This is a genomic window from Pseudomonas sp. DD1, assembly GCF_044510355.1.
In the GTDB taxonomy this organism is placed as follows: Bacteria; Pseudomonadota; Gammaproteobacteria; order Pseudomonadales; family Pseudomonadaceae; genus Aquipseudomonas; species Aquipseudomonas shahriarae.
On the sequence record NZ_MSAJ01000001.1, the window covers coordinates 1 to 112,416 of the forward strand.

Annotated in this window: 113 protein-coding genes, 4 tRNA genes, 1 rRNA gene and 3 pseudogenes (1 of these 121 only partly in view); 86 read left to right on the plus strand and 35 right to left on the minus strand. The window is 57.7% G+C overall.

The features are described 5' to 3' along the window. Positions 1 to 2: 2 nt before the first annotated feature. From rrf to bfr, 50 genes are all read left to right on the plus strand, one after another. Positions 3 to 118 (plus strand): 5S ribosomal RNA (gene rrf / locus PSFL_RS00005). A gap of 187 nt (positions 119 to 305) precedes the next feature. Further along, positions 306 to 1,265 (plus strand): bifunctional biotin--[acetyl-CoA-carboxylase] ligase/biotin operon repressor BirA, encoded by a 960-nt coding sequence (gene birA, locus PSFL_RS00010; RefSeq protein WP_057438742.1) that lies wholly within the window; start codon positions 306 to 308, stop codon positions 1,263 to 1,265. Continuing rightward, entirely contained in the window at positions 1,255 to 2,004 is a 750-nt protein-coding gene (locus tag PSFL_RS00015; RefSeq protein ID WP_169959840.1) for a pantothenate kinase, read from the plus strand. The genes birA and PSFL_RS00015 overlap by 11 nt, the downstream gene beginning before the upstream one ends. A gap of 7 nt (positions 2,005 to 2,011) precedes the next feature. Continuing rightward, entirely contained in the window at positions 2,012 to 2,458 is a 447-nt protein-coding gene (locus tag PSFL_RS00020; RefSeq protein ID WP_115129114.1) for a hypothetical protein, read from the plus strand. A 142-nt stretch (positions 2,459 to 2,600) separates the two neighbouring features. Next, positions 2,601 to 2,685 (plus strand) — tRNA-Tyr (locus PSFL_RS00025). A gap of 24 nt (positions 2,686 to 2,709) precedes the next feature. Next, positions 2,710 to 2,783 (plus strand) — tRNA-Gly (locus PSFL_RS00030). A gap of 26 nt (positions 2,784 to 2,809) precedes the next feature. Beyond that, positions 2,810 to 2,885, plus strand: a tRNA-Thr gene (locus PSFL_RS00035). A 158-nt stretch (positions 2,886 to 3,043) separates the two neighbouring features. Further along, positions 3,044 to 3,119 (plus strand) — tRNA-Trp (locus PSFL_RS00040). 45 nt (positions 3,120 to 3,164) lie between these two features. Next, a complete protein-coding gene (gene secE, locus PSFL_RS00045; RefSeq protein ID WP_029299242.1) occupies positions 3,165 to 3,533 on the plus strand; it encodes a preprotein translocase subunit SecE in 369 nt (122 codons plus the stop codon). Between the two features lie 9 nt (positions 3,534 to 3,542). Beyond that, positions 3,543 to 4,076 carry a transcription termination/antitermination protein NusG gene (gene nusG / locus PSFL_RS00050; protein ID WP_003176436.1) on the plus strand — a complete coding sequence of 178 codons (534 nt, stop codon included), beginning with the start codon at positions 3,543 to 3,545 and terminating at the stop codon, positions 4,074 to 4,076. A 117-nt stretch (positions 4,077 to 4,193) separates the two neighbouring features. Continuing rightward, a complete protein-coding gene (gene rplK / locus PSFL_RS00055) occupies positions 4,194 to 4,625 on the plus strand; it encodes a 50S ribosomal protein L11 (RefSeq protein ID WP_003210097.1) in 432 nt (143 codons plus the stop codon). Further along, positions 4,625 to 5,320, plus strand: coding sequence for a 50S ribosomal protein L1 (gene rplA, locus PSFL_RS00060; RefSeq protein ID WP_003176434.1), 696 nt, complete (start codon positions 4,625 to 4,627; stop codon positions 5,318 to 5,320). The genes rplK and rplA overlap by 1 nt, the downstream gene beginning before the upstream one ends. 199 nt (positions 5,321 to 5,519) lie before the next feature. Next, a complete protein-coding gene (gene rplJ / locus PSFL_RS00065; protein WP_003176433.1) occupies positions 5,520 to 6,020 on the plus strand; it encodes a 50S ribosomal protein L10 in 501 nt (166 codons plus the stop codon). A 78-nt stretch (positions 6,021 to 6,098) separates the two neighbouring features. Further along, complete coding sequence (gene rplL, locus PSFL_RS00070) at positions 6,099 to 6,464, plus strand: 50S ribosomal protein L7/L12 (protein ID WP_003210093.1); 366 nt, start codon at positions 6,099 to 6,101, stop codon at positions 6,462 to 6,464. A gap of 219 nt (positions 6,465 to 6,683) precedes the next feature. Continuing rightward, positions 6,684 to 10,757, plus strand: a complete 4,074-nt coding sequence (rpoB, locus tag PSFL_RS00075; RefSeq protein ID WP_053138310.1) for a DNA-directed RNA polymerase subunit beta — start codon at positions 6,684 to 6,686, stop codon at positions 10,755 to 10,757. A gap of 64 nt (positions 10,758 to 10,821) precedes the next feature. After that, on the plus strand, positions 10,822 to 15,021 hold the full coding sequence (rpoC, locus tag PSFL_RS00080) for a DNA-directed RNA polymerase subunit beta' (RefSeq protein WP_057960765.1): 4,200 nt from the start codon (positions 10,822 to 10,824) through the stop codon (positions 15,019 to 15,021). Between the two features lie 216 nt (positions 15,022 to 15,237). After that, positions 15,238 to 15,609, plus strand: coding sequence for a 30S ribosomal protein S12 (rpsL, locus tag PSFL_RS00085; protein WP_002555494.1), 372 nt, complete (start codon positions 15,238 to 15,240; stop codon positions 15,607 to 15,609). A gap of 117 nt (positions 15,610 to 15,726) precedes the next feature. After that, positions 15,727 to 16,197 carry a 30S ribosomal protein S7 gene (gene rpsG / locus PSFL_RS00090; RefSeq protein ID WP_002555493.1) on the plus strand — a complete coding sequence of 157 codons (471 nt, stop codon included), beginning with the start codon at positions 15,727 to 15,729 and terminating at the stop codon, positions 16,195 to 16,197. A 30-nt stretch (positions 16,198 to 16,227) separates the two neighbouring features. After that, positions 16,228 to 18,333, plus strand: coding sequence for an elongation factor G (fusA, locus tag PSFL_RS00095; protein ID WP_029299268.1), 2,106 nt, complete (start codon positions 16,228 to 16,230; stop codon positions 18,331 to 18,333). Positions 18,334 to 18,363: 30 nt separating this feature from the next. Next, the gene (gene tuf / locus PSFL_RS00100; RefSeq protein ID WP_003176426.1) at positions 18,364 to 19,557 is read left to right on the plus strand and encodes an elongation factor Tu; all 1,194 of its coding nucleotides are present in this window, start codon (positions 18,364 to 18,366) and stop codon (positions 19,555 to 19,557) included. Between the two features lie 157 nt (positions 19,558 to 19,714). Next, positions 19,715 to 20,026: a 30S ribosomal protein S10 gene (gene rpsJ, locus PSFL_RS00105; RefSeq protein WP_003186070.1), complete on the plus strand. Its 312-nt coding sequence runs from the start codon at positions 19,715 to 19,717 to the stop codon at positions 20,024 to 20,026. An 81-nt stretch (positions 20,027 to 20,107) separates the two neighbouring features. Continuing rightward, entirely contained in the window at positions 20,108 to 20,743 is a 636-nt protein-coding gene (gene rplC, locus PSFL_RS00110; protein ID WP_003194649.1) for a 50S ribosomal protein L3, read from the plus strand. Between the two features lie 12 nt (positions 20,744 to 20,755). Further along, positions 20,756 to 21,358, plus strand: coding sequence for a 50S ribosomal protein L4 (gene rplD / locus PSFL_RS00115; RefSeq protein WP_057438746.1), 603 nt, complete (start codon positions 20,756 to 20,758; stop codon positions 21,356 to 21,358). Next, positions 21,355 to 21,654 (plus strand): 50S ribosomal protein L23, encoded by a 300-nt coding sequence (gene rplW / locus PSFL_RS00120; RefSeq protein ID WP_002555488.1) that lies wholly within the window; start codon positions 21,355 to 21,357, stop codon positions 21,652 to 21,654. The genes rplD and rplW overlap by 4 nt, the downstream gene beginning before the upstream one ends. Positions 21,655 to 21,668: 14 nt before the next feature. Next, entirely contained in the window at positions 21,669 to 22,493 is an 825-nt protein-coding gene (gene rplB, locus PSFL_RS00125) for a 50S ribosomal protein L2 (protein ID WP_003176423.1), read from the plus strand. A 16-nt stretch (positions 22,494 to 22,509) separates the two neighbouring features. Beyond that, positions 22,510 to 22,785: a 30S ribosomal protein S19 gene (gene rpsS, locus PSFL_RS00130; protein ID WP_002555486.1), complete on the plus strand. Its 276-nt coding sequence runs from the start codon at positions 22,510 to 22,512 to the stop codon at positions 22,783 to 22,785. 11 nt (positions 22,786 to 22,796) lie between these two features. After that, positions 22,797 to 23,129: a 50S ribosomal protein L22 gene (rplV, locus tag PSFL_RS00135; RefSeq protein ID WP_003103908.1), complete on the plus strand. Its 333-nt coding sequence runs from the start codon at positions 22,797 to 22,799 to the stop codon at positions 23,127 to 23,129. Positions 23,130 to 23,142: 13 nt separating this feature from the next. Then, a complete protein-coding gene (gene rpsC, locus PSFL_RS00140) occupies positions 23,143 to 23,829 on the plus strand; it encodes a 30S ribosomal protein S3 (RefSeq protein ID WP_003176422.1) in 687 nt (228 codons plus the stop codon). 12 nt (positions 23,830 to 23,841) lie between these two features. Continuing rightward, positions 23,842 to 24,255 (plus strand): 50S ribosomal protein L16, encoded by a 414-nt coding sequence (rplP, locus tag PSFL_RS00145; protein ID WP_003232424.1) that lies wholly within the window; start codon positions 23,842 to 23,844, stop codon positions 24,253 to 24,255. Next, entirely contained in the window at positions 24,255 to 24,446 is a 192-nt protein-coding gene (gene rpmC, locus PSFL_RS00150) for a 50S ribosomal protein L29 (RefSeq protein ID WP_002555481.1), read from the plus strand. Before rplP ends, rpmC begins: the two co-directional genes overlap by 1 nt. A 2-nt stretch (positions 24,447 to 24,448) precedes the next feature. Next, positions 24,449 to 24,715 (plus strand): 30S ribosomal protein S17, encoded by a 267-nt coding sequence (gene rpsQ / locus PSFL_RS00155; protein ID WP_003176419.1) that lies wholly within the window; start codon positions 24,449 to 24,451, stop codon positions 24,713 to 24,715. Positions 24,716 to 24,738: 23 nt separating this feature from the next. Beyond that, positions 24,739 to 25,107 (plus strand): 50S ribosomal protein L14, encoded by a 369-nt coding sequence (rplN, locus tag PSFL_RS00160; protein ID WP_002555479.1) that lies wholly within the window; start codon positions 24,739 to 24,741, stop codon positions 25,105 to 25,107. A gap of 11 nt (positions 25,108 to 25,118) precedes the next feature. Continuing rightward, a complete protein-coding gene (gene rplX / locus PSFL_RS00165; protein ID WP_029299388.1) occupies positions 25,119 to 25,433 on the plus strand; it encodes a 50S ribosomal protein L24 in 315 nt (104 codons plus the stop codon). Between the two features lie 22 nt (positions 25,434 to 25,455). Further along, positions 25,456 to 25,995 (plus strand): 50S ribosomal protein L5, encoded by a 540-nt coding sequence (gene rplE, locus PSFL_RS00170; protein WP_003210069.1) that lies wholly within the window; start codon positions 25,456 to 25,458, stop codon positions 25,993 to 25,995. Between the two features lie 13 nt (positions 25,996 to 26,008). Further along, positions 26,009 to 26,314 (plus strand): 30S ribosomal protein S14, encoded by a 306-nt coding sequence (rpsN, locus tag PSFL_RS00175; protein ID WP_003176414.1) that lies wholly within the window; start codon positions 26,009 to 26,011, stop codon positions 26,312 to 26,314. 208 nt (positions 26,315 to 26,522) lie between these two features. Further along, positions 26,523 to 26,915, plus strand: a complete 393-nt coding sequence (gene rpsH, locus PSFL_RS00180; RefSeq protein WP_017848802.1) for a 30S ribosomal protein S8 — start codon at positions 26,523 to 26,525, stop codon at positions 26,913 to 26,915. Positions 26,916 to 26,927: 12 nt separating this feature from the next. After that, positions 26,928 to 27,461: a 50S ribosomal protein L6 gene (gene rplF / locus PSFL_RS00185; protein WP_003176412.1), complete on the plus strand. Its 534-nt coding sequence runs from the start codon at positions 26,928 to 26,930 to the stop codon at positions 27,459 to 27,461. 10 nt (positions 27,462 to 27,471) lie between these two features. Beyond that, positions 27,472 to 27,822 (plus strand): 50S ribosomal protein L18, encoded by a 351-nt coding sequence (gene rplR, locus PSFL_RS00190; protein ID WP_003186037.1) that lies wholly within the window; start codon positions 27,472 to 27,474, stop codon positions 27,820 to 27,822. A 3-nt stretch (positions 27,823 to 27,825) separates the two neighbouring features. Continuing rightward, complete coding sequence (rpsE, locus tag PSFL_RS00195; RefSeq protein WP_003186035.1) at positions 27,826 to 28,326, plus strand: 30S ribosomal protein S5; 501 nt, start codon at positions 27,826 to 27,828, stop codon at positions 28,324 to 28,326. A 2-nt stretch (positions 28,327 to 28,328) separates the two neighbouring features. Further along, complete coding sequence (gene rpmD / locus PSFL_RS00200) at positions 28,329 to 28,505, plus strand: 50S ribosomal protein L30 (protein WP_003176408.1); 177 nt, start codon at positions 28,329 to 28,331, stop codon at positions 28,503 to 28,505. A gap of 3 nt (positions 28,506 to 28,508) precedes the next feature. Further along, positions 28,509 to 28,946 carry a 50S ribosomal protein L15 gene (gene rplO, locus PSFL_RS00205; RefSeq protein ID WP_003176407.1) on the plus strand — a complete coding sequence of 146 codons (438 nt, stop codon included), beginning with the start codon at positions 28,509 to 28,511 and terminating at the stop codon, positions 28,944 to 28,946. Further along, positions 28,947 to 30,275 carry a preprotein translocase subunit SecY gene (gene secY / locus PSFL_RS00210; RefSeq protein WP_038443739.1) on the plus strand — a complete coding sequence of 443 codons (1,329 nt, stop codon included), beginning with the start codon at positions 28,947 to 28,949 and terminating at the stop codon, positions 30,273 to 30,275. Positions 30,276 to 30,303: 28 nt separating this feature from the next. Continuing rightward, complete coding sequence (rpmJ, locus tag PSFL_RS00215) at positions 30,304 to 30,420, plus strand: 50S ribosomal protein L36 (RefSeq protein WP_002555468.1); 117 nt, start codon at positions 30,304 to 30,306, stop codon at positions 30,418 to 30,420. A gap of 129 nt (positions 30,421 to 30,549) precedes the next feature. Further along, entirely contained in the window at positions 30,550 to 30,906 is a 357-nt protein-coding gene (gene rpsM, locus PSFL_RS00220) for a 30S ribosomal protein S13 (RefSeq protein ID WP_024077676.1), read from the plus strand. Between the two features lie 30 nt (positions 30,907 to 30,936). Next, the gene (gene rpsK, locus PSFL_RS00225) at positions 30,937 to 31,326 is read left to right on the plus strand and encodes a 30S ribosomal protein S11 (RefSeq protein WP_002555466.1); all 390 of its coding nucleotides are present in this window, start codon (positions 30,937 to 30,939) and stop codon (positions 31,324 to 31,326) included. Between the two features lie 18 nt (positions 31,327 to 31,344). Then, positions 31,345 to 31,965: a 30S ribosomal protein S4 gene (rpsD, locus tag PSFL_RS00230; protein ID WP_003210056.1), complete on the plus strand. Its 621-nt coding sequence runs from the start codon at positions 31,345 to 31,347 to the stop codon at positions 31,963 to 31,965. 22 nt (positions 31,966 to 31,987) lie between these two features. Beyond that, positions 31,988 to 32,989, plus strand: coding sequence for a DNA-directed RNA polymerase subunit alpha (locus PSFL_RS00235; RefSeq protein ID WP_003176403.1), 1,002 nt, complete (start codon positions 31,988 to 31,990; stop codon positions 32,987 to 32,989). 41 nt (positions 32,990 to 33,030) lie between these two features. Continuing rightward, positions 33,031 to 33,417, plus strand: coding sequence for a 50S ribosomal protein L17 (gene rplQ, locus PSFL_RS00240; protein ID WP_007918448.1), 387 nt, complete (start codon positions 33,031 to 33,033; stop codon positions 33,415 to 33,417). A 228-nt stretch (positions 33,418 to 33,645) separates the two neighbouring features. Further along, complete coding sequence (locus PSFL_RS00245; RefSeq protein ID WP_115129113.1) at positions 33,646 to 35,094, plus strand: catalase; 1,449 nt, start codon at positions 33,646 to 33,648, stop codon at positions 35,092 to 35,094. A gap of 155 nt (positions 35,095 to 35,249) precedes the next feature. Next, positions 35,250 to 35,714, plus strand: coding sequence for a bacterioferritin (gene bfr / locus PSFL_RS00250; protein WP_029299402.1), 465 nt, complete (start codon positions 35,250 to 35,252; stop codon positions 35,712 to 35,714). 67 nt (positions 35,715 to 35,781) lie between these two features. On the opposite strand, the gene uvrA is transcribed toward bfr, so the two are convergent. After that, positions 35,782 to 38,616 (minus strand): excinuclease ABC subunit UvrA, encoded by a 2,835-nt coding sequence (gene uvrA / locus PSFL_RS00255; protein WP_029299403.1) that lies wholly within the window; start codon positions 38,614 to 38,616, stop codon positions 35,782 to 35,784. A gap of 180 nt (positions 38,617 to 38,796) precedes the next feature. Between uvrA and PSFL_RS00260 the strand changes: the two genes are divergently transcribed. The 8 genes and pseudogenes from PSFL_RS00260 to PSFL_RS00295 all read left to right on the plus strand — a co-directional run. Next, positions 38,797 to 40,191: an MFS transporter gene (locus PSFL_RS00260; RefSeq protein ID WP_057960763.1), complete on the plus strand. Its 1,395-nt coding sequence runs from the start codon at positions 38,797 to 38,799 to the stop codon at positions 40,189 to 40,191. A gap of 9 nt (positions 40,192 to 40,200) precedes the next feature. Continuing rightward, on the plus strand, positions 40,201 to 40,716 hold the full coding sequence (locus tag PSFL_RS00265; protein ID WP_017849542.1) for a single-stranded DNA-binding protein: 516 nt from the start codon (positions 40,201 to 40,203) through the stop codon (positions 40,714 to 40,716). A gap of 142 nt (positions 40,717 to 40,858) precedes the next feature. Then, positions 40,859 to 42,076, plus strand: coding sequence for a site-specific integrase (locus tag PSFL_RS00270; RefSeq protein ID WP_323156846.1), 1,218 nt, complete (start codon positions 40,859 to 40,861; stop codon positions 42,074 to 42,076). After that, on the plus strand, positions 42,073 to 43,599 hold the full coding sequence (locus tag PSFL_RS00275; protein ID WP_323156845.1) for a site-specific integrase: 1,527 nt from the start codon (positions 42,073 to 42,075) through the stop codon (positions 43,597 to 43,599). Before PSFL_RS00270 ends, PSFL_RS00275 begins: the two co-directional genes overlap by 4 nt. Next, the gene (locus PSFL_RS00280) at positions 43,592 to 45,604 is read left to right on the plus strand and encodes an integrase (RefSeq protein ID WP_397469536.1); all 2,013 of its coding nucleotides are present in this window, start codon (positions 43,592 to 43,594) and stop codon (positions 45,602 to 45,604) included. Before PSFL_RS00275 ends, PSFL_RS00280 begins: the two co-directional genes overlap by 8 nt. A gap of 2 nt (positions 45,605 to 45,606) precedes the next feature. Further along, positions 45,607 to 45,999, plus strand: a complete 393-nt coding sequence (locus tag PSFL_RS00285; protein WP_323156843.1) for a hypothetical protein — start codon at positions 45,607 to 45,609, stop codon at positions 45,997 to 45,999. 543 nt (positions 46,000 to 46,542) lie between these two features. After that, positions 46,543 to 46,686, plus strand: a complete 144-nt coding sequence (locus tag PSFL_RS00290) for a transposase (protein ID WP_369294001.1) — start codon at positions 46,543 to 46,545, stop codon at positions 46,684 to 46,686. Beyond that, positions 46,683 to 46,793: pseudogene (locus tag PSFL_RS00295) on the plus strand (transposase domain-containing protein); the annotation flags it as partial. The gene PSFL_RS00290 and the pseudogene PSFL_RS00295, both read left to right, overlap by 4 nt. 33 nt (positions 46,794 to 46,826) lie before the next feature. On the opposite strand, the gene PSFL_RS00300 reads toward PSFL_RS00295, so the two are convergent. The 6 genes from PSFL_RS00300 to PSFL_RS00325 all read right to left on the minus strand — a co-directional run bounded on the left by PSFL_RS00300 (position 46,827) and on the right by PSFL_RS00325 (position 55,343). Then, complete coding sequence (locus PSFL_RS00300; RefSeq protein WP_323156842.1) at positions 46,827 to 47,360, minus strand: NUDIX domain-containing protein; 534 nt, start codon at positions 47,358 to 47,360, stop codon at positions 46,827 to 46,829. 92 nt (positions 47,361 to 47,452) lie between these two features. After that, positions 47,453 to 48,304 carry a universal stress protein gene (locus PSFL_RS00305; RefSeq protein ID WP_323156841.1) on the minus strand — a complete coding sequence of 284 codons (852 nt, stop codon included), beginning with the start codon at positions 48,302 to 48,304 and terminating at the stop codon, positions 47,453 to 47,455. 11 nt (positions 48,305 to 48,315) lie between these two features. Further along, positions 48,316 to 49,803 (minus strand): SulP family inorganic anion transporter, encoded by a 1,488-nt coding sequence (locus tag PSFL_RS00310; protein ID WP_323156840.1) that lies wholly within the window; start codon positions 49,801 to 49,803, stop codon positions 48,316 to 48,318. Between the two features lie 633 nt (positions 49,804 to 50,436). After that, entirely contained in the window at positions 50,437 to 51,633 is a 1,197-nt protein-coding gene (locus PSFL_RS00315) for a hypothetical protein (protein WP_323156839.1), read from the minus strand. Next, positions 51,626 to 52,075 (minus strand): response regulator, encoded by a 450-nt coding sequence (locus tag PSFL_RS00320; RefSeq protein WP_323156838.1) that lies wholly within the window; start codon positions 52,073 to 52,075, stop codon positions 51,626 to 51,628. Before PSFL_RS00320 ends, PSFL_RS00315 begins: the two co-directional genes overlap by 8 nt. Next, positions 52,050 to 55,343, minus strand: a complete 3,294-nt coding sequence (locus PSFL_RS00325; protein WP_397469537.1) for a hypothetical protein — start codon at positions 55,341 to 55,343, stop codon at positions 52,050 to 52,052. The genes PSFL_RS00320 and PSFL_RS00325 overlap by 26 nt, the downstream gene beginning before the upstream one ends. A 719-nt stretch (positions 55,344 to 56,062) precedes the next feature. On the opposite strand from PSFL_RS00325, the gene tam reads away from it, so the two are divergent. After that, positions 56,063 to 56,824, plus strand: a complete 762-nt coding sequence (tam, locus tag PSFL_RS00330) for a trans-aconitate 2-methyltransferase (RefSeq protein ID WP_169959838.1) — start codon at positions 56,063 to 56,065, stop codon at positions 56,822 to 56,824. A 10-nt stretch (positions 56,825 to 56,834) separates the two neighbouring features. Here the strand turns inward: tam and PSFL_RS00335 are convergent, their stop codons facing one another. Next, on the minus strand, positions 56,835 to 57,383 hold the full coding sequence (locus PSFL_RS00335; protein WP_057438953.1) for a cysteine hydrolase family protein: 549 nt from the start codon (positions 57,381 to 57,383) through the stop codon (positions 56,835 to 56,837). Positions 57,384 to 57,479: 96 nt separating this feature from the next. Between PSFL_RS00335 and PSFL_RS00340 the strand changes: the two genes are divergently transcribed. The 3 genes from PSFL_RS00340 (at position 57,480) to PSFL_RS00350 (ending at position 60,729) form a co-directional block, all read left to right on the plus strand. Next, positions 57,480 to 58,463 (plus strand): GlxA family transcriptional regulator, encoded by a 984-nt coding sequence (locus PSFL_RS00340; RefSeq protein ID WP_273870471.1) that lies wholly within the window; start codon positions 57,480 to 57,482, stop codon positions 58,461 to 58,463. Positions 58,464 to 58,889: 426 nt separating this feature from the next. Beyond that, the gene (locus PSFL_RS00345) at positions 58,890 to 59,987 is read left to right on the plus strand and encodes a DUF3182 family protein (protein ID WP_397469538.1); all 1,098 of its coding nucleotides are present in this window, start codon (positions 58,890 to 58,892) and stop codon (positions 59,985 to 59,987) included. Next, positions 59,977 to 60,729, plus strand: a complete 753-nt coding sequence (locus tag PSFL_RS00350; RefSeq protein WP_397469539.1) for an alpha/beta hydrolase family protein — start codon at positions 59,977 to 59,979, stop codon at positions 60,727 to 60,729. The genes PSFL_RS00345 and PSFL_RS00350 overlap by 11 nt, the downstream gene beginning before the upstream one ends. 9 nt (positions 60,730 to 60,738) lie before the next feature. Here the strand turns inward: PSFL_RS00350 and PSFL_RS00355 are convergent, their stop codons facing one another. Genes PSFL_RS00355 through PSFL_RS00365 form a run of 3 tightly spaced genes read right to left on the minus strand, consistent with a single transcriptional unit; the run spans position 60,739 to position 63,738 of the window. Further along, on the minus strand, positions 60,739 to 61,707 hold the full coding sequence (locus tag PSFL_RS00355) for a lysylphosphatidylglycerol synthase domain-containing protein (RefSeq protein WP_057960757.1): 969 nt from the start codon (positions 61,705 to 61,707) through the stop codon (positions 60,739 to 60,741). Then, a complete protein-coding gene (gene clsB, locus PSFL_RS00360) occupies positions 61,685 to 62,962 on the minus strand; it encodes a cardiolipin synthase ClsB (RefSeq protein ID WP_057438958.1) in 1,278 nt (425 codons plus the stop codon). Before clsB ends, PSFL_RS00355 begins: the two co-directional genes overlap by 23 nt. Next, a complete protein-coding gene (locus tag PSFL_RS00365; protein ID WP_397469540.1) occupies positions 62,959 to 63,738 on the minus strand; it encodes an endonuclease/exonuclease/phosphatase family protein in 780 nt (259 codons plus the stop codon). Before PSFL_RS00365 ends, clsB begins: the two co-directional genes overlap by 4 nt. 226 nt (positions 63,739 to 63,964) lie before the next feature. Here PSFL_RS00365 and PSFL_RS00370 point away from each other — a divergent pair, with 226 nt between their 5' ends. Together PSFL_RS00370 and PSFL_RS00375 are read left to right on the plus strand one after the other, a co-directional pair. Continuing rightward, complete coding sequence (locus PSFL_RS00370) at positions 63,965 to 66,040, plus strand: mechanosensitive ion channel family protein (protein WP_397469541.1); 2,076 nt, start codon at positions 63,965 to 63,967, stop codon at positions 66,038 to 66,040. A 119-nt stretch (positions 66,041 to 66,159) separates the two neighbouring features. Further along, positions 66,160 to 67,044: a sugar nucleotide-binding protein gene (locus PSFL_RS00375; RefSeq protein ID WP_081044312.1), complete on the plus strand. Its 885-nt coding sequence runs from the start codon at positions 66,160 to 66,162 to the stop codon at positions 67,042 to 67,044. Positions 67,045 to 67,211: 167 nt separating this feature from the next. On the opposite strand, the gene PSFL_RS00380 is transcribed toward PSFL_RS00375, so the two are convergent. The 5 genes from PSFL_RS00380 to PSFL_RS00400 all read right to left on the minus strand — a co-directional run bounded on the left by PSFL_RS00380 (position 67,212) and on the right by PSFL_RS00400 (position 71,291). After that, a complete protein-coding gene (locus tag PSFL_RS00380) occupies positions 67,212 to 67,910 on the minus strand; it encodes an OmpW family protein (protein ID WP_169959831.1) in 699 nt (232 codons plus the stop codon). 144 nt (positions 67,911 to 68,054) lie between these two features. Further along, positions 68,055 to 68,573, minus strand: coding sequence for a DUF3299 domain-containing protein (locus tag PSFL_RS00385; RefSeq protein WP_057438962.1), 519 nt, complete (start codon positions 68,571 to 68,573; stop codon positions 68,055 to 68,057). Between the two features lie 11 nt (positions 68,574 to 68,584). Next, entirely contained in the window at positions 68,585 to 69,850 is a 1,266-nt protein-coding gene (locus tag PSFL_RS00390; RefSeq protein WP_057960753.1) for an ABC transporter permease, read from the minus strand. Position 69,851: 1 nt separating this feature from the next. Next, entirely contained in the window at positions 69,852 to 70,562 is a 711-nt protein-coding gene (locus PSFL_RS00395) for an ABC transporter ATP-binding protein (protein ID WP_057438963.1), read from the minus strand. A 135-nt stretch (positions 70,563 to 70,697) separates the two neighbouring features. Then, positions 70,698 to 71,291: a DUF2796 domain-containing protein gene (locus PSFL_RS00400; RefSeq protein WP_057438964.1), complete on the minus strand. Its 594-nt coding sequence runs from the start codon at positions 71,289 to 71,291 to the stop codon at positions 70,698 to 70,700. 135 nt (positions 71,292 to 71,426) lie between these two features. On the opposite strand from PSFL_RS00400, the gene PSFL_RS00405 reads away from it, so the two are divergent. Further along, complete coding sequence (locus PSFL_RS00405) at positions 71,427 to 71,777, plus strand: hypothetical protein (RefSeq protein ID WP_170043985.1); 351 nt, start codon at positions 71,427 to 71,429, stop codon at positions 71,775 to 71,777. Here the strand turns inward: PSFL_RS00405 and trxA are convergent. The 4 genes from trxA to PSFL_RS00425 all read right to left on the minus strand — a co-directional run bounded on the left by trxA (position 71,774) and on the right by PSFL_RS00425 (position 75,089). Beyond that, complete coding sequence (trxA, locus tag PSFL_RS00410) at positions 71,774 to 72,646, minus strand: thioredoxin (protein ID WP_057960749.1); 873 nt, start codon at positions 72,644 to 72,646, stop codon at positions 71,774 to 71,776. The two genes, PSFL_RS00405 and trxA, sit on opposite strands and share 4 nt — an antisense overlap. A gap of 72 nt (positions 72,647 to 72,718) precedes the next feature. Further along, positions 72,719 to 73,720 (minus strand): Abi family protein, encoded by a 1,002-nt coding sequence (locus tag PSFL_RS00415; RefSeq protein WP_057960748.1) that lies wholly within the window; start codon positions 73,718 to 73,720, stop codon positions 72,719 to 72,721. A 263-nt stretch (positions 73,721 to 73,983) separates the two neighbouring features. Next, positions 73,984 to 74,637 (minus strand): methyltransferase, encoded by a 654-nt coding sequence (locus PSFL_RS00420; RefSeq protein WP_057960747.1) that lies wholly within the window; start codon positions 74,635 to 74,637, stop codon positions 73,984 to 73,986. Further along, a complete protein-coding gene (locus PSFL_RS00425; protein ID WP_057438965.1) occupies positions 74,634 to 75,089 on the minus strand; it encodes a YbaY family lipoprotein in 456 nt (151 codons plus the stop codon). Before PSFL_RS00425 ends, PSFL_RS00420 begins: the two co-directional genes overlap by 4 nt. A 139-nt stretch (positions 75,090 to 75,228) precedes the next feature. Between PSFL_RS00425 and nrdR the strand changes: the two genes are divergently transcribed. The 11 genes from nrdR (at position 75,229) to PSFL_RS00480 (ending at position 83,446) form a co-directional block, all read left to right on the plus strand. Then, the gene (nrdR, locus tag PSFL_RS00430) at positions 75,229 to 75,693 is read left to right on the plus strand and encodes a transcriptional regulator NrdR (RefSeq protein ID WP_057439031.1); all 465 of its coding nucleotides are present in this window, start codon (positions 75,229 to 75,231) and stop codon (positions 75,691 to 75,693) included. Then, positions 75,690 to 76,826 carry a bifunctional diaminohydroxyphosphoribosylaminopyrimidine deaminase/5-amino-6-(5-phosphoribosylamino)uracil reductase RibD gene (gene ribD, locus PSFL_RS00435; protein ID WP_397469542.1) on the plus strand — a complete coding sequence of 379 codons (1,137 nt, stop codon included), beginning with the start codon at positions 75,690 to 75,692 and terminating at the stop codon, positions 76,824 to 76,826. The genes nrdR and ribD overlap by 4 nt, the downstream gene beginning before the upstream one ends. 47 nt (positions 76,827 to 76,873) lie before the next feature. Further along, complete coding sequence (locus PSFL_RS00440; protein ID WP_120734218.1) at positions 76,874 to 77,536, plus strand: riboflavin synthase; 663 nt, start codon at positions 76,874 to 76,876, stop codon at positions 77,534 to 77,536. A gap of 15 nt (positions 77,537 to 77,551) precedes the next feature. After that, positions 77,552 to 78,643 carry a bifunctional 3,4-dihydroxy-2-butanone-4-phosphate synthase/GTP cyclohydrolase II gene (ribBA, locus tag PSFL_RS00445; protein ID WP_057438968.1) on the plus strand — a complete coding sequence of 364 codons (1,092 nt, stop codon included), beginning with the start codon at positions 77,552 to 77,554 and terminating at the stop codon, positions 78,641 to 78,643. A 90-nt stretch (positions 78,644 to 78,733) separates the two neighbouring features. After that, complete coding sequence (gene ribE, locus PSFL_RS00450; RefSeq protein WP_003176356.1) at positions 78,734 to 79,210, plus strand: 6,7-dimethyl-8-ribityllumazine synthase; 477 nt, start codon at positions 78,734 to 78,736, stop codon at positions 79,208 to 79,210. Continuing rightward, a complete protein-coding gene (nusB, locus tag PSFL_RS00455) occupies positions 79,207 to 79,707 on the plus strand; it encodes a transcription antitermination factor NusB (protein WP_057438970.1) in 501 nt (166 codons plus the stop codon). The genes ribE and nusB overlap by 4 nt, the downstream gene beginning before the upstream one ends. Positions 79,708 to 79,725: 18 nt before the next feature. After that, on the plus strand, positions 79,726 to 80,691 hold the full coding sequence (gene thiL, locus PSFL_RS00460) for a thiamine-phosphate kinase (RefSeq protein ID WP_057438971.1): 966 nt from the start codon (positions 79,726 to 79,728) through the stop codon (positions 80,689 to 80,691). 66 nt (positions 80,692 to 80,757) lie between these two features. Then, positions 80,758 to 81,486 carry an ABC transporter substrate-binding protein gene (locus PSFL_RS00465; protein WP_057438972.1) on the plus strand — a complete coding sequence of 243 codons (729 nt, stop codon included), beginning with the start codon at positions 80,758 to 80,760 and terminating at the stop codon, positions 81,484 to 81,486. Positions 81,487 to 81,615: 129 nt separating this feature from the next. Next, positions 81,616 to 82,233 (plus strand): GTP cyclohydrolase II, encoded by a 618-nt coding sequence (gene ribA / locus PSFL_RS00470; protein ID WP_057438973.1) that lies wholly within the window; start codon positions 81,616 to 81,618, stop codon positions 82,231 to 82,233. Continuing rightward, on the plus strand, positions 82,230 to 82,649 hold the full coding sequence (locus PSFL_RS00475) for a nuclear FMR1 interacting 1 family protein (protein WP_057960742.1): 420 nt from the start codon (positions 82,230 to 82,232) through the stop codon (positions 82,647 to 82,649). Before ribA ends, PSFL_RS00475 begins: the two co-directional genes overlap by 4 nt. Then, entirely contained in the window at positions 82,649 to 83,446 is a 798-nt protein-coding gene (locus PSFL_RS00480; protein WP_397469543.1) for a cobalamin-binding protein, read from the plus strand. Before PSFL_RS00475 ends, PSFL_RS00480 begins: the two co-directional genes overlap by 1 nt. Positions 83,447 to 83,592: 146 nt before the next feature. On the opposite strand, the gene PSFL_RS00485 is transcribed toward PSFL_RS00480, so the two are convergent. The 4 genes from PSFL_RS00485 to PSFL_RS00500 form a co-directional block, all read right to left on the minus strand. After that, entirely contained in the window at positions 83,593 to 85,494 is a 1,902-nt protein-coding gene (locus PSFL_RS00485) for a TonB-dependent receptor domain-containing protein (RefSeq protein WP_057960741.1), read from the minus strand. Between the two features lie 134 nt (positions 85,495 to 85,628). After that, positions 85,629 to 87,527, minus strand: coding sequence for a 1-deoxy-D-xylulose-5-phosphate synthase (gene dxs / locus PSFL_RS00490; protein WP_216311982.1), 1,899 nt, complete (start codon positions 87,525 to 87,527; stop codon positions 85,629 to 85,631). Between the two features lie 110 nt (positions 87,528 to 87,637). Then, positions 87,638 to 88,525 carry a (2E,6E)-farnesyl diphosphate synthase gene (gene ispA / locus PSFL_RS00495; protein WP_057444863.1) on the minus strand — a complete coding sequence of 296 codons (888 nt, stop codon included), beginning with the start codon at positions 88,523 to 88,525 and terminating at the stop codon, positions 87,638 to 87,640. Continuing rightward, positions 88,522 to 88,764: an exodeoxyribonuclease VII small subunit gene (locus tag PSFL_RS00500; protein ID WP_029299452.1), complete on the minus strand. Its 243-nt coding sequence runs from the start codon at positions 88,762 to 88,764 to the stop codon at positions 88,522 to 88,524. The genes ispA and PSFL_RS00500 overlap by 4 nt, the downstream gene beginning before the upstream one ends. Before the next feature lie 148 nt (positions 88,765 to 88,912). On the opposite strand from PSFL_RS00500, the gene PSFL_RS00505 reads away from it, so the two are divergent. Next, positions 88,913 to 89,086: a hypothetical protein gene (locus PSFL_RS00505; protein ID WP_397469544.1), complete on the plus strand. Its 174-nt coding sequence runs from the start codon at positions 88,913 to 88,915 to the stop codon at positions 89,084 to 89,086. On the opposite strand, the gene PSFL_RS00510 is transcribed toward PSFL_RS00505, so the two are convergent. From PSFL_RS00510 to PSFL_RS00520, 3 genes and pseudogenes are all read right to left on the minus strand, one after another. After that, a complete protein-coding gene (locus PSFL_RS00510) occupies positions 89,083 to 89,481 on the minus strand; it encodes a MerR family transcriptional regulator (RefSeq protein WP_186625007.1) in 399 nt (132 codons plus the stop codon). The genes PSFL_RS00505 and PSFL_RS00510 overlap by 4 nt on opposite strands. Then, positions 89,468 to 90,063: pseudogene (locus tag PSFL_RS00515) on the minus strand (NAD(P)H-dependent oxidoreductase). Before PSFL_RS00515 ends, PSFL_RS00510 begins: the two are co-directional and overlap by 14 nt. Before the next feature lie 184 nt (positions 90,064 to 90,247). Further along, positions 90,248 to 91,267, minus strand: coding sequence for an AraC family transcriptional regulator (locus PSFL_RS00520; RefSeq protein ID WP_397469545.1), 1,020 nt, complete (start codon positions 91,265 to 91,267; stop codon positions 90,248 to 90,250). 228 nt (positions 91,268 to 91,495) lie between these two features. Between PSFL_RS00520 and PSFL_RS00525 the strand changes: the two genes are divergently transcribed. The 6 genes from PSFL_RS00525 (at position 91,496) to PSFL_RS00550 (ending at position 101,176) form a co-directional block, all read left to right on the plus strand. Further along, positions 91,496 to 93,091, plus strand: a complete 1,596-nt coding sequence (locus PSFL_RS00525) for an FAD-binding oxidoreductase (RefSeq protein ID WP_120734210.1) — start codon at positions 91,496 to 91,498, stop codon at positions 93,089 to 93,091. Between the two features lie 4 nt (positions 93,092 to 93,095). Then, positions 93,096 to 94,685, plus strand: a complete 1,590-nt coding sequence (locus PSFL_RS00530; protein WP_397469546.1) for a glycerol-3-phosphate dehydrogenase/oxidase — start codon at positions 93,096 to 93,098, stop codon at positions 94,683 to 94,685. Between the two features lie 10 nt (positions 94,686 to 94,695). Beyond that, entirely contained in the window at positions 94,696 to 96,285 is a 1,590-nt protein-coding gene (locus PSFL_RS00535; RefSeq protein WP_057438979.1) for an FGGY-family carbohydrate kinase, read from the plus strand. A gap of 106 nt (positions 96,286 to 96,391) precedes the next feature. Next, on the plus strand, positions 96,392 to 97,702 hold the full coding sequence (locus PSFL_RS00540; RefSeq protein ID WP_397469547.1) for a phospholipase: 1,311 nt from the start codon (positions 96,392 to 96,394) through the stop codon (positions 97,700 to 97,702). A 54-nt stretch (positions 97,703 to 97,756) separates the two neighbouring features. Then, positions 97,757 to 99,742, plus strand: coding sequence for a DUF1302 domain-containing protein (locus tag PSFL_RS00545; protein WP_081044311.1), 1,986 nt, complete (start codon positions 97,757 to 97,759; stop codon positions 99,740 to 99,742). Positions 99,743 to 99,802: 60 nt separating this feature from the next. Then, positions 99,803 to 101,176: a DUF1329 domain-containing protein gene (locus tag PSFL_RS00550; RefSeq protein ID WP_115129093.1), complete on the plus strand. Its 1,374-nt coding sequence runs from the start codon at positions 99,803 to 99,805 to the stop codon at positions 101,174 to 101,176. Positions 101,177 to 101,242: 66 nt separating this feature from the next. Here the strand turns inward: PSFL_RS00550 and PSFL_RS00555 are convergent, their stop codons facing one another. Beyond that, complete coding sequence (locus tag PSFL_RS00555; RefSeq protein ID WP_397469548.1) at positions 101,243 to 102,130, minus strand: GntR family transcriptional regulator; 888 nt, start codon at positions 102,128 to 102,130, stop codon at positions 101,243 to 101,245. Positions 102,131 to 102,337: 207 nt separating this feature from the next. Between PSFL_RS00555 and PSFL_RS00560 the strand changes: the two genes are divergently transcribed. The 3 genes and pseudogenes from PSFL_RS00560 to PSFL_RS00570 all read left to right on the plus strand — a co-directional run bounded on the left by PSFL_RS00560 (position 102,338) and on the right by PSFL_RS00570 (position 106,917). Next, positions 102,338 to 104,944 (plus strand): aconitate hydratase, encoded by a 2,607-nt coding sequence (locus tag PSFL_RS00560; protein WP_169989758.1) that lies wholly within the window; start codon positions 102,338 to 102,340, stop codon positions 104,942 to 104,944. A 31-nt stretch (positions 104,945 to 104,975) separates the two neighbouring features. Then, a pseudogene (gene prpF, locus PSFL_RS00565) lies at positions 104,976 to 106,112 on the plus strand (2-methylaconitate cis-trans isomerase PrpF); the annotation flags it as partial. Positions 106,113 to 106,179: 67 nt separating this feature from the next. Further along, positions 106,180 to 106,917, plus strand: a complete 738-nt coding sequence (locus PSFL_RS00570; protein ID WP_397469549.1) for a transporter substrate-binding domain-containing protein — start codon at positions 106,180 to 106,182, stop codon at positions 106,915 to 106,917. A gap of 309 nt (positions 106,918 to 107,226) precedes the next feature. Here PSFL_RS00570 and PSFL_RS00575 read toward each other — a convergent pair whose 3' ends face one another. The 7 genes from PSFL_RS00575 to PSFL_RS00605 all read right to left on the minus strand — a co-directional run. Further along, positions 107,227 to 107,985, minus strand: a complete 759-nt coding sequence (locus tag PSFL_RS00575) for an XRE family transcriptional regulator (protein ID WP_198792014.1) — start codon at positions 107,983 to 107,985, stop codon at positions 107,227 to 107,229. Between the two features lie 224 nt (positions 107,986 to 108,209). Continuing rightward, a complete protein-coding gene (gene ppa / locus PSFL_RS00580) occupies positions 108,210 to 108,737 on the minus strand; it encodes an inorganic diphosphatase (protein WP_003176323.1) in 528 nt (175 codons plus the stop codon). Positions 108,738 to 108,848: 111 nt separating this feature from the next. Then, entirely contained in the window at positions 108,849 to 109,661 is an 813-nt protein-coding gene (locus PSFL_RS00585; RefSeq protein ID WP_057438989.1) for a zinc-dependent peptidase, read from the minus strand. 6 nt (positions 109,662 to 109,667) lie between these two features. Continuing rightward, positions 109,668 to 110,324, minus strand: a complete 657-nt coding sequence (locus PSFL_RS00590; RefSeq protein ID WP_038443607.1) for a DedA family protein — start codon at positions 110,322 to 110,324, stop codon at positions 109,668 to 109,670. A 299-nt stretch (positions 110,325 to 110,623) separates the two neighbouring features. Further along, the gene (locus PSFL_RS00595) at positions 110,624 to 111,082 is read right to left on the minus strand and encodes an N-acetyltransferase (RefSeq protein WP_057438990.1); all 459 of its coding nucleotides are present in this window, start codon (positions 111,080 to 111,082) and stop codon (positions 110,624 to 110,626) included. Positions 111,083 to 111,187: 105 nt separating this feature from the next. Then, complete coding sequence (gene eutC / locus PSFL_RS00600) at positions 111,188 to 112,027, minus strand: ethanolamine ammonia-lyase subunit EutC (protein ID WP_057438991.1); 840 nt, start codon at positions 112,025 to 112,027, stop codon at positions 111,188 to 111,190. Beyond that, positions 112,024 to 112,416: the final stretch of an ethanolamine ammonia-lyase subunit EutB gene (locus PSFL_RS00605; protein ID WP_057960716.1), read on the minus strand. It continues 1,002 nt past the right edge of the window; 393 of the gene's 1,395 nt are visible here — the last part of the coding sequence; the start codon falls outside the window, past its right edge; its stop codon occupies positions 112,024 to 112,026. The genes eutC and PSFL_RS00605 overlap by 4 nt, the downstream gene beginning before the upstream one ends.

The window sequence follows — 112,416 nt, forward strand, 5'->3', positions numbered from 1 at the left end:
TTCTTGACGACCATAGAGCATTGGAACCACCTGATCCCATCCCGAACTCAGTAGTGAAACGATGCATCGCCGATGGTAGTGTGGGGTTTCCCCATGTGAGAGTAGGTCATCGTCAAGATTAAATTCCGAAACCCCAATTGCGAAAGCAGTTGGGGTTTTGTTTTGGACGGTCGAAAAGGTTCTGGCCTATCGCCATTGCATAGAAAGCAAGCTGTCCCTGCGCTCTCGCCATAAGCCAGCTTGCTTTCTATGCAATGGCTCTGCGCATGGCTATCATGCGTGCCTCATTGTGAGGCGAGACTTGCATGCTGACGTTGTTAAAACTTCTGAAAGATGGCCGATTCCACTCGGGTGAAGCGCTAGGCGCCGCCCTGGGCGTCAGTCGTAGTGCTGTGTGGAAGCAACTCCAGCATCTGGAGATCGAGCTGGATCTGACAATTCACAAGGTCAGGGGGAGGGGCTATCAATTGGCGTCCCCGCTGGTTCTATTGAGCGCTGATGAGATCGCCCTCAAGTCGCAGGTCTGCGCAGGTTCAGTTTTTATATCCGAGACCATCGGCTCCACTAATGCCGAGGCTTTGCGCCTTATTGAGGCGGGGCAGGTGGCGCCGTTCCTTGTTCTCTCAGAACAGCAGACCGCAGGAAGGGGGCGTCGAGGGCGTAAATGGGTTAGTCCATTTGCACAGAATGTTTACTACAGCCTTGTGCTTCGTATCGATGGCGGTTTACGACAGCTAGAAGGGCTGAGTCTCGTCGTGGGCTTGGCGGTGATGCAAACGTTGCGCGACTTTGGTGTCCACGGTTCGGGTTTGAAGTGGCCTAATGACGTGCTCGTTGGTTCGAAGAAGATAGCTGGCATCCTTCTTGAATTGGTAGGGGACCCTGCTGACGTATGCCATGTAGTGCTCGGTATTGGTATCAATGCGAACATGCAGAGCGCCGCGGAAGTGGATCAGCAGTGGACATCAATACAGCTCGAAACAGGTCGTGCGGTAGACCGAAATCATCTGGTCGCACACCTGAGTCAGGCGTTACAAGGTTATCTCGATCATCATAGAGATTCCGGCTTTTCGGTAATTCGCCAGGAGTGGGAGCAAAATCATTTATGGCAGGGAAAGGCGGTGTCATTGATCGCAGGTGTTAACCAGGTGGACGGGGTTGTGCTGGGTATTGATGATCAAGGCGCTCTACGTCTCGAAGTAAACGGTGTTGAGAAAATATACAGTGGTGGTGAGCTAAGCCTGAGGTTGCGTGATGATTCTTGAGCTCGACTGTGGGAATAGTTTCATCAAATGGCGAGTACTCGAGGCAAGCCACGCAGCCGTTTTTGCTGAAGGGGTTGTTGATTCCGATGTGGCGTTGCTGGGTAGCCTTCATTCGTTGACTGGACTGTCGCTGCAGCATTGCAGATTGGTCAGCGTTCGCGCGCAGGAAGAGACGAACCGCCTGGCGGGTGTGTTGGTTGCGGCCTTTGGTGTTTCTATCAGCTGTGCTGCGCCGTCGCGTGAAATGGCCGGCGTGCGCAATGGGTATGAAGACTACGCCCGTCTAGGGCTGGATCGTTGGCTGGCGATGCTTGGAGGCTTCCAGCTAGCCTCGGGAGCATGCCTGGTGCTTGATTTTGGTACGGCGGCCACTGCCGATTTCATCACGGCTGATGGCGAGCATCTTGGAGGATTTATCTGCCCGGGCATGCCCCTGATGCGCAATCAGCTGCGAACCCATACCCGTAAAATACGGTATGACGATGTCGCTGCTGAGCGTGCGTTGGAAAGCCTGGTGCCTGGCCGTACTACTGCCCAAGCCGTTGAACGAGGTTGTACGCTCATGCTCCGCGGTTTTGCTCAGTCACAACTGGAACTGGCCCGCAGTTATTGGGGGGAAGACTTCTCGGTGTTTCTTACGGGGGGGGATGCGGAGTTGGTCGCTGACGCCTTGCCGGGCGCTCGCTTCGTTCCGGACCTGGTATTTGTTGGCTTGGCGATGGCGTGCCCTTTGTCCTGAGGTTTTTATGCGTTGGTTGTTTCTGTTGCTGCTGGTCCTCAATGTTTTTTATTACGTCTGGCACCAGCAAGAGGCTCCGCTGCGTGCGAAGGATGTCACTCCGTTGGCGCTGTACCGGGGCTCCCAGCAGGATATTCAGCTGCTGAGCGAGTCGGCGGACTCTGTGTCGCGGCGTGACAAGGCCAGGGCTCCGGAGGCGCCTGCTGGCTGCTTGTATATCGGAGGGTTTTCGAGTCATGAGCAAGCGCAGTTCCTGGAGCAGCGGCTTATCAGTCTGGATATCAGGGTCCGGATCCAGTCGTTGGTCTCAGCGGGTGCGCCTTCTTTCTGGTTGCGTGTAGCGCCTGAAAGCCGCCGTCTGGCTGACGATCTGCCTTTTGAAAGCCTTGCTAATGAATTCAATGAGTTAAAACATAAAATAATGCCGTGCGAAGGCATTGCAACTGTCGAATAGTTTGCATAGAATGGCGCCCGCTCCACAGTGATGACCCTCTTGGGAAGTTGGTGTGAAGCGATCGTCACGCAGCTAACCTCATATTTTTAATGAGAAAATGCTTGACAGAAGGTCGGCGTAATGTAAAATGCCGGCTCGCTTAGGAGGGGTTCCCGAGCGGCCAAAGGGATCAGACTGTAAATCTGACGTCTACGACTTCGAAGGTTCGAATCCTTCCCCCTCCACCATTTTTAGCGTGAGCTGCAAGCTCCGCGGGTATAGTTTAGTGGTAGAACCTCAGCCTTCCAAGCTGATGATGCGGGTTCGATTCCCGCTACCCGCTCCAAGTTTGCAGGTTGTGCAAGGTGTTTCGCTCTTGTAGCTCAGTTGGTAGAGCACACCCTTGGTAAGGGTGAGGTCAGCGGTTCAAATCCGCTCAAGAGCTCCATATAACAAGGCAGATATGAAAATATCTGCCTTTGTTTTAACAGCTGCCTCGGCTTGATCTTGTTTTGCCTGGTGTTATCGGGTTGTTTCAAGTCTATTGGGGTTGGTTGTTGTAAAGTCTTTTTCAGGCCTGCATAATGGTCGGCCTGATTTTGTTTTAGGTCAGTAGCTCAATTGGCAGAGCGACGGTCTCCAAAACCGTAGGTTGGGGGTTCGATTCCCTCCTGACCTGCCAGATTCACGTGGTGTATCTGGCTTTCTTTTCACAGGATCTTCATAGATGACTCCTAAGGCTGAAGCTCAAAGCTCTCGTTTCGATCTGGTTAAGTGGCTCGCTGTCGTCGCTTTGGTGGTCGTAGGCGTTGTTGGCAATCAGTATTATTCTGCTTCGCCGATCCTGTACCGCGTACTCGTATTGCTCGCTCTTGCTGCTGTGGCCGTTTTCATTGGTCTGCAGACAGTAAAGGGTAAGTCTTTCGCTGTGCTGGTAAAGGAAGCTCGCACCGAAATACGTAAAGTCGTTTGGCCAACTCGCCAAGAAACCACGCAGACCACGCTGATTGTTGTGGCTGTTGTTCTGGTTATGGCGTTGCTGTTGTGGGGGCTTGATTCCCTGCTCGGCTGGCTTGTTTCCTTGATTGTTGGCTAAGGGTGTCCCGTGGCTAAGCGTTGGTACGTTGTGCATGCTTACTCGGGTTACGAGAAGCATGTTATGCGCTCTTTGCTGGAGCGCGTAAAGCTGGCAGGCATGGAAGATGGCTTCGGCGAAATTCTGGTTCCCACTGAAGAAGTGGTTGAAATGCGTAATGGCCAGAAACGCAAAAGCGAGCGCAAGTTCTTCCCTGGCTACGTGCTGGTACAGATGGACATGAATGAGGGTACTTGGCACTTGGTCAAGGACACTCCTCGCGTCATGGGCTTCATCGGCGGTACCGCTGATAAGCCTGCACCGATCACTGACAAGGAAGCAGAAGCGATTCTGCGTCGTGTTGCTGACGGTAGCGACAAGCCGAAGCCGAAGACGTTGTTCGAGCCGGGTGAGGTTGTTCGTGTCACTGATGGTCCGTTTGCTGATTTCAACGGTACTGTCGAAGAAGTTAACTACGAAAAGAGCCGGATCCAAGTGGCGGTGCTCATTTTCGGTCGCTCTACTCCGGTAGAGTTGGAGTTCAGCCAGGTCGAAAAGGTCTAGCTGACAAAGCATCCCAACCCCGCAGCCTTAGGCTGTGGGGTTTTGTCGTCACTGGGATAAACGCGCAAGTAACCGGGGAGCCTTTCGAGGCGCTTGAACCCGTAATTGGAGTGCCTCATGGCCAAGAAGATTACCGCTTACATCAAGCTGCAAGTGAAGGCCGCTCAGGCCAACCCTAGCCCACCCGTCGGTCCAGCTTTGGGTCAGCACGGCGTGAACATCATGGAATTCTGCAAGGCCTTCAACGCCCGTACCCAGGGTATTGAGCCAGGTCTGCCGACTCCAGTGATCATCACTGTATACAGCGACCGTAGCTTCACTTTCGAAACCAAGTCGACCCCGGCTTCGGTTCTGTTGAAGAAAGCTGCTGGTCTGACTAGCGGTTCCGCTCGTCCGAACACCGTTAAGGTTGGCACCGTAACTCGTGCTCAGCTGGAAGAAATCGCGAAAACCAAAAACGCGGATCTGACTGCAGCTGATATGGATGCAGCCGTGCGTACCATCGCCGGTTCTGCTCGTAGCATGGGCCTTAACGTGGAGGGTGTGTAATGGCTAAGCTGACCAAGCGCCAAAAGGCTATCGCCGGCAAAATCGAAGCGGGCAAGTCCTACAACTTTGTAGACGCTGCTGCTCTGCTGACCGAGCTGTCGACTGTCAAGTTCAGCGAGTCCGTTGACGTTGCTGTAAACCTGGGTGTTGACCCACGTAAATCCGACCAGGTCGTTCGTAGCGCTACTGTGCTGCCACACGGTACTGGCAAGACTGTACGTGTTGCTGTCTTCACCCAAGGCCCGGCAGCTGAAGCTGCTCTGGCCGCTGGCGCTGATCGCGTTGGCATGGACGACCTGGCTGCCGAAATGAAAGGCGGCGACCTGAACTACGACGTAGTTATTGCCTCCCCGGATGCAATGCGCGTTGTAGGTCAGTTGGGTCAGATCCTGGGTCCACGTGGTCTGATGCCTAACCCGAAAGTCGGTACCGTAACTCCAGACGTAGCTACCGCGGTTAAAAACGCCAAGGCTGGTCAGGTTCGTTATCGCACCGACAAAAACGGCATCATTCACACTTCCGTTGGCAAGGTCGGCTTCGACGCCGTCAAGCTGAAGGAAAACGTTGAAGCCCTGATCGCTGATCTGAAGCGTATCAAGCCAGCTTCTTCGAAAGGTATCTACGTCAAGCGCGTTACCCTGAGCACCACTATGGGCCCAGGTCTGGTCATCGACCAGGGTTCGCTGGACGTATAAGACACAGGTTGGCGCAAGTGATTGCGCCAATTGAAAAATTGGGGTCCCTGCCTGGCGGGGGCTATCCAAGACCGTAGGCGACGCAAGTCTTAAACCATCAAGCCTACGCAGATGGTGCTCCCGGTTCCTTACCGAATCAGACACCAAAACGACATCCGGCCTAGGCCAGATGAAACGGTAACAAGCAGGAGTTAAACCCGTGGCAATTAATCTCGAAGACAAGAAGGCCATCGTCGCTGAAGTCAACGAGGCTGCCAAAGCTGCTCTGTCCGCTGTCGTGGCTGATGCCCGTGGTGTGACAGTAGGCGCTATGACCGGACTCCGTAAAGAGGCTCGTGAAGCTGGCGTATACGTACGTGTTGTACGTAACACCCTGCTCAAGCGCGCTGTTGCTGACACTGAATACAGTGTCCTCAACGACGTGTTCACCGGCCCGACTCTGATCGCGTTTTCCAAGGACCATCCAGGCGCTGCTGCCCGTTTGTTCAAGGAATTCGCCAAGAGTCAGGATAAGTTCGAGATCAAGGCAGCTGCGTTCGAGGGCAAGTTCCTCGCAGCTAACCAAATCGACGTACTGGCAACACTGCCGACCCGTAACGAAGCTATTTCGCAGCTGATGAGCGTGATTCAAGGCGCTACCAGCAAGCTGGCTCGTACTCTGGCCGCAGTTCGCGAGCAAAAAGAAGCTGCAGCAGCCTAAGGCTGAGCAACGTCTCTCGCGTTTTTTTGTTTATTTCGATGGCCGCGTAGGCCGTCCCCCAATTCAGGAAATACAGCAATGTCTATCTCCCAAGACGATATCCTCAACGCCGTAGCTGAAATGTCGGTTCTGCAGGTTGTTGAGCTGATCAAAGCTTTCGAAGAAAAATTCGGCGTTTCCGCTGCCGCTGCTTCCGCTGGCCCAGCTGTTGCTGCTGTTGCTGCTGAAGAGCAAACCGAATTCAACGTCATGCTGCTGGAAGCTGGCGAGAAGAAAGTAAACGTGATCAAGGCAGTACGTGAACTGACCGGTCTGGGCCTGAAAGAAGCCAAGGCTGTAGTTGACGGCGCTCCTGCCCAGGTTCTGGAAGCTGTGTCCAAAGACGCTGCTGACAAAGCCAAAGCAGTACTGGAAGAAGCAGGCGCTAAAGTCGAGCTGAAGTAAGCATCGACCTTGCGTTTCCAGCCCAAGCGTTAAGCTGAAGGCTGATGGCTGGTGGCTCTTGCCACCGGCCTTTTTCCGTTCTTGGCTGTCGACTCGGTCGCCGCCACTAACGCGCTGTAGCCACCCGATGCGGTGGTGCAAACCAAGGGGTTTGCAAGATTTTCTGGCTGCTCCCGTCGGGGGGGCCAAACAAGCAGGTGACCAAGCTGGGGAACGCTGATGGCTTACTCATATACTGAGAAAAAACGTATCCGCAAGGACTTTAGCAAGTTGCCGGACGTCATGGATGTCCCGTACCTTCTGGCTATCCAGCTGGATTCGTATCGTGAATTCTTGCAGGCGGGAGCGACCAAAGATCAGTTCCGCGACGTGGGCCTGCATGCGGCCTTCAAATCCGTTTTCCCGATCATCAGCTACTCCGGCAATGCTGCGCTGGAGTACGTCGGTTATCGCCTGGGCGAACCGGCATTTGATGTCAAAGAATGCGTGTTGCGCGGTGTTACGTACGCCGTACCTTTGCGGGTAAAAGTTCGTCTGATCATTTTCGACAAAGAATCGTCGAACAAAGCGATCAAGGACATCAAAGAGCAAGAAGTCTACATGGGCGAAATCCCATTGATGACTGAGAACGGTACCTTCGTTATCAACGGTACCGAGCGTGTAATCGTTTCCCAGCTGCACCGTTCCCCGGGCGTGTTCTTCGACCACGACCGCGGCAAGACGCACAGCTCCGGTAAGCTCCTGTACTCCGCGCGGATCATTCCGTACCGTGGTTCGTGGTTGGACTTCGAGTTCGACCCTAAAGACTGCGTGTTCGTGCGTATCGACCGTCGTCGCAAGCTGCCGGCCTCGGTACTGCTGCGCGCGCTCGGCTATACCACTGAGCAAGTGCTGGACGCTTTCTACACCACCAACGTATTCAGCCTGAAGGATGAAACCCTCAGCCTGGAACTGATTGCTTCGCGTCTGCGTGGTGAAATTGCCGTCCTGGACATCCAGGATGAGAAGGGCAAGGTCATTGTTGAGGCTGGCCGTCGTATTACTGCGCGCCACATCAACCAGATCGAAAAAGCCGGTATCAAGTCGCTGGACGTGCCTCTGGACTACGTCCTGGGCCGCACTACCGCCAAGGTTATCGTTCACCCGGCGACAGGCGAGATCCTGGCTGAGTGCAACACCGAGCTGAACACCGAGATCCTGGCAAAAATCGCCAAGGCCCAGGTTGTTCGCATCGAGACCCTGTACACCAACGATATCGACTGCGGTCCGTTCGTCTCCGACACCCTGAAGATCGACTCCACCAGCAACCAATTGGAAGCGCTGGTCGAAATCTATCGCATGATGCGTCCAGGCGAGCCACCAACCAAAGACGCTGCCGAAACCCTGTTCAACAACCTGTTCTTCAGCCCTGAGCGCTATGACCTGTCTGCGGTCGGCCGGATGAAGTTCAACCGTCGTATCGGTCGTACCGAGATCGAAGGTTCGGGCGTGCTGTGCAAGGAAGACATCGTTGCGGTCCTGAAGACTCTGGTCGACATCCGTAATGGTAAAGGCATCGTCGATGACATCGACCACCTGGGTAACCGTCGTGTTCGCTGCGTAGGCGAAATGGCCGAGAACCAGTTCCGCGTTGGCCTGGTACGTGTTGAGCGTGCGGTCAAAGAGCGTCTGTCGATGGCCGAAAGCGAAGGCCTGATGCCGCAAGACCTGATCAACGCCAAGCCAGTGGCTGCGGCGGTGAAAGAGTTCTTCGGCTCCAGCCAGCTTTCGCAGTTCATGGACCAGAACAACCCGCTCTCCGAGATCACCCACAAGCGCCGTGTTTCTGCACTGGGCCCGGGCGGTCTGACCCGTGAGCGTGCTGGCTTTGAAGTTCGTGACGTACACCCGACGCACTACGGTCGTGTTTGCCCGATCGAAACGCCGGAAGGTCCGAACATCGGTCTGATCAACTCCCTGGCTGCCTATGCGCGCACCAACCAGTACGGCTTCCTCGAGAGCCCGTACCGCGTGGTGAAAGACGCCCTGGTCACCGACGAGATCGTCTTCCTGTCCGCCATCGAAGAAGCTGATCACGTGATCGCTCAGGCTTCGGCCACGATGAACGACAAGAAAGTCCTGATCGACGAGCTGGTAGCTGTTCGTCACTTGAACGAGTTCACCGTCAAGGCGCCGGAAGACGTCACCTTGATGGACGTATCGCCCAAGCAGGTAGTTTCGGTTGCAGCATCGCTGATCCCGTTCCTGGAACACGATGACGCCAACCGTGCGTTGATGGGTTCCAACATGCAGCGTCAAGCTGTACCGACCCTGCGCGCTGACAAGCCGCTGGTAGGTACCGGCATGGAGCGTAACGTAGCCCGTGACTCCGGCGTTTGCGTCGTGGCTCGTCGTGGCGGCGTGATCGACTCTGTTGATGCCAGCCGTATCGTGGTTCGTGTTGCCGATGACGAAGTTGAAACTGGCGAAGCCGGTGTCGACATCTACAACCTGACCAAATACACCCGCTCGAACCAGAACACCTGCATCAACCAGCGTCCGCTGGTGCGTAAGGGTGATCGCGTTCAGCGTAGCGACATCATGGCCGACGGTCCGTCCACCGATATGGGTGAGTTGGCTCTGGGTCAGAACATGCGCATCGCGTTCATGGCGTGGAACGGCTTCAACTTCGAAGACTCCATCTGCCTGTCCGAGCGTGTTGTTCAAGAAGACCGTTTCACCACGATCCACATCCAGGAACTGACCTGTGTGGCACGTGACACCAAGCTTGGGCCAGAGGAAATCACTGCAGACATCCCGAACGTGGGTGAAGCTGCGCTGAACAAGCTGGACGAAGCCGGTATCGTTTACGTAGGTGCTGAAGTTGGCGCTGGCGACATCCTGGTCGGTAAGGTCACTCCGAAAGGCGAGACCCAACTGACTCCGGAAGAGAAGCTGCTGCGTGCCATCTTCGGCGAAAAAGCCAGCGACGTTAAAGACACCTCCCTGCGCGTACCTACTGGTACCAAGGGTACTGTCATCGACGTACAGGTCTTCACCCGTGACGGCGTCGAGCGTGATGCTCGTGCACTGTCCATCGAGAAGACTCAACTCGACGAAATCCGCAAGGATTTGAACGAAGAGTTCCGTATCGTTGAAGGCGCGACCTTCGAACGTCTGCGTTCTGCCCTGGTAGGCCACAAGGCTGAAGGCGGCGCAGGTCTGAAGAAAGGTCAGGATATCACCGACGAAATCCTCGACGGTCTTGAGCACGGCCAGTGGTTCAAACTGCGCATGGCTGAAGATGCTCTGAACGAGCAGCTCGAGAAGGCCCAGGCCTACATCGTTGATCGCCGCCGTCTGCTGGACGACAAGTTCGAAGACAAGAAGCGCAAACTGCAGCAGGGCGATGACCTGGCTCCAGGCGTGCTGAAAATCGTCAAGGTTTACCTGGCAATCCGTCGTCGCATTCAGCCGGGCGACAAGATGGCCGGTCGTCACGGTAACAAAGGTGTGGTCTCCGTGATCATGCCGGTTGAAGACATGCCGCACGATGCCAATGGCACCCCGGTCGACGTCGTCCTCAACCCGTTGGGCGTACCTTCGCGTATGAACGTTGGTCAGATCCTTGAAACCCACCTGGGCCTCGCGGCTAAAGGTCTGGGCGAGAAGATCAACCGTATGATCGAAGAGCAGCGCAAGGTCGCAGACCTGCGTAAGTTCCTGCACGAGATCTACAACGAGATCGGCGGCCGCAAAGAAGAGCTGGACACTTTCTCCGACCAGGAAATCCTGGATCTGGCGAAAAACCTGCGCGGCGGCGTTCCAATGGCTACCCCGGTGTTCGACGGTGCCAAGGAAAGCGAAATCAAGGCCATGCTGAAACTGGCAGACCTGCCAGAAAGCGGCCAGATGCAGCTGTTCGACGGCCGTACCGGCAACAAGTTCGAGCGCCCGGTTACTGTTGGCTACATGTACATGCTGAAGCTGAACCACTTGGTAGACGACAAGATGCACGCTCGTTCTACCGGTTCGTACAGCCTGGTTACCCAGCAGCCGCTGGGTGGTAAGGCTCAGTTCGGTGGTCAGCGTTTCGGGGAGATGGAGGTCTGGGCACTGGAAGCATACGGTGCTGCATACACTCTGCAAGAAATGCTCACAGTGAAGTCGGACGATGTGAACGGTCGTACCAAGATGTACAAAAACATCGTGGACGGCGATCACCGTATGGAGCCGGGCATGCCCGAGTCTTTCAACGTGTTGATCAAAGAAATTCGTTCCCTCGGCATCGATATCGATCTGGAAACCGAATAACACGTGACGCGAATCGAGAGCGGGGCAGTGATGCCCGCTCTCTGCTCCGCCAGGAGGAAAGGCCTTGAAAGACCTACTGAATTTGCTGAAAAACCAGGGTCAAGTCGAAGAGTTCGACGCCATCCGTATTGGATTGGCATCGCCTGAGATGATCCGTTCGTGGTCGTTCGGTGAAGTTAAAAAGCCGGAAACCATCAACTACCGTACGTTCAAACCTGAGCGTGACGGCCTGTTCTGCGCCAAGATCTTTGGCCCGGTAAAGGATTACGAGTGCCTGTGCGGTAAGTACAAGCGCTTGAAGCACCGTGGTGTGATCTGCGAGAAGTGCGGCGTTGAAGTTGCACTGGCCAAGGTTCGTCGTGAGCGCATGGCGCACATCGAGCTGGCTTCGCCGGTTGCCCACATCTGGTTCCTGAAATCGCTGCCGTCCCGTATCGGCTTGCTGATGGACATGACCCTGCGTGATATCGAACGCGTTCTCTACTTCGAGAGCTATGTCGTTATCGACCCAGGCATGACCACCCTTGAAAAAGGTCAGCTGCTCAACGACGAGCAGTACTTCGAAGCGCTGGAAGAGTTCGGCGACGATTTCGATGCCCGCATGGGTGCCGAAGCTGTCCGCGAACTGCTGCACGCTATCGACCTGGAGCACGAGATTGGCCGCCTGCGTGAAGAAATTCCGCAAACCAACTCCGAAACCAAGATCAAGAAGCTGTCCAAGCGTCTGAAGTTGATGGAAGCCTTCCAGGGTTCCGGCAACCTGCCAGAGTGGATGGTGCTGACCGTTCTGCCGGTTCTGCCGCCAGACCTGCGTCCGCTGGTACCGTTGGACGGTGGTCGTTTCGCGACGTCCGACCTCAACGACCTGTACCGCCGCGTGATCAACCGTAACAACCGCTTGAAGCGCCTGCTTGATCTGTCCGCTCCGGACATCATCGTGCGCAACGAAAAGCGTATGTTGCAAGAAGCGGTCGACGCCTTGCTCGACAACGGTCGTCGTGGCCGCGCTATTACCGGTTCCAACAAGCGTCCTCTGAAATCCCTGGCTGACATGATCAAGGGTAAGCAAGGTCGTTTCCGTCAGAACTTGCTCGGTAAGCGTGTTGACTACTCCGGTCGTTCGGTAATTACCGTAGGCCCGACCCTGCGTCTGCACCAGTGCGGTCTGCCTAAGAAGATGGCGCTTGAGCTGTTCAAGCCTTTCATCTTCGGCAAGCTGGAAATGCGCGGTCTCGCGACCACCATCAAAGCGGCCAAGAAAATGGTCGAGCGCGAACTGCCAGAGGTTTGGGACGTTCTCGCTGAAGTGATTCGCGAACACCCGGTCCTCCTCAACCGTGCACCGACCCTTCACCGTCTGGGTATCCAGGCGTTTGAACCGGTACTGATCGAAGGTAAGGCTATCCAGCTGCACCCTCTGGTCTGTGCTGCGTACAACGCCGACTTCGACGGCGACCAAATGGCCGTGCACGTACCGCTGACACTGGAAGCCCAGTTGGAAGCGCGTGCGTTGATGATGTCGACCAACAACATTCTGTCGCCAGCCAACGGTGAGCCAATCATCGTTCCGTCGCAGGACGTTGTATTGGGTCTGTACTACATGACCCGTGAAGCGATCAACGCCAAGGGCGAAGGTCGTGTGTTCGCTGACCTGCAAGAAGTTGACCGTGTGTTCCGTGCCGGCGAAGCCGCACTGCACGCCAAGGTCAAAGTGCGCATTCACGAAACCGTCAACGACCGTGACGGCGGCAGCGTGAGCAACACCCGTATCGTCGACACCACTGTCGGCCGTGCGCTGTTGTACCAGGTTGTGCCAAAAGGTCTGTCGTACGACGTCGTCAACCTGCCGATGAAGAAAAAGGCGATCTCCAAGCTGATCAACCAGTGCTACCGCGTGGTTGGTCTGAAAGAGACCGTGATCTTCGCTGACCAGTTGATGTACACCGGTTTTGCTTATTCGACCATTTCCGGCGTTTCCATCGGTGTTAACGACTTCGTTATCCCGGATGAAAAAGCCCGCATCATCAGTGCTGCTACTGACGAAGTGAAAGAGATCGAGAGCCAGTACGCCTCCGGCCTGGTAACCCAGGGCGAGAAGTACAACAAAGTGATCGACCTTTGGTCCAAGGCCAACGACGAAGTGTCCAAGGCAATGATGGCCAACCTCTCGAAAGAGAAGGTTATCGACCGTCATGGCGTGGAAGTCGATCAAGAGTCTTTCAACTCGATGTACATGATGGCCGACTCGGGCGCACGGGGTTCTGCTGCGCAGATCCGTCAGCTCGCCGGTATGCGTGGCCTGATGGCCAAGCCGGACGGTTCCATCATCGAAACGCCGATTACTGCGAACTTCCGTGAAGGTTTGAGCGTACTTCAGTACTTCATCTCTACTCACGGTGCTCGTAAAGGTCTGGCGGATACCGCGTTGAAAACCGCTAACTCCGGTTACCTGACTCGTCGTCTGGTAGACGTTGCACAAGACCTGGTTGTAACCGAGATCGATTGCGGCACCGAGCACGGCCTGCTGATGACTCCGCACATTGAAGGCGGTGACGTTGTAGAGCCGCTGGGTGAGCGCGTATTGGGTCGTGTTATTGCCCGTGACGTGTTCAAGCCAGGTACCGAGGAAGTTATCGTTCCTGCCGGCACCCTGGTGGATGAGAAGTGGGTCGAGTTCATCGAACTCAACAGCATCGACGAAGTGATTGTTCGCTCGCCGATCAGCTGCGAAACCCGCTACGGTATCTGCGCCAAGTGCTACGGCCGTGACTTGGCTCGTGGCCACCAGGTGAACATCGGTGAAGCGGTCGGCGTTATCGCTGCCCAGTCCATCGGTGAGCCGGGTACCCAGCTGACCATGCGTACGTTCCACATCGGTGGTGCGGCAAGCCGGACCTCCGCAGCCGACAGCGTTCAGGTGAAGAATGGCGGTACTGTCCGTCTGCACAACCTGAAACACGTTGAGCGAGTGGATGGCCACCTGGTTGCTGTGTCCCGTTCCGGTGAGCTGGCGATTGCTGATGACTTCGGTCGTGAGCGTGAGCGTTACAAGCTGCCGTACGGTGCTGTGATTTCGGTTAAAGAAGGTGACAAGGTCGACGCTGGCGCAATCGTGGCCAAGTGGGATCCGCACACTCACCCAATCGTTACCGAAATGAAAGGTACCGTGACCTACGTGGGCATGGAAGAAGGCATCACGATCAAGCGTCAGACTGACGAATTGACCGGTATGACCAACATTGAAGTACTCGACGCCAAAGATCGTCCAGCTGCCGGTAAAGACATCCGTCCTGCCGTGAAGATGGTCGATGACAACGGCAAGGATCTGTTGCTGCCAGGCACTGACGTTATCGCTCAGTACTTCCTGCCAGCCAACGCCCTGGTCGGTGTAGCGGATGGTGCGAAGATCGCGATCGGTGATGTTATCGCGCGTATCCCGCAAGAAACTTCGAAGACCCGTGACATCACCGGTGGTCTGCCGCGTGTTGCCGACTTGTTCGAAGCTCGTCGTCCGAAAGAAGCGTCGATCCTGGCTGAAGTCAGCGGCACCATCGCGTTCGGTAAAGAGACCAAGGGCAAGCGCCGTCTGGTCATTACCCCGAACGACGGTAGCGATCCGTATGAAGAGCTGATTCCGAAGTGGCGTCACCTGAACGTGTTCGAAGGCGAACAGGTAAACCGCGGCGAAGTTATCTCCGACGGTCCGAGCGATCCACACGACATCCTGCGTCTGCTGGGTGTGAGTGCGCTGGCCAAGTACATCGTTAACGAGATCCAGGACGTTTACCGTCTGCAAGGCGTGAAGATCAACGATAAGCACATCGAGACCATCCTGCGTCAGATGCTGCGTAAAGTTGAAATCGCTGAATCCGGCGATTCGAGTTTCATCAAGGGCGACCAGATGGAACTGACTCACGTACTGGTAGAAAACGAGCGTCTGGCAACCGAAGAGAAATTTGTTTCCAAGTTCACTCGCGTGTTGCTGGGTATCACCAAGGCGTCGTTGTCCACTGAGTCGTTCATCTCGGCGGCCTCCTTCCAGGAGACCACTCGCGTACTGACCGAAGCAGCGGTAACCGGCAAGCGCGATTACCTGCGCGGCCTGAAAGAAAACGTGGTTGTGGGTCGACTGATCCCGGCCGGTACCGGCTTGGCCTACCACAGCGAGCGTAAGCGTCGCCGTGAACTCGACAAGCCGCTGCGCGTAAGCGCCAGTGAAGTGGAAGCTGCACTGACCGAAGCGCTGAACTCTAGCGGTAACTGAGTTCTGCGATAAATAAGTCCGGGCCCTGGCAGCCCCGTTCGTCGGAACAAGACAGTTTTGTCGGGTTTCGATGGAGGGGGAGGTCGGGGCCTTGCCTTGACTGGGGGCAAGATCCTCTTTAGACTCTTGTACCCCTAAATTTGGCGGGAATTCGTTCCTGCCATTTTGCTTTTCTTGCAAGACAATAGCGTCGCAAGACAACAGTGGAGCTAGTAGATGGCAACTATCAACCAGCTGGTACGTCAGCCGCGTAAGCGTATCGTCGAGAAATCCGACGTACCTGCGCTGCAGAACTGCCCGCAACGTCGTGGCGTATGCACTCGCGTGTATACCACTACGCCGAAAAAACCTAACTCGGCACTGCGTAAAGTATGCCGTGTGCGCCTGACCAACGGTTTCGAGGTTTCCTCGTACATCGGTGGTGAAGGTCACAACCTGCAAGAGCACAGCGTGGTACTGATCCGCGGCGGTCGTGTAAAAGACTTGCCAGGTGTTCGTTACCACACCGTACGCGGCTCCTTGGATACTTCCGGCGTTAAAGGTCGTAACCAGGGTCGTTCGAAGTACGGTACCAAGAAGCCTAAGTAGTACCGGCTTTTTGTAAACTGAATCATCTTATTTTCTGAGTCGATAAGAGTAAGGTCGGAGGCGTCCCGCAAGGGCACCGATTCCGAACGAACCTGAAGACCGTTTGAGGGCTTATCCATGCCAAGAAGACGCGTAGCAGCCAAGCGCGAAGTGCTTGACGATCCAAAATACGGAAGCCAAATTCTGGCCAAGTTCATGAACCACGTGATGGAAAGCGGCAAGAAAGCCGTTGCCGAGCGTATCGTTTATGGCGCGCTGGAAAAGGTTAAAGAACGCAAGAACAGCGACCCCCTGGAAATCTTCGAGAAAGCTCTCGACGCCATCGCTCCGCTGGTCGAAGTGAAGTCGCGCCGTGTAGGCGGTGCTACTTACCAGGTTCCGGTCGAAGTTCGTCCGTCCCGTCGTAACGCCCTGGCAATGCGCTGGTTGGTAGACTTCGCCCGTAAGCGCGGCGAGAAGTCTATGGCTCTGCGTTTGGCCGGCGAGCTGTTGGACGCTGCTGAAGGTAAAGGTGCTGCTGTTAAGAAGCGTGAAGACGTGCACCGTATGGCTGAAGCTAACAAAGCTTTCTCGCACTACCGCTTCTAATCTTAGCTTCACTAATTTTGCGAGGGCTTTATGGCTCGTACTACTCCGATTAGCCGCTACCGTAACATCGGTATCGTTGCTCACGTGGATGCTGGTAAAACCACCACCACCGAGCGCGTACTGTTTTACACCGGCAAAAGTCACAAAATGGGCGAGGTGCATGATGGCGCCGCGACCACAGACTGGATGGTTCAGGAGCAGGAGCGTGGTATTACCATTACTTCTGCTGCTATTACCGCCTTCTGGAAAGGTTCTGCCAAGCAGTACAAGGACGAGCACCGCTTCAACGTAATCGATACCCCGGGCCACGTAGACTTCACCATTGAAGTTGAGCGTTCCCTGCGTGTACTCGACGGCGCGGTCGTTGTGTTCTGCGGTACTTCGGGCGTTGAGCCTCAGTCGGAAACCGTATGGCGTCAAGCCAACAAGTACGGTGTTCCACGTCTTGTTTACGTAAACAAGATGGACCGTGCTGGTGCGAACTTCCTGCGCGTGATCGGTCAGATCAAGCAGCGTCTGGGTCACACTCCGGTGCCAATCCAATTGGCTATCGGTTCCGAAGACAACTTCCAGGGCCAGATCGATCTGATCACCATGGAAGCCGTCTACTGGAATGACGCCGACAAAGGTATGGTTCCTGTTCGTAAGCCTATCCCTGCAGAATTGCAGGAGCTGGCTGACGAGTGGCGCAATAACCTGGTTGAGGCTGCTGCCGAAGCCAGCGAAGAGCTGATGAACAAGTACCTCGAAGGTGAAGAACTCACCAACGTGGAAATCAAGGCTGCTCTGCGTCAGCGTACTATCGCTGGTGAGATCGTCTTGGCTGTTTGCGGTTCTTCCTTCAAGAACAAGGGTGTTCCCCTGGTTCTCGACGCCGTTATCGACTACCTGCCTGCTCCAACTGACATTCCTGCTATCAAGGGTACTAACCCTGATAACGAGGAAGAAGAGATGGAGCGTCACGCTGACGACAGCGAGCCGTTCTCGGCTCTGGCGTTCAAGATCGCTACCGACCCATTCGTGGGTACCCTGACTTTCGTCCGCGTTTACTCGGGCGTGTTGGCCTCCGGCGACGGCGTGATCAACTCGGTCAAGGGCAAGAAAGAGCGTGTGGGTCGTATGGTGCAAATGCACGCAAACGCCCGTGAAGAGATCAAGGAAGTACGCGCTGGTGACATCGCGGCCTTGATCGGCATGAAGGATGTCACCACTGGTGAGACCTTGTGCGACGCTGCTAAGCCAATCATCCTGGTTCGCATGGACTTCCCGGAGCCGGTTATCTCGGTTGCCGTAGAGCCTAAGACCAAGGATGACCAGGAAAAAATGGGTATTGCACTGGGCAAACTTGCTCAGGAAGATCCATCTTTCCGCGTCAAGACTGATGAAGAGACTGGTCAAACGATCATCTCCGGCATGGGCGAGTTGCACCTGGACATCCTGGTTGACCGGATGCGCCGTGAGTTCAACGTCGAAGCCAACATCGGTAAGCCTCAGGTTTCCTATCGTGAGCGCATCACGAAGAACTGTGAAATCGAAGGCAAGTTCGTTCGTCAGTCCGGCGGTCGTGGTCAGTTCGGTCACTGCTGGATCCGTTTTGCTCCTGCTGACGAAGGTCAGGAAGGTCTGCAATTCGTGAACGAAGTAGTAGGTGGTGTTGTTCCTAAGGAATACATCCCTGCTATCCAGAAGGGTATCGAAGAGCAGATGAAGAACGGTGTTGTTGCCGGCTATCCGCTGATCGGCCTGAAAGCAACCGTTTTTGACGGTTCTTACCACGACGTCGACTCCAACGAGATGGCGTTTAAGGTGGCTGCTTCCATGGCAACCAAGCAACTGGCCCAGAAGGGCGGTGGTGAGTTGCTTGAGCCAATCATGGCGGTAGAAGTTGTTACACCTGAAGACTATATGGGTGATGTCATGGGCGACCTTAACCGTCGTCGCGGCATGATCTTGGGTATGGAAGACACGGTTTCCGGCAAAGTGATTCGCGCCGAGGTTCCGTTGGGTGAGATGTTCGGTTACGCGACCGACGTTCGCTCCATGTCCCAGGGTCGCGCAAGCTACTCTATGGAATTCAAAAAATACAACACAGCTCCGGCGCACATCGCTGAAACTGTATCCAAAAAACAAGGCTGATTCAGTCCTTTAGGCAAGGAGTTAATTGTCGTGGCTAAAGAAAAATTTGATCGTTCCCTACCGCACGTCAACGTTGGCACTATCGGTCACGTTGACCATGGTAAAACCACTCTGACTGCTGCTCTGACTCGCGTTTGCTCCGAAGTATTCGGTTCCGCAATCGTTGATTTCGATAAAATCGACAGCGCGCCAGAAGAAAAAGCTCGTGGTATCACCATCAACACCGCGCACGTTGAATACAACTCGCTGATCCGTCACTACGCTCACGTTGACTGCCCAGGTCACGCTGACTATGTGAAGAACATGATCACCGGTGCTGCCCAGATGGACGGCGCAATCCTGGTTTGCTCGGCCGCTGATGGTCCGATGCCACAAACCCGTGAGCACATCCTGCTGTCCCGTCAGGTAGGCGTTCCGTACATCGTGGTTTACCTGAACAAGGCCGACCTGGTAGACGACGCTGAGCTGCTGGAACTGGTTGAGATGGAAGTGCGCGATCTGCTGAGCACTTACGACTTCCCAGGCGACGACACTCCGATCATCATCGGTTCTGCTCGTATGGCTCTGGAAGGCAAAGACGATAACGAAATGGGCACCACGTCCGTTCGTAAACTGGTTGAGACTCTGGACAGCTACATCCCAGATCCAGTTCGTGTTATCGACAAGCCGTTCCTGATGCCAATCGAAGACGTATTCTCGATCTCCGGTCGCGGTACTGTTGTAACTGGTCGTATCGAGCGCGGTATCGTCAAGGTTCAGGATCCACTGGAAATCGTTGGTCTGCGTGACACTACCGTCACCACCTGCACCGGTGTTGAAATGTTCCGTAAGCTGCTCGACGAAGGTCGTGCTGGCGAGAACTGCGGCGTTCTGCTGCGTGGTACCAAGCGTGACGACGTTGAGCGTGGCCAGGTTCTGGTTAAGCCAGGTTCGGTTAAGCCGCACACCAAGTTCGAAGCTGAAGTGTACGTGCTGAGCAAAGAAGAAGGCGGTCGTCACACTCCGTTCTTCAAAGGCTACCGTCCACAGTTCTACTTCCGTACTACTGACGTGACTGGTAACTGCGAACTGCCGGAAGGCGTTGAAATGGTAATGCCAGGCGACAACATCAAAATGGTTGTCACCCTGATCAAAACCATCGCAATGGAAGACGGTCTGCGCTTCGCAATCCGTGAAGGCGGCCGTACCGTTGGTGCTGGCGTTGTAGCTAAAATCATCGAGTAAGCATCTCTTCTGAGATAGCTTCGATGCTTTGAAAAGCCCCCGCTCAGCGGGGGCTTTTTTATTGGGTTGACACCTATCTGGGGCGTCTATAGAATTGCGCCTCCTTTTAACGGGCGCAGTGCGCTCGGTGGGAATAGCAGCCGGAGTCTGAAATCCAATGCAAAATCAGCAAATCCGTATCAGGTTGAAGGCTTTTGACCATCGCCTGATCGACCAATCCACCCAGGAAATCGTGGAAACCGCGAAACGTACTGGGGCACAAGTGCGTGGTCCTATTCCACTGCCTACCCGCAAAGAGCGGTTCACCGTTCTGGTCTCCCCGCACGTCAACAAAGACGCGCGTGACCAGTACGAGATCCGTACTCATAAGCGCGTTCTGGACATCGTCCAGCCAACGGATAAAACCGTTGATGCACTTATGAAGCTTGATCTGGCGGCCGGTGTGGAAGTACAGATCAGCCTCGGCTAAGACTCGGGTCTTAGTCGTGTAACGCTCTGAAATGGGCGGCCATAGCGGGTGAAAGCCCCGTACACTCATGAGGTTTACAACATGACTATTGGTGTAGTCGGTCGTAAATGCGGTATGACCCGTATTTTCACCGAAGAAGGTGTCTCCATTCCGGTCACGGTCATTGAGATCGAGCCGAATCGCGTCACCCAGTTCAAAACTGAAGAAACCGATGGCTATCGTGCAGTGCAAGTCACTGTCGGCGAGCGTCGTGCTTCGCGCGTGACTGCTGCTCAAGCAGGTCACTTCGCTAAAGCAAACGTTGCAGCTGGTCGTACTGTTATGGAGTTCCGTCTTGAAGATGGTGACTACCAGGCTGGCGATCTGATCAACGCTGAAATCTTCGCCGCTGGTCAACTGGTTGATGTAACCGGTCAGTCCAAGGGTAAAGGCTTCCAGGGTACGATCAAGCGTTGGAATTTCCGTGGCCAAGACAACACTCACGGTAACTCCGTTTCCCACCGCGTCCCGGGCTCTATTGGCCAGTGCCAGACTCCTGGTCGTGTATTCAAGGGCAAAAAAATGTCCGGTCATATGGGCGCTGAGCGCGTGACCGTGCAGTCCCTCGAAGTAGTGCGCGTCGACGCTGAACGCAATCTGTTGTTGGTCAAGGGTGCTGTTCCTGGCGCTACTGGCGGCAACCTGGTTGTACGTCCAGCGGCCAAGGCTCGCGGTTAAGGGGAAGCTGACATGCAATTAAATGTAAATGACGCTCAAGCGATCGAAGTTTCCGAACTGACATTTGGCGGCGAATTCAACGAGACGCTCGTTCACCAAGCAGTCGTGGCCTACATGGCCGGCGGCCGTCAAGGTAGCAAGCAGCAAAAGACCCGTTCCGACGTTCGTGGTGGCGGTAAGCGCCCTTGGCGTCAGAAAGGTACTGGCCGTGCTCGTGCCGGTACTATCCGTAGCCCAATCTGGCGTGGCGGCGGTACCACTTTCGCAGCTCGTCCACAGGATCACTCTCAGAAGCTCAACAAGAAGATGTATCGCGCAGCACTGCGCTCCATCCTTGCTGAACTCGTGCGTACTGATCGTCTGGTCGTGGTTCAGGACTTCGCTGTTGAAGCGCCGAAAACCAAAGATCTGCTGAACAAGCTGAACGGCATGGGTCTGACTGATGTCCTGATCGTGTCTGAAGCTGTTGATCAGAACCTGTACCTGGCTGCTCGCAACCTGCCACACGTTGATGTACGTGACGTGCAAGGTTCCGATCCAGTTAGTCTGATCGCATACGACAAGGTGTTGATCACCGTGTCGGCCGTGAAGAAATTCGAGGAGCTGCTGGGATGAACCAGGAACGCGTATTTAAAGTTCTGCTTGGCCCGCACGTTTCCGAAAAGGCTACGGTTCTGGCTGACAAGAAAGGCCAGTTCGTTTTCAAGGTTGCAACTGACGCAACCAAGCTGGAAATCAAGAAGGCCGTCGAAAGCCTGTTCAGCGTGAAAGTAGAGCGTGTTACTACCCTGAATGTTCTGGGTAAGAGCAAGCGCACTGCTCGCGGTCTGGGCAAGCGTAATGACTGGAAGAAGGCAGTTATCTCCCTTCAGCCAGGCCAAGATCTCGATTTCAGCAGCAGTGCTGAGTAAGGAAGGGGTGCATCATGGCAATCGTTAAATGCAAACCGACTTCCCCTGGCCGCCGTTTTGTGGTCAAGGTGGTCAACCAGGAGCTGCATAAAGGCGCTCCTCACGCACCGCTGCTCGAGAAGAAATCGAAGACTGGTGGTCGTAACAACAATGGTCGCATTACCACTCGTCACATCGGTGGTGGCCATAAGCAGCATTATCGTCTGGTCGATTTCCGTCGCAACGACAAAGATGGCATCTCTGCCACTGTCGAGCGTATCGAATACGATCCAAACCGTACTGCTCACATCGCTCTGCTGCTGTACGCAGATGGCGAGCGTCGCTACATCATCGCGCCTAAAGGCGTGAGTGCTGGCGACCAGCTGATCGCAGGTGCCCTGGCACCGATCAAGCCGGGCAACGCTCTGCAACTGCGTAACATTCCAGTTGGTAGCACCGTACACGGCATCGAATTGAAGCCAGGTAAAGGCGCACAGATCGCTCGTTCCGCTGGTGCTTCGGCTCAGCTGATCGCTCGTGAAGGTGTCTACGTGACCCTGCGTCTGCGTTCTGGTGAGATGCGTAAAGTACTGGCTGAATGCCGTGCGACCCTGGGCGAAGTCTCGAACTCCGAGCACAGCCTGCGTTCGCTGGGTAAAGCTGGTGCCAAACGCTGGCGTGGCGTTCGCCCAACCGTTCGTGGTGTTGCCATGAACCCGGTTGACCACCCACACGGTGGTGGTGAAGGTCGTACCTCTGGTGGTCGTCATCCGGTATCGCCATGGGGCTTCCCGACTAAGGGCGCGAAGACTCGTGGTAATAAGCGTACCGACAAAATGATCGTCCGTCGTCGCAAGTAAATAGAGGGATACGACAGTGCCACGTTCTCTGAAAAAAGGTCCTTTTATTGATCTTCACCTACTGAAGAAGATCGAAGTGGCGGCGGAAAAGAACGATCGCAAACCAGTTAAGACCTGGTCGCGCCGTTCTATGATCCTGCCACAAATGGTCGGTTTGACCATCGCAGTACACAACGGTCGTCAGCACGTCCCAGTTCTCGTTAACGAAGACATGGTCGGCCACAAACTGGGCGAGTTTGCCGGTACCCGCACTTATCGTGGGCACGTGGCAGACAAGAAAGCCAAGCGTTAAGGGGTTAGGAAATGGAAGTAGCCGCTAAGTTGTCGGGCGCTCGAATCTCCGCCCAGAAAGCCCGCTTGGTCGCCGACCAGATCCGCGGGAAGAAGGTGGGCGAAGCGCTCAACCTGTTGGCTTTCAGCAGTAAGAAAGCCGCCGAGATCATGAAGAAAGTGCTGGAGTCGGCCGTAGCCAACGCCGAGCATAACGAAGGCGCAGACGTTGATGACCTGAAGGTCAGCACCGTTTTCGTCAACGAAGGGCGTTCGCTGAAGCGTATCATGCCGCGTGCCAAAGGCCGTGCTGATCGCATCGTCAAGCGGTCTTGCCATATCACTGTCAAGGTTGCTGACAAGTAACGGAGTCGAAGAGATGGGTCAGAAAGTACATCCCATTGGCATTCGCCTGGGAATCGTCAAGGAGCACACCTCCGTCTGGTACGCAGACGGTCGGACTTATGCGGACTATTTGTTCGCTGATCTGAAGGTGCGTGAGTATCTCCAAGACAAACTAAAAAGCGCGTCCGTAAGCCGTATCGATATCCATCGTCCGGCGCAAACTGCACGTATCACCATCCACACCGCTCGTCCAGGTATCGTTATCGGGAAGAAAGGTGAAGATGTTGAGAAACTGCGTCAGGACCTGACCAAGCAAATGGGTGTGCCTGTGCACATCAATATCGAAGAGATCCGCAAGCCGGAGCTCGACGGTATGCTGGTTGCGCAGAGCGTAGCTCAGCAGCTGGAGCGCCGCGTAATGTTCCGTCGTGCTATGAAGCGCGCTGTACAGAACGCCATGCGCATTGGTGCCAAAGGCATCAAAATCCAAGTGAGCGGTCGTCTCGGCGGTGCTGAAATCGCACGTACTGAATGGTATCGCGAAGGTCGTGTGCCATTGCACACCCTGCGTGCCGACATCGACTATGCCAACTACGAAGCTCACACCACTTACGGTGTGATCGGTGTAAAGGTTTGGATCTTCAAGGGCGAAGTAATTGGTGGTCGCCAAGAAGAACTGAAACCACAAGCACCAGCGCCTCGTAAAAAAGCTGCTAAGTAAGGGGTACGCCAAATGTTGCAACCTAAGCGTACGAAGTTCCGCAAGCAGATGACAGGCCACAACCGTGGTCTGGCTCAGCGCGGTAGCAAAGTCAGCTTCGGCGAGTTCGCGCTGAAGTCTGTAGCTCGTGGTCGTCTCACCGCTCGTCAGATCGAGTCAGCGCGTCGTGCTCTGACCCGTCACGTTAAACGTGGCGGCAAGATCTGGATCCGTGTATTCCCGGACAAGCCGATCTCCAAAAAGCCTCTCGAGGTTCGGATGGGTAAAGGTAAGGGTAACGTGGAATACTGGGTAGCCCAGATTCAGCCAGGCAAAGTCCTGTATGAAATCGAGGGTGTAACTGAAGAGCTGGCGCGTGAGGCTTTTGCCCTGGCTGCTGCAAAGCTGCCGCTCGCCACCGCCTTTGTTAAACGGACGGTGATGTGATGAAAGCGAATGAACTTCGTGAAAAATCCGCACAGCAGCTGAACGAGCAACTGCTCGGCCTGCTGCGCGACCAGTTCAATCTGCGTATGCAGAAAGCAACTGGCCAGTTGGGGCAGTCTCATCTGCTCTCGCAAGTTAAGCGTGACATCGCTCGCGTGAAGACTGTGCTCAACCAGCAGGCAGGTAAGTGATCATGGCTGAAGCCGAAAAGACTGTCCGTACGCTGACTGGCCGTGTTGTCAGCGACAAGATGGACAAAACCATCACCGTTTTGATCGAGCGTCGCGTTAAGCACCCGATCTACGGTAAATATGTTAAGCGTTCGACTAAGCTGCACGCGCACGACGAAACCAATCAGTGCCACATCGGCGACAAAGTCACTATTCGTGAAACTCGTCCGCTGGCCAAGACCAAGTCTTGGGCACTGGTTGATGTTCTCGAACGCGCTGTGGAAGTCTAAGGACTAGGGGTCGGAGAAATTATATGATTCAGACTCAATCCATGCTCGATGTGGCCGATAACAGCGGCGCTCGCCGTGTTATGTGCATCAAGGTGCTGGGTGGCTCCCATCGTCGTTACGCTGGTATCGGTGACATCATCAAAGTTACCGTGAAGGAAGCAATTCCTCGCGGTAAAGTGAAAAAAGGCCAAGTGATGACTGCTGTTGTAGTCCGCACTCGTCACGGCGTACGTCGTGCTGATGGCTCCATTATCCGCTTTGATGGCAACGCTGCTGTTCTTCTGAACAACAAGCAAGAGCCGATCGGCACCCGTATCTTTGGGCCAGTGACCCGTGAACTTCGTACTGAGAAGTTCATGAAGATCGTCTCGCTCGCCCCAGAAGTGCTGTAAGGAGATCCGACATGCAAAAGATTCGTCGTGACGACGAGATCATCGTGATCGCCGGCAAAGACAAAGGTAAGCGCGGTAAGGTGCTGAAGGTTCTTGCTGATGACCGTCTGGTCATTGGTGGTCTGAACCTGGTCAAGCGTCATACCAAGCCTAACCCCGCGTCGGGCGTACAGGGCGGTATCGTCGAGAAAGAAGCGCCATTGCACGCTTCTAACGTCGCCATCTTCAACGGCGAAACCAACAAGGCTGACCGCGTTGGTTTCAAAGTAGAAGACGGTAAGAAAATTCGTGTCTTCAAGTCGACCCAAAAAGCGGTTGATGCTTGAACACTGCTAGGTAGATAAGACCATGGCACGACTAAAAGAGATTTACCGGAAGGAAATCGCTCCGAAGCTTAAGGAAGAACTTAAGCTTTCGAACGTGATGGAAGTTCCGCGCGTTACCAAAATCACCCTGAACATGGGTCTGGGCGAAGCGATCGGTGACAAAAAAGTCATCGAGCACGCTGTTGCTGACCTGGAAAAGATCACCGGTCAAAAAGTCGTTGTGACTTACGCTCGGAAATCCATCGCTGGCTTTAAAGTCCGTGAAGGTTGGCCGATCGGTGTCAAAGTGACTCTGCGCCGTGAGCGTATGTACGAGTTCCTGGATCGTCTGCTGTCGATCTCCCTGCCTCGGGTTCGCGACTTCCGCGGCCTGAATGCCAAGTCCTTCGATGGTCGTGGTAACTACAGCATGGGCGTGAAAGAGCAGATCATCTTCCCGGAAATCGACTACGACAAGATCGATGCTCTCCGCGGTCTGGACATCACCCTGACCACCACTGCCAAGAACGATGATGAAGGCCGCGCTCTGCTGCGTGCGTTCAAATTCCCGTTCCGCAACTGATTGGAGTAGGACCATGGCCAAGATGAGCATGAAAAACCGCGAGCTGAAGCGTCAGCTCACGGTTGCCAAGTACGCCAAGAAGCGTGCAGCACTGAAAGCTATCATCGTTGATCTGAACGCAAGTCCAGAAGCGCGTTGGGAAGCTACAGTAGCTCTGCAGAAGCAGCCACGTGACGCAAGCGCTTCGCGCATGCGTAACCGCTGCCGCCTGACCGGTCGTCCACACGGCGTTTACCGCAAGTTCGGCCTCGGCCGTAACAAACTGCGTGAAGCGGCAATGCGTGGTGACGTACCAGGTCTGGTTAAAGCCAGCTGGTAAGTACTTTCGAAGTCTCGGTGGCCAGGATCGCAAGATACTGACCGCCGGTGGCCTAGAATCTGGAACAAGCCCCTTTTGGGGCTTGTTTCATTTCCGGAGTGTGTCTAAAATACGCGGCTCGCCTGAGCCCGTGTGTTTTATGCCCGGAGATTCTCGGTGACATATGTAGCCGCAAGGCTAATTTTTTTGTATTAGGAGCGTCTAGCCCATGAGTATGCAGGACCCGTTAGCGGACATGCTAACTCGTATCCGTAATGCCCAGATGGCTGAAAAGTCCGTCGTAAGCATGCCATCTTCCACGTTGAAGGTAGCTGTTGCCAAAGTCCTGAAAGACGAAGGCTACATTGCGGGTTATCAGATCAGCAGCGAAATCAAGCCACTGCTGTCCATCGAGCTGAAGTACTTCGAAGGCCGTCCGGTCATCGAGGAAGTGAAGCGCGTTAGCCGTCCAGGCCTGCGTCAGTACAAGTCCGTTGAAGATCTGCCGAAAGTTCGTGGCGGTCTTGGCGTGTCTATCGTCTCCACCAACAAAGGTGTGATGACGGATCGTGCTGCGCGCGCTGCCGGTGTCGGCGGCGAAGTTCTTTGCACTGTGTTCTAAGGGGGGATAAGCATGTCTCGCGTCGCTAAGAACCCCGTTAAGCTGCCAGCCGGTGTCGAAGTAAAATTCGCAGGCCAACAGCTTTCGGTGAAGGGTGCCAAGGGTACTCTTGAACTGAACATCCATTCGTCCGTTGAGATCGTTGAAGAAGCTGGTGAGCTGCGTTTCGCTGCTCGCAATGGCGATCAACAAACTCGCGCAATGGCCGGTACCACGCGTGCGTTGGTAAATAACATGGTCCAAGGCGTAAGCCAAGGCTTCGAGCGTAAGCTCCAGCTGGTCGGTGTTGGTTACAAAGCGCAAGCAAAAGGCACGGTTTTGAACCTGGCCCTTGGCTTCTCGCACCCAGTGGATTACGAACTGCCGGAAGGCATCACCGCTGAAACTCCTAGCCAGACCGATATCCTGATCAAGGGCATCGACAAGCAGCTGGTAGGTCAAGTGGCTGCCGAGATCCGCGACTTCCGTCCACCAGAGCCGTACAAAGGCAAAGGTGTGCGCTACGCGGACGAAGTCGTCCGTCGTAAAGAAGCCAAGAAGAAGTAGGGCATAGCAAATGACCGACAAAAAAGTTACTCGACTGCGTCGCGCTCGCAAAGCACGCCTGAAAATGCACGAACTCGAAGTCGTGCGTCTCTGCGTGTTCCGCTCGTCGCAGCACATCTACGCCCAGGTCATCTCGGCCGACGGCAACAAAGTCCTGGCAAGCGCCTCGACTTTGGATAAAGAACTGCGTGATGGTGCCACTGGCAACATCGACGCGGCCACTAAGGTTGGCCAGCTGGTCGCTACGCGTGCTAAGGCCGCTGGCGTCTCGCAAGTGGCTTTCGACCGCTCTGGCTTCAAGTACCACGGCCGCGTTAAAGCGCTGGCTGATGCTGCTCGTGAAGCTGGGCTGGAGTTCTAAGTTATGTCAAATAACGACCAAAAGCGCGACGAAGGCTACATTGAGAAGCTGGTTCAAGTTAACCGCGTAGCCAAAACCGTTAAAGGCGGCCGTATCTTCACCTTCACCGCGTTGACCGTGGTTGGTGATGGTAAGGGCCGTGTTGGCTTCGGCCGTGGCAAGTCGCGTGAAGTGCCTGCTGCGATCCAGAAGGCAATGGAAGCTGCTCGTCGCAACATGATCCAAGTTGACCTGAACGGCACCACTCTGCAGTACGCAATGAAGTCCGCTCACGGCGCTTCGAAGGTGTACATGCAGCCTGCTTCTGAAGGTACCGGTATCATCGCTGGCGGCGCTATGCGTGCTGTCCTCGAGGTTGCTGGTGTTCAGAACGTTCTGGCCAAGTGCTACGGCTCGACTAACCCGGTAAACGTGGTTCACGCCACTTTCAAAGGTTTGAAAGCTATGCAATCTCCTGAATCCATTGCCGCCAAGCGTGGCAAAAGTGTCAAGGAGATCTTCTGATCATGGCTACCGTTAAAGTAACGCTGATCAAAAGCATGACCGGCCGCATCCCTAACCACAAATTGTGCGTTAAGGGTTTGGGTCTGCGTCGCATCGGTCACACTGTAGAAGTCCAGGATACTCCCGAGAATCGCGGGATGATCAACAAGGCTTACTACATGCTGCGTGTCGAGGGTTAATCGATGAAACTCAATGATCTGAGTCCAGCGCCGGGTTCCCGTCGCGAAAAGCATCGTCCGGGCCGTGGTATCGGTAGCGGTTTGGGTAAGACTGGTGGCCGTGGCCACAAAGGTCAAACCTCCCGCTCCGGTGGCACCATCGCTCCAGGCTTTGAAGGCGGTCAACAGCCGCTGCATCGTCGCCTGCCGAAGTTCGGTTTCGTTTCCCTGAAGGCCATGGACCGCGCAGAAGTGCGTCTGTCCGAGCTGGCTAAAGTGGAAGGCGACATCGTTACCGTGCAGACCCTGAAAGATGCCAACGTGATCAACGTCAACGTACAGCGTGTGAAAATCATGCTGTCCGGTGAAGTGACTCGCGCTGTCACTATCGGCAAGGGAATCGGCGCCACCAAAGGTGCGCGTTCGGCTATCGAAGCAGCTGGCGGCAAGTTCGAGGAATAAATGGCTAAGCAAGGTGCTCTCTCAGCGCTCGGCAAAGGCGGTATGTCTGAACTTTGGGCTCGTCTGCGTTTTCTGTTCCTGGCGATTATCGTCTACCGAATAGGCGCACACATCCCGGTTCCAGGTATCAACCCGGACCGACTCGCAGACCTGTTTCGACAGAATGAGGGGACCATTCTTAGCTTGTTCAACATGTTTTCCGGCGGCGCGCTGGAGCGGATGAGCATCTTTGCACTGGGGATCATGCCGTACATTTCGGCATCGATCATCATGCAGTTGATGAGCGCCGTCAGCCCGCAGCTGGAGCAGTTGAAGAAGGAAGGTGAAGCTGGTCGTCGCAAGATAAGCCAGTACACCCGCTACCTCACTGTCGCTCTTGCTCTTGTCCAGGCTATTGGCATGTCCATTGGTCTGGCAGGGCAGGGCGTAGCGTTCACTGGTGACTTTGGCTTCCATTTCGTCGCGGTAACCACATTTGTGGCTGGTGCGATGTTCATGATGTGGCTGGGTGAGCAGATTACTGAGCGTGGTGTTGGCAACGGTATCTCGATGTTGATTTTCGCAGGTATCGTCGCCGGTCTTCCGAGGGCAATCGGGCAGTCTTTCGAGTCTGCACGTCAGGGTGATATCAATATCTTCGCCTTGGTTGCCATCGGTTTGCTGGCAGTAGCGATTATCGGTTTTGTGGTGTTCATTGAGCGTGGCCAGCGTCGTATTGCTGTTCACTACGCCAAGCGTCAGCAGGGCCGTAAGGTCTTCGCTGCGCAGACCAGCCACTTGCCGCTGAAAGTGAATATGGCCGGTGTTATTCCTGCTATCTTCGCGAGCAGCATTTTGCTGTTCCCGGCTTCGCTGGGTGCCTGGTTCGGTCAGTCTGAAGGTATGGGCTGGTTGCAGGACATCTCGCAGTCGATCGCTCCTGGTCAGCCGTTGAATATTCTGCTGTTTAGTGCAGGGATTATTTTCTTCTGCTTCTTCTATACGGCGTTGATGTTCAATCCGAAAGACGTAGCGGAAAACCTGAAGAAGTCCGGTGCCTTTATTCCGGGTATTCGTCCAGGCGAGCAGTCGGCGCGCTACATTGATGGCGTTCTGACCCGTTTGACCCTGTTCGGTGCTCTATATATGACGGCCGTGTGCTTGTTGCCCCAGTTCCTGGTGGTTGCAGCAAACGTTCCGTTCTACCTTGGCGGGACCTCGTTGCTGATCGTGGTCGTGGTTGTGATGGACTTCATGTCCCAAGTACAATCGCACCTCGTTTCGCACCAGTACGAATCCCTGATGAAGAAAGCCAACCTGAAGGGCTACGGCAGCGGCATGTTGCGCTGAGTACCCCATAAGGTTCGAGGAGTTGGTGATGAAAGTTCGTGCATCGGTGAAAAAGCTGTGCCGTAACTGCAAGATTATTCGCCGCGAAGGTGTTGTTCGAGTAATTTGCAGCGCGGAACCGCGTCACAAACAGCGCCAAGGCTGAGTGTGATCCGCTTGAAGCCCGGCAGCTAGTGCGCTGCCGGGTTGATTATTTGTTATTACAGCGATATTATCTCGCGCCCTATTTCTTGGCTTCCGGGGCGTAGGTAGCTGTCAATTGGAGTCCCACTGAATGGCCCGTATTGCAGGCGTTAACATTCCAGATAACAAGCACACTGTTATCTCGCTGACCTACATCTATGGTGTTGGTCGCACTACTGCGCAGAAAATTTGCGCAGTTGCTGGGGTAAACCCAGCCGCTAAGATCAAGGATCTGAGCGACGAGCAGATTGAATTGCTGCGTGGCGAAGTGGCGAAGTTCACCACTGAAGGTGACCTGCGTCGCGAAATCAACATGAAAATCAAGCGTTTGATGGACCTCGGTTGCTATCGCGGTCTGCGTCATCGTCGTGGTCTTCCAGTGCGCGGTCAGCGTACCAAGACTAACGCGCGTACCCGTAAAGGTCCGCGTAAGCCGATCCGCAAGTAATCGCCCCAGCGAATCGACAGGAAAATTATCATGGCAAAACCTGCTGCTCGTCCTCGTAAAAAAGTTAAAAAGACAGTGGTTGATGGCATCGCCCACATCCATGCATCTTTTAACAACACCATCGTGACCATCACCGACCGTCAAGGTAACGCGCTTTCTTGGGCTACCTCCGGTGGTTCGGGTTTCCGCGGTTCCCGCAAGTCCACCCCGTTTGCTGCTCAAGTAGCTGCTGAACGTGCTGGTCAAGCTGCGCTGGAATATGGCCTGAAAAACCTCGACGTTAACGTCAAGGGTCCAGGTCCAGGTCGTGAGTCTGCTGTCCGTGCTTTGAACGGCTGTGGCTATAAGATCGCCAGCATCACCGACGTGACGCCAATCCCGCACAACGGGTGCCGTCCGCCGAAGAAGCGCCGCGTGTAATCCAGGAGATTGTAAAGAATGGCTCGTTACATTGGTCCAAAATGCAAACTCGCTCGTCGCGAAGGCACCGATCTCTTCCTGAAGAGCGGCGTGCGCGCGATCGAATCGAAGTGCAACATTGAAGCAGCACCTGGTATCCACGGCCAACGCCGCGGTCGCCAGTCCGATTACGGCACCCAACTGCGTGAAAAGCAGAAGGTCCGTCGTATCTACGGCGTTCTCGAGCGTCAGTTCAGCGGCTACTACAAAGAAGCTGCTGGCAAGAAAGGTGCAACCGGTGAAAACCTGCTGCAACTGCTCGAATGCCGTCTGGACAACGTTGTATACCGTATGGGCTTTGGTTCGACTCGTGCCGAATCCCGTCAGCTGGTATCGCACAAATCCGTCAGCGTAAACGGCCAAACCGTTAACGTTCCGTCCTACCAGGTTCGTGCTGGTGACGTGGTCGCGATTCGCGAGAAAGCAAAAAACCAACTTCGCATTGTCCAAGCTCTCGATCTGTGTGCCCAACGTGGCCGCGTAGAATGGGTAGAAGTAGACACTGAGAAGAAGTCGGGCGTTTTCAAGAACGTTCCTGCTCGCAGTGATCTGTCCGCCGACATCAACGAAAGCCTGATTGTCGAGCTCTACTCCAAGTAAGGGCTAGAAAATAGGTGCATCCATGCAGATTTCGGTAAATGAGTTCCTGACACCCCGCCACATTGATGTGCAGGTTGTCAGTCCAACCCGCGCCAAGATCACTCTCGAGCCTCTCGAGCGTGGTTTTGGCCACACCCTGGGCAACGCGCTGCGCCGCATCCTGTTGTCCTCAATGCCCGGCTGTGCAGTAGTCGAGGCCGAGATTGACGGTGTGCTCCACGAGTACAGCGCCATCGAAGGTGTACAGGAAGACGTAATTGAAATCCTGTTGAACCTTAAAGGTCTGGCTATCAAGCTGCACGGCCGTGACGAAGTTACGCTGACCTTGTCGAAGAAGGGTTCGGGGGTGGTTACCGCTGCCGATATTCAGCTGGATCATGATGTCGAGATCGTTAACCCCGATCACGTAATCGCTAACCTGGCGTCTAACGGCGCTTTGAACATGAAGCTCACCGTAGCTCGTGGTCGTGGTTATGAACCGGCCGACTCGCGTCAGAGCGATGAAGACGAAAGCCGCAGCATTGGTCGCTTGCAGCTTGACTCTTCGTTCAGCCCGGTTCGCCGTATCGCATACGTGGTGGAAAACGCCCGTGTCGAGCAGCGTACTAACCTGGACAAGCTGGTTATTGATCTGGAAACCAACGGTACTCTGGATCCTGAAGAGGCTATTCGCCGCGCTGCAACCATTCTGCAACAGCAGTTGGCTGCGTTCGTCGACCTCAAAGGTGACAGCGAACCAGTGGTAATCGAGCAGGAAGACGAGATCGATCCGATCCTGCTTCGTCCGGTTGACGATCTGGAACTGACTGTACGTTCGGCTAACTGCCTTAAGGCGGAAAACATTTACTACATCGGTGACCTGATTCAGCGTACCGAAGTAGAACTGTTGAAGACTCCGAACCTGGGCAAGAAATCCTTGACTGAAATCAAGGACGTTCTGGCCTCCCGCGGTCTGTCCCTCGGCATGCGCCTCGACAACTGGCCGCCTGCAAGTCTTAAGAAGGACGACAAGGCGACTGCCTGATCGTCGTAATCACCGAACGTGAGTTTGGTAAGGAATGAACCATGCGTCATCGTAAAAGTGGTCGTCACCTGAGCCGTACCAGCTCGCACCGCAAGGCCATGTTTCAAAACATGGCGGTGTCGCTGTTCGAGCACGAGCTGATTAAAACTACACTGCCGAAAGCCAAAGAACTGCGTCGCGTTGCTGAGCCGCTGATCACTTTGGCCAAGACAGACAGCCTGGCTAACCGCCGTCTGGCTTTCGACCGTACTCGTTCGAAAGCTATCGTTGGTAAGCTCTTCAACGACCTGGGCAAGCGTTATGCTACCCGTGAGGGTGGCTACCTGCGCATCCTCAAGTGCGGTTTCCGCACTGGCGACAACGCGCCTATGGCGTACGTCGAGTTGGTTGATCGTGCTACTGCTGGCGAAGCTGTATCCGCCGAGTAAGACGACAGTCTGCTACGAAAAACCGGGCCTAGTGCCCGGTTTTTTGTGGGCGATTGAAAAGCAACGTGATGTTCACTCATTGCCCTTTGGCTATGCCGGTCGATTGGGTGTTAGTAAAAATCTATTGAGTGGCATGATTTAATACATTTGAAGGTGTCATCTTCCTGGTCAATACTGCCTCCAAGCCGATTAGCCGGCAGTTCCAAGACTGACCTGAGGAGATTGAGCATGAGCCAGAATAAAACCCTTACAACCGCCAGCGGTGCTCCCGTTGCGGATAACCAGAATTCCCGTTCCGCCGGCCCGCGTGGCCCGCTGCTGCTAGACGACTTTCACCTGATCGAGAAGCTTGCCCACTTCAACCGTGAAAACATCCCAGAGCGCCGCGTACACGCCAAAGGCTCGGGAGCGTATGGGACCTTCACGGTTACCAAAGACATCACCCAATACACCAGTGCCAAACTGTTTGAAGCTGTCGGTAAGCAGACTCCGACCTTTCTGCGCTTCTCTACCGTAGGTGGTGAACGCGGCTCGGCAGACACCGAGCGCGACCCACGTGGCTTCGCGCTGAAGTTCTACACCGAAGAAGGCAACTGGGACATCGTTGGTAACAACACCCCGGTGTTCTTTATCCGTGACCCGCTGAAGTTCCCCGACTTTATCCACACTCAAAAGCGCCTGCCGCAAAGCAACCTGAAAAGTGCACAGATGATGTGGGACTTCTGGTCGCACTCGCCTGAGGCGCTGCACCAGGTCACCATCCTGTTTTCGGACCGTGGCATCCCTGACGGCTACCGTCATATGCACGGCTTTGGTAGCCACACCTACAGCTTGATCAACGCCAATGGCGAGCGTCATTGGGTGAAGTGGCACTACAAGACCAAACAAGGCATCAAGAACCTGGCGCCTGCCGATGCAGCGCGTCTGGCCGGTACCGATCCGGATTACGCCCAGCGCGATCTGTTTGGGGCCATTGAGCGTGGTGACTTCCCTAAATGGCGTGTGTGCATCCAGATCATGACTGAGGCCCAGGCCAACGCTCACTACGAGAACCCCTTCGACGTAACCAAAACCTGGTCGCAGAAAGAGTTCCCGTTGATTGAAGTGGGTGAGCTGGAGTTGAACCGCAACCCGCAGAACTACTTCGCCGAAGTGGAGCAGGCCGCGTTCGGCCCAAGCAACATGGTGCCAGGCGTCGGTTTGTCGCCGGATCGCATGCTGCAGGGCCGTGTATTCGCTTACGCCGATGCGCACCGCTACCGTATCGGCACTAACCATCAGCATCTGCCAGTGAATGCTCCACGCAGTCCGGTCAACACCTATCAGCGTGACGGGTCCATGGCGTTCGGCACCAACGGCGGTGCGGCTCCCAACTACGAGCCAAACAGTTACGCCGATGCGCCAAAACAGGCACCGCAGTACGCAGAACCAGCCTTGGCGCTCAGTGGTGCGGCCGATCGTTACGACCACCGCGAAGACACTGATTACTACAGCCATGCCGGTACGCTGTTCCGCCTGATGAACGCTGAGCAAAAAGCGCTGTTGATTAACAACATCGCCGGCGCGATGGCGGGGGTTTCCAGTGATGTGGTTCAGCGTCAACTGCAGCACTTCTTCAAAGCTGATCCCGCTTATGGAGAAGGAATCGCAACAGCGCTGGGTGTATCGCTTAACTGACTCTAAGTGATAAGCAGAACCGCCCTCATTTGGGCGGTTTTTGCGTTATTTCAGCTACTTTTCTCTGAAAATCTTCACTTTTCTGCCGTTCGTCTCGTGACCTGCAGGTCAGCATGGTTCAAACTAGGGCCTTTCAAGCAGGGAGATGTAGGGCGATGCAAGGTCACCCCGACGTAATCGATTACCTCAACACGTTGCTGACGGGCGAACTGGCAGCTCGTGACCAATATTTCATTCACTCGCGGATGTACGAAGACTGGGGCTTTACCGAGCTCTACGAGCGTATCAATCACGAAATGGAAGAAGAGGCACAGCACGCCGACGCGCTGATGCGCCGTATCCTGATGCTCGAAGGCACGCCGCGTATGCGTCCTGACGACCTGGATACCGGTACCACCGTGCCTGAGATGCTCGCCAGCGACTTGCGCCTGGAATACAAAGTCCGCGCTGCGCTGTGCAAAGGCATCGAGCTTTGCGAGAAGCACAACGACTACGTGACCCGGGAAATCCTGCGCGTACAGTTGAACGACACTGAAGAAGATCACACCTACTGGCTGGAAAAGCAGCTGGGTCTGATCAAGTTGATCGGTCTGGAAAACTACCTGCAATCGCAGTTCTGATTTCGCCGGCATAAAAAAGCCCCTGTCACCGTAGCGGTGACAGGGGCTTTTTGTTGGGCCCGAAAACTCAGGCCCGGTCGCGCGCCAGCAACGGCTTCAGATAGTAGCCAGTGTGGGACTGCGGCATCTCGGAAACCTGCTCCGGCGTACCCACCGCAATAATCTGCCCACCCTTGGAGCCGCCTTCCGGCCCCAGGTCCACCAGCCAGTCGGCCGTCTTGATTACATCCAGGTTGTGCTCGATCACGACTACCGTGTTGCCGTGGTCGCGCAGGCGGTGCAGCACGTCGAGCAACTGCTGAATATCCGCAAAGTGCAAGCCGGTGGTCGGCTCATCGAGGATATACAAGGTCTTGCCGGTATCGCGCTTGGACAGCTCGCGAGACAGCTTCACCCGCTGCGCCTCACCACCGGACAGCGTAGTCGCCGACTGCCCTAGCTTGATATACGACAAGCCCACGTCCATCAGGGTCTGGAGTTTGCGTGCCAGGGCCGGCACTGCGTCAAAGAACACCCGCGCCTCCTCGATGGTCATCTCGAGGGTTTCATGGATGTTCTTGCCCTTGTACTTGATCTCCAGGGTTTCGCGGTTGTAACGCTTGCTCTTGCACACATCGCACGGCACGTAGATGTCCGGGAGGAAGTGCATCTCGACCTTGATCAGGCCATCGCCCTGGCACGCCTCGCAGCGCCCGCCCTTGACGTTGAAGGAGAAGCGCCCTGGCCCATAACCCCGCGAGCGGGACTCCGGCACACCGGCGAACAGTTCGCGAATCGGCGTGAACAGCCCGGTATAGGTTGCAGGGTTGGAGCGGGGCGTGCGACCGATCGGGCTCTGGTCGATATCCACCACTTTATCCAGCAGCTCCAGGCCCTTGATGCTGTCATGGGCGGCAGCTTCCAGGGTGGTGGCACCGTTCAGTGCCGTGGCACTGAGGGGGAACAGCGTGTTGTTGATCAGCGTCGACTTGCCAGAGCCGGATACACCGGTCACGCAGGTCAGCAGGCCCAGGGGGATTTCCAGGTCGACATTGCGCAGGTTGTTGCCGCGCGCGCCCTTGAGGTGCAGCGCTTGTTTTTTGTTGCGTGGCGTACGTTTGGCCGGCACTTCGATTTTTACCCGGCCAGACAGGTATTTCCCTGTCAATGAGTCCGGATGGGCCATGACTTCGGCTGGAGTGCCCTGGGCCACAATATGGCCGCCATGCACGCCGGCACCAGGGCCGATATCGACCACATAGTCCGCCAGGCGAATGGCATCCTCATCGTGTTCGACCACGATCACCGTGTTGCCGATGTCCCGCAGGTGCTTGAGCGTGCCCAGCAGACGATCGTTGTCACGCTGGTGCAGGCCGATGGACGGCTCGTCGAGAATGTACAGCACGCCCACCAGGCCGGCGCCGATCTGGCTGGCCAGGCGTATGCGCTGTGCCTCGCCGCCAGACAGGGTGTCTGCACTGCGATCCAGGGACAGGTAATCCAACCCCACATTGACCAGGAACTGCAGGCGCTCGCGGATTTCCTTGAGGATCTTGTCGGCAATTTCGCCGCGTCGCCCGGTCAGCTTCAATACGCCGAAGTATTCGCAGGCATCGCCGATGGGCAGGTTGGTCACGGCCGGCAGGGTTTTCTCGCCGACCCAGACGTGGCGGGCCTCGCGACGCAAACGGGTGCCGCGGCAATCCGGGCAGGGCTGGGTGCTGAGGAACTTGGCCAGCTCCTCGCGCACACTGGCCGACTCGGTTTCCCGGTAGCGCCGTTCCAGGTTAGGCACGATGCCTTCGAACGGGTGGGAGCGCTTGACGATGTCGCCACGATCATTCAGGTACTTGAAGTCGACGTTCTGCGAGCCGCTGCCGTGCAGGATGACTTTTTGTTGCTCGGCCGGCAGCTCGTTGAAAGGCACTTCCAGGCTGAATTTATAGTGGGCAGCCAACGACCCGAGCATCTGGAAGTAGTACACATTGCGCCGGTCCCAACCACGTATCGCGCCCTCCGCCAGCGTCAGGTCGCCATTGACCAGGCGCTTGATATCGAAGAACTGCTTGACCCCCAGCCCATCACAGGTCGGGCAGGCGCCAGCCGGGTTGTTGAAGGAGAACAGCTTGGGTTCCAGCTCACTGATGGCGTGGCCGCAGATCGGGCAGGCGAAGCGCGCGGAGAAGATGATTTCTTCGCCCGGCTCGTCGTCCATCGGCGCCACCAGGGCAATACCGTCTGCCAGCTTCAGCGCGGTCTCGAACGACTCCGCCAGGCGTTGCTGCAAATCGGCACGCACCTTGAAACGGTCGACCACCACATCAATGGTGTGCTTCTTCTGTTTATCCAGCTTCGGCGCTTCATCCAGCTCATACAGCTTGCCGTTGATCCGGGCGCGGACAAAGCCCTGGGCGCGCAGCTCTTCGAAGACCGACAGGTGCTCGCCCTTGCGCTCACGAATCACCGGCGCCAGCAGCATCAGCTTGGCGCCTTCCGGCTGGGCCAGCACCAGGTCGACCATCTGGCTGACGGTCTGGGCTTCCAGCGGGATATCGTGATCCGGGCAGCGCGGAATACCGACGCGTGCATACAGCAAGCGCAGGTAATCGTAGATTTCGGTAATGGTGCCCACGGTGGAACGCGGGTTGTGGGAGGTCGACTTCTGTTCGATGGAAATGGCTGGCGACAGGCCTTCGATGGTGTCGACATCAGGCTTTTCCATCATCGACAGGAACTGCCGGGCATAGGCCGACAGCGACTCCACATAACGACGCTGGCCTTCGGCATACAGCGTGTCGAACGCCAGCGATGATTTGCCGGACCCGGACAAGCCGGTGATGACAATCAGTTTGTCCCGGGGCAGGGTCAGGTCGATGTTCTTCAGGTTGTGGGTTCTAGCCCCACGAATCAGGATCTTGTCCAAGATGGCCTCGCACGGCGGGCGTATAAATAATGCAGGAGTATACGGTTAAAGACTGGATGAATATACACTGTCAGTTTGCCCATTTCAGCCTTACATGAAAGCTGCGCGGCAAAGCGCCGCATATACCCTCTCAAACGATGGGACTGGTAGAATCGCCGCCGGTTCACACGAGGTTTTTCCATGCACGATCCCCACAGCGAACGCATGAGTAGCGGCGAGACCCGAGCAGCAAGCGGTCTGGCCCTGGTGTTCGCCTTCCGTATGCTGGGCATGTTTATGGTGTTGCCGGTACTGGCGACCTATGGCATGGACCTCGCAGGCGCGACCCCGGCCCTGATCGGCCTGGCGATTGGCGCCTATGGCCTGACCCAGGCGATTTTCCAGATTCCGTTCGGGATCATTTCCGACCGCATTGGCCGCCGACCGGTGATCTACCTGGGGCTGATCATCTTTGCCCTGGGCAGTGTGCTGGCGGCCAATGCCGATTCGATCTGGGGCGTGATCGCCGGACGTATCCTGCAGGGCGCCGGGGCGATTTCTGCGGCGGTGATGGCGCTGCTGTCGGACCTGACCCGCGAACAACATCGCACCAAGGCCATGGCCATGATCGGCATGACCATCGGCCTGTCGTTTGCCGTGGCCATGGTGGTGGGCCCCTTGCTGACCCGCGCCTTTGGCTTGCACGGCCTGTTCCTGGCCACTGGCGGCATGGCCCTGTTGGGTATCGTGATCGTGGCCTTTATGGTGCCGCGCTCCACCGGGCCGCTGCAGCACCGTGAATCGGGCGTGGCGAAGCAGGCGCTGCTACCGACCCTCAAGCACCCGGATCTCCTGCGCCTGGATTTAGGTATCTTCGTATTGCACGCGATGTTGATGTGTAGCTTCGTCGCCTTGCCCCTGGCGCTGGTGGAAAAGGCCGGGTTGCCCAAGGAGGAGCACTGGTGGGTGTACCTGACCGCATTGCTGATTTCGTTCTTTGCCATGATCCCGTTCATCATCTATGGCGAGAAGAAACGCAAAATGAAACGAGTTTTGCTCGGCGCCGTCGCGACATTGATGCTCACTGAACTATTCTTCTGGCAGTTCGGCGACAGCCTACGGGCACTGGTAATCGGCACGGTGGTGTTTTTCACCGCGTTCAACCTGCTGGAGGCGTCACTGCCTTCGCTGATCAGTAAAGTGTCACCGGCAGGCGGCAAAGGCACGGCAATGGGGGTGTATTCCACCAGCCAGTTCCTCGGTTCGGCGCTGGGCGGCATCATGGGCGGCTGGATGTTCCAGCATGGCGGTTTGTCGGTTGTGTTCCTCGGATGCGCCGGGCTGGCTGCACTTTGGCTGGTCTTTGCTGTTACCATGCGCGAACCTCCCTACGTCACAAGTCTGCGTTTGCCGCTATCGCCCGAGGCGATCCGTGAAAGCGGTCTGGTAGAACGCCTGAAGGCCGTCGTAGGGGTAACAGATGCAGTCGTGGTCGCGGAAGAAGCGGCCATTTACATCAAATTGGACACCGAACTATTGGATCGCGCGACGCTCGAGCAACTGGTCAACCCAGTGCCGACAGCGCGCCCAGCCTAGGAGAACGTTATGGCCCGTGGGGTTAACAAAGTCATATTGGTCGGTACATGCGGCCAGGATCCCGAAGTTCGCTACTTGCCTAACGGTAACGCCGTGACCAACCTGAGTCTGGCGACCAGCGAACAGTGGACCGACAAGCAGACCGGCCAGAAGGTCGAGAAAACCGAATGGCACCGTGTGTCGATGTTCGGCAAGGTTGCAGAGATCGCCGGTGAATACCTGCGCAAGGGTTCGCAGGTCTACATCGAAGGCAAACTGCAGACCCGCGAGTGGGAAAAAGACGGCATCAAGCGTTACACCACAGAAATCGTGGTCGACATGCAAGGCACCATGCAGCTGCTGGGCGGCCGTCCACAGGGCGACCAACAGGGCCAGGGCGGCATGTCCAACTCGGCACCGCGTCCACAGCAGTCCCGTCCGCAGCCAAGCCAGCAGCCACAGCGTGAGTCGCGTCCAGCGCCACAGCAGGCGGCACCACAGCCAGCCGCTGACTTCGACAGTTTTGATGACGATATTCCGTTCTAATTCCTACCTTAGACTTTTTTGTAAAGTTTAGCCCTGAAGCCCCCGCACTGCGGGGGCTTTGCATTTCTACGTGTGTAAAAAATATTTCGACTAGGCTCCTAAGGTCAGATACCACGTAGAAACGTAAAGATGGGAGTCCGCCGTGAAGCCCTCAGCGCGCAGGATTAAGTCCTTAAATGGCGAGCGACTCATCGTTCTTGTCGAGGAGTCCGGGATGCCTCTGTTCTACCCGGCGCTCTACGTCACAGTGCATCTGCGCGGGCGTTCTCTGGCGCTGAACACCATTCAGAATGCGCTTGATGCGGTCAAAGCCCTGTACGCGTGGCAGGGCTATTACGGCCATGATATCGAGTCTTATTTTTCGCGTGGTGAGCTGCTGCAAGCTCACGACGTGCATTCCTTACGCGATTTTATGCAAAGACCGCTGAGCCGCGACAATGGTGGCAAGATCGCTACGATTTCAGGTAGACCCGCAGCGGTTAGCACAAGCAGTCAGTACGCGCGTATGTCGGTGATGGCCGACTACCTTGGCTTTCTCGCGGGTCAACTTCAAAGGCCATCCGCGCACGCTAGCGAAGCTACCCAGCGGATGGTTGCGCAGATCAAAGCTAACCGTCCCAGAAAGTCGACTAAGTCCAACGGAGACAGGGACGAAAAACACCTCGATGACGTGCTTCTTGATGCGCTTGAGGACGCGTTGAAGCCAGGTTCGGCTAACAATCCCGCACATGAATATGCCGTCCAGGTACGCAACGCTTTGATGTTCTCCATTCTACGTGTCACGGGGCTGCGACGTGGTGAACTGCTGAATCTGAAAGTCGAGGATATCGATTTTGCGAAAAATACGCTGAAAGTGGTCAGGCGCCCGGATTCAATAGATGACGCTAGAGTCTATCAGCCAGTGGCCAAAACACGAGAGCGTACTTTTCCGTTGCTGCCTGAGCTGGCCGATCAAATTCGAGGCTATGTGCTCGGTCAGCGCAACAAAGTGCCCGGTGCCAAGAAGCACGGCTATCTGTTTGTCACACATAAATCTGGGGCTTCGCAGGGGCGTCCTTTGTCGAATGCCGCGTTCGGCAAGTTCATGGGTGAATTGAGGCAGGTGGTCGAAGGCTGCAACGGAATCCATGCCCACTCGCTACGCCATCACTGGAACTACTCATTCTCGGCAATCTGTGAGGGGATAAACATGTCACCCGAGCGCGAGGAAAGGATCCGTTCGTACCTGATGGGCTGGAGTGAGACCTCTGGTACTGCTGCAACCTACAACCTTAGGCACATTAAAGAACAAGCTGGTAAAGCGGTGCTGGACCTTCAACACAGGCATCTTGGTAGCGTACGGAAAGGAGATGCAGCATGAATATGCTGGGTGTACAGGACAGTACTGCCGAAGAGTTTTACTCCCGCGACGGCTACCTGATTAGGTTTCACGATGAACGGTGGAAACTGAGCAAAGATATTGTTATCCCAGTTTCGGCGGTAGCGGGTGCCCTTACTGCCCATATGTACGATTCATACCGACATGTACTCGCTTTCTACGCAAAGACGGGTTCTGCTTCGCATGTTCTGAATATCTGCTCACGTAGCAAGCACTATTTTGAATCAACAACTGCACTGGTGCCATTCAGCGTCGAGTCTTTGATTTCTTATCGATCCACGTTGGATGCGAAGACTGAATGGTATATGGGGGTTTTACGAGGATTCATTAGAAAGTGGGCTGATCTTGGATATGTAGGTATTCCTAGTGAATCACTGAGTTTGTTGAGCAACTGGACGCTTAAAGGTAATGAAAAAGGCTATGCAGTTCAATCCATGAGTCCAGATAGCGGTCCATTGACGGATATCGAGATTGAGGGTGTTATAGCAGCGGTTGTGAGTGCCTACATTGATGAGCGACTAGCGCTTGTTGATACATGTTACGCAATGACATTAGCCATGACCGGACGGCGGCGAGGGCAAATTTCAGCGTTAAAACTAAAAGATCTTGTTCAGCAGCAACATAAAAATGGTGTGCGATACTTTATAGATTTTCCACGTGCGAAGCAGCGTAATCAGGTTTGGCGTCAGACGTTCAACAGGTTTTCAATAGTCGAAGATTTATGGCTGCTTTTACAGCAGCAGGCCGTTTCAGTCCGGCATGCATTTTCAGGGAAATTGGGTTCAGACGTTCCACATGACTTAGTTTCAGAACTGCCACTATTTCCTATCTTGAAAGCTGTCGGACCTCTTTCTGGACTTAAAGATCAACTCAAAGGAGATCTACTGCATGCTCCCAGCAATGCTGTGAAAGTTGCAATGGATCGGGTTGAGAAAACGATTAACGTGATTAGCGAACGGACAGGCCTGCCGGTTCATCTAAATGCTATCCGCTTCCGCTATACGCTCGGTACTAATCTCGCTCGCGAAGGCAAAGGCGAATACGTCATCGCTGAAGCGCTGGACCATTCGGATACGCAAAATGCCGGCGTGTATGTGAGAAATATTCCGGAAATTGTCGAGCGAATTGACAAGGCGGTGGCCCTGCAATTGGCACCTATTGCGCAAGCGTTCCAGGGTGTGCTCGTGGTATCCGAGAGTGACGCAAGGCGGGGCCGTGATCGAAGCAGTCGGATCTCCAACGGCGCCGCGAACCTCGGCACCTGTGGCAGTTACGGTTTTTGTGGCGCATTGGCTCCTATTGCTTGTTATACCTGCAACCATTTCCAGCCCTGGCTAGATGGCCCTCATGAAGCGGTTCTAGATCGCTTGATTCTGGAGCGCGACAGCGTCCTGGAGCAAACAGCGGACAGAAGAATCGCCTCTGTTAACGACCGGCTGATTCTGGCCGTCAGCGATGTGGTTAACAGATGCAGCGCGATGAAAAAAGAGGTTTTCCATGAGTGATATTCACCTCTTTACCCCGAAACAACACCTCGATGCTAAAGCCAATCTCAATGACTTCATTGCAATGTGTCGCTATCGCCTCACAGTCTTTGGGGCTGATCTCGATTGGGACAGCGACACATGGCCGGGTGTCTGTAATTTCACGGTTATAGGTGCTCCATCTCGGGGATTCACTGCCAATCAATTGCTAAATTCCGAGATTGTTCCTTTTGCTAAATCCTATGTGCGCTACCAGCAGCAGTACTATTCCAATAGTAACAATCGCAATAACAAGATAATGGGTATTCGCTGTATTGAGAAAGCGCTGTTGCAGGTCAAAGGAAAAGCAGATATCACGCTGACGGATCTCAATGTGTTGGATATGGCGGGTCAAGTAGCGCGAGAGTACAAGGCGACCGCTTACCAGGCAGGTTGCAGCATAGTGAAACTCGTTGAATTTCTTAACCAATGTAAGATCGTTCCACACGCGATGGTCTGGAAAAATCCGATCTCAAAGCCTATGGAGTTGAATCGAACGGATGCAGCAACGAAAGCCAAACGCAACGCAAAGATTCCACCAGAGCACTGCCTGGGATACATGGCTGAAATGTTCTCCAATGAACTGGAGGACCCGCGTGACCGATTCACCACGTCAATATTTGCTCTGCTGATGTGTGCACCCTCTCGTATCACTGAAGTCCAAGATCTTCCGTTCAACTGCCTACATACCGAGAACGACAGTCAGGGTATTGAGCGACTGGGGCTGCGGTTTTATGCCGGCAAGGGTTATGGCTCGGATATTAAATGGATTTCAACGCCGTTTAAGAGTATTGCTCCTGAAGCCGTACGACGCCTAGCGGCGCTTTCCAATGAAGGACGTAAATTGGCGTCCTGGTATGAAGAGAATCCCCACCGATTCTATCGGCATCCTGGCTGCCCTCGTGTGAAGGAGGATGCCGCTTTGTCTAACGAGCAAGCATGCAGAGCGTTGGGGATTTCAGAAGAAAATCCGACGGGATCTTTGTTGGCTTATTTTAAAAGTTATTCACCGTTTCAAACGCTCAGGGCAAAGGGCGAATCGCTCACCCTGGCTTTTCTAAATGAATTTTGTCGCAGCAAACTTCCGGATGGCTGGCCCTGGTTTAATAAAGAACGGAACATCAAGTATTCCGAAGCGCTTTGCTGTTTTCGGAGCCATGAACTACGTGTGGATATGAATACCAGCCCTGTTTTGCTTTGGAAACCCGGTGGTGCTACATTCACGACCGATCTGAACTATATCAATGGTCAAGAGAGAAATATCTGGATCCGGCACGGTTATAAGAATCCGGACGGGACTGAGATATCGATGACGTCCCATCAAGTTCGTCATTATCTAAACACCGCCGCGCAGCGTGGCAGTCTGGCTCAGCTTGATATAGCAAAATGGTCAGGGCGGGCAAATATTCATCAGAATGCTACGTATAACCACATGGCCGATGATGAGTACGTTGATATGGCTCGACAGGCTGGAGTGGGGGGCCTGCTTCAGAAAGTCAAACTCAATGCTCCTGTCACGTTTGCTGACTTGGACGCTGTGGGGGAGGGCATTGCTCACGTAACTGAATATGGGTTCTGCGTACATGACTTTTCAATGTTGCCGTGCCAGAAGCATCGCGACTGCCTGAACTGCATTGAGCAGGTTTGCGTCAAGGGAGATGAGGAAAAGCTGGAGCGTTTAAAAAAGCAGCGTGATGGCATTCGCTTGCAGCTCACAAAGGCCCTAGATGCGTCTGAAAACAGCGTCTACGGTGCAGACCGCTGGAGCCAGCATCAAATTACCACGCTGGAGAGAGTAGGGCAGCTTATCGAGATTCTGGAATCGCCGAGCACTGCGAATGGCTCGGTAATCCATTTAAGCATTGATCAGGAATTCAGTCCGCTCAGGCGCGAGATAGCTGCACGCACAGCTGTCGCAAAAAGCGCTGCTCCGTCGATATCAGCTAGGCCTGATGTTGATGAGCTTCGCACCCTTCTGGGAGTCTAACTGTGGCAAAGCATCTAACCATCAGAGACATCGCTATCCTAGTTAACCAGATTGATGCTTGGGAAGGAAAGTTAGGTTGGGATGCTTTGTGTGACGCCGCTGCACCTCTGATCGGTGGAAGACCTACTCGTCAGACCCTTAGTTCACACGGTCAGATCAAAGCGGCGTTTGGGCAAAAAAAACAGCAGTTGAAGACTGGTTTCGTTTCAGCGAAGAGACCGTCGAGCTTGAACATTGCAGAACAGCGCATCAGACGTTTAGAGAGCGAAAATGAACGCCTAAAAGTGGAAAATTCCAATTTATTAGAGCGGTTTGTGAAATGGCAATACAACGCGTACAAGCACGGAGTGACTAAGGATAAGCTTGACGCTGAGCTGCCAAAAATCGACAGATAGAAATCTTGAACCGTTGGCAGATGAAACCGCCTTGAGGTTGAGTTGTCGAGGGGCCTGGAGTGACTCTGAGTCGACGTTGACGTCCGCACCCGTTGAAGCTCACTGGAAACCATAATCCTTGAGCAGAGCTAAACTTTACCCGTAGAACGTTTTACGGCTTATCCGATCCTTGACGATATAGGAGGAGGGATATGACTTGTCCTCAAGCTGCGGAGGTCCGGGCTGATTTGGCGTTTGAGGAATGGAATCGGCTCTGGATGATTCAAGGCCATGATGTAGTGTGCCGCCTTTGCCAGAGACGTCAAAGGCTCGTCTCGGCTCATGAACCTTTTGCGCACCGCCGGTCTTGTATCTGGTCGATGGCCAAAAAGAAACACTATCCCTGGCGGACATTGGCCAGCATTCTTCGGCCATTTGACTGGAATCATTGAAGAGTATCCGTAACCGTCCGGCCAACTCACCTTCCTGACCCCGACGCCAAAGGCGATGGTGTCCACCTAGTTTAAGTGGACACCATTTCTAGCCTTTTAAGCGGGTCTTTCCATGCAGTCACAACGCCGTTCCTATTCAAAATCCTTCAAGGCCCAAGTTGTCCAAGAGTGCGCCCAGCCCGGCGCATCGATTGCCTGCGTCGCGCAGAAGCACAGCCTTAACGCGAACCTCGTCCATAAATGGATTAGGGTATGAATGGGCACGATCCGTATGCCTATCTCAAGGATGTGCTGATGCTGCTGCCGACACAGCGGGCGGGCGAAATCACGCAATTACTCCCGCAGCATTGGATGTCTGCCTGAGTCAGGCTAAGTGGACTTCGCCAAATAGTCAGCTCAAAGGCTGATTGGCATCAACAATTCGGAAGCGACTTTTCTCAGCATGTAGGTTTCGCGCAGAATTGATTGCCCCATCGAAGACTCGTGACGCTGCATAACGGCTTCATTGTGCGTGATGGCTTCATGCAGGTTGATCCAGACAGGCCGCATACCATTAGCGATTTCGTGGCTTTCCATTCTCACGGGCTCTAGCTGGGGCGCTACTTCGCATTGATAAAAATGCGAGGTCATGTGCATCAGATCGTACTGTGGCTTCCAGTAGGGCCGGTACTCCTCAATGTAACCGAAGTGCTGGAGCACCTGTATTTCATGGGCACCAGTCTCTTCCTCAAGCTCACGCTTCAAGCCTGTGACAATGTCCTCGTCACCATCAAGGCCGCCTCCAGGAAAGCTGAAGTCGTTATAGCGCTCGGTGAACAGCAACAGGATCTGTTCACCCCGCATCACAATGCCCCGTGCTGCATGTCGACGGAATACTCTGCCCTGCTTGGACTTCAGCTCGGGGTGAACAATTTCAGTTATGAGTTGCATGGGGTCTCGTTACGGCAAAATCAGTTAGTCATCGTCCAGGGTGGCCACGGCATTTCCGCAGTTCTGGAAATACTGTGGCCAGTGGAACTGGCTCAGCGAAGCAGCAATACGGGTAAAGTGGATGTTCGCAGCATCGTCGTGGTCGTGCTGCCTACCAGAAACTGCCTGATGCGTGAGTGCCCGTACGCCCCCATGACCAAGAGGTCAATGCCGTGCTCTGCCTGATACGCATGCAGTACCGACTCTACTTCGCCTGGGCGGATCTCGGCATGCACCAGCGGGCCAGAAGAGGCAAGTGTGGTTCGTGCTTTCTCCAGTTCGTTCTGGTTTTCTTCAGAGTCCGTACCAACCATGACGATATGAATTGGCAGGCCTTCGCACAGCGGGCTTGAAGCAAGCATCTGTACGGTCTTGTGGCCTGTAGCGCTGCCGTCAAATGCCACCATGACCGTTTCAGGTTTCCTGAAATGGCTGGTTGTAATCAGGATGGGGCGGTGGATAGTTCGGACTACCGCTTCAATCTGGCTGCCAAGACTTTGGGCACTGCGCGTGCTGTCCTCACCGACTCTTCCAATCACCAGTAATCGAATATCGTCTTGGAGATCGCTCAGGCTCTCGACGAGATGGCCGTGGCGCTGCTTCAGATCAGGTGACATGGCGCCAGAGATGACTGTTCGCTCGCGAGCTTTTTCAAGCATGTGCTGCCCATGCTCCAAGGCCAGTTTTGCACGCTGCGCATCCAGCGTGGCCAACTCTTCCAGTAGATGTTCTCTGCTACCGAGACCGATATTGCCGCTGAGGTCAGCGGATGCAGGATATTTCTCCTTATCCAGCACATGAAGCAAGGTCAGGGGAGCGCTGAGTCGTTGCGCGGCCCATGCTGCGTAATCGCAGACCGCCAATGAGGATTGTGAGTTATCAATGCATGCCATTACGTGGGTCATTGTCGTTCTCCTTAGTGGCTCATGAGCTTGTCGATGGCACCGGGCTTGTCATGCACGCCGAAGCGATCAACGATTGTTGCGCTGGCTTCATTGAGACCGAGCACTTCAACCTCCGCGCCTTCACGGCGGAACTTGATCACAACCTTATCCAGCGCTGCGACGGCGGTGATATCCCAGAAATGCGCCTGTGTGAGATCGATGGTGACCTTGTTGAGCGCTTCCTTGAAGTCAAAAACCTCAGTGAACTTGTCCGCAGAGCTAAAGAACACCTGGCCCACTACGTGGTAAGTCCGATGCGATTTCGCCTCTTCCAGAGTGCTCTTGATATCTAGGTAGTGCCCGACCTTATTGGCAAAGAACAGCGCAGCCAGCAGCACACCTACCAGTACGCCGTAAGCCAGGTTGTGAGTGGCCACGACGACCACGACGGTCGCCACCATGACTAGGTTCGTCGACAGCGGATGCTCTTTCAGATTGCGCAAGGAATCCCAGCTAAAGGTACCGATTGACACCATGATCATGACTGCTACGAGTGCCGCCATAGGGATTTTGGAGAGCCATTCTCCAAGAAATACCACCATCAGCAGCAGGAAAACGCCGGCACACAATGTCGAGAGACGGGTGCGGCCACCAGATTTCACGTTGATGATCGACTGGCCGATCATGGCGCAGCCGGCCATGCCGCCAAGCATACCGGCAGCGATGTTGGCGACTCCCTGGCCTTTGCATTCGCGGTTTTTGTTGCTGGTGGTATCGGTCAGATCGTCGACGATGGTCGCGGTCATCATCGACTCGAGTAGACCTACTACGGCCAAGGCAGCCGAGTACGGGAAAATGATGCGCAGGGTTTCAAAATTCAGCGGTACTTCAGGCCACAGAAAAATCGGAAGTGTGTCCGGTAGCTGACCCATGTCCCCAACGGTGCGGACATCCAGCCCTAGGTAAATCGCGATAGCAGTCAGGGTCAAGATGCACACCAACGGCGAGGGAATCAGCTTGCCAATCTTCGGCACATACGGGAACAGGTAGATGATGCCGAGGCCCGCAGCGGTCATGGCATAGACATGCCAGGTAACATTGGTCAACTCAGGCAATTGCGCCATAAAAATCAGGATCGCCAATGCGTTTACGAAACCGGTGACTACCGAGCGTGAAACAAAGCGCATCAATGAGCCAAGCTTCAGGTAGCCGGCAAGGATTTGAAGTACGCCACATAGTAGAGTCGCGGCCAGCAGGTACTGGAGTCCATGCTCTTTTACCAGCGTAACCATCAGCAGTGCCATGGCGCCTGTCGCCGCCGAGATCATCCCGGGGCGCCCCCCGACAAAGGCGATGACAGCACAGATACAGAAGGAGGCGTAGAGACCGACTTTGGGATCTACCCCGGCGATGATGGAAAAGGCGATGGCTTCAGGGATCAGCGCGAGTGCGACCACCAGCCCCGCGAGCACGTCGCCACGGACGTTGGAAAACCACGTTTGTCTAAGTTTTTGCAGCATAGAAAATATCCAAGGCAAAGCATCGTGCACGCCAAGGGAATGGCGAGCGAATCGATACAAATTCAAATTTTGAGGATTTTTTGCTGTGTGCCTAAGGTGTAAAACCAGGCGTACAGCAGTGCGCACCCGCGAGCGAGGCTAGCGGAAGCAGGGTGTTGCGAGGGGGCGTAGCGCTAAGGCGGCGTAGGCTGCCAGTAGATCGTTTGGAGTACAGTCATGCTGATGTTCCTGTAGCTCAAGGGGTATGCGGAGCAGAAGTATACAATGAAGCCATCGTCGATTGCGACCCGCTGCCAAGCTCCGCACGAGCTACGTCAGATACAGGCTTATTCAATGGGTATACCTGCGGGCAAGGCTTTGTTTTCCACCCGTTCTTGTCTGAGCTGGTCTGTGTGCTGAGAGGTGAGTTGGCCAGACGGTTACGAGTATCCATCTCAGGCCCGATTCTCATCCGGAGATGGCTGCTATTAAAAAATTAACATGTTCGACGCTTCACTTGCACGAACTAGAATAGCTAGAGTGTAGCGCGGCATTAGCAATCAAGTCTTAACTAACAAAAAATACTGCAAATAAAGCTGTCAAAGATGTCGATGGCGCAACAGCATCGTAAGCCTCAAAGGCGCTAGTTAGACTTTAAAAATCGAACCAGCGTGAGAGAAATTTATTGGCTGATATAGCCAGAAAGTAAAAAATGACTATATAGAAAAACGGCTTGGCGAACGTTAAGGTCTTGATCGCGATATCCAATAACCCTTCCGCAAAATATGCTTCTCTTTCGTCATGCATTGAAGGCTTAGCGCCTGTCGTCATTATAGGTAACCAAAATCTCTGGTAAAAATTTGGCGATTTCTTTTGTTCAAAATAGTGGGAATGCCCACCTTTATGAAACCGATTAAAAAACTTTGAAGTATGTTCTCTGGAAAAACCTACGCGACCGGCGTCTCCTAACCCTAATATGAAACAACGAGCTAAAATTAGAATACTGTCTCTCGTTCCGCATTCATTAATAGTTAATTCTGAGCGCATGATGATGTGATCAATATCATGGTCATGTTCGAGAGGGCTGCCGCACATTATCGTAGATTTTATTTTAACTTGTTCGCTACATAACTGAATAGCCCGTGACAATATATAAGTTCCGTAACTATGCGCTACTATATGAATATCCTTGTCTATATTCTCTTCAAGTGCTTTCGCAACTCTTTTGGCAATAATATTAGTATTTTTCTTTCGCAGCGGAGGAATGGAAAATGACAAAAGATCGAAAAAGCCGTATTTGAAATCAATACTCGTGAAATCACGAGAGTATTTATCTAGATTCGACTTTAGATCTTGCTGCCATCGGCCGTGGGTTCGAATGCCATGAATTGTGATCAGGAATTTGTCATCTTCCCGCTGTATAAGTTTAAGCTGGTTTCCAATTAAACTCCGGATAGAGTCCAAAATGTCATTCTTCCAATCATTGGAATAGATAGAGCCATCTAAAACTACCGTGACATTTCGAGAAAACTCGGACTTGTATTGATCCAATTCATCCAGGTTTGCTGTAAGACCGATCATTAACGTCGGTCTAATGTAACGCTTACGAGCATTGCAAATGTCAGAGAGTAGCGCCATGCTGATGCTTGCGTGAGGGGTTGAATCAATCTTTTTTGGTAGAACTACATCTAGAATAAGCAAGTCATACTTTGAAAAAAGTTCCAGCCGAGCTTCATCAGCCGATTCGCAAACAACCAAATTTACTACAGGAGAAAGCCCCGCAGAAGAGATGGTCTCAATAATTTGGTTTATGCGTGTACGGTTATCATCAACAAGCAAAACATTAATCATTAGTCAAACTCGTAATCACATTATTAAGATCATCTTTCCATTTAGAGTTCGCTGAATCGAAAAATATAGTTCCTTTGTAAGACTCTCCCACCAGAGCCATTAGGTCATTTATTTGGTCGAGATTAAGCTTGCCGGTATCAACGCTGAAATCTGCGAAGCCTGTTAATATTACAAATGGTATAAGCCGGTTTTGCTTCTTGAGCTTAGTTACTATTTCTTTACCTGCGAGTACTTTAAAACGGCCTCCCATATCACTTGCAGTTCGATCAAAAGTTGGCATGCTCATGTCGAGGATTAAGAAATCGAATTCGTCCGATATAGCAAGTGTTAGTCCGCTATTATAGGAAGCAGCTTCAACTACATCATGTCCGTTGACTGAGCTTATAAAGTCTACTATTTTTTCCCTTTTAAAGAAATTATCTTCTACTAGTAAAATTTTCATTTTTAAGGCTCATGGTTGCAACGAATTGATTATTGTCTATAGCTATATCAAAGTCAAAGCCGTTTGAGGAGTTTAGTAGCAAGTTATGTATTTTGTATAGCCCACTTCCACCTTCTTCACGACTCAAGTTTGAGTTGAGATCGGTCCACTTATCCTTCTGTCTTTTGATAAAGCCTGAAGGATCTTGCATGACTTCAACATTATTGAATATCTCTAAAGTATCTTTCGTTTTGGTACTCTCATGGTGAACCTTTATGCCCCCGTCCAGCCTATATTTATTTGCATTTTCCAAAGCGGTAAACAGCGAAATAAAAAGTGCTCTCGATTCTCTAAAATTTAGGATCAGTTCGCTTTCACATCTACTGCACTCTATGTTTAGATCATTGTGACCATAGATTGAGTTGAACGAGGCCACCGCGGCCTCAACTACAACGCTAAGATATTGGTAAGATTCTTCACCATGGGAACCGACGAACCTGAACCAATTTAAAACAGTTTCTACTTCCTTATTAAAATTGGCCCGTGCTGTTTTGATTGCCATATGCAGTCGATCTAATTTTGTGCCACGGCGAGCGGAAATTAAACCGAGCTCAAGTGCATCAATCTGTTCAGTAATTTGAACCTTAAGTTCGTCATTGATTAGCGCTTGCGCGACCCTTGCCTGCTCACCGCATAACGTCCACATGTAGTCGAGCAAATCACGGAAGAAAATTTCAAAACTTGTACTTTGTTCGACGAAGTTAGAAACTTCAACTACGTTCTCGTAATAAGCGGAGTAATCAAATATATATAAATTAGGCTTGCCGTCCATACCTACACGGAACTGATTGTTAACGCGCTTCAGAATATCATCTACAGACTTCGAAAAAGATTTCAATAATTCATCTACTTCGTCAGTCACTACGGCATTGACATATTCATATTCTTGCATCCAATAAGTATTGGATAGGTAAGCTCCATTTTCAGTCGTCGTCATCAGATTAGAAATTTCAAAGCTAGATCTAATTTGCGCAACAAAGACAATATGTCGTATTTCCGCACTTAAATACTTATCTAAGCCAAAGTTTTCATTTAATGCAAAGTCCGCGGCAGCTTGCCTATAAATTTCTAAAAGAATATCAGTTTTCTTGTTGGATGATATTGCGACGGAGACACCCTCAATTTTATCTACGTCAAAAAAATCACCAGATATACCCTTCTCAAAGACTGTTTCGATTTTTTCCAGCTTGATGTTATCTATCGATTTTGCTTTTTCATACAAAGCGACATAGGCATGTTTTCTCTGCGCTTCCAACGCCTGTATATCTACGTACAACTTCCCAGTTTCAATCTTGGTTCGTAACTTGTCAGAGAATAAATTTTCAATAACTTTATGCTTCTCAATATTGAGAGATTCGACTTCACAGCCAGGAGTGTCTATTAGTAGATTGATTATGGTTACGCGTTCATGTATTACTGACAAATTGCTCTTGTACTGAAGAATGCTATCTAGCTGGGAAGGGACACATATATGTGATAAAAAGTATATGTCTCGCTCTGATAAAGTTTGGCCCCCAAAGATCTCTGATGGTTTGTGAGTGCCGTTAAACTCAAGCCAGTCGTCAAATATTTCAGATTTTTCTTCATCATAAGCCGAGTTGATTTCGCGTTTGTAGATATCTAACGCTATCAGGGAGGATATGAATGCGTTGTTATCCTCTTTCGGCAGTGTCACGGCCTCTTTGCAAATCCTATTAACCGGTAGGTGCATAAAGGCGTTCCTATTTTTAGCGTACTCACTTATTAAAAAGTTTATTGCACTTAGCCAATCGTCACTTTTGACGTATAAGGCCGATCGTACCTTTAAATAATCTGCTGGGATAGGAAATGCTGTCCGTACCAATTCAAGTTTAGTAGGCGCTACGACTCCGTAACGTATCGCCCGCTGCAGGGGCAAGTGGCTTGACTGGAAGTTAGATATAACACAGTTATTGAAATCCGATTGGTTAGCTTTCGGTGTGTTTATTCCTCCCAAACATTTTGTATGTCTACGGCTGAGCTCGACTACTTCCTTGTCGGTGATCTCGGAAAGGATGCTAACCAAGTGGAACATTAGAGAGCGCGCCCATTGCTCGTTCCTATACTTTACACAAATCCGCTGGATATCATTAATATCTTCAGAGCAGCTATCTTCCAAGGTTAGAATTCTCGCCAGCTTATTTGCTAGCTTAGCGAAAAATGTGTCCTCAGCGGTGATCCCGCAATAAATTTTCGATTTGGCGTAAATTTCTATCAATCCGCATGTATCGAAAGATTGCGCACTTATAGCGCTTTCGATGTCTTTTAATACCGCGCTGTAGTCTCCTTTTGTGTATTTTTCGACAATAACCTCGACAAAAGGAATAGGAGCGGCAGAGATGAATAAGTTAAGGAGTTCGTCGTCGCCAACTTCGAGGGCCAATTTACTTATTTTTTCCTTTAAGTTGCTCGGAATCTCTACATCTTTTGCGGTTAATTCGATGATTATTGTTTTTAGGAGGATATATTGATCTATCAAGGCTTCATTTCTGTAAAGAAATAAATTATCAAAGCCAGTTTGCCTTTTTTGATCCCAGTATATCGGTAGTAACATGCATGATAAATTTGAGCCGTGTAAAATTGCTTCTATGTTTCCAGAGCTACGCCGCTCGTTAAGTTGGCGAATAATGCTTTCGGTAAAGTACGTGACCAAGTTGCTTTCGGACATGAGCAGCAAGTATCGAGATTTATGTAGTGCTTGACCAGGTGCTATTATTTTTTCCACCACTGCTACAGCGTCCCGCGTGTCTTGCCCGTCGAGTTCTTTCTGCACATGCACTCTATTTTCAAAACACCACCAGTTTGCTGACAGGTTTTCGATTTTATCGAGTATTTCTAATGCAGAGTCACTGCATCCGCTTAAAACTGCAGTGTTGTACTTTTTCCTATATGCATTGAATTTTGAAATCTTTTCTTTTTTTCCATGCAGTAAGCCGAGAAGCCAGTAGATATAGTTTTCCGGGCTTATATGTGTAGAAATCGAATGATTATTATAATAAGTGTCTCTGGTGAATACCCGGCAAAGTGATTCCGGTAACATCTTATGTTTCGCGAGAGCTATAATGGAATCGACTTTGTTTTTGTCATTAAATTCCTTTAGTTTCTTGAGCACGCGGGGAGCTGGGTCATCTTTGAGACTAGCCTTAATGAAGAGCCTGTCGTCAAATTTGTCATTGTTTTTATGAGTACCTTTTCTTCCCCGTACTAGCATAAACTAACTTCCTAATCAATTTTGTATAAGAGGGCGCTATTATCTGAAAAAATGTTTCAAACAGCCTTGCGTTTTATTATGGCAGTGCACTTTCCAGTTGATTGATGGTGCCAAGTCTTTCATGATGTTTAAAACAGAAATAACTATCACGAATCTACTCCTAGTATCATAGTGACTTGGGCTTCAGAGTCTCAAATTTTGGCAGCACCTTAGCCTTCATTACGCCACGGAGCCTTCCTGGTCCACTTCGGCTTGGGTGAGCCAGTACGATCTGTACATCGTAACGAAGCTTGTATGGAGTCGCCATTGCTAATGGTGGCAGATTGGTTTTTTACCGCTATTTCGGGGCTTAGGATCATCGTTCTCAGTCATCGCGTTTCCAAAAAACACGATTTTTTTGTAAAGTTTTCATTTAAATATTGAGGTCGACTTTCCTAAATTTGTTACTTCGCGACCTGGCGATCTTGATTTCTGTCAGTAGCCCATTGATTTACAAAGGGAAAAACAGAGACTCTCTGAGTTATTCTCCTCTTTAGTATCTACAACCGTTCTAAGGCCACCTTGGCCCGGACTATCCCGTAACACCAGGAACCCCCGCTGGCATTTGCCTCGGGGGTTTCTTGTTTTTAGGTAGGGAAACTCCCCGGCTCTGGCATTTGTCCCTAGGCGTCACAAGATTTAGGCTGTAGCGCACTCCCTTACCCAAGAAGGAAGCCCCGATGACCTGGTCTGCCCGGCAGTATTCGATGTTTGAACAACAGCGCACCCGTCCCGTCCGGGATCTGGTTGCCGCCATTCCCGCAGGCGACGTACGAACTGCAGTCGACCTGGGGTGTGGCCCCGGCAACTCCACCGAGGTATTGGCCCAGCGTTTCCCCCAGGCGACGATTACTGGCTTGGACAGCTCGCAGGACATGCTGGTCAGCGCCCGTGAGCGGCTGCCGGCACTCAACTTTGAATTGGCCGATATCGGCGCCTGGAAGCCAGCGCAACAGTTTGATGTGATCCTCGCCAACGCCTCGCTGCAGTGGGTACCGGACCACGCCACCCTCTATCCGCACCTGGTGGCGCAATTGACGCCGGGCGGGACGCTGGCGGTGCAAACCCCGGACAACCTCAACGAGCCCGCCCACCGCCTGGCCCGTGAAGTGGCAGCGCAAGGGCCGTGGGCGGACAAGATCGGTGCGGTCAAGCACAACGAGCGCCACGGGGCACGTGATTACTACGAGATGCTGAACAAGCATTGCAGCACCGTCGATGTATGGCACACCACCTATTACCATCCGCTGAGCGGCCATGAGGCGGTGGTGGAATGGTTCAAGGGCACGGGCCTGCGGCCATTTCTGGCGCCGCTGGATGAGGCCGAGCAAGGTGCTTTTCTCGACGTCTATCTGGCGCGTATCCGCGAGGCTTACCCGGCCCTGGCCGATGGCACGGTGTTGCTGCCATTTCCACGGCTGTTCGTCCTCGCGACACGCTGACAGTCAGCCTTCAGGCCTTCAGGAACTCGTCCGCCGACACCACGCTGGCGTAGGCAAATGCCAGTGACGCCATGTAGGCATCATGCACCTGCGCCGCCGGAACGGTCTTGCCATTGAATTCCTGATCGCGGGTAGCACATGCGTCGTGGATCACCGTCACGTTGTAGCCATAGTCCGCCGCTGCGCGAACCACGGCGTCGATGCACATGTGGCTCATGCTACCGACGACCACCAGGTCGGTGATGCTGTGTTGTTCGAGCAACTCGCGCAGGTTGGTCTGGCGAAAAGCGTTTACGAAGTGCTTGAGCACCACCGGCTCGTCGTTTTCGTTCTGCACCTTGGCATGTATATGGGCGCCTTCAGAGCCTGGGGTGAAGAAGGGCGCATCTGCCGAGGTGAACTCATGGCGCACGTGGATCACTGCATCGCCGGCCTGACGAAATGCGTGGAGCACCTGTTGCGCCTTGTCGGCCGCCGCTTCCACACCGGCTAATGGCCACTTGCCTTGGGGGAAGTAGTCGTTCTGGATATCAATTAGGATAAGTGCTTGCTTGGCCATGTGTGTTTTCTCGTGAGGGGTTGATGCGCCCAGTATCGTAGCTGGCGCATGGCGCGGGGATTGGCTCTACCGACAATAACAGGGGGAAAACTGACAATGGCTGTGGAACGCGCGATCGTCGAGCTCGGCGTGCTGATCTACCGTGGCGCGCAGATGGCGGCAGTACACGGTTTGACCGACCTGTTCGGCGTCGCCAATCGTATCGCCGCCGAGCATCAGAGCCAGCAGCTACCCTTGCTGCGTGTCAGCCACTGGCAGGTCAATGCCGAGGGTACGCCTGTCCGGGCATTTGACAGCCAGCCGGGCCCCGATCAACCGTTGATGGCCGTGCTGGTGCCGCCGTCGATTGGCGAGTTTTGCGAAGAACAGGCGCCGCCCGCGCTGTTGCACTGGCTGCGCCAGCAACATGCGGCCGGCACCGTACTGGGAGGTGTGTGCATCGGTTCGATCATGCTGGCGCGCAGCGGCTTGCTCGATGGGCGTAGCGCCACTGCCCACTGGTCTTCTTCCAGCGCCTTCGCCAGTCGTTTTCCTGCGGTGCGCCTGGAGGCCGACAAGCCTATCGTCGATGATGGCGACCTGATTACCACTGCCGGGCTGATGGCCTGGTCCGAGCTGGGCCTGCGCCTCGTCGACCGCCTCATGGGTCCGAGCATCGCCGCCGACACCGCGCGCTTTCTGGTGATTGAGCACAGTGACAGCGCCAGCCAGTGCGGCAGCAATTTTGCGCCGATCCTCGGCCATGGCGACGCGGCCATTCTCAAGGTCCAGCACGCGTTACAGGCCAGTGGCGCGGTGGATGTCTCCCTCGCGGCGATGGCTCAGGCCGCCGGCCTGGAAGAGCGCACTTTCCTGCGCCGGTTTCGCACTGCCACCGGCCTGAAACCCACCGAGTACTGTCAGCACCTGCGGGTGGGCAAGGCGCGACAGATGCTGGAGTTCACCACTACCACCATTGATCAGATTGCCTGGACTGTGGGCTATCAGGACCCCAGCGCCTTTCGCGGGATCTTCAAAAAAATCACCGGCCTTGCGCCCAGTGATTACCGCAACCGATTCGGCGTCAGGGCCCCGACCTGAATCCCGAACACGCCAACCCCCTATGTGTGAGCGGGCTTGTCGGATCGCCGCATCGCCGCGAAGACGTCGGCCCAGCCAACATTGATGTTGACTGACCCACTGCTTTCGCGAGCAAGCCCGCTCCCACAGGGGATCTGCGCTTAACTGACTGGCATTAGGGCTTGCCCGCGATAGCGGTGGACCAGTCAGAGAGGCACTCACTGATAGACCGCTATCGCGGACAAGCCCATATTTTTAATCGCCCCGCGCCCTGGATCGTGCAGAACGCCGGACCCTCCTCGGCCCGTCGTGCAGAATGATGCAGGCCAAATGCTACTGCTCCCTCCCTAACCACTTGATCCGCCAACCCTTTGCCCCGACTGCGCCTTGGCCTGATAGCTGCAACCCTTGCACTACACACCTGCAAGCCTTGCCCAAGGGGGACGCATGACCCCGACCAACCGCAAAAAAGCCGTGGTGGCGCACTCGGTCCGGCCCGATGCACCGTTGCACGAAGTGGAAACCAACCGCGCCCTGGCCCGTTGGCTGGCGCAGATCCTCGGGCTCGACTACGGCGCCGACCTGCATGCCCCCGCCGATCTTTACCTGCTGCCAACCCAGACCCTGATAGGCGCGGCCCAGGCACTGAGCCTGGGCGTGAAGGGGCCGGAGGACTTGTGGGGCGGTTATGTGGACCACGATTTTATCTGCACCAAAGCTATCACCCATGGCCTGCACGCCCCTGATGCAGTGGCCCCCGAGGGCTGGTCGCCGCTGTTTGCCGAGCGGGTACGCGGGGTAGTTCTCGATGGCTTGAGCGTGTTTGCCATGGAGGATGCCCGCATCGCCGCCACACAGTTGCTGGACAGTGGGCCGATTCGCCTGAAGCCGGTGCATGCCTGTGCCGGTCGTGGTCAGGAGGTGATCGAAAGCCTCAAGCAATTGGAGCTGATCCTCGCCCGCCCGGCCATGCCAGAGCTGTTCGCTCAAGGCGTAGTACTGGAGCAGGATCTACAGGAGGTCGTCACCCACAGTGTCGGCCAGAGCTTTATTGGCGGTCGTGTATTCAGTTACTGCGGCGAGCAATACCTGACCCAAGACGGGCAGGGCGAAGCGGTCTATGGCGGCTCCAACCTGCTGGTGGTACCGGGGTATTACGACGCGTTGCTGGCCCTGGCGCTGGACGATGACGTGCGCCTGGCCATCGAGCAGGCACAAGTGTTCGATAACGCCGCCGATGAAGCCTATCCTGGGTTTTATGCCTCGCGGCGCAATTACGATATCGCCCAGGGCCTGGACAGCCAAGGCACGCGCCGCAGCGGGGTGCTGGAGCAGTCCTGGCGCATGGGCGGTGCCAGTAGCGCCGAGGTCGCGGCGCTGCAGAGTTTTATCAATGATCCCGGCCTGCGCGCGATTCGTGTGTCGTCCGTCGAAACCTATATCGACCAGCCACTGCCCGCCCATGCGATCGAGATCTTTCGCGGTCCGGCAGAGCACGGCGACTTTCTTCTCAAGTACGTAACGGTCCAACCTTATGACGGCTAGAAGCGAAACCATCACCATTGATATCGACGACGAACAGATGAGCGGGACCTTCCTCAGCCCCAAATCAAAAGTGCCGGGTGTGTTGTTTGTGCATGGCTGGGGCGGTAGCCAGGAACGGGACCTGGAACGGGCCAAAGGTATCGCCGGCCTGGGCTGCGTGTGCCTGACCTTTGATCTGCGCGGGCACGCGGGCAACGGCATCCCCTTGTCGCGGGTCACCCGCGAAGACAACCTGCGGGACTTGCTGGCGGCCTATGATCGATTGCTGGCGCACCCGGCCATCGACACCTCGGCGGTAGCGGTGGTGGGCACCAGTTATGGCGGCTACCTGGCGGCGATCCTCACGTCATTGCGCCCGGTGCGCTGGCTGGCGCTGCGGGTACCGGCGCTGTACCGCGACCAGGAATGGCACACGCCCAAACGCGACCTGGATAAAGTCGACTTGATGGATTACCGCAGCACCCTGGTGCACGCCCAGAGCAATCGCGCATTGCATGCGTGTGCGGCGTTTACCGGTGATGTGTTGATTGTCGAATCGGAAACCGATGACCACGTGCCCCACTCCACCATCATGAGCTACCGGGCTGCATGCCAGCAGACCCATTCGCTGACCCACCGGATCATCGACGGTGGCGATCACTCCTTGAGCGACCCGGTGTCCCAGCAGGCCTACACCTCGATCCTGGTGGACTGGATCACCGAGATGGTGGTGGGCGAGCGCTTGAGCATCATCCAATCCTGATGACGGGTTTCACGCGGGTGTTTTCTTCACCCGCAAGGCCTTGGCCTTCGCCTCCACCGTGAGGTACATCAGCAGCGCTACCAGCAGCGGCAAAATAAAATAGATCGCCCGGTAGGCAATCAATCCGGCGAGCAGGCTGCCCCGTGACGCTTCATGTTGCAGCAGCGCGATAAACACCGCTTCCAGCACGCCAAGGCCGGCCGGAATATGCGTCAGCACGCCGGCGATCGCGCTGATCAGCAACACCCCCAGCACCAGCGGGTAGTCCAGCTTCGCCGGCAGCAAGGTGAAAATCACGGCCGCCATCAGCGACCAGTTCAACGCGCCGAGCGCCAGTTGCAGACACGCCATGCGCAGCGACGGCAGGTTGATCTCGATCCCGCGAATCGACCAGGCGCGCTTCTTCGAGAACTGACACGCAGCCAGATAGCCGAGGCTCGCAACGATCAGCAACACGCCAACCCCTTGCAGCGCGCCGCTACTGAGCTTCCAGCCCGGTGGCATCGTCACCAGGCCGCTGCTGAACACCACGCCGGCCAGGGCCATATAGCCAAACCAATTGGTGGCCAGGCTCAAGCCGAGGATTTTTGCGATATTGCCGTTGCTCACCCCCAGCCGCGAATACAGCCGATAGCGCATGGCAATCCCGCCGACCCAGGCGCTGAGGTTGAGGTTGAACGCATAGCTGATGATGCCCACCGGCAGGATCTGCTTCCAGCGCAAGGGCTGGCGGATGTAGGTGCGGCCGATCAGGTCAAAGCACGCATACACCAGGAAACTGCACAGGGTCAGCCCGGCGGCGATCCACAAGGTGCGCAGCTTGAAGTCGCCGAGGGTGTCGAACACCTCGCTCCAGTCGATACGCCGGGCGAGCAGGGTGAAGAGCACGATCAGCAGCAGAAAGAACGCGATGGTCAGCGGTTTCTTCCAGCGCTTGAAACCGCGGGGGCTGGCATCAGCCGTGTGGGCTTGGCTCATGGTCCTGGCTCCGGTCATGGACAAAGGGTTTCAAGCGCGGTTTATGGGCAGGCAACCAGCCGGTCCAGGCCGGGAAATGTCGCAGCACATGGAACACCACAAACCCCACGGTCACCCGCCATAACCAGCCGCGTGGGGTACGGTTTTCCGGCATGGTCTTGCAGTGGTTGCGGCTCAAGTCTTCCAGGCGCTCGAACAACTGTTGATTGAACCCCCGGTCATGAATCAGCACGTTGGCTTCCAGGTTCAACGACAGGCTCAACGGGTCGAGGTTGCTCGAGCCCACGGTGCTCCAGGCTTCGTCCACCAGGGCTACCTTGCCGTGCAACGGGCGCTGGCAATATTCGTGGATCACCACGCCTTCCTTGAGCAGGTAGTCGTAGAGCATGCGAGCCGCCAGCTTGGCCAGCAGCACATCGGGCTGGCCCTGCATGATCAGTTGCACCTGCACCCCACGCCGCGCGGCATTGCGCAGTTCGCGCAGCAGACGATAACCGGGGAAGAAATAGGCATTGGCGATCACCACGCGCTGGCGGGCGTGGCGCAGGGCGTGCAGGTAGGCTTCTTCGATATCGGAGCGGTGTTGCAGGTTGTCGCGGTAGATCAGGCGTACCAGGCCATCACCTTCCTCTGTAGCCCAGGCAGGCCGTTGCTGACGTCGCCAGCCACGCCGCGTACGCACCGGGCGCCCGCTTTGTGCCAGGGCAAAGTGATGCAAGTCGGCCACGGCCGGCCCGATCACCTGCACCGCATAATCCTGCTTGGCCTCGGGCCCGAAGTCCGCCAGGTGGTCGGCGGAAAAATTGATCCCGCCGATAAACCCCACCGTGGCATCTACCACCACGATCTTGCGGTGCAAGCGGCGAAACCAGTTGGTGCGAAACCCCAGGGTCTTGGGCGCCGGGTCAAACATCTGCACCGTGACCCCGGCCTGGGCCAATTCGCCGAGAAACCCCGGGCTCAGTTCGCCACAGCCAAAGCCATCAAGGCTGACCACCACCTTCACCCCGCGCTGTGCGGCCTCGATCAGAATCCCGTGCAGTTCATGACCGACCTTGTCCTCGAACAGAATAAAGGTCTCCAGGAGGATTTCCTGGCGAGCCTGGCGCAGGGCCTCGAATACCTTGGGGAAGTACGCCTCACCGTTTTCCAGCAACTCCACTTGGTTGCCGGGCTGCCAGGCGTAGTCCAGATCCCTGGCCCTGGTGTCATCTGGTGGCTGATCGGTGGCGATGTGTTCCACGGCGCCGTTCATAACTCAATCTCCACCGACAGCGGCGCGTGATCCGACAGGTGCGACCAGGGGCGAGTTGTCAGCACTTGCGGCTGATGGACCTTGAGGTTGCGCACATAAATGCGGTCCAGTGCCAGCAGTGGCAGGCGCGCCGGAAACGTACGGGCCGGTTTACCGTGGGCTTGCACGAACACTTCCTGCAGGCCGCTGTGGCTCAGGTCAGCCTGCTGGCGCCAGTCATTGAAGTCGCCGGCGACGATCAACGGTGCTTCGCCGGGGATCTCGGCGACCCGCTGCGCCAGCAGTTTCAGCTGCTGTTGGCGGTGAACCTCGCGCAGTCCCAGGTGTACGCAAATGGCATGCACCTCCCGGCCGGTGCCGGGCAGGCGCAACACACAATGCAATAGCCCGCGGCTTTCGTGACCGCTCTGGGAGATGTCGAGGTTGTCATAGCGAATGATCTGGAATTTCGACAGCAATGCATTGCCGTGGTCGCCATGGGGGTACACCGCGTTGCGCCCGTAGGCGAACTGCGGCCAGATACTGTCGGCGAGAAACTCGTACTGCGGCATGCTCGGCCAGTTGCTGTAGCGCCGGGGGTGGTGCTCATGGGTGCCATGCACCTCCTGCAGGAACACCACATCGGCAGCCACGCCGCGCACCGCCTCGCGCAATTCCGGCAGGATGAAGTGTCGATTGAGGGCAGTGAAGCCCTTATGAGTATTGACCGTCAGCACCTTGAAGCGGGTGATGGCAGCGCTGGGCGTGACAGGCACCCATTCTGGAATCACAGCCATGGTGGCTCCCGTGGGTTGGCGGGGCAGTGGCCTCCGTTCGTTAATGGCTGACTGTGGTGTTCGAAGGAAAGTTTCGACGGTCCTACAAACGGCACATCCATGGCGTGAACGGCGCTGCGCAGGATTTTCATGGCCCACTGCGCAGGATTGGTTACAAGCCAAACCGAACTTGCCCGGCATATATCCGTCAGTTCCTTACAGACCCTTCTGAAAGGAGCCCGGAGTTTTGCTGAATTTTAAGACTGCACTGCTACTCGGCGCGCTGCTGATGGGTGGCAATGGCGCGCTATTGGCCGCCGATCCCGCCCCCGAGCCGCAAGCACCGGCCAAGCCGGAACTGCTGGTCGAGGGCGGCCTGTTGGGGGCGATCAGTTCCAGCATTGATGACGTCCAGGAAAAGCTCGACCTCAACCAGAACCTGGTGGCTGCCTGGCGCCTGCGGGCCGATCGGGCCGCCGCTGAGGTAGGGCGTCTGGTCGACCAGACGTCGGAACGCTCGCCGTGGAGCGTGGTCAGGGACTTCCTGATGTTGTCCGGCGTGTGGATCGGCGCCTTCGCCCTTCTGACCCTGGCAGGACGCTGGTTGGTCGCCCGCTTGAGTCGACAGCGCTTTATCCAGCCGCGTCAGCGCCTCCAGGCGTTATTGGGCTATGTGATTCCCTACACGGTTCCGGCGCTGATCTGCCTGCCGCTGACTCTGTACTTTAGTCATTTCCTGCAAGCTTCCGTGGGCCGCGCGCTGGCGCTGTGTTTTGCCTACGCCACCAGTAGCGGTATTTTCTCCACTTCCGTTTTGCTGTGCGTAATCGTCATGTTCAACGTCGGACACAAGCGCCCGGCGGTACGCATAATTCGTCAGTACTGCCCCGCGCCACTGTTTCTGATCGGCTTTCTGGCCGCCCTCAGCGATGCCCTGACCAGCCCGCAGATCGCCCGCCAGTTGGGCGGCAATATCACCAGCAGCATCGCGGTGTTTACCGGTTTGGTGGCGTCGGTGATTTTTGGCCTGATGGTGGTGCGTCTCCGCCGGCCCGTGGCGCACCTGATCCGCAATCGGCCGTTGGCCCAGCGTTTGAAGCAGCCGGCGTTGCAGGAGTCGCTGCGGATTTTTTCCGGGTTGTGGTTCTGGCCGATCCTGCTGATGGTGCTGGTCTCGGCGATCAACCTGATCGGCGCTGGTGAAGACAGCCAGAAAGCCCTGCGTTGCGCACTGTTCACCACTGTTTTGCTGATCGGCACAGTGTTTCTCAGCACCGTGTTGCAGCATTTGTTCAAGTCCCGCAGCTCGGCGACGATCCAGCGCAGCAGTGCCTACAAGGAACGCTTCCTCAGCTTGCTGCACGCACTGTTGCGCATGGTGATGGCCATCGCGTTTATCGAGATCCTCGGGCGCATCTGGGGCGTGTCGCTGTTCGAGTTTGCTCAACGCAACGCCGTGGGCCGGGCGATCAGCGACTCCCTGAGCAGCATCGGCCTGATCCTGTTGATGACCTGGTTGTTCTGGGTGGTGCTCGACACCGCTATCCAGGAAGCACTGAAGCCACCAGCCAGCAAACGCTCCAGCCGCCAACCGAGCACGCGGGTCAAGACCATCCTGCCGCTGTTGCGCAATGCGGTGAAGATCATCCTGGTGGTGATTTGCGCCATCACCACCATGGCCAACCTGGGGATCAACGTCGCGCCCCTGCTGGCCGGTGCCGGAGTGGTCGGGCTGGCCATCGGTTTTGGCTCCCAGCAATTGGTGCAGGATGTGATCACCGGGTTGTTCATCATCATCGAAGACACCTTGTCCATCGGCGACTGGGTAGTGCTCGACTCCGGCCACGCCGGTACGGTGGAGGGCCTGACCATCCGCACCCTGCGCCTGCGCGACGGCAAGGGCTTTGTGCATTCGGTGCCGTTTGGCCAGATCAAGGCGGTCACCAACCAGTCGCGGCAATTTGCCTATGCGTTCTTCTCGGTGCAGTTCACCTATGACACCGACGTGGACGAGGCCGTGGAACTGATCCGCGAAGCCGGGCAGTCGATTCGCGACGATGTGTTCCTCAAGTACAACCTGCAAGGCCCGCTGGAAGTGTTTGGGGTCGATAAGATGGACCTCAATGGCGTGGTCCTGACGGCGCAGTTCCGTACGGTGTCCGGTGGGCAGTACGCGGTCAGTCGCGCTTTCAACCAGCGTCTGAAAAAGCTTGTGGATAACTGCCCCGCAGTACACTTCGCGCAAACTTATCCACAGCCGGTGCTTTTGCCGCAGCGTGTGGCGCAGATTGAGGAGGAGGGCGCGCTGCCCAAAGCCACTTAGTAAGTGACGGTTGCGCTACAAACCCGCAAAATGCAACGATTCTGGTAAACACCTACGGCATGGCATCACCGCCTGTCGATACTAGCCATCGTTCCAAACAGACCGGGCCTGCTCAATCTATGCGAATGCGCCTTATGTTACTGGGCGGCGGGAATGCTCTCGGGCAAGCGCTGATTCGCCTCGGTGCGGAGGAAGATATCGGTTTCCTCGCCCCGCGCCCGCCCCAAGACGGCTGGGATGCCGCCAGCCTTACCCAGTTGCTCGACGACACCCGTCCCGATGCCTTGATCAACCTCGCCTATTATTTCGACTGGTTCCAGGCCGAGAGCGTGAACGAGGTTCGCCTGGCCGGGCAGGAATCCGCCGTCGAGCGCCTGGCGGAATTGTGCCAGCACCACAGCATCACGCTGCTGCAACCTTCCAGCTACCGGGTGTTTGATGGCTCGCGCGCCACCGCCTACAGCGAAAAAGACGAGCCGGTGCCCCTGGGCCTGCGTGGCCAGGCGCTATGGCGCATTGAACAGAGTGTGCGCGCTACCTGCCCGCAGCATGTGCTGCTGCGTTTTGGCTGGTTGCTCGATGACAGCGTCGATGGCACGCTGGGACGTTTTCTGGCGCGTGCCGAGAAAACCGAGGAGTTGTTGCTGGCCGACGATCGACGGGGTAACCCGACACCGGTGGACGATGCGGCACGGGTGATCATCTCGGTGCTTAAGCAACTCGATTGTGCGGCACCGTTGTGGGGCACCTACCACTATGCGGGGCAAGAGGCGACCACGCCTGTGGCCCTTGGCCAGGCGATCCTCAGCGAAGCGCGTAACTTCCATGCGCTGGCGGTCGAAGCGCCGACGGCCCAAGCCCATGCCGCGCGGCCGGATGCCGCCGACGAGCCGCAACATGCGGTGCTGGCCTGCAAGAAGATCCTGCATACATTTGGCATCAAGCCACGGGCGTGGCGTGCGGGACTGCCGGCGTTGCTCGATCGCTTCTACCGGCATCACTAGCTGACTGAACACAAAAAAATGTGGGAGCCCGGCTTGTGTAGGAGCTGGCTTGCCTGCGATGCAGACACCCCGGTCTATCAAAGACACTGAGGTGATGCTGTCGCAGGCAAGCCAGCTCCCATACAAGCCAGCTCCCACATTGTTGTTTGGCGTTTGTTACGTCGGGTTTAGAACTTGTAGCCGATACCGACCATGTAGACCATCGGATCCACGTCCACATTGACCTTGGCGCGGGTACCCGCTGGCAGAGCACTGTTCTCTACGGTGGCCTTGGTGCTGATGTCGATATAGCGCACCTGACCGTTGATCATCCACTTGTCGTTGATCATGTAGTCCATGCCGACCTGCGCGGCCCAACCCCAGGAGTTCTCGGCCTTGAAGTTGTTGAAACCTTGGCCCTGGGCGCTGCTGCCAACGTGTTCGTCATAGATCCAGGTGTAGTTGATACCGGCACCGACGTAAGGCTGGAACGCCGACTTGCTGTCCAGCGGGTAGTACACCACGCTCAGGGTTGGTGGCAGGTGCTTGAGGGTACCGAGCTTGCCGTTGGCAGCGTCGAGGCCGGTGTTCTTGATCTTCACATCATGCTCGAACGGGGTGGCGGCCAGCAGCTCGATACCGACGTGGTTGGTCAGCATGTAGGCGAAGTTCAGACCCAACTGCGTGTCGCTGCTCATGGTCGCCTTGCCACCCAGGTTGGTGCCGGCCAATGGGCCCTGGTCAACCTTGACGCTGCCGCTGTCGGCCTTTGGGTTAACGGTGATAGCACCGGCGCGAACGAGGATGTCGCCAGCCTCGTGGGCGTGGGCGATAGGGGCGGCGAGTGCAAGCGCGAAGAGGGAAGCGCTGAGCAGTGACTTGTGCATGAGTGGCTCCAAAGGACGTTTTTAGTTGGCTGTGTCCAATGGTAAAGATCGTTGCGGCCGGGCCTTTGACTCAGCTCAATGAAACGGCGATCAGCCAAATACACCGCGCCCACATTGCAATAGCGGTGCTATTGAGGGCGGGGTTTAGTTCGGCAACTCGTAGATGTAGATCTTCTCGGCGTCCATCTGATAGCCAGCATCCGCCAGTTCGCTGGTAGACGGCTTGACCTGCATCTGGCCTTCGATCCAGTACGGCTGGTACAACTCTTCCAGCTTCACGCCGATCTCACTGCGCACATGCACGATCTGGTTCGACGGCGGGGGCGGCACGTGGATGCAGGCGCCGAAGTACGGCACCAGCAGAAACTCAGTGGTGCGGCCTTCCTCGCTGACCTCCAGCGGCACGATGTAGCCCGGCAGGCGGATATGCTGGCCGTTGAGGGTGGCTACCACCGGCGCGTTGGGCAAATCCTGTTTGGCCGCTGGCGCAGCTTCCGCCGCCAGGGCGTCGGCCATGTTCGACAGGTTGTGCAGCGGTGTCATGTTCGGCACTTCCACCGGGGCATCCGGCGGAATCATTTCTTGCCATGACAAGTCTCGGGGCGCCTCGGCCCAGGCGGGCAGGGCCACCATCAGTAACAGCGCAAGCAGGGCACGGCGCATCAAAGCCTTCCTTATAAACGGATCGACAGACCATCGGCCAACGATTGGCGATAGGCGCGCCAGGCCGGCACGCTGCCCATCAGCAGGGCGGCGACCAGAATACCGGCGAGCAGCGTCCATTCATACGGGCTGGGCAGCGCGAGCGGCAGATCCAGGCCGTAATTGGCCTGCAAATAGCCACGGGACGCGGCGATGCACACATACAGCAGGCCAACCCCCGCGACCACTCCGGCCAGCGCCAGGGCGAAGGCCTCGAAAATCAGCAGGCTCGCAATGTGCCACGGTCGTGCGCCCACCGAGCGCAGGATCGCCATTTCCCGGCGGCGCTCATTGAGGCTGGTGAGGATCGCGGTGAGCATGCCGATCAATCCGGTCAGCACCACAAACAGCGAGATCACGAACAGCGCCTTTTCTGCGGTGCCCATCATGCTCCATAACTCTTGCAAGGCCACGCCGGGGAGGATCGCCAGCATCGGCTCGCCGCGAAATTCGTTGATCTGCCGTTGCAGGGCAAAGGTCGAGATCTTGTTATTCAAACCCAGCATAAACGCGGTAATGGCTTGCGGCGTGAGGTCCATATTGCGCGCCTGGTCGGCACTGATCCGGCCTTTGCCCTGGGCGGGCACGCCGTTGTGCCAGTCGATATGGATCGCTTCCATGCCGCCCAGGCTAATGTGCAGCGTGCGGTCCACCGGGGTGCCGGTGCGTTGCAGGATACCGACCACGGTGAAGGGTTTGTCATCGTGCTTGACCAGGCTGACCACCGCCACGCCGTGGGCCAGTACCAGCTTGTCGCCGAGCTTGTAATGCAGGGCGTCGGCCACTTCGGCGCCGAGCACCACTTCAAACGGGTCGGTATCAAACGCGCGGCCACTGGCCAGTTGCAGGTTCTGTTTGCGGCCGTACTGGTAGTGTTCGAAGTAGGCTTGGGTGGTGCCCATCACCCGGTAACCGCGATGGGAGTCGCCCAGGGACATGGGGATCGCCCATTTCACCTGCGGGCTGGCGGCAAAGTGCTCGAAGCTGTCCCAGCGGATGTTGTTAGTCGCGTTGCCAATGCGAAACACCGAATACAGCAGCAGGTTGACCGAGCCGGAGCGGGCGCCGACGATCAGGTCGGTGCCGCTGATGGTGCTGGCAAAGCTGGCGCGGGCCTCGGTACGCACACGCTCTACCGCCAACAGCAGGCACACCGACAGGGCGATGGCGAATGCAGTCAGGATCGCGGTAAAGCGGCGGTTTGCCAGGCTGGCCATGGCTAGACGGAACAAATACATCTCAAACCTCGAGCGGCGTGGCGGCGCGATTAAGCTCGGCCAACGACAGGTTGCGGTCAAACAGCGAAGCCAGGCTCTGGTCATGGCTGACGAACAACAGGCTGGCGCCCGCTTCGCGGCATTCGGCGAACAACAATTGAAGAAAGGCTTCCCGGGCGTCGTGGTCCAGGGCCGAGGTCGGTTCGTCGGCGATCACCAGTTCCGGCTGGCCGATCAATGCCCGGGCGGCGGCCACCCGTTGTTGCTGGCCGATCGACAGCGCATCGGCGCGTCGCCCAAGCAAATCAGGGTCCTTGAGGCCCAGGTGTGCGAGCAAGGTAGCGGCGGCCTGGTCGACACTGCCGTGGCGCTGGATCGCCCGCTGTGCGCGTAGCTTGGAGAAATGGCAGGGCAGTTCGACGTTCTCGCGGACTGAGAGAAACGGCAGCAGGTTGAACTGCTGGAAGATATAGCCGGTGTGGTCGACCCGAAACCGATCGCGGGCGCCGGCCGACAGTTTGGTCAACTCCTGGCCCAGCAGGCGAATGCTGCCGCGATTGGGGATCTGCACTCCACCCAGCAGGCCGAGCAAGGTGGTTTTGCCACTGCCGCTGGGGCCTTTCAGAAACAGGGTTTCCCCTGGCTCCAGGCGAAATGCCGGGATGTCCAGCAACTGGGGGTGACCGGGCCAGTTAAAGCCCAGGTCGGACAGTTCGATCAGTGCTTGGGTCATGGGAACTCAGTATCACCTGCAGAGCGCGGTCAACTGTGGAGGCGGGCTTGCCTGCGATGGTATCGACGCGGTGTCACTGATCCACCGCGTCGTCTGCATCGCAGGCAAGCCCGCTCCTACATCAACCGTGTGGAGTCAGAATTTCAGGGTCGCGGCCTGAGGCGTCGCTTCAACACCCTGCTGGCCGCTCGGGCCGATCAGTTGTACCTGAATTTTCTGGGTGGCGGGGAAGGTCTTGAAGATGTTCGCCAGATCGAGGTTTTTCAGCGCTGCGGGGCTGGCGCAGGTGAACTGGTAGTGGGCGTGGATTTCGCTGTGATCATGGTCATGGGCGGCCGCGCCTTTGCCATCAGTGGCGTGGTCATGATCATCGTCTGGCTTGTCGCCAAACAGCGGGCTTTCCAGCTCCTGGCTACTGACCACGCAACCGGCGGCCTTGGGCAGGCTGAACAGCACCAGCGGTTGTTCCAACTGCTTGCGGGCGGCGGCGAGCTTGGCTTTGTCGGCGTCGGTGGTGGCCAGGTGCTCGAAGCCCACCAGATTCATCGCCGGGCTTTCCAGCTCCAGTTCCAGCGCCTTGCCGTCCAGCACCGCGTTCAGGCGGCCAACACCGTGCTCGTGGGCGTCCAGGCTGCCATGTTCATGGTCATGATCGTGGTTATGTTCGTCAGCGGCCTGGGCGGCCAGTGGCAACAGGGCAAACGGCAAAGCGAGCAACAGGCGGCGCATAGCGAGACTCCAGGGCGTGAATGAAGATTTTGTTATGTGATCTTATAACAAAAGAGTCGAGAGTTTGACCGCCTGCTTGGCGTTGCGCAAGGCACATGGGAGCATGCTCGTCAGAAAAGTGCTGGAGGACGAGCAATGATGCGAATTCGTGGAACCATCGGCGAGCTGCCTGTGGATTTGACTCTGGAGCTGGACGACAGCGATTGGGCGCGGCTGGGCGTGCACCTGCAGACGGCCACGCCGGTGACGGGCGAAGTACCGGCTGCCCCGGCGCCGGTCAACCAGGACGAGAGCCTGTGGCAGGCCGCCCAGGACCTGCTGCGTGAGGCCGGGCAACTCAGCGGGTTGGAATTGTCGGATCGCCTCGAAGGGCTGGCCGGCAGCGCCCCGGCGGGCAAGCGCCTGTTGGTGCGCCTGCGCCATAGCGCCAAGGTGAAGGTGTCCAGCGGCGGGGATACGCCGCAGTACAGTTGGATCGCTGATTAGTACAGCGCGGCGAACAACTTGCGGCGATACACCGTGACCAGCGGGTGGTCGTTGCCCAGCAACTCGAACACTTGCAGCAGCGTCTTGTGCGGCAGGCCTTCGTTGTAGCTGCGGTTGCGGATAAACAACTTGAGCAAGCCTTCCAGCGCCGCGTCGTATTGCTGGCGAGCCAATTGCTGCACGGCCAGTTGATACGCCGCTTCATCGTCCTGCGGGTTTTGCGCCAGGCGGGCCTTGAGGTCAGCGGTATCCGGCAGGTCGGCAGCCTGGCGCAGGAACGTGATCTGCGCCTTGGCGCCGGCGAGGGCGGCCTTGTGAGCATCGCTCTTGACCGCATCCAGCACGGCCTGCGCCTCGCCCAGTTCACCGCGTTCGGCCAGGCAGCGGGCGTAGAGGATCAGCGCGGCGGCGTTGGTGTTGTCTTCACCGAGCAAGGCCACCAGCACCGCCTCGGCCTCACTGATGCGGCCTTCGGCAAACAGCGCCTGGGCCTGTTCCAGCGGGTCCGCCTCAGCCGGTGGCGGCATCTGCACATGGGGCTCCAGCAGCGCGCGAATCTCAGACTCCGGCTTCGCCCCGGCAAACCCATCCACCGGCTGGCCGTCCTTGAACAGCACCACGGTCGGCAGGCTGCGAATGCCAAAGCGCGCGACAACATCCTGCTCGGCTTCGCAATCGACCTTGGCCAGCAGCAACTCGCCCTGATAACTCTCGGCAATCTGCGCCAGCAGCGGCATCAACGCCTTGCACGGCGCACACCACTCGGCCCAGAAATCCACCAGCACGGGTTTGTGGAACGAATTTTCGATGACAGCCTGATCGAAGGTGGCGGTGGTGACATCGAAAATGTACGGCGTGGGCTCACTCATGGAGGTTCTCAATGACGCGTGGGATGGGGCAACTATAAAGACTGGCGGGCTCTATCGGAAGCAGCGCAAGGATCAAGCACGAGATACGTGCCAAAAAGGGTCCTGATACCAGTCACGAGGGAACCCCATCGCTTTTAGGTTGAGGTGGGGGAAGTCGCTGATCAGGTGATAAAGGTGCTGGTCCCAGTGAGTGTGGGGGCTTATCTGATGCATCAAATGGTTAAGCATGCAAAGTGTCGAAAAAATGCGGGTATGGGGCCCTGGCTGGAGCAGATGGTTTGGCCACGGGAAGTTGGCTTTCCTGGGTAATTCAGGACGAATACCCAGTTGCCGATTCCACATTCTTGAGTGATGGGCGCACATGTTTCGCACAGTGGTCAAGGTGTGAAGCCAGGACTGCAGCAGTGGCGCGGGGAGCCCCAGTCGCCTGGCAACGGCTTTTTTATCCGCGTCCTTGGCCAGGCCCTTGTAGAGATGGGAGAGGTCGCCCAGCGTCAACTCTTCCAGCATGGCCCAACCCGGCATGAGAGAGGGGTGGTCATAGGTATTTGGATAGTGGCGCGCGTAGCTTTCTTTGGCTCTTTGACGCTTGAGATGGTCTTTTCGATTGTCGTCTGTGTGTAGTCGGTCGACGCGCAAACATTCGCGTTCATAGTCACGGGTCGCCACAGACTGTCTGGTGTGTAGCGTTGCAAGCAGGCGCTGGTGGTCAAATGTCGGGTGAAAAGCCTGGCTGTCGATGTACCAATGGCTGCCGTAGGTGGGGCCCATGTGATTACTGATGACTGCACGGGAGGCGATCTCGACCCGCTCAATGGCATCCATGGTCAATAGGCGCAGGCGACGGTCAAAATCGTAGAGTCGTGCCAACTGGTGAAAATGGGTGCCGGCATGGAAGTGGTGGTCGATATCTTCCGACTGTTGGAAAGGCCGCATATAGGGGCTTAATCGAAAGAAACTGACCGATTGCAGGAAGCGCCGGGCGCCTGTTTCATCTTCAATGATCAAGCCCCGAGACTTGAGCAGCTCCAACTGGGCCGGGACATCAAGGGCTGGTTTGTCGAACGCCCTCATGCTGGAAAACCAGCAGGCATAAAAAACCCGCACAATTTGTGCTTGGTTGCTGGCGCAACCAGAGGCATGGCGGGTGTATTGCCAAGCAGATTATGCAACTGCCCAGGTTTTTGCAACGCCCTTGGAGGGGCGCTGAGCGGCGAAAAAACGGGGAAATGCATGCAGGTCGATCGTCCAGGCCGCGTGCGGGAGAACGCTATTTTCCATGTCCTGCCGGGCGCTGTCTTAGCCACTCTATTGCTGAAAATTTGTAACTGAGAGGCCTAGCGTCGTGAATGGTACAGACTCACCCTGCGAAACTCCCAAGGCTCCGCCAGGTCCGGCAGGGTCAGCGCCTCGAGGATGCCCAGCCGCTGATAATCCGCATGCTGGAAATCCCGTACCCGCGAGTCGGCGACCAGCGCTTCGCGCCCGCGGGTGAGGAATTGATCCAGCAGCGGCAGGTTCGCCCGGTCGTACAGCACGTCGGCCACCAGGATCAGGTCGAAACGATCGGCTTCGGCAAAGAAGTCCGCCGAATAGCCCAAGGTCACGCCATTGAGTTCAGCATTCGCACGGCAGGCGCCGAGCGCCAGTGGGTCCAGGTCACAGGCCACCACTTCCAGGGCGCCGGCTTTCACTGCGGCAATTCCCGCCACGCCGGAGCCGGCGCCAAAATCCAGGACGCGCTTGCCCGCCACCCACTCGGGGTTGGCGGCCAGGTAGCGGGCCAATGCCAGGCCGCTGGCCCAGCAGAAGCTCCAGTAGGGCGGCTCATGCAGGATGCGCCGGGTTTCCTCGGGGCTGAAGGCGCGGTCCATGTTGTCGGCGTCCAGCAGCCACAACGACAGGTCGGTGCCGGGCAACGGGCAGGGCAGCAGTTGCGCGTCGCCGATCAGTTCGCTCAAGGCCCGTTGCAGGTGCAGCGGTGGCGTCATGGGGCGCGCACGAGTTGCAGGGGCCCGGTGGTCTGGGTGATAGCTTGCTCGATACGCACCGCCGGCAGGTGCAGGATCAACTGCCCGGACTGGCTGGCGCGGCCACGCAGTTCAACGCGGGCGCCGGCGGGAAACGCTTGCGGGTTGAAGCGCAGGCGGAAGGCCAATGGTTTGTTGTTGCCGATCAGCACGCTGCTGGCGAGCAGTTGTTGCGGGCGGCTGCGCTCGTCGATCACCAGCAGTGCCAGCTCCACTTCAGCGCCGGCGGGCACACCCGTGAGGGTGCCGCTCACTTCACGCTGGTAGGCCGGCAATGGCCCCAGCGGTTCCTGGCCGGGGATTTTTTTCTCTTGCTGCGGCGTGGGTTGCGGGGCGGCTGGTTTTGGCGCTTCGCTGCTGCAGGCGACCAGAAAACTGAACATTGTGAGTAAAACCAGCGGTCGTAACGGCATGTACGGCTCCAAAAAGGGCAAAAATCCGTGAACTGAACATAAGAAACATAATAGTCAGCCTATATACCGTAAAGGCTATGGCTTGTCTTGCCACGGGGATGCGCTACCATGGCCCTCCCTTTTTTTGTTGCCTGCCACCATGCACTGTCCCTTCTGCGGTGCCAACGACACCAAGGTCATCGACTCGCGTCTGGTCGCCGAGGGCGACCAAGTGCGTCGCCGGCGCGAATGCCTGGCCTGCGGTGAGCGTTTCACCACCTTTGAAACCGCCGAACTGGTACTGCCCCGTCTGATCAAGTCCGACGGCAGCCGCCAGCCCTTCGACGAAGATAAACTGCGCGCCGGTATGCAGCGCGCCCTGGAAAAACGCCCGGTCAGTGTTGAGCGGCTGGAAGCGGCGCTGGCGCATATCAAGCACAAGCTGCGGGCGACCGGTGAGCGCGAGGTCAAGAGCCTGGTGGTTGGAGAACTGGTAATGGGCGAGCTGCAAAAGCTCGACGAAGTTGCCTACATTCGTTTCGCCTCGGTGTATCGACGCTTCCAGGATCTCAATGAGTTCCGTGAAGAGATCGACCGCCTGGCCCGTGAGCCGGTCAAAGAATGAACCCTCATTCTGCAGAACAGGCCGTGCTCGACGCCCATTACATGGCCCGTGCCCTCGAACTGGCGCGCAAGGGCCTGTACACCACCCATCCCAACCCTCGGGTCGGCTGCGTGATTGTGCGCGACGGGCAGATTGTCGGTGAAGGCTGGCATGAACGCACCGGCGAACCCCATGCCGAGCCCAACGCCTTGCGCGCCGCAGGCGATAAAGCCCGTGGCGCCACGGTATATGTGACGCTCGAGCCGTGCAGCCATTATGGCCACACGCCGCCCTGCGCCGATGCGCTGGTGACCGCTGGCGTGGCGCGGGTGGTCGCGGGTATGCAGGATCCGAATCCGGAAGTGGCTGGGCGTGGCATGCAGCGTCTGGCCCAGGCCGGCATCGAGGTGCTCAGCGGCGTACTGGAAAGCCAGGCACGCGCCCTGAACCCCGGCTTCCTCAAGCGCATGGAGCATGGCCTGCCGTTTGTGCGGGTCAAGCTGGCGATGAGCCTGGACGGGCGCACCGCGATGGCCAGTGGCGAGAGCCAGTGGATCACCGGCCCCGCCGCCCGCGCCGCCGTGCAGCGCCTGCGGGCCGAGGCCAGTGTGGTGCTGACCGGCGCCGATACTGTGCTGGCCGATGGCGCGCGCCTGACCGTGCGTGCCGCCGAACTGGGCCTGGATCCGCAAACCACCGCCCTGGCCATGTCGCGCCCACCGTTGCGCGTGCTGATTGACGGCCGCCTGCGGGTGCCGCTCAACGCGCCGTTCTTCAAGGCCGGGCCGGCCCTGGTCATCACCTGTGTGACTGCGGAAAACCAGTTCCCCCGTGGCCCCGAATGCCTGGTGGTACCGGGTGTCGACGGCCAGGTCGACCTGCGCTCGGCGCTGGTGGCACTGGCGGCCCGTGGCGTCAACGAGGTGCTGGTGGAAGCCGGGCCAAGCCTGGCCGGCGCGTTTGCCCAGCAAGGCCTGGTGGACGAGTACGTGATTTTCGTCGCCGGTAAATTCCTCGGTTCCGCTGCCCGCCCCTTGCTGGACTGGCCGCTTGAGAAACTGGCCGACGCCCCCCAACTCAAGATCATTGAAATGCGCGCTGTAGGCGACGACTGGCGAGTCACTGCCATTCCGCTCCCCCCAGCGAGCGTATAATTGCGACCGGTCGCCCCGGCGCCCGCACTGTTTTCCAGGAGAAGGCCATGTTCACCGGCATTATCGAATCCATCGGCAGCATCCGCGCCATGACCCCCAAAGGTGGCGACGTGCGCCTGCTGGTTGAAACAGGCAAGCTGGACCTCGGCGACGTCAAGCTGGGCGACAGCATCGCCGTCAGCGGCGTATGCCTGACGGTCGTCGAACTGCCGGGCAATGGCTTTGCCGCCGATGTCAGCCGGGAAACCCTGGACTGCACCGCGATGAATGACCTCAAGGCCGGCAGCCCGGTCAACCTGGAGAAAGCCCTGACCCCGACCACCCGTCTGGGCGGCCACCTGGTCAGTGGCCATGTCGACGGCGTCGGCGAAGTGGTGGCACGCAGCGAAAACGCGCGGGCCGTGGAATTCCGCATCCGTGCGCCGAAAGAACTGGCCAAGTACATCGCCCACAAAGGCTCGATCACCGTCGATGGCACCAGCCTGACCGTGAACGCCGTAAATGGCGCCGAATTCGAACTGACCATCATTCCCCACACCCTCAGCGAAACCATCATGGCCTCGTACCAGCCGGGTCGCCGGGTGAACCTGGAAGTGGACTTGCTTGCCCGTTACCTGGAGCGCCTGCTGCTGGGCGAAAAGGCCGCAGAGCCTGCAGCCGGTAACATCACCGAAAGTTTTCTGGCCGCTAACGGCTACCTGAAATCCTGACCAAGGGGGTGCCGCGTGGCGCTCAATAGCATCGAAGAACTGGTTGACGATATCCGCCAAGGCAAGATGGTCATCCTGATGGATGACGAAGACCGCGAGAACGAAGGCGACCTGATCATGGCCGCCGAGTTGTGCCAACCTGAGCACATCAACTTCATGGCCAAGCACGCCCGTGGCCTGATCTGCATGCCCATGAGCCGCGAGCGCTGCGAACTACTCAAGCTGCCGCTGATGTCGCCGCGCAATGGCTCGGGGTTTGGCACCAAGTTCACCGTCTCGATTGAAGCGACCACCGGCGTGACCACCGGCATCTCTGCCGCTGACCGCGCCCGCACCGTGCAGGCCGCTGCCGCGAAAGATGCCAAGGCCGAAGACATTGTCAGCCCTGGCCATATCTTCCCGCTGATGGCCCAGCCGGGTGGCACCCTGGCCCGTGCCGGCCACACCGAAGCCGCCTGCGATCTGGCGCGCATGGCCGGGTTCGAGCCGAGCGGGGTGATCTGCGAAGTGATGAACGACGACGGCACCATGGCCCGTCGCGCTGAACTGGAAGCCTTTGCCGCCGAACACAACATCAAGATCGGCACCATCGCCGACCTGATTCACTACCGGATGATCCACGAACGTACCGTTCAGCGGATTGCCGAGCAGCCGCTGGACAGCGAACTGGGGCATTTCAACCTGGTGACCTACCGTGATTCGGTGGAAGGCGACGTGCATATGGCCCTGACCCTGGGCAACATCTGCGCCGAAGAGCCGACCCTGGTGCGGGTGCACAACATGGACCCGTTGCGCGACCTGTTGATGGTCAAGCAGCCGGGCCGGTGGAGCCTGCGAGCCGCCATGGCTGCGGTTTCCGCGGCGGGCAGCGGTGTCGTGCTGTTGCTGGGCAATCCGGTGGATGGTGATGTGCTGCTGGCGCATATCCGCGAAAGCGCTGACCAGGTGCCGGTGAAAAAACCGACCACCTACAGCATCGTCGGCGCCGGCTCGCAGATCCTGCGTGACCTGGGCGTGCGTAAAATGCGCCTGATGAGCGCGCCCATGAAATTTAATGCGATATCCGGTTTCGACCTGGAAGTAGTAGAATACGTGCCCTCCGAATAAAGGCCGGCGATTATCGCTCCTTGTTCGCGGTTCAAATATCACTAAGGGGCGCGTCATATACGCGTCCCGGCTCTTTAAGAGATTTGTCGAATGACCCTGAAGACCATCGAAGGTACCTTCATCGCCCCCAAAGGCCGCTACGCCCTGGTGGTTGGCCGCTTCAACAGCTTCGTGGTTGAAAGCCTGGTAAGCGGTGCCGTGGACGCCCTGGTTCGCCACGGTGTGAGCGAAAGCGATATCACGATTATCCGTGCCCCTGGCGCCTTCGAAATTCCACTGGTTGCGCAGAAAGTTGCCCAGCAAGGCGAATACGCAGCAATCATCGCCCTGGGCGCGGTCATTCGTGGCGGCACCCCGCACTTCGAATACGTGGCTGGCGAGTGCACCAAGGGCCTGGCCCAGGTGTCTATGGAGTTCGGCGTGCCAGTGGCCTTCGGCGTACTGACTGTTGATTCCATCGAGCAAGCCATCGAGCGCTCCGGCACCAAGGCCGGTAACAAAGGCGCTGAAGCTGCCCTGTCTGCCCTGGAAATGGTCAGCCTGCTGTCGCAGTTGGAGGCCAAGTGATTTCCGACGAGAGCGATCGTTTCAACCCGCGCGACCCCCGTCCTGCAGACGCCGGCAAGCCATCGAAGAACGAAAAGCGCCGTGCTGCCCGTCAGTTGGCGACCCAGGCGCTGTATCAGCGTCAGATGGCGGGTACTTCGTTGAACGAAATCGAAGCACAGTTTCGCGTCGACAACGATTTTACCTTCGCCGACCTGCCGTACTTCCACGACATCCTGCACGGCGTGCATGCCAACCTGACCGAGATCGACACGGCCCTGGCACCTTGCCTGGACCTGACCCTCGAAGAGCTGGACCCGGTTGAACTGTGCGTGATGCGCCTGTCCACCTGGGAACTGCTCAAGCGCGTTGACGTGCCGTACCGCGTAGTGATCAACGAAGGTATCGAACTGGCGAAAGTCTACGGTTCGACCGACGGTCACAAGTTCGTCAACGGCGTGCTCGACAAGCTGGCCCCGCGCCTGCGTGAAGCCGAAGTGAAGGCGTACAAGCGCTAACCTGCGCTTGACTCCCTGATGGGCGAGTTCGAGCTGATCCGCACCTACTTCGCCGCCGCGCCCTGTGCGCAAGGCGGCGAGGGCATTGCCCTGGGGATCGGCGACGACTGCGCCTTGCTGGCAGTTCCCCCCGGGGAACAGCTGGCGATTTCAACCGATACCCTGGTGGCCGGCGTGCACTTTGCCGACCCCTGCGACCCGTTTTTGCTCGGCCAGCGTTCGCTGGCGGTGGCAGTCAGCGACTTGGCGGCCATGGGCGCCCATCCCCTCGCATTTACCCTTGCGCTCACTACACCGACGGTCGCGGCCGATTGGTTGCAGCGCTATGCCCAGGGTTTGAATGCCATGGCCCAGCGCTGTGGTGTGGGCCTGGTGGGCGGCGATACCACCCGTGGGCCGCTGAGCCTGACCGTCACCGTGTTCGGCCGTGTCCCGGCGGGGCTGGCGTTGACCCGCAGTGGCGCGCAGCCCGGCGACCTGCTGTGTGTCGGCGGCGAGCTGGGCAATGCGGCTGGGGCCTTGCCGTTGGTGTTGGGGCAGCGTAGCGCTGCTGCGCAGATCGCCGAGCCGCTGCTGGGCCATTACTGGTCGCCGCAGCCGCAACTGGCCCTGGGCATGGCGTTGCGTGGCAAGGCTACGTCTGCATTGGATATTTCCGACGGTCTGCTGGCAGATTGTGGGCATATCGCCAAGGCTTCAGCCGTAAGCCTGGTGATCGAGCGGCACCGTTTGCCGCTGTCGGCGGCGTTGCTGGCCTTTCTGGGGGATGATCAAGCGCGTTCCGCAGCCTTGAGCGGTGGCGATGATTACGTCCTGGCGTTCACCTTGCCGCCCGCTGAGCTGGCGCCATTGCTGGCCGACGGTTGGCCGGTGCATATTGTCGGGCGCGTAGAGGCGGGGGCCGGCGTGCGACTGCTGGATGCCGGTGGCCATGACATCACCCCGGCCGTGCGCGGTTATCAACATTTTCGCGAGACGCCGTGACCCGCCGGGCTGCGCTACCCTTTACCGCGTTGTAGAAACGATCGCTTTACCATGGAGGGCGTCATCATGGGGCTACGACGCTGGTTGCTGATTCTGCTGTGTGTGGTCGCGTCTCCCGTGTGGGCCGATGACACCCCCGAAGTGCCCGGCCAGATCCGTCTGGCCAGTGAAACCTGGAATGACTACACCAACGCCGATGGCAGCGGCCTGGCCTGGGATGTGTTGCGAGAAGTCTTTGAGCCGGCCGGGGTCAAGGTCAAGATCCGCAGCGTGCCCTACACCCGTTCGGTCGGTCTGGCCCGGCGGGGCGAAGTGGATGCCTGGGTCGGCTCCTATCATGATGAGACCGAGGGCGTGCTGTACGCCCGCTGGCACTACGACTCCGACCACATCTACGCCCTGGGCCTGGCGGGCAGCCCGGCGCCGACCCTGGTGACCCTGGGCTCTTACCGCCTGACCTGGGTACGTGGCTACAAGTACGAGGAATACCTGCCCAATATTCATCGTTTCAACCAGATCGAACGACGTAGCGGGATTTTGCCGATGCTCCAGCATGGGCGGGCCGACTTCTACATTGATGCCCTGGCCGAACTGCAGTACATCCTCGGCCAGGCTGACGACCCATCGGCGTTCAAACTCACGCACATTGCCGAATTGCCGTTGTTCCTGGGGTTTACCGACAGTGAGAGAGGGCGGTCATTGCGGGGGGTATTTGACCGGCGCATGGAGTTGTTGGTGAAAAGCGGCGAGTTGAAACCGATTTTCCAGCGCTGGAACCAACCGTATCCGTTTTGACGCCCATAGAACCAAGGCAAAGGCCAATCGAACCTATTGATCTTTATCAGCGATAATTCAGCTTAAGCGTCTGTAGGAACGTGCTGTTACAATGCCCGCCTCTGTGAAATCTGAAATCAGGAGCACACGGTGCCCGTCGTTTTCGTCGCTGCTTCCAAGCTGCCTACCCCTTTTGCCACGTTCACCATGCATGGCTTTCTTGAAAAAGCCTCCGGGCGCGAGCACGTCGTGCTCAGCCTGGGCGATGTGGCCGATGGCGCCCCGGTCCTGGGCCGCTTGCACTCTGAGTGCCTGACCGGTGACGCACTGTTCAGCCAGCGCTGCGACTGCGGCTCGCAACTGGAAGCCGCCATGCAAGCCATTGCCCGTGAAGGCCGTGGCGTGCTGCTGTATCTGCGTCAGGAAGGCCGTGGCATTGGCCTGCTGAACAAGATCCGCGCCTACGAACTGCAAGACGGTGGCGCCGATACCGTCGAGGCCAACGAGCGCCTGGGTTTCGCCGCCGATCAGCGCGATTACGCCATCTGCCTGCCGATGCTTGAGCATTTGGGCATCCAGTCCCTGCGCCTGATGACCAACAACCCGCGCAAGGTCAAGGCCTTGACCGAGATGGGCATCACCGTCGCCGAGCGTGTGCCGCTACACACCGGGCATAACCCGCACAACAAACTCTACCTGGCGACCAAGGCCAGCAAGCTCGACCATATGATGGGCAACGAGCATCAGGGCGAGGCAGACCGGGCGTGACGCGCGGTCAGGTCAAGCGGCGCCTGTCCTTCAGTTGGTGGCAGTACCTGGCGCTGGCGTTGTTGCCGTTGTTCGTGATCAATCTGGTATTTGGCCAGGGCGAGCCGTTGTTGCCGGTGCTGGCAATGCCATTCTTTATCGCCGGCGTTGCCTCGATGTTTGCCAGCCTGCGTTACTTCCATGCCTATAAACATGCACTGATCGCCACCTCCAAGGCCCTCGATACGCCTGAAGAGCCGGCCGCGTGGATCACCCTCGCGGCCCGTCGGCGTACGGCGCTGCTGGTCGCGGCGTTTCCCGCCTGGATCGGTGCACTGGCAGTGTTCGTCGGCCTGGAAGCGGTGCCGCTGTTCCTGCTGGCATTGTCGACCCTGGTGCTGTTCTACCTCTATCGCATCCCGCGTCAACTCGGCTGATGCGCCTCTGGCTGGCGGGTCTGCTGCTGGCCGCCAGTGCGTCGGCGATGGCGGTCGAGCGGGTGGTCAGCCTCGCACCTTCCTTATCTGAAATCGTCGTTGAACTGGGCGCCAGCGATCTGCTGGTGGGCCTACTCGACGGCGGTGAACGGCCTGACGCGCTGCGTAGCCTGCCCTCGGTGGGGCGTTATGGGCAGTTGGATCTGGAACGACTGCTCAGCCTGCAGCCTGACTTGCTGCTGCTCTGGCCCGGCAGCGTCGGCCCGGCCCAGCGCGAGCAGCTCAAGCGTTTGAACATCCCTGTTTACGTCGCCGAACCCCATAGCCTTGAACAACTGAGCAGCCAGGTCGAAGCCATCGCCCGACAGCTAGGCCGCGCTGATGAAGGTCGCCAATTGGCTGCCCGCTTGCGTCAACGCTTGGCCGAGTTGCGCCAGCGCTATCAGCGCAGCCAGCCGTTGCGGGTGTTCTACCAGGTGTGGAACCAGCCGCTGTACACCGTGGGCGGTGGGCAGATCATCAGCGATGCGCTTAGCGTGTGTGGTGCGCGCAATGTGTTTGATGACCTCAAGCTGCCAGCCCCGCAGGTCAGTATCGAATCGGTGTTGCAGCGTGATCCCGAAGTGATCCTCGCGGCGGATCAAGCGCAACTGGACGATTGGAAGGCCTGGCCCCAGGTGGCGGCGGTGGCTCAGGGGCGTTTGCTGATCGTGCCGGACAAAGGCCTGGAACGGCCCAGTGGGCAGATGGTGGAGGCGGTGGGCCGGCTGTGTCAGGTGATTGCGCCGAACCGTTGAGAGCGCTATCGCAGGCAAGCCAGCTCCCACATTTGACTGTATTCATACATCAAAAGGTGGGCGCTCGGCAGTGCAGAATATTTTGGCCACACCACAGAACCCATGTGGGAGCTGGCTTGCCTGCGATGGCGTCGGCCCGGACAACCTCAGAGCTGCGGCGTCCACGTCACCCCAAGCATCCACGTCCGGCCTTCTTCGCGGTACGGCTGGTTGTTCTCGAAGTTTGGATCGTCATAGCTGTACCAGGCCCGCGTATAGCGGCGATCCAGCAGGTTATCGACCTTCAGCGACAGCGCCACTTCCCGATTCAGCGCCCAACCGCTGCGCAACCCCAGCAGGTAATAGCCCGAGAGGCGGTGCTTGTTGTCTTCGGCATCGTAGCTGCTGCTGATGGCCTGCCAACTGGCGCCCAGGCTCAATTGTTCGAACTGCCGATCCAGGTCCAGGTTCAGGGTGCGCCGGGCACGGCGTGCCAGGGTGTGGCCGCTGTTGCGGTCGCGTGGGTCGATGATCGACAGGCCGAGGTTGCCTTGCCAGCCGAACAGTTCTTGCTTGAGTGCGGCTTCGAAGCCGTTGATGCGGGCGGTGGCGACATTGTGCGGACCCGAATTGTCGTAGATGATCGCGTCCTTGATATCAGTCCGATATAGCGAGGCTTCTAACCGGCTGACGTCGCTGAGTTGGCTACGCCACTGCACCTCGTAGCTTTTTGAGGTTTCAGGTTTAAGGTCTGGATTGCTGCTTATAAACCCGTTTTCGTTCGGGTAGTACAGATCATTAAACGTCGGCGCACGAAAGCCTTCGCTGTAACTTAGCAACACGTCGTTTTCGCTGTTAACTGGCAAGGTCAGCGTACCGCTCCAACTGTTCTGCCCGCCAAATTGCTGGTTTTGGTCGCGGCGCAGCCCCAGTTCGGTGGAAAACCACTCGCCCTTGAAACGATGCTGGATAAACGCGGCGCGGTTCCAGCGGCTGTTTTCGCTGAGCGTGGTGCTGCCGTGAAAACGGTCTTCATACCAATCACCGCCCAGGATCAGGCTGTTTTGCTGATCGAGCGTCAGGTCGTTCTGCCAGTTGATCGAGTCGCGATAGGTGTTGAACACACTGAAGTCAGTGCTGAGCTTGTCGCGTTTGGTGTCGCGGTTTTCGCTGTGGCCCAGCTCCACGCGGGTCTGCCAGGCCTCGTTGAGTTGGGCGTCGATGTACGCGCTGGCGCTGCTGACGGTGTAGTCGGTATAGGGCTTCTGGCCGACACTTTGCCCGGTAGCGAAATCATAGCGACCAAAGCTGTTGTCATATTCCGACTTGCCCCGGCTATCCAGCAGGTTGAAACCCACCTCCAGCTCATCGCTGAACTCATGGCTCAGGTTCAAGCTCAGCGACTTATTGCGATAGGCATCATGGTCGCGGTCGCTGGGGAAGGAGGTGTGGCTCCAGTCGATACCGGCGGTGTCATCCAGGCTCGCGCCCAGGTTAAAGCGCGTGCGTTCATCGCCGCCCGACAGGCCCAGGCTGCGTTCCCAGGTGTTGTGGCTGCCAAAGCCCAGCTTCAAGCGCGGCTGTAGGCCTGGTCCGGCATTGCGGCGGGTAAATACCTGGATCACCCCGCCAATCGCATCGCTGCCGTAAATCACCGAGCGCGACCCGCGCAGCACTTCTACCCGCTCAATCTGATCAATATTCAGGTATTGCAGGCCGCTGTCGCCGGACGTGCTATTGGCAATCCGCTGGCCATCCACCAGCACCAGGCTTTGCGCGGACTTGGTGCCACGTATGAAAATCCCCGGCAAGCTGCCCCGGCCACCGGTGCGCGCCACTTGCACGCCGGGCACGCGGCTGAGCAGGTCGGTCAGGCTGGAGGGTTGCAGGCGGTCGATATCGTCCCGGGTGAACACGGTGTTGGCAGCACTGCTGTCATTGCGTGCCTGCACCTGGCGGTTGGCACTGATCACCACATCGGGGAGCTTCAGGGCGGCGTCGCGGGTGTCGGCGAGCAGGTCCGCAGTGGGCAAGAGCAGGAGTGGCAGGGCAAGTCGAAGGTGCTTCATGGGCCGTCCATGGATTCCAAGGCAATACAAAACAAATGTGGGAGCTGGCTGGCCTGCGATCGCATCACCCGGTCTCTCTGAAAGACCGAGGTGTTTGCATCGCAGGCCAGCCAGCTCCCACAGTTTGGTCCGGTTTACAGGCCGAGCAAAGCCATGCGATGGCGAACCGCAGCCTCGATCCCCGCTTCATCCAGCCCACACTCAGCCAGCATCTGCGCGGGTTTGGCGTGCTCCACATAAATGTCCGGCAAGCCCAGGTGCAGCACCGACTTGAGGATGTTCTCCCGCGCCAGGAATTCGCTGACGGCCGCACCGGCGCCGCCCATGATGGCGTTTTCTTCAACGGTCACCAGCAATTCATGGCTGCCGGCGATCTCGCGCACCAGGGTTTCGTCGAGGGGTTTGACAAAGCGCATGTCGATCACGGTGGCGTCGATTTTCTCCGCCACTTTCAGGGCTTCGGCCAGTTGCACGCCAAACACCAGGAACGCGGTCTTGCTGCCCTGGCGCCGCACGATGCCCTTGCCGATCTCGATCGGTTCCAGGTCTTTCTCGATCACCGCATCCGGGCCGTTGCCACGGGGGTAACGTACCGCTGCCGGGCCGTTGTACAGGTGGCCGGTGCTGAGCATCTTGCGCAGCTCGTTCTCGTCGCTCGGGGTCATCACCAGCATGCCGGGGATGCAGCGCAAGTACGACAGATCGTAGCTGCCGGCGTGGGTCGGGCCGTCTTCGCCCACCAAGCCGGCGCGGTCGATGGCGAACAGCACGTCGAGGTTCTGCACCGCCACATCGTGAATAAGCTGGTCATAACCGCGTTGCAGGAAGGTCGAGTAGATCGCCACCACCGGTTTGGCGCCTTCGCAGGCCATGCCGGCGGCAAAGGTCACCGCATGTTGCTCGGCAATCGCCACATCGAAGTAACGCAGCGGGAAACGCTCGCTGAACGCCACCAGGTCCGAGCCTTCCTTCATCGCTGGGGTAATGCCCACCAGGCGCGGGTCGGCGGCGGCCATGTCGCACAGCCATTCGCCAAATACACCGGAGTACTTCGGCCCGCTGGCCTTTTTTGGTGCCGCCACGGGCGCGTCCAGCGGTTCGAGTTTGGTGATGGCGTGGTAACCAATCGGGTCGACTTCCGCCGGGGCGAAGCCTTTGCCTTTCTTGGTGACGATATGCAGGAACTGCGGGCCCTTGAGGTCGCGCATATTGCGCAGGGTGGCGATCAGGGTCGGCAGGTCGTGGCCGTCGATCGGGCCGATATAGTTCCAGCCCAGCTCTTCGAACAGGGTGCCGGGGACCAGCATGCCCTTGGCGTATTCTTCGGTGCGGCGGGCAATTTCCCACGCGCCGGGCAGGCGTGACAGCACTTTTTTGCTGCCTTCGCGCATGCTGGCGTAGGTGCGGCTGGACAGAATCTTTGCCAGGTAATTGGACAAACCACCGACATTGCGCGAGATCGACATGTCGTTGTCGTTGAGGATCACCAGCATATTGGCGTCCACTTCCGGTGCATGGTTCAACGCTTCAAACGCCATGCCGGCTGTCAGCGCGCCATCACCGATCACGGCAATTGCCTTGCGATCGCTGTTTTGCAGACGGGCGGCAATCGCCATGCCCAGGGCTGCGCTGATCGAGGTGCTGGAGTGGCCGACGCCAAAGGTGTCGTATTCGCTCTCGGAGCGGCGCGGGAAGGCGGCGATGCCGTCCTTCTGGCGCAAGGTAGCCATGCGCTCGCGGCGTCCGGTGAGGATTTTGTGCGGATACGCCTGGTGACCCACGTCCCACACCAGCCGGTCGTCCGGGGTGTCGAATACGTAATGCAGCGCGATGGTCAGCTCGATGACGCCCAGGCCTGCACCAAAATGCCCACCGGTCTGGCCGACCGTGTAGAGCAATTCCAGGCGCAACTCATCGGCCAGGGTTTCCAGCTCGGCTTCACCCAGACGGCGCAAGCCGGCCGGCGTGTTGGCACGGTCCAGCAGCGGCGTGGTCGGGCGCTTGCGGGGAATCTCTTGAAACGTCGTGGGCATCAGGCGAATCGTTATAGGTATAGAAGAGGCGGCAGTTTACCTCAAGCATCGCAAACTGCCCACGCAGAGCACCGAACTTGGCCGATATGCGGCGGTAATCGCCGCCGTAATCAGTGGCGGCGTTCGACGATATACCGCGCCAGGTCACGCAGCGGCTCGGCTGCCGCGTCGAATGGTCGCAGGGCGGCCAGGGCCTGGTCGCGCAGCTCCAGGGCATAGGCCTTGGCGGCATCCAGCCCTAACAGCGACGGATAAGTCGGCTTGTCACGGGCAATATCGGCGCCCTGGCGCTTGCCGAGGGTCGCGGTATCGCTTTCCACGTCGAGAATATCGTCCTGCACCTGGAACGCCAGGCCGATGGCCCGGGCATAGATCTGCAAAGCAGCCAACTGCGCCGCTTCGGCGCGACCACTGGCCAGGGCGCCGAGGTGCACGGCAGCCTCGATCAGCGCCCCGGTCTTGTGCCGGTGCATATACTCCAGGGCTTGCTGGTCCAGCTTGAGGCCGACCGAGCCGAGGTCAATTGCCTGGCCCCCGACCATACCGGCCGGGCCTGCGGCGGCGGCCAACGCAGTGACCATGCGCAGGCGGATCTCGGCATTCACGCCGCTCAAACGCGGGTCGAGCAGGGCGCTGAACGCCAGGCTTTGCAGGCCGTCACCGGCGAGGATCGCACAGGCTTCGTCAAAAGCCTTATGGGTGGTGGGCTGGCCGCGACGCAGATCGTCATCGTCCATGGCCGGCAAATCGTCATGCACCAGCGAATAGGCATGAATCAATTCCACCGCACACGCCGCGCCATTGGCTTGCGCGGCGTCCACGCCCAGCGCTTCACAGGCCGCATAGGCGAGCAAAGGCCGTACGCGCTTGCCGCCGTTCATCACGCTATAGCGCATGGCTTCATACAGCCTGGCCAACTCCGGGCTTGGCGCCACAAACAGCGGTTCCAGCGCAGCATTGACCCGGGCCTGACTGCTGGCCTGATAAACGTCGATCATTGCGCTTGTTCCGCGTCGAAAGGTTCTTCGGCCAACTCCCCATCCCGTTCCAGCAACACCTGGACCTTCTGCTCCGCCTGCGCCAGAGCGCTCTGGCAATCGCGGGTCAGGCCAATACCTTGCTCAAACGCCGTCAACGAGTCTTCCAGCGACAACTCGCCGTTCTCCAGACGCTCGACCAGGGTTTGCAGATCGGCGAGGGATTGTTCGAAATCGAGTGCAACTTTTTTGCGGGCCATGGCGGCTATTCCGGTTGACGGTAAACGGGCGCGACACTAGCAGATAGGGGGGGTAGGGGCAAATGAGGGGCGCTTGAGCGCACCGGGGTTTTTCAGTCATACAGCCAAGGCTTCAGCTCCTAAGCAGCTCAATGAAATGGTCAGGAAGATGCTGGATGAGCATAAGGACTTGGCCAAACCCGGCGACTTTGAACTCGATGACATCATGCTGCTGCTGCGTGAAGCCAATGGGTTTGCCCAGCAATGGGTTGACAGCATGACGCGGGAAATCCTGGCAGAAGAGCGCGCCCTGCAAAACAAATGGGGCGATCTGCTGAACTAGCTGTTGCGCGCAGTGCCGGTTTCCACCAGACGTGCAAACTGGCACTGACCCTGGGCCTGCTCCAGGCTGCCCTCAAACGCCACCAGCCCTGCATGCACCTGTTGCAGGGCTTGGATCTGCGTCATCAACTCGAGCTTTTTTTGCGCGATCGCCTGGTTGGCGCGCTGCCACGGCAGCTCATCGCCACGGTGCCCGTGGAGAATTCCCTGCAACTCCTTGAGCTTGAAGCCCAACTGCTGCGCGCACTTGATAAACGTCAGCAGCTCAACGCTCTGCGCCGAGTAAACCCGATACCGCCCCTCGCGTTGCGGCGGTGGCAGCAAGCCGATGTCCTCATAGTGACGAATCGCCTTGATCGTCGTGCCTGACAACTGCGCGGCTTTACCGATGTACATGCAGATCCATTCCTAAAAGAGTGTGCCAGCCTTTTTCAGCCACTTGTCGCGCTGCGCCGCAGTAGAGCCCAGCACAGGCCCGAACATGATTGTCTTGATCGGCTTGATACCACACAACTCAAGGGTGGTCTTGCGCATCTGGTGCAGGCCGGGCATGTGGTAGAACCAGCGGTAATACCACGGCGGTGTATCCAGGGCCACCAGCAGATGGGCGGTACGGCCCTTCAAGAGCTTGTCGGGGAATGCTTTGCCCTTGCGGTATTTGAAGGCGAAACCGGGCAGGAACACGCGGTCGATGAAGCCTTTCATCAATGCTGGAATTCCCCCCCACCAGATAGGGAAAATAAACGTCAGATGATCGGCCCAAAGGATGTCGGATTGCGCCATGAGCAAGTCCGGCTCCAAGGCTTGTACCTGAGCGTAACCGTGGTGCAGGACAGGATCGAAGCTCAACTCGCCCAGATACAAGGTGCGCACTTCGTGGCCGGCGCGGCTGGCTGATTCGCGATAGGCAGAGGCTAAGGCGTAGCAGAAACTGGTGCTGGCGGGGTGGCCAAGAATGAGCAGGATGCGGCGGGTCATGGGTGGGGAGTCCTGAGGTCGGGGCCCGCAGGATGGCGTGTGACCCTAGGGGGAGAGTCAAGTACCCAGGAATGGCCTGATCGGGCGCTATCGCAGGCAAGCCAGCTCCCATATTTGATCTTCGTTGTGTTGAATACCGGGTTCACTCTGTTTGGTCAGGACCTGAAATGCAGTCCCCCAAACCCTAACTGCCCCGATGGGTCTGCCGATACTCGCCCGGCGGCACACCGGTGCGGCTCTTGAAGGTGCGGTGGAACGACCGCGGTTCGGTGAAACCCAGGTATTGGGCGATGTCCTGGATCGGCAGGTCGCTGTGCAGCAGGTAGTGCTCGGCCAGTTCCTGGCGCAGGTCGTCGAGGATCTGCTGGTAGGACGTGCCGGCCTGCTGCAGTTGGCGTTGCAGGGTGCGCACCGACATGGCGAACTGTTCGGCCACCTGTTCTTTGCGCGGCAGGCCTTCCTTGAGCAACTGGCGCAGGGCGTTTTTCACCCGCAGCGCCAGGCTTGAATCGTCCAGCGAGGCCATCAGGGCCAGGGCATGTTCTTCCAGGGTGCGCAGCAACTGCGCATCGGCCTGGCGCAGGGGTGTCTGCAGGTAACGCAAGGGCGCCACCAGGGCCGAGCAGGGTTGCTCGAACAGCACCGGGCAACCGAAGAAGTCCTCGTATTGGCTGAGCTGCGCGCCGTCCGGCAACGGGTGCTCGAGCAACACCTGGCTTGGCGACAGTTCGGTGTCGGCGATCCAGCGGGCATACACCAGCCAGGACGCCAGCACGTTCTCCACCATATGCCGGCGGATGCGCGGCTGCTGGTGGCGGCAGTTCCAGATCAGGCGGACTTGGTCATGGACCATTTCGGCGCGGCTGGTGCCCATGTCGCCCACCAGTTTTTCGAACGGCATGATGCGGTTCATTGCCTCGCCCAGGGTCGCGCAGTTCATGGTGATGTAGCCGAGCACGCTCCACGAGTTGGGCAACACGAAGCGCGCTGAATTGAGCCCGAACAGCAGGTCCCCGGAATGTTCGCAGAAATACTCCAACAGGCGTTCGTGGGCTTCCACAGGCAGGCGCAGGCTGTTGTCGTCCAGTTGGCCGGCAGTGATCCCGGCCGCCTCCAGTGCAGGGGCGGTTGCCATGCCGAGCTGTTCGGCATGGCGCAGGTACTTCAGCAGAGGAGGGACGGAGGTAGAGCCGAGTGTCTGCATGATCGGGTTCCTGGCGGGGTGTTGCCGGCGGCAGTGCCTTGCGCGCGTCGATGGCACGCAAGGTAATTTGAAATCGTGACTAAAGTAAATGCTCCCGTGGATACATCCGGTAATACAGCGAGTGACCCAATTGGCTACTCCATCTGTCCCGATGCGACCGTGACAGCCCGCGCCGGCTGTTTAGTATGGGAGCACTGAAAATCACAAGATCTGCTGGGAGAAACAGGCATGCGACGCTGGAACGGCTGGGGCGAAGAAACCACGCAGATGGAGATGCCCGCCCATGGCGCAGCGTTTCTGCGCGAGCGATTGGGCGACGGGCACACCCTGCCGGACGCCAGCCTGGACAGTGCCCTGGCCGCAGTGCCCGCGTCGCGGCTGGCGCCCCACGCGCTTTACAGCATCGAGCCCCGGGACCGTCTGATGCATGCCCGCGGTCAGAGCCTGCCGGACTGGCTGGCCCTGCGTGAAGGTGCCCTGGGTCGGTACCCGGATGCTGTGGCCCTGCCGGAAACTGTCGAGCAGATCCGCCAGCTGCTGGCCCTGGCCGACAGTGCCGACCTGTGCCTGATTCCCTATGGCGGTGGCACGTCCGTGGCCGGACATATCAACCCGCCGGCCTCCACGCGCCCGGTGCTGACGGTGTCCCTGGCCCACATGAACCGCCTGCTCGACCTCGACGAACAAAGCCTGATCGCCACGTTCGGCCCCGGTGCCAGTGGCCCCCAGGTGGAGAGCCAGTTGCGTGCCAAAGGCTACACCTTGGGGCACTTCCCGCAGTCCTGGGAGTTGTCGACCCTGGGCGGCTGGGTGGCCAGCCGCTCGAGCGGCCAGCAATCGCTGCGCTACGGGCGGATCGAGCAACTGTTCGCCGGCGGCACCCTGGAAACGTTCGCCGGGCCCCTGGAAATCCCGAGCTTCCCGGCCTCGGCCGCCGGCCCTGACCTGCGGGAAGTGGTGTTGGGCAGCGAAGGGCGCTTCGGCATCATTTCCACGGTCAAGGTCCGGGTTAGCGCGCTGCCCGAGGACGAGCGCTTCTATGGCGTGTTCCTGCCCGACTGGCCCCAGGCCCTGCAGGCGATCCGCCGACTGGTGCAGGCACGGGTGCCGCTGTCGATGCTGCGTCTGTCGAATGCCATGGAAACCCAGACCCAACTGGCGCTGGCTGGCCATCCCCATCAAATCGCCTGGCTGGAGCGCTACCTGGCACTGCGCGGGGCTGGCGAGGGCAAATGCCTGCTGACTTTCGGCGTCACCGGCAATCGTCGGCAGAATGCCTTGTCGTTGCGCCAGGCGCGCCAGCACCTCAAGGCTTTTGGCGGGGTGTTCACCGGCACCCTGCTGGGCAAGAAATGGCAACAGAACCGCTTTCGCTTCCCCTACCTGCGGGAGAATCTCTGGAATGCCGGCTACGTGGTCGACACCCTGGAGACCGCGACCGACTGGTGCCATGTCGACGCCTTGTTGCACGCGATCGAGGCCAGTCTGCGTGACTGCCTGGCGGCCGAGGGCGAGCGGGTCCATGTGTTTACCCACCTGTCCCATGTCTATGGCGAAGGTTCGAGCATTTACACCAGCTACGTGTTCCGCCCGGCGGCGGACTACCCGGCCACCCTGGAGCGCTGGAAGGCCCTGAAGCAGGCGGCCAGCCGCACCATCGTCGACAACCACGGCACCATCAGCCACCAGCATGGCGTGGGCAAGGACCACGCGCCCTACCTGCCGAGGGAGAAGGGCGAACTGGCGATGGCTGCGCTGCACAGCCTGAGCCGGCATTTCGATCCGGCCGGGCGTCTGAACCCCGGCACCCTGCTGGAAGACTAGGCCCATGAGCGATGAGTGGAATGCCCAGTGGCGCGCGGCCGTGCTGCCGCAACTGGCGAATGAAACCTGGGACTTGATCGTGATTGGCGGCGGTATCAGCGGCGCCGGGATCCTGCGCGAGGCGGCCCGGCGCGGTTGGCGCTGCCTGCTGTTGGAGCAACGGGATTTTGCCTGGGGCACCTCCAGCCGCTCGTCGAAAATGGTCCATGGCGGCCTGCGCTACATCGCCAAGGGCCAGTGGCGCCTGGCCCGTGATTCGGTACGCGAGCGCCAGCGCCTGATGGGCGAAGCACCGGGGTTGGTGGAGCCCATGAGTTTCCTGATGCCGCACTATCGCGGCGGGTTCCCCGGACCGCGGGTCTTCGGCGGCTTGCTGCGCCTGTATGACGCCCTGGCCGGTTGTCGCAGCCGCCAGTTTCATAAACCTGCGCAACTGCGCTACCTGGCGCCGGGGTTGATGGAGCCGGGGCTGCTGGGGGCTTCGCAGTTTCGCGATGCGCTGACCGACGATGCGCGCCTGGTCATGCGTGTGTTGGCCGAGGCCCGCGCCGATGGCGCCTGGGCGCTGAACGGCCTGCGGGTGCGCCAGTTGCTGCGCGAGGGCGGGCGGGTGTGTGGGGTCGAGGTCGAGGACACGCAAGGCGCTGCCGTTATGCAAGTGCGTTGCGCGGTGCTGGCAGTGGCCACCGGCGCCTGGGCTGAACGCCTGCAACCGGGTGGTGGGCAGCGGCAGTTGCGGCCCTTGCGAGGCAGCCACTTGTTGTTGCCGGGCTGGCGCTTGCCGGTGGCCCACGCCTTCAGTTTCATGCATCGGCGCGACGGTCGCCCGGTATTCGTCTTTCCCTGGGAAGGGGCCACTGTGGTGGGCACCACCGACCTGGATCATCGCGAGGACCTGGACCTCGGGGCGAGCATTACCCGCGAAGAACTCGACTACCTGCTGGAGGCCTGCGCCCAGCCATTTCCCCAGGCCGAGGTAACGGCGGCGGACGTGCTGTGCACCTGGTCCGGGGTGCGCCCGGTGGTGGGCGCCGCTGACTCCCAGGCCAAGCCCTCCAATGAAACCCGCGAGCATGTGCTGTGGCAGGAGCCGGGCTGCGTGACGTTGGCGGGGGGCAAGCTGACCACCTTCAGGCCCCAGGCCATCGAGGTGTTGCGGGCCTGTGCCGGGATGCTCGGGAAGACCCTGGAGGATGACGGCGCGCCAGTGTTCCAGGCCGTGCCGCTGCAGGCGATTCCTGGGCTGAGCGCCGCCGGCCTGCGGCGTCTGGCCGGGCGCCATGGCCGTGACCTGCCACGTTTGGCCCGGCTGATACGCAGCCTGGGCAGCGAGTGTGTCGGCGCCAGCGATACCTTGTGGGCGGAGCTGGCGTTTGCCGCCGAGGCCGAGATGGTCCTGCACCTGGACGACCTGTTGTTGCGGCGCACCCGTCTGGGGTTGCTACTGCCCGACGGCGCCGCTCACTACCTGCCAGACATCCGCCGGCTATGTCAGCCGCGCCTGGGCTGGGACGACACGCGCTGGGAACAGGAACAGCAGCGCTACCTGCAACTCTGGCAACGCCATCACAGCGTCCCGTCCGCCTCGATCTGAAGAGCGCGTCATGAATAAAGAGAGCTTCGTGGATAACAATTCCCCCGACAAACACTATGTGCTGGCGATCGACAACGGCACCCAGAGTGTCCGCGCGCTGTTGTTCGACTTGCAGGGCAATCTGCTGGGCAAAGGCAAGGTCGAGTTGCAGGCCTACTACTCCACGCAGCCCGGCTGGGCCGAGCAGGATCCGGATTACTACTGGCGCAAACTGGGCGAAGCCTGCCAGCAGTTGTGGGCGCAGACCGGCATCGACCGCAGCCTGATCCGTGGCGTGTCCCTGACCACCCAGCGCGGCACCTTGATCAATGTCGATGCCCAGGGCCAGGCCTTGCGCCCGGCGATCCTCTGGCTCGACCAGCGTCAGTGCGAGCCCGAGGGCGGGATCAAGGGCCCGTGGGGCTGGCTGTTCAAGTTGATCGGCGCCGAGGCCACGGTGGACTATTTTCGCGCCCAGGCCGAGGCCAACTGGATCGCCCAGCATCAGCCGGATATCTGGGCAGCCACCGACAAGTTCCTGCTGCTCTCGGGCTTTCTCAGCCATCGCCTGACCGGGCGTTTTGTCGACTCGGTGGGGTGTTGCGTGGGCTACTTGCCCTTCGACTTCAAGCACCTGCGCTGGGCCGCGCCCCGGGACTGGAAATGGCAGGCCCTGGCGGTGCGTGCGCAGCAGTTGCCGCGCCTGTATAAGCCAGGAGAAGAACTGGGCCGCATCACCGCCGAGGCCAGCCGCCACACCGGGATCCCCGAGGGCCTGCCACTGATTGCCGCCGGCTCCGACAAGGCCTGCGAGGTGCTCGGTTCCGGCGTGGTGGAGGCGACGACCGCGTGCCTGTCCTACGGCACCACGGCGACCATCACCACTACCCGCTCGCGCTACCTGGAGATAGTGCCGCTGATCCCGCCGTATCCGGCGGCGATCCCCGATCACTACAACTGCGAAGTGATGATCTATCGCGGCTACTGGATGGTCAGCTGGTTCAAGAACGAGTTCGGCCTGCGGGAAATGCAGCAGGCCCGGGAGCAGGGCCTGGAACCGGAGCAACTGTTCGATGCGCTGGTCAACGCGGTGCCGCCCGGCTCCATGGGCCTGACCCTGCAACCCTACTGGTCGCCGGGCATCCGCGAGCCGGGTGTAGAGGCCAAGGGCGCGATGATCGGCTTTGGCGACGTGCACACCCGTGCCCATATCTACCGGGCGATCCTCGAGGGGCTGGCCTATGCCTTGCGCCAGGGCAAGGAGCGTATCGAGCGCCGGTCGAAACTGTCGATCAAGCGCTTGCGCGTGGCCGGTGGCGGTTCCCAGAGCGACGCGGCGATGCAACTGACCGCCGATATCTTCGGCCTGCCCGCCGAGCGTCCGCATGTCTACGAGGCGTCCGGGCTGGGGGCGGCGATTGCCTGTGCGGTGGGGCTTGGGCTGTACCCGGACTTCGATACCGCCATCGCCGCCATGACCCGCACCGCCGAGGTGTTCATGCCCCAGCCCGAGGCGCAACAGATGTACGACCGCTTGTACCGCGAGGTCTACCTGCACATGTATCGCCAGCTCAAGCCGCTGTACCAGAGCATCCGCGAGATTACCGGCTACCCGGCGTAGGCCCAGGCTGTATGGCGCTATTGGAGAGTCGTTTTGGCAAGATCGGACAGTGTCGGGGGATACCCGGATTGTTAGGCTGAACGCATCTAAAAAAGAGCGTAAAGCCATGAAGTTGCCGTCGTTGCTGCTGTGCCTGGGGCTGTGCAGTCTGTCGCCTGGGGCCGGTGCATGGTCCAATCACAGCGTGGGCAGCTACCTGGCCCTGCGGGATTTGCCCGCGTTGCGCGAGGCGCCCGAGGTGGCGGTCGAGTCCCTTGAGCAGTTTGTGTCCGAGCAGTACCCAGGGCTGGTGGCCTTGCTGGACGAACAGGAAAACTTCGCCCGCAAGCACTTTCCCGACTACCCGCCGCGCCCCGACAACCTGCGTCTGGCGCCGCAGCCTGGGGCCGATCTGCGCCGGGACTTGCTCATGGCCCTGCGGGTCAACCCACAGATCCACCTGGCCCAGGTGATCCAGCCCATGCCCGGCGAGGACCTGGCTGGGCGCCCGCAGCTCAAGGCCACCGAAGTGATGGTCGAACAGACCCTCTCGCCGTGGAATCGCCAGCGCTTTATCCAACTGCAGTCGGGGCAGACGGTCGCGCCGCTGGCCGTGCTGGCAACCGCCGCGGACGAGCCGGACTACGGCCACGATATCAACCTGTTCAGCGATAACCCAGGGGCGGTCGGCGCACTCTATGGCTTCGGTGTGCAGTCGTTTGGCGACGCGCGCTTCCAGTACAGCTCCCAGGCGCCGTTTCATATGGGCTTCTTTCACGAGAGCGCGGTGGTCTATGTGGCGGCGCCTTTCCTGTTGCGCAACTGGCCGGACTGGCGGGCCTACCAGTACTTCGGTCTGGCGCGTTTTGCCTTCGCCAATGGCCATCCCTACTGGGGCTATCGCTTCCTCGGCTGGGGCATGCACTACCTGCAGGACCTGACCCAGCCGTATCACGCCACCACTCTGCCGGGCGATGACTTGACCAGCATGCTGCTGATGGAAGGCAAGGCCCTGGCCGGCTACGACAGCGACAAGCGGGCGGCGATCGAACGTGTCGCCACGCGCCACAACGAGGTGGAGCGCTACCAGTTCGCCTGGCTGCGCCACCTGCTGCTGACGGGGGCGGATAACCCGATGCTGATGGCCTATGCCGACGCCACGCAGGACGCCGATTACCCGGCTTACTCGACGGACTACCTGCGCCAAGTGGTCAGTGCCCAGGCGGATGCCCAGGCCGTGGCGTTCGACGAGGCCATCGGCCAGTGGCTGACCACGCCCGGGGCGACCCAGAGCTTCAGTGCCGGCAACCAGTTGCCCGCCGAACGCTACGACCATGCCCGGCTCAACGAACAGTTGGTGCAGTTGCTGCGCCACTTTGGCGCCCACAGTCGCAACTACGTCAGGGCTGGTCTCGACCGCCCGGCGCCGGCGCAGTAACAACAGACAACGCAGTGCAATAACAACAAAAAAGGTTGCAGGGGAGAGACGGTAATGAGCACCACAGTGCGCGCGCAAGGCTCGGGATCCGAGGGTAAATGGTCCATCACATCCACTGGGGCGGGCGTCGGCCTGGTGGGCCTGTTGCAACTGTGCAGCGGCGGGACCGTGCAGGCCATGGAGTTCAGCGTGCTGGACAACCAGGTCACCGGCTCGTTCGACAGCACCCTGTCTTATGGGCGTCTGTGGCGGGTGCAGGGGCGTGACAAGGGCAACGACGACGTCAACACCAACGACGGCAATCGTAACTTCGATACCGGGCTGGTTTCCGAGGTGTACAAGATCACTTCGGAGCTGGAAGCCAACTATCAGAACTACGGGCTGTTCGTGCGTGGCACGGGGTTCTATGACACCCAGATCATGGACAAGCGCAACGACTACTACCGCAACAACAGCCCGTCGCAACCCAGCCAGAGCCATCCCCAGGATGACCACTTCACCGACCAGACCCGCGACATTGCCGGTAGCCGTGTAGAGATTCTCGACTCCTACATCTATGGCAACTGGGACGTTGGCCAGATGCCTCTGACCGCGCGCCTGGGGCGCCAGGTGTTCAACTGGGGCGAGGGCATTTTCTATCGCGGCGGGGTCAATACCACCAACCCGGTGGACGCGGCCAAGTACCGCCTGCCGGGCGCCGAGGTCAAGGAAGTGCTGATGCCGGTGGAAGCCATCAGCTTCAATATCGGCTTGAGCGACAACCTGTCGATGGAGAGCTTCTATCAGTGGAACTGGAAGGAGACCCGCATCGACCCGGTCGGCACCTTCTATTCCCAGAGCGACCTGTTCGCCGATGGCGGCCGCACGGGGTACAACAACTTCACCGGCAGCGCCCTCGACACCCCGACGCCCATTGGCGGCAACGTCATCGGGTTATACGACGCCCTGGGCAACAACCCGATGTTCGGCGGCATGCTGCGCAGTACCGGGCTGTATGCCAACGGCATGACCCCGGCCTACGGCAACACCCTCAAGGTGGCGTCCATCGGCAAGGACTACAACGCGCGCAACGATGGCCAGTACGGCTTTGCCTTCCGCTACATCGCCGAGGAACTCAACAGCACCGAGTTCGGCCTGTACCTGGTCAACTACCACGCCAAGGAGCCGACCATCGCCGCAGACCTGGCGGGCTACAAGGGCATCGACATGGCGGCGCTGACCAGCATGCTGTCGTCGGTGGCCGGCAGCCAGGCCGCGGCCTTGGCCAATGGCCTGGCGACGGTGGATGTAATGGGCAATATCCAGGCGCACCGGCGTTATGCCGAAGACATCCGCATGTATGGCTTCAGCTTCAACACCACCCTGGGCAAGGCCTCGGTGTTTGGCGAGCTGGCCTACCGGCCGAACCTGCCGATTGGTATCGCCGCGACCAACGACCTGATCGGCGACCTGGCCAATGGCGCCGGCGCGGCGGCGGGCGGGCAGTTCATCAATGTCGGCGGGCAGATGGTCAACCTCAACAGCCAGATCGACAACTCCGAGCGCGTCGAGGCCTTCAACACCTCGCTGGGCAGCATCTACAACTTCGGCCCGGGCCTGAGCTTCGACTCGCTGTTCGGCGTGTTCGAACTGGCCTCCGAGCACCTGCGCGGCAGCAGCCTGAAGTACCAGGCCTACGATGGCAGCACCCGCTACTACGCGGGTAGCGGCAACACCTCTTATGTGTCTGGTGGTGAGCGTGATGACCAGGTCAGCCGTGATTCCTACAGCTATACGGTGATGTTCAACGGCACCTGGAACGACGTGTTCGCCGGGGTCAACCTGTCGCCCTACGCGGTCTACAAGGACGACTTCAAGGGCAACTCCTATCAGGCCGGCAACTACATCGAGGGACGCAAGGCTTACACCCTGGGGCTCAAGGCCAACTACCAGAACAAGCTGGAAGCCGAGCTGCAATACACCGAGTTCTTTGGTGGCGGCCAGAACAACGTGATCCGCGACCGCGACAACATCGGTTTCAACCTCAAGTACTTCCTGTAAGCCGCTGCCGTGCTGCGGCGCGAGGGCGGCTGCCCGCCCTCGTTTTTTTGGAGATTCGCCATGTTCCACACACCTCGAATACTCACCGCCAGCCTGGCCCTGGCCCTCGGCCTGGCCGCCGGCAACGCGCTTGCTGCGCTCTCGCCCCAGGATGCACAACAGCTCAAGGCCCAGCTCACACCGCTCGGCGCCGAGCGCGCGGGCAATGCCGCCGGCACCATCCCGACCTGGGAAGGTGGGATCACCCAGGCCCCCAAGGGCTATGAAAAGGGTAAACACCATGTCGACCCTTTTGCCGGCGACAAGCCGCTGTTCACCATCACCAAGGCTAACCTGGAACAGTACAAGGCCAACCTGACGGCGGGCGAGATCGCCTTGTTCAACAGCTACCCCGACACCTTCCAGATGCCCATCTACCCAAGCCGGCGTTCTGGCTCGGCGCCCCAGTGGGTGTATGACAACACCTTCAAGAACGCCACCAGCGCCAAGCTGCTGGACGGCGGCACCGGCTTCGCCGACGCCTTTGGCGGCGTGCCATTCCCCATTCCGCAAAACGGTGTGGAAGCACTGTGGAACCACATCACCCGCTATCGCGGCACCTACGTGGTTCGCCGTGCTTCGGAAGCGCCCGTGCAGCGCAATGGCAGCTTCGCCCTGGTCACGTCGCAGCAGGAAGGGTTGTTTAACTATTACCGGCAGGGCGGGCAGTACGCCGACCTGAAGAACATCCTGTTCTACTACCTGACCTTCGTAAAAAGCCCGGCCCGCCTGGCCGGTGGCGCGACCCTGGTGCACGAGACCCTCGACCAGATCAAAGACGCGCGCCAAGCCTGGATCTACGACGCCGGCCAACGCCGCGTACGCCGCGCGCCGAACCTGGCGTACGACACGCCGATCTCGTCCTCCGATGGCCTGCGCACGGCAGATGACACCGACATGTTCAACGGCTCGCCGGATCGCTACGACTGGAAACTGCTGGGCAAGAAGGAAATCTACATCCCCTACAACAACTACAAAGTCGCCAGCGCCGACGTGAAATACGCCGACCTGCTCAAGGTCGGACACCTCAACCCGCAATACACGCGCTACGAGCTGCACCGTGTGTGGGTTGTCGAAGGCACCCTGAAACCGACGGCGCGTCACCTGTACTCCAAACGCGTGCTGTACCTCGATGAAGACAGCTGGGGCGCAGCGGTGGTTGACCAGTACGACGGTCGTGGCGAACTGTGGCGGGTGTCGATGGCCTACCTGAAGAACTTCTACGACCTGCCCACGACCTGGAGCGCATTGGATGTGTTCCATGACCTGCAGGCACGGCGTTATTACGTACAGAACCTGGATAACGAAGAACCGCAGACGGTGGATTTTGGCCAGGCGATTCCTGAGGATTCTTACTTTATGCCGTCGGCGTTGCGCTTGCGGGGCACGCGGTAGGTCTACCGGGATTTGAGAGAGCTGCGCAGGTGAGCGCAGCTCTGTGAGGGACCGCCCAGGCAGGGGCTATTCGAACAGCGCGGGATCTACTTTCTTGCGCCGAGCCTGTTCCAGGTGTTTGCGCATTTGGTCGGCTGCTGCAAGGCGGTCTCCTCGTTCGAGGCAATCGAGAATGGCCAGATGCTCCTGCGCCTGGCCTTTGCGTGGCGCTCGCGTGCTGGCTTGGCGGTATTCCACAAGCCTACGCAATTGGTTTAAACGGCGGACCGTTTGTTGCAGGAAGCGATTGCCGGAACACCCCGCCAGCGTCTCGTGAAACTGGGCGTTCGCTTCGAACAGCTCCTGAGGCGTCATGCTCAAGTACCCACCGCCGGCAATGAACTCTTGCTGCTTGCGACAGGCCGCCAGCGTTTCACCATTGATCAGGAATGCGGGGGAGAGCAGGCCGGATGGCTCGATGGTCGCGCGCAAAGCATAGCTTTCTTCATACGCCTCCACTGAGTCGATCATGGGGAGAAAACGCCATCCTTGGCCGGCACGCTGTTCAATCCATCCTTCCTGCTGGATGCGTGATAGAACGGCCCTCAGCGCCGCCCGTGACACATCGAACTGACGCATGAATTCAATCTCGGTGAACAGCTCTGGGAGCTGCCTGCCCAGACGCAATTCGGCAAATTTCAGGTACAGCGGATCGTCACTGCCTTCCATGACTTGCGAGGCCAGATCGACGAGATCCTCGCTGGACCTGGCCAAGAAAAAGCCGCGATTGCGGTCGTAAGTGAGCATGCCTTTTTCGACCAAATGGCCCATCGCAAACTTTACCGGCGTGCGCGATACGTTCAGCGCCGCCGCCAACTGCGACTCAACCAGGTGATGTCCGATAGCAAAGCGCTCACGACGCACGAGAGAAACAATGTCACGCGCAATGCGTGCTTGCAGCGGGCTTAGGGGCATCGGATCGAGACCAAGTAGAGCTGACCATGGAAGCCCCATTCTAGCGTGCCGGTAAGCTTAACCACACCGTAGAAATCGTGGGCGTGGGTGGGCGCCCGATTTGACCGGTACGATGAAGCGGATAAAGCTTGGATTGATCTATATCGTGATAAAGTTCAATATGCGCCTCACAAAAACATTGCCCGTGCAGCCTGTGAGGATTAGCCAATGCCTATGTCAAAGCGTCGAACCGTTAGCGCCAACGGAGTCGAGTACCGTGTCAGCGATATCCGTGGGGTTGTAACTGATCTGGGGGGTGATTACGCAACGCTGCCCTACAGCTTGCGAATCCTGGCCGAGAACGTTTTGCGTGGCGAGACTGATCCTGAAGCCGCACTGAAAGTGATTTGTGCACGCTCCAAAGAATTCGACATTCCGTTTCGACCGGCCAGGGTTGTGCTGCAGGATTTGTTGGGCACGCCGGCACTGGTCGACCTTGCCGGGTTGAGAGATGCCGTCGCCGAGAAAGGTGGCAACCCGCGCCTGGTGAACCCTGTCACCCCCACTCACCTTGTTGTGGATCACTCACTCAATGTCGAGCGTTGGGGCGATGCCAGCGCGCAGGCCGATAACGAGGCCATCGAGCGCGTACGCAATGCCGAGCGTTTCCAGTTCCTGGACTGGTGCAACAAGGCGTTCAGCAATCTTTCGATCATTCCCTCGGGCAAAGGCATTCTGCACCAGATCAACCTTGAGCGCCTGACCACCGTCGTGGGTACTCAGCGCCGTGGCAATGAGCTGTGGGCTTTCCCGGATACGCTGGTAGGCACCGACAGCCATACAACGATGATTAACGCCATTGGCGTATTGGGCTGGGGGGTTGGGGGGATCGAAGCCGAAGCTGCGATGCTGGGCAAATCGCTGATGCTGCGATTGCCGGACATTGTCGGGGTACGCCTGGAGGGCTACTTGCCTGGGGGCTATCTTGCGACCGACATCGCGCTGGCGTTGACTGAGCAACTTCGTAAAGCGGGGGTTATCGGTGCTTTCCTGGAGTTCTTCGGCCCGGGTGTCGCGCAACTGTCGCTGGCAGACCGGGGAACCTTATCGAACATGGCGCCGGAATTCGGTGCGACAGCGGCAATGTTCGCAATTGATGATCGCACGCTTCACTACCTTCGTATGACCGGGCGTGGCGGTGAGATTTCCGGCCTCACCGAGGCGTATGCGCGTGCACAGGGGCTGTGGCATGACAGTCTCGCGGGCGTTGAATACAACCGGGTCGTGACCCTTGATCTCAGCACCGTCGCGCGCTCGATTGCCGGGCCGAAGCAGCCTCACCAGCGTATTGTGCTGGGGCAAAAGGCGCCAGCTACCCAACTGCCTGGCGGCCTGGACAATGGCTCTGTGGTGCTCGCCGCCATCACCAGTTGCACCAATACGTCCAACCCCCGTGGAGTGATTGCTGCTGGGCTGGTTGCACGTAACGCCCGCAAGCGTGGACTGAAAAGAGCGCCTTGGGTTAAGACGTCCTTCGCCCCGGGTTCGAGGGTGGTGTCGGACTATCTTGAGCGGTCTGGCTTGAATGAGGACCTGGATGCGTTAGGTTTCAACCTGGTCGGCTATGGCTGCACGACCTGCAACGGTATGTCCGGCCCGTTGCTCAGTACCGAAATCGAAGACGAAATTCGGGCTCGCAAGCTGGAAACCGTGGCCGCTACTTCCGGCAACCGTAACTTTGAAGGGCGTGTTCACCCGTTGGCCCGCGAAGTCTTCATCATGTCTGCGCCGCTGATCGTTGCGTACGCGATTGCAGGTACCTACCTGATCGACCCGGAAAAAGATGCATTGGGTCTCGACGACGATGGCGTGCCGGTCTATCTCCACGAATTGTGGCCGAGCGATGAGGAACTGACGCAAATCGAAGCCGATAATCTGACTGCCGATTTGTTCGACAAGGCCTACGAAGATGTTCCCCGTGAAGCGGGCTTGATTGCCAGCGACCTGCGCGCCGGCGTCAGCGATCAGTATCCCTGGCAGGCCAACAGCACCTACATCCGCAAACCTCCCTACTGGAGTGATGCGGTGAGTGCCACAGACACCACCCAGGACCTCAGCAACATGCGTGTGCTGGCCATGCTCTCGGACAACATCACCACCGATCACATCTCGCCCTCTGGCGCGATTCTTCCAGAAAGCGATGCGGGTCAATACTTGCAATCCCACGGCATCGCGGTACAGGACTTCAACTCATATGGCACTCGCCGCGGCAACCATGAGGCCGCGCAGCGTGCGACCTTCGCAAGCCCCCGTCTGAAAAATGAACTGCTTGAAGATGGCCGTGAAGGCCCGTGGACATTGCTTCTGCCCGAGAAAAAAGTCACCACGATTTTCCAGGCCGCGCAGATTTACGCGCAACGCAAGCAGCCGCTGATCGTTGTGGCCGGCAAAGAGTACGGCAGCGGTTCTTCCCGTGACTGGGCGGCAAAGGGCCCGCGCCTGTTAGGCGTGCGGGTGGTCGTGGCCGAAAGCTTCGAACGCATTCACCGCACCAACCTGGCGGGTCTCGGCATTTTGCCTTTGCAGTTTGAAGACGGTGTTTCTCGCCAGAGCCTGGGCTTGAACGGACGCGAATTATTCAGCGTTGAAGGCATCACCCAAGACTTCCAGCCGGGCGCAACAATCACCCTGGTGATCGAGCGTGAGAATGGCGAGAAAGAGCGGGTGTCGGTCTTGAGCCGCCTGGACACCTTCGAAGACGTTCGCTACTTGCGCAGCGGTGGTTTGCTGCCGCAGCTGCTGATCGAAAGTATGCAGAGCGCCTCCCTCAACTGATGCAACGCTGATTCGCTGGAGTAAAACTAGAATGACCCAAAGACGTATTCCTGCCGTTTACATGCGTGGTGGCTCGAGCAAGGGCGTTTTCTTTCTTGAGGAGCACCTGCCGCCCGCAGGTGCTGAGCGGGATGCCATCCTTCTGCGGGTGATCGGCAGCCCCGATGTGTATGGCAAGCAGATAGATGGCATGGGCGGCGCCACTTCCAGTACCAGTAAGGTGGTGATCATCGGTCAATCCAGGCGTGACGACTGTGATGTCGACTATCTGTTTGGTGCACCCGCCATCGAGACGGCGGTCATCGACTGGTCTGGTAACTGTGGAAATCTGAGTGCGGCGGTTGGCCCCTACGCGATATCCCAAGGTCTCGTCGAGGCACCGCTTGATGGCATGGCCGTTGTTCGTATCTGGCAGGCCAACATCCAGAAAAGAATCATTGCTTATGTTCCGATGCGCGACGGCGAAGTCCAGGAAGAGGGCGACTTCATGCTCGACGGCGTGGCATTTCCGGCAGCGGAAGTCGTTCTGGAGTTTCTCAACCCCGGTGGTGCAGACGGCAGCCTTCTTCCAACGGGGAATGCCGTCGACGAACTGCACGTACCGGGCCTTGGTAAGCTTGCAGTGACATTGCTGAATGCCGGCAACCCGACCATCTTTATAGACGCGCAGCAGGTGGGCTTGAAGGGAACCGAGACACAAGACCAGGTCAACGGTGATACGCAGTTACTTGCCCGGCTGGAGACCATTCGCGCGCATTGCACTGTAGCCATGGGCTTGGCCGAGAGTGCTGACGAAGCAACACGGTGGCGTCCTCATACGCCGAAGCTTTGCCTGGTTGCCAGGCCGCAACCCTACAAAGCCGCCGGGGGTAAGCAGGTTGAGCCTGAGGACATCGATGTGATTGCGCGAATACTTTCAATGGGCAAGCTTCACCATGCGATCACTGGCACCGGAGCGGTTGCCGTGGCAGTTGCCGCAGCGCTTGATGGCACCTTGGTCAATCGCATCGTCGGCAATATCGGCGATCGTCAGGTGCGCATGGGGCATACCGCCGGCAGCGTCGCGGTCGGCGCGAAAACCGTCCTGGAAGATGGCGCCTGGGTGGTTGAAAAAGCAGTAATGAGCCGGAGTGCACGCCGACTGATGGAAGGCTGGGTATGCCTCCCCGAACTCCTTGTTGACCCTATGCATCGACGTGCTCAGCCATGTTCCATGGCGGCTAAGGCGAGCAACCATGAACGTTGATATGGCTGCAGTACGAAATGATTTAGCGCCAAGTGGTGAACTGCGAGTGGCGATCAACTTGGGTAATCCCGTTTTGGCCCAGCGCGATGCGGTCACTGGCCGATTGGGAGGCGTCTCGGTTGCACTCGCGAACGAGTTGGCGAAGGAGTTGGGGATTGCAGTCAACCTGATGCCATTCGACGCGGCTGGGAAAGTGTTCGCGGCCTTGGAGGAGGGGATTTGGGATTTGGCGTTTCTGGCTATCGAGCCTGTACGAGCGCAAAAGATCTGCTTCTCCAGTCCCTATGTGAGCATCGATGGCACCTACCTCGTTCATGCAGCAAGCCCTTTCGAACGTGCATCTGATTTGGATATCCAAGGCCACAGAATTTCTGTCGGCCGAGGTGCTGCGTATGACCTGTACCTGTCACGCACCCTGCAACATGCTGAGCTTGTTCGAGCGGACACCTCTGCAAGTGCCGTCGACCTCTTTTTACAGCAGGGGCTGGAAGCAGCGGCCGGGGTCAGACAGCCTTTGGAGCGGTTTGCAAACTCAACCACAGGGGTCAGGGTACTGAAAGACAACTTCACGGAAATTCGCCAGGCGATGGCTGTTCCGAAGGCACGCAGAATTGCGGCTGAATACATCGAAGACTTCATCTGCCGTCTTGTGAGGGGTGGTTTTGTGGCCAAGTTGTTAGCTGATAGTGGGCAAGGCGATGTACGTGTTGTGGTGCCGATTATTTGAACTGTGGCTAGTTAGCGAGTGCATCTTTGTTGGCGCCAAGGGGGGGAGGCTGAATGTCTCTGAGGAGGGGGCAGGTTTATTTTGGACAATTAAAAAGCCGGCTTGTGGCCGGCTTCTCGGGGACTGGTTAAGTCTATTTTTGGTAAACCTCACCAGCCTTCAATCGTTCACTCAAGCGCTCGCCCAAGTGATAGAGGGGGGCATCAGCGGGAACTCCTCCGCATCGCCGGGCAGGGTGTGCTGGCTTCACGCCAACCCCTGCCAAATGTGCCGCGCATGATACTCACATTCCCCGCAGTTTCCCAGCGTCTAGTCTGATTTAGAGCCGTCGTAGCCTATCAAGTGTTCGTCCAGCGGGACCGGTGGGCGGCGGTTGTTGAGGGTGGACCACCAGAATACCCAGCCCAGGATGTGTACGTTTTGCTCGAAGCGCTGGTCGTAGGTCAGGAATTCGTCGGGGTGTTCGCTGTTGTTGTGGCTGCGCATGCGCAGGCCGCCGCCGGGGCGGTTGTAGAGGTATTTGATGCGCAGCATGCCGTGGTGTTCGAGGGCGTAGATTTCGCCGTCGATGATTTGGGTGCGGCCGCGGTCGATGGCGAGGATGGCGCCATCCTGGATGATGTCGATCATGCTGTTGCCGACCATGTAGGCCCCCAGGGCGCGGTCGGCGGTGACGTTGAGTTGTTCCAGGGTGCGCAGGGAGAGGCGCAGGCTTTCCTGGGAGTTGAATGAGGTGTGGAGGGGGATCTCCACGTCGATCTTTTCCGGGCCGCTATTGGGGCCGCAGAGGTAATGGCCGCAGTCTTCACGGGCGGCAGCGCTGTTTCCGTGGTTGGGGCCTTCCAGCTGGAGGTTGGTCGGCGGGTGTTTAGGGCCTTCGCCGGTACGTAGCCAGCGGCTGGTGACACACAGCAGTTCTGCTATTTCGTCGAGCCGGGCCAAGGGCACGCCGCGCTTGAACCAGTTGTTCACATGCTGGGGCGTGACGTCGCGATTCTTGGCGAAGTCGGATGCGGAAAGATGAACTTCCCGAAGTAACATTCTTAAGCGATCACCTGATGTATTCATAAACGCAGAGTTTACTGTCCGGAAAACAAGATCAAATAAACCATGCGTTGAGTTGGTGTATGTAGGTGTTTCCTTATTGCAAGTAAAATCTTGTACGGATTCTATCTAGTTAAACGTTAGTTGTTGTTTTGTTTATTTAATTGAACTTGTTGTTTATTTTTTCCCACAAAAAAGCCCCGAGTGATCGGGGCTTTTTTAGATTGCCGTGGCAATGAGTAGCGGTATTAGCCTTTGTAGGCAGCTACCGACTTCATGATCTCGGCACGGGCGGCGTCTGCGTTGCCCCAACCGTCGATCTTCACCCATTTGCCTTTTTCGAGGTCTTTGTAGTTCTCGAAGAAGTGCTTGATCTGCTCCAGCAACAGTGGCGGCAGGTCGGTGTATTCCTTCACATCGACGTACAGCTGGGACAGCTTGTCGTGTGGCACTGCGATGACTTTGGCATCGCCGCCGCCGTCGTCGGTCATGTTCAGGATGCCAACCGGGCGGGCGCGGATGACCGAGCCTGGGGTGACCGGGTAAGGGGTCACGACCAGCACGTCGAGGGGGTCGCCGTCGTCAGCCAAAGTGTTGGGGATAAAACCGTAGTTGGCCGGGTAGAACATCGGGGTGGCCATGAAACGGTCAACGAACAGGCAGTCGCTGTCTTTGTCGATTTCGTACTTGATCGGCGCATGGTTGGCCGGAATCTCGATGGCGACGTAGATGTCGTTCGGCAGGTCTTTGCCAGCCGGAATCTTGCTGTAGCTCATTGGGCGTTGCCCCCGTAGTTGGCCAAGTAAATTGGCCGGATTGGCCTAAAAGTGGCGGCGATTATAGGCATATTCCTGCGCCGATGCCACGCGCCAGACGTCGTACGGTACTTAGCCTTCAGTCTGATAGCGCGGGTCGCTGGCTTGCAGATGTTTCAGGCGTGCCAGTGGATCCTGGCGGTAAAACTGGCTCAGTTGCCCGTAGACCTGTGGATAACTGTCCACCAGCAAATCCGGGGCGCTGAAAAAATATTCGCTGGTGACCGCAAAAAACTCTGCCGGGTTTTCCGCGGCATACGGGTCGATGGCAGTTTCTGCGTCGGGGTTGTGGTCGAGCTGGCGGTTGAGGTCATCAAACGCGCTCTGCATCACGCTGGCCCACTCCTGGACGCGCATGTCGCTGTGCAGCGGCGGCAGGCCGTTGGCGTCGCCATTGAGCATGTCGAGCTTATGCGCCAGTTCGTGGATCACCAGGTTGTAGCCTTCCCAATTGCCGCTGGCCAGTACGCCCGGCCAGGCGAGGATCACCGGGCCTTGCTGCCAGGCTTCGCCGCTGTGCTCGCCATCCCATTCATGTTCCACGCCGCTGGCGTCGCGATGGCGCTGGGGGCTGCGAAAATCATCGGGGTAGAGAATGATTTCATGGAAGCCCTGGTACCACTCCAACTCGCCTAGGTTCATCAGTGGCAGTTGGGCCTGGGCGGCGAGCAGCAGGCGTTGTTCCTGGTGCAGATCGACGCCGGGCAGGGCAGTCAGGTGTTTTTCGGCGAGGAACAGCACGCTGGCCTCACGTAACCATTGGTCCTGTTCGGCGCTGATGCCGTCGAGGAAGGTCAGGTGATGGCGCACCCGTTGCCACGTTTCATCGGCAACCGGGTGCTTGGCCAGGAGGCGCCGGCGACGCCAGGCGCTGAGGGACCACATGGCCGATCAGTGCGGCTTGGCTTCGGAGGAGGTGCGGCCAAAGCGGCTGCGGGCCACGCCAATGATCATCGGCACCAGCGACAGCAGGATGATGAACACCACCAGCAGCGACAGGTTTTTCTTGATGAACGGTACGTTACCGAAGAAGTAGCCGAGGGTGACCAGGCCACCGACCCAGAGGATGGTGCCCAGCACGCTGAAGCCGAAAAAGCGCGGATACGGCATTTTGGCGACACCGGCGACGAACGGCGCGAAGGTGCGCAGGATCGGCAGGAAGCGCGCCAGGGTCACGGTTTTGCCGCCGTGCTTGTCGTAGAAGTCGTGGGTCTTTTGCAGGTAGTCGCGGCGGAAGATTTTCGAATTGGGGTTGCTGAACAAGCGTTCCCCGGCGGTGCGGCCGATCACATAGTTGGTGCTGTCACCGAGGATCGCCGCCAGCATCAGCAGGCCGCCCAGCAGGACCGGGTCCATGCCGCCACCGGCAGCGACGGCGCCCGCAATAAACAGCAGGGAATCGCCGGGCAGGAACGGCATGACCACCAGGCCGGTTTCGCAAAAAATCACCAGGAACAGGATGGCGTAGATCCACGGACCGTAATTGGTTACCAGCAAGTCGAGGTACACGTCGAGATGCAGGATAAGGTCGAGCGGGTTGAAATCCATGGATGGCACCTGTGTGAATGGCCCGACTCAGCGGGCCTGTGCGGAGGCTTCGGGCAATAAGGCTACGTGTGTATGCCGTTTTTCCTACAACCCTAAAACGTCGGCATTATACGGACTGAGTGATGAAAAGCGTGCTGGTTTTGTAGCGGGGGATGTCGCGGCTATTCTGGCTAGCACTGATCCAAATGTGGGAGCGGGCTTGCTCGCGATAACGGTGGGTCAGTTAAAAATACATCAACTGAACCACCGCTATCGCGAGCAAGCCCGCACACATTTTTTGGGTGTTTGGGCGAATGGCTTCAGTCTTCGCTGATCGGCAATGTGTAGTTCTTGAACTCGGTATCTTCGCGAAAGCCCATGGACTCATAGGTCTTCTGCGCCACCGCGTTATTACTGCTGGTGGACACGCGCAAACGCACGGCATTGGTTTCCTTGGCCATTTTTTTCGCTGCGCGCATCAGGTTGTCGGCCACCAGTTGGCGGCGGGCGTCCTCGGCGACGTAGATGTCATTGAGGATCCACACCCGTTTCAACGACAGCGAAGAAAAGCTCGGATACAGCTGGCAGAAGCCCAGCAGCTTGCTGTCGTCGTCATCCGGCAGCGCCAGGTAGATCACCGACTCCTTGCGCCGCAGACGTTTCTCCAGAAACGCCCGGGAGGAGTCCGGAAAGGGCAGCGCGCCATAGAACTCGCGGTATTTGACGAATAATGGGGTCAACAGGTCCAGGTGTTCCAGAGTCGCTTGAGTAATCCGCATGCTAGGCCTCAACTTCTATAGGAATACAACGGCAAACGGTCCATTACTCGGGCGCCCGCTGCTTGATGCTGCCTAAAGCGGTGAAAAATCGCAATCGTGCCGGCATCAGTCCTTGGTTGGGCTGAGCAGGAAATTGCCTTTCATCAGGTCCGGATCATCCGATTCCAGGGTCTGAACCTGCGCCTCATCCTTGAGATTGACCCCCGACAACTGCCGCCGACAGGCCTCGCGCATCAGGTACAGCAGGCGGTGCGCGGCCATGCCGTAGCTCAGACCCTCCAGGCGCACATTGGAAATACAGTTGCGGTAGGCGTCGGTCAGGCCGACCTTGGGGTTATAGGTGAAGTACAGCCCCAGGCTGTCCGGCGAGCTGAGCCCTGGCCGCTCGCCGATCAGGATCACCACCATTTTTGCCCCAAGTAACTGGCCGATCTCATCGGCCACCGCCACCCGGCCTTGTTCCACCAGGATCACCGGCGACAAGGACCAGCCTTCAGCGTGGGTCTGTTCTTCCATGCGTGTCAGAAACGGCACGGTGTGTTTATGCACAGCCAGGGCCGATAAACCATCGGCCACTACCACCGCCAGGTCCACACCGCCCGGGTTGGCCTGGGCGTAGTCGCGCAGGGTCTGGGCCGACTCATCGCTCAGGCGCCGTCCCAGGTCCGGGCGTTGCAGGTAGCTGTGGCGGTCGGGCGCGGCGCTGTGCAGCAACAGGCTATCGCGGCCGCGCTCGGCCATCTGGCTGCTCAGGCCGGTATGGTCAAACGGTAGGTGTACCGCGTCGCGGGCCTGGGCATGGGCGAACTGGAAGTCCAGTTGCGCGCCGGTGGGAATACTGGTGCCGGTGCGGCCCAGGGCGATTCGTGCCGGGGTCAGGCGCCGCAGCTCCAGCCAGGGGTTATCGCTTTCAGGTGTGTCGATTTGCACTGGAGGCTCCTTCATCCCAATTGCGCCAAGGCGTGGCGGAAGGCTGGTGGCAGGTTGTTACCAAACCGCACCTTGCCATCGGCTTGCGTGAAGATGCCCATTTTCGCCAGCCACTGTTCAAACTCCGGCGCGGGCTTTAAACCCAGGGTTTGCCTGGCGTACAGCGCGTCGTGGAAGGATGTGGTCTGGTAGTTGAGCATGATGTCGTCGGAACCCGGGATGCCCATGATGAAGTTGATCCCGGCTACGCCCAGCAAGGTCAGCAGGGTGTCCATATCGTCCTGGTCGGCTTCGGCATGGTTGGTGTAGCAGATGTCGCAACCCATGGGCACGCCGAGCAGCTTGCCGCAGAAATGGTCTTCGAGGCCGGCGCGGATGATTTGCTTGCCGTTGTACAGGTACTC

Excerpts from the sequence above, each read along its gene's own strand:
- birA (WP_057438742.1), top strand. The coding sequence starts at position 306 with ATGCTGACGTTGTTAAAACTTCTGAAAGATGGCCGATTCCACTCGGGT.
- PSFL_RS00015 (WP_169959840.1), top strand. The coding sequence starts at position 1,255 with ATGATTCTTGAGCTCGACTGTGGGAATAGTTTCATCAAATGGCGAGTA.
- PSFL_RS00020 (WP_115129114.1), top strand. The coding sequence starts at position 2,012 with ATGCGTTGGTTGTTTCTGTTGCTGCTGGTCCTCAATGTTTTTTATTAC.
- secE (WP_029299242.1), top strand. The coding sequence starts at position 3,165 with ATGACTCCTAAGGCTGAAGCTCAAAGCTCTCGTTTCGATCTGGTTAAG.
- rplK (WP_003210097.1), top strand. The coding sequence starts at position 4,194 with ATGGCCAAGAAGATTACCGCTTACATCAAGCTGCAAGTGAAGGCCGCT.
- rplA (WP_003176434.1), top strand. The coding sequence starts at position 4,625 with ATGGCTAAGCTGACCAAGCGCCAAAAGGCTATCGCCGGCAAAATCGAA.
- rplL (WP_003210093.1), top strand. The coding sequence starts at position 6,099 with ATGTCTATCTCCCAAGACGATATCCTCAACGCCGTAGCTGAAATGTCG.
- rpoB (WP_053138310.1), top strand. The coding sequence starts at position 6,684 with ATGGCTTACTCATATACTGAGAAAAAACGTATCCGCAAGGACTTTAGC.
- rpsL (WP_002555494.1), top strand. The coding sequence starts at position 15,238 with ATGGCAACTATCAACCAGCTGGTACGTCAGCCGCGTAAGCGTATCGTC.
- rpsG (WP_002555493.1), top strand. The coding sequence starts at position 15,727 with ATGCCAAGAAGACGCGTAGCAGCCAAGCGCGAAGTGCTTGACGATCCA.
- fusA (WP_029299268.1), top strand. The coding sequence starts at position 16,228 with ATGGCTCGTACTACTCCGATTAGCCGCTACCGTAACATCGGTATCGTT.
- rpsJ (WP_003186070.1), top strand. The coding sequence starts at position 19,715 with ATGCAAAATCAGCAAATCCGTATCAGGTTGAAGGCTTTTGACCATCGC.
- rplC (WP_003194649.1), top strand. The coding sequence starts at position 20,108 with ATGACTATTGGTGTAGTCGGTCGTAAATGCGGTATGACCCGTATTTTC.
- rplD (WP_057438746.1), top strand. The coding sequence starts at position 20,756 with ATGCAATTAAATGTAAATGACGCTCAAGCGATCGAAGTTTCCGAACTG.
- rplW (WP_002555488.1), top strand. The coding sequence starts at position 21,355 with ATGAACCAGGAACGCGTATTTAAAGTTCTGCTTGGCCCGCACGTTTCC.
- rplB (WP_003176423.1), top strand. The coding sequence starts at position 21,669 with ATGGCAATCGTTAAATGCAAACCGACTTCCCCTGGCCGCCGTTTTGTG.
- rplV (WP_003103908.1), top strand. The coding sequence starts at position 22,797 with ATGGAAGTAGCCGCTAAGTTGTCGGGCGCTCGAATCTCCGCCCAGAAA.
- rpsC (WP_003176422.1), top strand. The coding sequence starts at position 23,143 with ATGGGTCAGAAAGTACATCCCATTGGCATTCGCCTGGGAATCGTCAAG.
- rplP (WP_003232424.1), top strand. The coding sequence starts at position 23,842 with ATGTTGCAACCTAAGCGTACGAAGTTCCGCAAGCAGATGACAGGCCAC.
- rpmC (WP_002555481.1), top strand. The coding sequence starts at position 24,255 with ATGAAAGCGAATGAACTTCGTGAAAAATCCGCACAGCAGCTGAACGAG.
- rpsQ (WP_003176419.1), top strand. The coding sequence starts at position 24,449 with ATGGCTGAAGCCGAAAAGACTGTCCGTACGCTGACTGGCCGTGTTGTC.
- rplN (WP_002555479.1), top strand. The coding sequence starts at position 24,739 with ATGATTCAGACTCAATCCATGCTCGATGTGGCCGATAACAGCGGCGCT.
- rplX (WP_029299388.1), top strand. The coding sequence starts at position 25,119 with ATGCAAAAGATTCGTCGTGACGACGAGATCATCGTGATCGCCGGCAAA.
- rplE (WP_003210069.1), top strand. The coding sequence starts at position 25,456 with ATGGCACGACTAAAAGAGATTTACCGGAAGGAAATCGCTCCGAAGCTT.
- rpsN (WP_003176414.1), top strand. The coding sequence starts at position 26,009 with ATGGCCAAGATGAGCATGAAAAACCGCGAGCTGAAGCGTCAGCTCACG.
- rpsH (WP_017848802.1), top strand. The coding sequence starts at position 26,523 with ATGAGTATGCAGGACCCGTTAGCGGACATGCTAACTCGTATCCGTAAT.
- rplF (WP_003176412.1), top strand. The coding sequence starts at position 26,928 with ATGTCTCGCGTCGCTAAGAACCCCGTTAAGCTGCCAGCCGGTGTCGAA.
- rplR (WP_003186037.1), top strand. The coding sequence starts at position 27,472 with ATGACCGACAAAAAAGTTACTCGACTGCGTCGCGCTCGCAAAGCACGC.
- rpsE (WP_003186035.1), top strand. The coding sequence starts at position 27,826 with ATGTCAAATAACGACCAAAAGCGCGACGAAGGCTACATTGAGAAGCTG.
- rpmD (WP_003176408.1), top strand. The coding sequence starts at position 28,329 with ATGGCTACCGTTAAAGTAACGCTGATCAAAAGCATGACCGGCCGCATC.
- rplO (WP_003176407.1), top strand. The coding sequence starts at position 28,509 with ATGAAACTCAATGATCTGAGTCCAGCGCCGGGTTCCCGTCGCGAAAAG.
- secY (WP_038443739.1), top strand. The coding sequence starts at position 28,947 with ATGGCTAAGCAAGGTGCTCTCTCAGCGCTCGGCAAAGGCGGTATGTCT.
- rpmJ (WP_002555468.1), top strand. The coding sequence starts at position 30,304 with ATGAAAGTTCGTGCATCGGTGAAAAAGCTGTGCCGTAACTGCAAGATT.
- rpsM (WP_024077676.1), top strand. The coding sequence starts at position 30,550 with ATGGCCCGTATTGCAGGCGTTAACATTCCAGATAACAAGCACACTGTT.
- rpsK (WP_002555466.1), top strand. The coding sequence starts at position 30,937 with ATGGCAAAACCTGCTGCTCGTCCTCGTAAAAAAGTTAAAAAGACAGTG.
- rpsD (WP_003210056.1), top strand. The coding sequence starts at position 31,345 with ATGGCTCGTTACATTGGTCCAAAATGCAAACTCGCTCGTCGCGAAGGC.
- PSFL_RS00235 (WP_003176403.1), top strand. The coding sequence starts at position 31,988 with ATGCAGATTTCGGTAAATGAGTTCCTGACACCCCGCCACATTGATGTG.
- rplQ (WP_007918448.1), top strand. The coding sequence starts at position 33,031 with ATGCGTCATCGTAAAAGTGGTCGTCACCTGAGCCGTACCAGCTCGCAC.
- PSFL_RS00245 (WP_115129113.1), top strand. The coding sequence starts at position 33,646 with ATGAGCCAGAATAAAACCCTTACAACCGCCAGCGGTGCTCCCGTTGCG.
- bfr (WP_029299402.1), top strand. The coding sequence starts at position 35,250 with ATGCAAGGTCACCCCGACGTAATCGATTACCTCAACACGTTGCTGACG.
- PSFL_RS00260 (WP_057960763.1), top strand. The coding sequence starts at position 38,797 with ATGCACGATCCCCACAGCGAACGCATGAGTAGCGGCGAGACCCGAGCA.
- PSFL_RS00265 (WP_017849542.1), top strand. The coding sequence starts at position 40,201 with ATGGCCCGTGGGGTTAACAAAGTCATATTGGTCGGTACATGCGGCCAG.
- PSFL_RS00275 (WP_323156845.1), top strand. The coding sequence starts at position 42,073 with ATGAATATGCTGGGTGTACAGGACAGTACTGCCGAAGAGTTTTACTCC.
- PSFL_RS00280 (WP_397469536.1), top strand. The coding sequence starts at position 43,592 with ATGAGTGATATTCACCTCTTTACCCCGAAACAACACCTCGATGCTAAA.
- PSFL_RS00290 (WP_369294001.1), top strand. The coding sequence starts at position 46,543 with ATGCAGTCACAACGCCGTTCCTATTCAAAATCCTTCAAGGCCCAAGTT.
- PSFL_RS00300 (WP_323156842.1), bottom strand. The coding sequence starts at position 47,360 with ATGCAACTCATAACTGAAATTGTTCACCCCGAGCTGAAGTCCAAGCAG.
- PSFL_RS00305 (WP_323156841.1), bottom strand. The coding sequence starts at position 48,304 with ATGACCCACGTAATGGCATGCATTGATAACTCACAATCCTCATTGGCG.
- PSFL_RS00310 (WP_323156840.1), bottom strand. The coding sequence starts at position 49,803 with ATGCTGCAAAAACTTAGACAAACGTGGTTTTCCAACGTCCGTGGCGAC.
- PSFL_RS00315 (WP_323156839.1), bottom strand. The coding sequence starts at position 51,633 with ATGATTAATGTTTTGCTTGTTGATGATAACCGTACACGCATAAACCAA.
- PSFL_RS00320 (WP_323156838.1), bottom strand. The coding sequence starts at position 52,075 with ATGAAAATTTTACTAGTAGAAGATAATTTCTTTAAAAGGGAAAAAATA.
- PSFL_RS00325 (WP_397469537.1), bottom strand. The coding sequence starts at position 55,343 with ATGCTAGTACGGGGAAGAAAAGGTACTCATAAAAACAATGACAAATTT.
- tam (WP_169959838.1), top strand. The coding sequence starts at position 56,063 with ATGACCTGGTCTGCCCGGCAGTATTCGATGTTTGAACAACAGCGCACC.
- PSFL_RS00335 (WP_057438953.1), bottom strand. The coding sequence starts at position 57,383 with ATGGCCAAGCAAGCACTTATCCTAATTGATATCCAGAACGACTACTTC.
- PSFL_RS00340 (WP_273870471.1), top strand. The coding sequence starts at position 57,480 with ATGGCTGTGGAACGCGCGATCGTCGAGCTCGGCGTGCTGATCTACCGT.
- PSFL_RS00345 (WP_397469538.1), top strand. The coding sequence starts at position 58,890 with ATGACCCCGACCAACCGCAAAAAAGCCGTGGTGGCGCACTCGGTCCGG.
- PSFL_RS00350 (WP_397469539.1), top strand. The coding sequence starts at position 59,977 with ATGACGGCTAGAAGCGAAACCATCACCATTGATATCGACGACGAACAG.
- PSFL_RS00355 (WP_057960757.1), bottom strand. The coding sequence starts at position 61,707 with ATGAGCCAAGCCCACACGGCTGATGCCAGCCCCCGCGGTTTCAAGCGC.
- clsB (WP_057438958.1), bottom strand. The coding sequence starts at position 62,962 with ATGAACGGCGCCGTGGAACACATCGCCACCGATCAGCCACCAGATGAC.
- PSFL_RS00365 (WP_397469540.1), bottom strand. The coding sequence starts at position 63,738 with ATGGCTGTGATTCCAGAATGGGTGCCTGTCACGCCCAGCGCTGCCATC.
- PSFL_RS00375 (WP_081044312.1), top strand. The coding sequence starts at position 66,160 with ATGCGAATGCGCCTTATGTTACTGGGCGGCGGGAATGCTCTCGGGCAA.
- PSFL_RS00380 (WP_169959831.1), bottom strand. The coding sequence starts at position 67,910 with ATGCACAAGTCACTGCTCAGCGCTTCCCTCTTCGCGCTTGCACTCGCC.
- PSFL_RS00385 (WP_057438962.1), bottom strand. The coding sequence starts at position 68,573 with ATGCGCCGTGCCCTGCTTGCGCTGTTACTGATGGTGGCCCTGCCCGCC.
- PSFL_RS00390 (WP_057960753.1), bottom strand. The coding sequence starts at position 69,850 with ATGTATTTGTTCCGTCTAGCCATGGCCAGCCTGGCAAACCGCCGCTTT.
- PSFL_RS00395 (WP_057438963.1), bottom strand. The coding sequence starts at position 70,562 with ATGACCCAAGCACTGATCGAACTGTCCGACCTGGGCTTTAACTGGCCC.
- PSFL_RS00400 (WP_057438964.1), bottom strand. The coding sequence starts at position 71,291 with ATGCGCCGCCTGTTGCTCGCTTTGCCGTTTGCCCTGTTGCCACTGGCC.
- PSFL_RS00405 (WP_170043985.1), top strand. The coding sequence starts at position 71,427 with ATGATGCGAATTCGTGGAACCATCGGCGAGCTGCCTGTGGATTTGACT.
- trxA (WP_057960749.1), bottom strand. The coding sequence starts at position 72,646 with ATGAGTGAGCCCACGCCGTACATTTTCGATGTCACCACCGCCACCTTC.
- PSFL_RS00415 (WP_057960748.1), bottom strand. The coding sequence starts at position 73,720 with ATGAGGGCGTTCGACAAACCAGCCCTTGATGTCCCGGCCCAGTTGGAG.
- PSFL_RS00420 (WP_057960747.1), bottom strand. The coding sequence starts at position 74,637 with ATGACGCCACCGCTGCACCTGCAACGGGCCTTGAGCGAACTGATCGGC.
- PSFL_RS00425 (WP_057438965.1), bottom strand. The coding sequence starts at position 75,089 with ATGCCGTTACGACCGCTGGTTTTACTCACAATGTTCAGTTTTCTGGTC.
- nrdR (WP_057439031.1), top strand. The coding sequence starts at position 75,229 with ATGCACTGTCCCTTCTGCGGTGCCAACGACACCAAGGTCATCGACTCG.
- ribD (WP_397469542.1), top strand. The coding sequence starts at position 75,690 with ATGAACCCTCATTCTGCAGAACAGGCCGTGCTCGACGCCCATTACATG.
- PSFL_RS00440 (WP_120734218.1), top strand. The coding sequence starts at position 76,874 with ATGTTCACCGGCATTATCGAATCCATCGGCAGCATCCGCGCCATGACC.
- ribE (WP_003176356.1), top strand. The coding sequence starts at position 78,734 with ATGACCCTGAAGACCATCGAAGGTACCTTCATCGCCCCCAAAGGCCGC.
- thiL (WP_057438971.1), top strand. The coding sequence starts at position 79,726 with ATGGGCGAGTTCGAGCTGATCCGCACCTACTTCGCCGCCGCGCCCTGT.
- PSFL_RS00465 (WP_057438972.1), top strand. The coding sequence starts at position 80,758 with ATGGGGCTACGACGCTGGTTGCTGATTCTGCTGTGTGTGGTCGCGTCT.
- PSFL_RS00480 (WP_397469543.1), top strand. The coding sequence starts at position 82,649 with ATGCGCCTCTGGCTGGCGGGTCTGCTGCTGGCCGCCAGTGCGTCGGCG.
- PSFL_RS00485 (WP_057960741.1), bottom strand. The coding sequence starts at position 85,494 with ATGAAGCACCTTCGACTTGCCCTGCCACTCCTGCTCTTGCCCACTGCG.
- dxs (WP_216311982.1), bottom strand. The coding sequence starts at position 87,527 with ATGCCCACGACGTTTCAAGAGATTCCCCGCAAGCGCCCGACCACGCCG.
- ispA (WP_057444863.1), bottom strand. The coding sequence starts at position 88,525 with ATGATCGACGTTTATCAGGCCAGCAGTCAGGCCCGGGTCAATGCTGCG.
- PSFL_RS00500 (WP_029299452.1), bottom strand. The coding sequence starts at position 88,764 with ATGGCCCGCAAAAAAGTTGCACTCGATTTCGAACAATCCCTCGCCGAT.
- PSFL_RS00505 (WP_397469544.1), top strand. The coding sequence starts at position 88,913 with ATGCTGGATGAGCATAAGGACTTGGCCAAACCCGGCGACTTTGAACTC.
- PSFL_RS00510 (WP_186625007.1), bottom strand. The coding sequence starts at position 89,481 with ATGTACATCGGTAAAGCCGCGCAGTTGTCAGGCACGACGATCAAGGCG.
- PSFL_RS00520 (WP_397469545.1), bottom strand. The coding sequence starts at position 91,267 with ATGCAGACACTCGGCTCTACCTCCGTCCCTCCTCTGCTGAAGTACCTG.
- PSFL_RS00525 (WP_120734210.1), top strand. The coding sequence starts at position 91,496 with ATGCGACGCTGGAACGGCTGGGGCGAAGAAACCACGCAGATGGAGATG.
- PSFL_RS00530 (WP_397469546.1), top strand. The coding sequence starts at position 93,096 with ATGAGCGATGAGTGGAATGCCCAGTGGCGCGCGGCCGTGCTGCCGCAA.
- PSFL_RS00535 (WP_057438979.1), top strand. The coding sequence starts at position 94,696 with ATGAATAAAGAGAGCTTCGTGGATAACAATTCCCCCGACAAACACTAT.
- PSFL_RS00540 (WP_397469547.1), top strand. The coding sequence starts at position 96,392 with ATGAAGTTGCCGTCGTTGCTGCTGTGCCTGGGGCTGTGCAGTCTGTCG.
- PSFL_RS00545 (WP_081044311.1), top strand. The coding sequence starts at position 97,757 with ATGAGCACCACAGTGCGCGCGCAAGGCTCGGGATCCGAGGGTAAATGG.
- PSFL_RS00550 (WP_115129093.1), top strand. The coding sequence starts at position 99,803 with ATGTTCCACACACCTCGAATACTCACCGCCAGCCTGGCCCTGGCCCTC.
- PSFL_RS00555 (WP_397469548.1), bottom strand. The coding sequence starts at position 102,130 with ATGCCCCTAAGCCCGCTGCAAGCACGCATTGCGCGTGACATTGTTTCT.
- PSFL_RS00560 (WP_169989758.1), top strand. The coding sequence starts at position 102,338 with ATGCCTATGTCAAAGCGTCGAACCGTTAGCGCCAACGGAGTCGAGTAC.
- PSFL_RS00570 (WP_397469549.1), top strand. The coding sequence starts at position 106,180 with ATGAACGTTGATATGGCTGCAGTACGAAATGATTTAGCGCCAAGTGGT.
- PSFL_RS00575 (WP_198792014.1), bottom strand. The coding sequence starts at position 107,985 with ATGAATACATCAGGTGATCGCTTAAGAATGTTACTTCGGGAAGTTCAT.
- ppa (WP_003176323.1), bottom strand. The coding sequence starts at position 108,737 with ATGAGCTACAGCAAGATTCCGGCTGGCAAAGACCTGCCGAACGACATC.
- PSFL_RS00585 (WP_057438989.1), bottom strand. The coding sequence starts at position 109,661 with ATGTGGTCCCTCAGCGCCTGGCGTCGCCGGCGCCTCCTGGCCAAGCAC.
- PSFL_RS00590 (WP_038443607.1), bottom strand. The coding sequence starts at position 110,324 with ATGGATTTCAACCCGCTCGACCTTATCCTGCATCTCGACGTGTACCTC.
- PSFL_RS00595 (WP_057438990.1), bottom strand. The coding sequence starts at position 111,082 with ATGCGGATTACTCAAGCGACTCTGGAACACCTGGACCTGTTGACCCCA.
- eutC (WP_057438991.1), bottom strand. The coding sequence starts at position 112,027 with ATGAAGGAGCCTCCAGTGCAAATCGACACACCTGAAAGCGATAACCCC.